99 protein-coding genes (2 of these 99 cut by a window edge) are annotated in these 115343 nt (G+C 50.6%); 22 read left to right on the top strand and 77 right to left on the bottom strand.

Annotation, left to right across the window (positions count from 1 at the left end; all coding sequences use genetic code 11):
* From RGU75_RS03190 to RGU75_RS03275, 18 genes are all read right to left on the bottom strand, one after another.
* On the bottom strand, window positions 1-525 hold the 5' portion of the coding sequence (locus tag RGU75_RS03190; RefSeq protein ID WP_322232933.1) for an ABC transporter substrate-binding protein. The gene continues 711 nt to the left of window position 1, outside the view; 525 of the gene's 1236 nt are visible here — the first part of the coding sequence; the start codon lies at window positions 523-525; the stop codon falls past the left edge of the window.
* A 91-nt stretch (window positions 526-616) separates the two neighbouring features.
* Window positions 617-1570, bottom strand: a complete 954-nt coding sequence (locus RGU75_RS03195) for a glutathione S-transferase family protein (protein ID WP_322232935.1) — start codon at window positions 1568-1570, stop codon at window positions 617-619.
* Window positions 1571-1650: 80 nt separating this feature from the next.
* Window positions 1651-2502 (bottom strand): SDR family oxidoreductase, encoded by an 852-nt coding sequence (locus tag RGU75_RS03200; RefSeq protein ID WP_322232936.1) that lies wholly within the window; start codon window positions 2500-2502, stop codon window positions 1651-1653.
* Between the two features lie 97 nt (window positions 2503-2599).
* Window positions 2600-3322 carry an ABC transporter ATP-binding protein gene (locus RGU75_RS03205; RefSeq protein ID WP_322232938.1) on the bottom strand — a complete coding sequence of 241 codons (723 nt, stop codon included), beginning with the start codon at window positions 3320-3322 and terminating at the stop codon, window positions 2600-2602.
* Window positions 3316-5175: a branched-chain amino acid ABC transporter ATP-binding protein/permease gene (locus tag RGU75_RS03210; protein WP_322232940.1), complete on the bottom strand. Its 1860-nt coding sequence runs from the start codon at window positions 5173-5175 to the stop codon at window positions 3316-3318. The genes RGU75_RS03205 and RGU75_RS03210 overlap by 7 nt, the downstream gene beginning before the upstream one ends.
* Window positions 5175-6095, bottom strand: a complete 921-nt coding sequence (locus RGU75_RS03215) for a branched-chain amino acid ABC transporter permease (RefSeq protein WP_322232942.1) — start codon at window positions 6093-6095, stop codon at window positions 5175-5177. The genes RGU75_RS03210 and RGU75_RS03215 overlap by 1 nt, the downstream gene beginning before the upstream one ends.
* A gap of 42 nt (window positions 6096-6137) precedes the next feature.
* On the bottom strand, window positions 6138-7334 hold the full coding sequence (locus tag RGU75_RS03220) for an ABC transporter substrate-binding protein (protein ID WP_322232944.1): 1197 nt from the start codon (window positions 7332-7334) through the stop codon (window positions 6138-6140).
* A 121-nt stretch (window positions 7335-7455) separates the two neighbouring features.
* Window positions 7456-9123: an NAD(P)/FAD-dependent oxidoreductase gene (locus tag RGU75_RS03225; protein ID WP_322232946.1), complete on the bottom strand. Its 1668-nt coding sequence runs from the start codon at window positions 9121-9123 to the stop codon at window positions 7456-7458.
* A gap of 161 nt (window positions 9124-9284) precedes the next feature.
* Window positions 9285-10316, bottom strand: coding sequence for an amidohydrolase family protein (locus RGU75_RS03230; RefSeq protein WP_322232948.1), 1032 nt, complete (start codon window positions 10314-10316; stop codon window positions 9285-9287).
* Window positions 10317-10423: 107 nt separating this feature from the next.
* Window positions 10424-11320 (bottom strand): TauD/TfdA family dioxygenase, encoded by an 897-nt coding sequence (locus tag RGU75_RS03235; RefSeq protein WP_322232950.1) that lies wholly within the window; start codon window positions 11318-11320, stop codon window positions 10424-10426.
* Between the two features lie 117 nt (window positions 11321-11437).
* Window positions 11438-12385, bottom strand: a complete 948-nt coding sequence (locus tag RGU75_RS03240; RefSeq protein ID WP_322232952.1) for a cupin domain-containing protein — start codon at window positions 12383-12385, stop codon at window positions 11438-11440.
* A gap of 211 nt (window positions 12386-12596) precedes the next feature.
* Window positions 12597-13490 carry a LysR family transcriptional regulator gene (locus tag RGU75_RS03245; protein ID WP_322232954.1) on the bottom strand — a complete coding sequence of 298 codons (894 nt, stop codon included), beginning with the start codon at window positions 13488-13490 and terminating at the stop codon, window positions 12597-12599.
* An 88-nt stretch (window positions 13491-13578) separates the two neighbouring features.
* Window positions 13579-15216, bottom strand: a complete 1638-nt coding sequence (locus tag RGU75_RS03250; RefSeq protein WP_322232956.1) for a class I adenylate-forming enzyme family protein — start codon at window positions 15214-15216, stop codon at window positions 13579-13581.
* A gap of 619 nt (window positions 15217-15835) precedes the next feature.
* On the bottom strand, window positions 15836-16675 hold the full coding sequence (locus RGU75_RS03255; protein ID WP_322232958.1) for an AraC family transcriptional regulator: 840 nt from the start codon (window positions 16673-16675) through the stop codon (window positions 15836-15838).
* Window positions 16676-16950: 275 nt separating this feature from the next.
* Window positions 16951-18504 carry a tripartite tricarboxylate transporter permease gene (locus RGU75_RS03260; protein WP_322232960.1) on the bottom strand — a complete coding sequence of 518 codons (1554 nt, stop codon included), beginning with the start codon at window positions 18502-18504 and terminating at the stop codon, window positions 16951-16953.
* Between the two features lie 3 nt (window positions 18505-18507).
* Window positions 18508-18978, bottom strand: coding sequence for a tripartite tricarboxylate transporter TctB family protein (locus RGU75_RS03265; RefSeq protein ID WP_322232962.1), 471 nt, complete (start codon window positions 18976-18978; stop codon window positions 18508-18510).
* Window positions 18979-19660: 682 nt separating this feature from the next.
* Window positions 19661-20827 carry an acyl-CoA dehydrogenase family protein gene (locus RGU75_RS03270; protein WP_322232964.1) on the bottom strand — a complete coding sequence of 389 codons (1167 nt, stop codon included), beginning with the start codon at window positions 20825-20827 and terminating at the stop codon, window positions 19661-19663.
* Between the two features lie 122 nt (window positions 20828-20949).
* Window positions 20950-21714: a crotonase/enoyl-CoA hydratase family protein gene (locus tag RGU75_RS03275; protein WP_322232966.1), complete on the bottom strand. Its 765-nt coding sequence runs from the start codon at window positions 21712-21714 to the stop codon at window positions 20950-20952.
* A 279-nt stretch (window positions 21715-21993) separates the two neighbouring features.
* Between RGU75_RS03275 and RGU75_RS03280 the strand changes: the two genes are divergently transcribed.
* Window positions 21994-23100 (top strand): CoA transferase, encoded by a 1107-nt coding sequence (locus RGU75_RS03280; RefSeq protein ID WP_322232968.1) that lies wholly within the window; start codon window positions 21994-21996, stop codon window positions 23098-23100.
* Window positions 23101-23260: 160 nt separating this feature from the next.
* On the opposite strand, the gene RGU75_RS03285 is transcribed toward RGU75_RS03280, so the two are convergent.
* From RGU75_RS03285 to RGU75_RS03335, 11 genes are all read right to left on the bottom strand, one after another.
* Window positions 23261-23623, bottom strand: a complete 363-nt coding sequence (locus RGU75_RS03285) for a DUF86 domain-containing protein (RefSeq protein ID WP_322232970.1) — start codon at window positions 23621-23623, stop codon at window positions 23261-23263.
* A complete protein-coding gene (locus tag RGU75_RS03290) occupies window positions 23620-23910 on the bottom strand; it encodes a nucleotidyltransferase family protein (RefSeq protein ID WP_322232972.1) in 291 nt (96 codons plus the stop codon). Before RGU75_RS03290 ends, RGU75_RS03285 begins: the two co-directional genes overlap by 4 nt.
* Window positions 23911-24269: 359 nt before the next feature.
* The gene (locus RGU75_RS03295) at window positions 24270-25058 is read right to left on the bottom strand and encodes a TetR/AcrR family transcriptional regulator (RefSeq protein ID WP_322232974.1); all 789 of its coding nucleotides are present in this window, start codon (window positions 25056-25058) and stop codon (window positions 24270-24272) included.
* Complete coding sequence (locus RGU75_RS03300) at window positions 25055-25465, bottom strand: Zn-ribbon domain-containing OB-fold protein (protein WP_322232976.1); 411 nt, start codon at window positions 25463-25465, stop codon at window positions 25055-25057. Before RGU75_RS03300 ends, RGU75_RS03295 begins: the two co-directional genes overlap by 4 nt.
* Window positions 25466-25469: 4 nt before the next feature.
* Complete coding sequence (locus RGU75_RS03305) at window positions 25470-26624, bottom strand: thiolase family protein (RefSeq protein ID WP_322232978.1); 1155 nt, start codon at window positions 26622-26624, stop codon at window positions 25470-25472.
* Window positions 26625-26763: 139 nt separating this feature from the next.
* Window positions 26764-28134 (bottom strand): flavin-containing monooxygenase, encoded by a 1371-nt coding sequence (locus RGU75_RS03310; protein ID WP_322232980.1) that lies wholly within the window; start codon window positions 28132-28134, stop codon window positions 26764-26766.
* Complete coding sequence (locus tag RGU75_RS03315; protein WP_322232982.1) at window positions 28134-28592, bottom strand: Zn-ribbon domain-containing OB-fold protein; 459 nt, start codon at window positions 28590-28592, stop codon at window positions 28134-28136. The genes RGU75_RS03310 and RGU75_RS03315 overlap by 1 nt, the downstream gene beginning before the upstream one ends.
* Window positions 28593-28793: 201 nt before the next feature.
* Window positions 28794-29987, bottom strand: coding sequence for a thiolase family protein (locus tag RGU75_RS03320; protein WP_322232984.1), 1194 nt, complete (start codon window positions 29985-29987; stop codon window positions 28794-28796).
* Window positions 29984-31135 (bottom strand): thiolase C-terminal domain-containing protein, encoded by a 1152-nt coding sequence (locus tag RGU75_RS03325; RefSeq protein ID WP_322232986.1) that lies wholly within the window; start codon window positions 31133-31135, stop codon window positions 29984-29986. The genes RGU75_RS03320 and RGU75_RS03325 overlap by 4 nt, the downstream gene beginning before the upstream one ends.
* Window positions 31136-31162: 27 nt before the next feature.
* Complete coding sequence (locus RGU75_RS03330; RefSeq protein WP_322232988.1) at window positions 31163-32788, bottom strand: class I adenylate-forming enzyme family protein; 1626 nt, start codon at window positions 32786-32788, stop codon at window positions 31163-31165.
* Window positions 32785-33771: a tripartite tricarboxylate transporter substrate binding protein gene (locus tag RGU75_RS03335; RefSeq protein ID WP_322232990.1), complete on the bottom strand. Its 987-nt coding sequence runs from the start codon at window positions 33769-33771 to the stop codon at window positions 32785-32787. Before RGU75_RS03335 ends, RGU75_RS03330 begins: the two co-directional genes overlap by 4 nt.
* A 767-nt stretch (window positions 33772-34538) precedes the next feature.
* On the opposite strand from RGU75_RS03335, the gene RGU75_RS03340 reads away from it, so the two are divergent.
* The gene (locus RGU75_RS03340; RefSeq protein WP_322232992.1) at window positions 34539-34991 is read left to right on the top strand and encodes a CzcE family metal-binding protein; all 453 of its coding nucleotides are present in this window, start codon (window positions 34539-34541) and stop codon (window positions 34989-34991) included.
* A gap of 50 nt (window positions 34992-35041) precedes the next feature.
* On the opposite strand, the gene RGU75_RS03345 is transcribed toward RGU75_RS03340, so the two are convergent.
* The 10 genes from RGU75_RS03345 to RGU75_RS03390 all read right to left on the bottom strand — a co-directional run bounded on the left by RGU75_RS03345 (window position 35042) and on the right by RGU75_RS03390 (window position 45055).
* Entirely contained in the window at window positions 35042-35401 is a 360-nt protein-coding gene (locus RGU75_RS03345) for a cytochrome c (RefSeq protein ID WP_322232994.1), read from the bottom strand.
* Window positions 35402-35466: 65 nt separating this feature from the next.
* The gene (locus RGU75_RS03350; protein WP_322232996.1) at window positions 35467-37158 is read right to left on the bottom strand and encodes a PQQ-dependent dehydrogenase, methanol/ethanol family; all 1692 of its coding nucleotides are present in this window, start codon (window positions 37156-37158) and stop codon (window positions 35467-35469) included.
* A 136-nt stretch (window positions 37159-37294) separates the two neighbouring features.
* A complete protein-coding gene (locus RGU75_RS03355) occupies window positions 37295-38011 on the bottom strand; it encodes an ABC transporter ATP-binding protein (protein ID WP_322232997.1) in 717 nt (238 codons plus the stop codon).
* Entirely contained in the window at window positions 38008-38775 is a 768-nt protein-coding gene (locus RGU75_RS03360; protein ID WP_322232999.1) for an ABC transporter ATP-binding protein, read from the bottom strand. Before RGU75_RS03360 ends, RGU75_RS03355 begins: the two co-directional genes overlap by 4 nt.
* 61 nt (window positions 38776-38836) lie before the next feature.
* Entirely contained in the window at window positions 38837-39850 is a 1014-nt protein-coding gene (locus RGU75_RS03365) for a branched-chain amino acid ABC transporter permease (protein ID WP_322233001.1), read from the bottom strand.
* Window positions 39847-40707 carry a branched-chain amino acid ABC transporter permease gene (locus RGU75_RS03370; protein ID WP_322233004.1) on the bottom strand — a complete coding sequence of 287 codons (861 nt, stop codon included), beginning with the start codon at window positions 40705-40707 and terminating at the stop codon, window positions 39847-39849. Before RGU75_RS03370 ends, RGU75_RS03365 begins: the two co-directional genes overlap by 4 nt.
* Window positions 40708-40866: 159 nt before the next feature.
* Window positions 40867-42129, bottom strand: a complete 1263-nt coding sequence (locus RGU75_RS03375) for an ABC transporter substrate-binding protein (protein WP_322233005.1) — start codon at window positions 42127-42129, stop codon at window positions 40867-40869.
* Between the two features lie 225 nt (window positions 42130-42354).
* Entirely contained in the window at window positions 42355-43287 is a 933-nt protein-coding gene (locus RGU75_RS03380; protein ID WP_322233007.1) for a LysR family transcriptional regulator, read from the bottom strand.
* A gap of 49 nt (window positions 43288-43336) precedes the next feature.
* Window positions 43337-43894 carry a flavin reductase family protein gene (locus tag RGU75_RS03385; protein WP_322233008.1) on the bottom strand — a complete coding sequence of 186 codons (558 nt, stop codon included), beginning with the start codon at window positions 43892-43894 and terminating at the stop codon, window positions 43337-43339.
* A 75-nt stretch (window positions 43895-43969) separates the two neighbouring features.
* Window positions 43970-45055: an LLM class flavin-dependent oxidoreductase gene (locus tag RGU75_RS03390; protein WP_322233010.1), complete on the bottom strand. Its 1086-nt coding sequence runs from the start codon at window positions 45053-45055 to the stop codon at window positions 43970-43972.
* Between the two features lie 228 nt (window positions 45056-45283).
* Between RGU75_RS03390 and RGU75_RS03395 the strand changes: the two genes are divergently transcribed.
* On the top strand, window positions 45284-45565 hold the full coding sequence (locus RGU75_RS03395) for a hypothetical protein (RefSeq protein WP_322233012.1): 282 nt from the start codon (window positions 45284-45286) through the stop codon (window positions 45563-45565).
* Between the two features lie 150 nt (window positions 45566-45715).
* On the opposite strand, the gene RGU75_RS03400 is transcribed toward RGU75_RS03395, so the two are convergent.
* The gene (locus RGU75_RS03400) at window positions 45716-46474 is read right to left on the bottom strand and encodes an IclR family transcriptional regulator (RefSeq protein ID WP_322233014.1); all 759 of its coding nucleotides are present in this window, start codon (window positions 46472-46474) and stop codon (window positions 45716-45718) included.
* A gap of 253 nt (window positions 46475-46727) precedes the next feature.
* Window positions 46728-48017 (bottom strand): ABC transporter substrate-binding protein, encoded by a 1290-nt coding sequence (locus tag RGU75_RS03405; RefSeq protein ID WP_322233016.1) that lies wholly within the window; start codon window positions 48015-48017, stop codon window positions 46728-46730.
* Window positions 48018-48451: 434 nt separating this feature from the next.
* Here RGU75_RS03405 and RGU75_RS03410 point away from each other — a divergent pair, with 434 nt between their 5' ends.
* Window positions 48452-49228, top strand: a complete 777-nt coding sequence (locus RGU75_RS03410; RefSeq protein ID WP_322233018.1) for a glucose 1-dehydrogenase — start codon at window positions 48452-48454, stop codon at window positions 49226-49228.
* Between the two features lie 175 nt (window positions 49229-49403).
* Here the strand turns inward: RGU75_RS03410 and RGU75_RS03415 are convergent, their stop codons facing one another.
* From RGU75_RS03415 to RGU75_RS03440, 6 genes are read right to left on the bottom strand one after another with little or no spacing between them, the layout of a single operon-like run.
* Window positions 49404-51059 carry an NAD(P)/FAD-dependent oxidoreductase gene (locus RGU75_RS03415; RefSeq protein WP_322233020.1) on the bottom strand — a complete coding sequence of 552 codons (1656 nt, stop codon included), beginning with the start codon at window positions 51057-51059 and terminating at the stop codon, window positions 49404-49406.
* 54 nt (window positions 51060-51113) lie between these two features.
* Window positions 51114-51908 carry an ABC transporter ATP-binding protein gene (locus RGU75_RS03420; protein ID WP_322233022.1) on the bottom strand — a complete coding sequence of 265 codons (795 nt, stop codon included), beginning with the start codon at window positions 51906-51908 and terminating at the stop codon, window positions 51114-51116.
* Between the two features lie 47 nt (window positions 51909-51955).
* Window positions 51956-52708: an ABC transporter ATP-binding protein gene (locus RGU75_RS03425; protein ID WP_322233025.1), complete on the bottom strand. Its 753-nt coding sequence runs from the start codon at window positions 52706-52708 to the stop codon at window positions 51956-51958.
* Window positions 52699-53817 carry a branched-chain amino acid ABC transporter permease gene (locus tag RGU75_RS03430; RefSeq protein WP_322233027.1) on the bottom strand — a complete coding sequence of 373 codons (1119 nt, stop codon included), beginning with the start codon at window positions 53815-53817 and terminating at the stop codon, window positions 52699-52701. Before RGU75_RS03430 ends, RGU75_RS03425 begins: the two co-directional genes overlap by 10 nt.
* Before the next feature lie 4 nt (window positions 53818-53821).
* Entirely contained in the window at window positions 53822-54688 is an 867-nt protein-coding gene (locus RGU75_RS03435; protein ID WP_322233029.1) for a branched-chain amino acid ABC transporter permease, read from the bottom strand.
* Window position 54689: 1 nt separating this feature from the next.
* A complete protein-coding gene (locus tag RGU75_RS03440; RefSeq protein ID WP_322233031.1) occupies window positions 54690-55919 on the bottom strand; it encodes an ABC transporter substrate-binding protein in 1230 nt (409 codons plus the stop codon).
* Window positions 55920-56148: 229 nt separating this feature from the next.
* Between RGU75_RS03440 and RGU75_RS03445 the strand changes: the two genes are divergently transcribed.
* Window positions 56149-56364 (top strand): hypothetical protein, encoded by a 216-nt coding sequence (locus RGU75_RS03445; protein ID WP_322233033.1) that lies wholly within the window; start codon window positions 56149-56151, stop codon window positions 56362-56364.
* A 15-nt stretch (window positions 56365-56379) separates the two neighbouring features.
* On the opposite strand, the gene RGU75_RS03450 is transcribed toward RGU75_RS03445, so the two are convergent.
* The 3 genes from RGU75_RS03450 to RGU75_RS03460 form a co-directional block, all read right to left on the bottom strand.
* Window positions 56380-57123 carry a glucose 1-dehydrogenase gene (locus RGU75_RS03450; protein ID WP_322233035.1) on the bottom strand — a complete coding sequence of 248 codons (744 nt, stop codon included), beginning with the start codon at window positions 57121-57123 and terminating at the stop codon, window positions 56380-56382.
* Window positions 57124-57234: 111 nt separating this feature from the next.
* Window positions 57235-58866 (bottom strand): NAD(P)/FAD-dependent oxidoreductase, encoded by a 1632-nt coding sequence (locus RGU75_RS03455; RefSeq protein WP_322233037.1) that lies wholly within the window; start codon window positions 58864-58866, stop codon window positions 57235-57237.
* 12 nt (window positions 58867-58878) lie between these two features.
* The gene (locus tag RGU75_RS03460) at window positions 58879-59841 is read right to left on the bottom strand and encodes an alpha/beta hydrolase (RefSeq protein ID WP_322233039.1); all 963 of its coding nucleotides are present in this window, start codon (window positions 59839-59841) and stop codon (window positions 58879-58881) included.
* A gap of 243 nt (window positions 59842-60084) precedes the next feature.
* On the opposite strand from RGU75_RS03460, the gene RGU75_RS03465 reads away from it, so the two are divergent.
* A complete protein-coding gene (locus RGU75_RS03465; protein ID WP_322233041.1) occupies window positions 60085-60852 on the top strand; it encodes a hypothetical protein in 768 nt (255 codons plus the stop codon).
* Window positions 60853-60864: 12 nt separating this feature from the next.
* Here the strand turns inward: RGU75_RS03465 and RGU75_RS03470 are convergent, their stop codons facing one another.
* From RGU75_RS03470 to RGU75_RS03480, 3 genes are all read right to left on the bottom strand, one after another.
* A complete protein-coding gene (locus RGU75_RS03470; RefSeq protein ID WP_322233043.1) occupies window positions 60865-61995 on the bottom strand; it encodes a nitronate monooxygenase in 1131 nt (376 codons plus the stop codon).
* A 50-nt stretch (window positions 61996-62045) separates the two neighbouring features.
* Entirely contained in the window at window positions 62046-63047 is a 1002-nt protein-coding gene (locus RGU75_RS03475) for a tripartite tricarboxylate transporter substrate binding protein (RefSeq protein ID WP_322233045.1), read from the bottom strand.
* A gap of 376 nt (window positions 63048-63423) precedes the next feature.
* Entirely contained in the window at window positions 63424-63783 is a 360-nt protein-coding gene (locus RGU75_RS03480; RefSeq protein ID WP_322233047.1) for a CzcE family metal-binding protein, read from the bottom strand.
* Window positions 63784-63983: 200 nt separating this feature from the next.
* On the opposite strand from RGU75_RS03480, the gene RGU75_RS03485 reads away from it, so the two are divergent.
* Window positions 63984-64457: a MarR family winged helix-turn-helix transcriptional regulator gene (locus tag RGU75_RS03485; protein WP_322233049.1), complete on the top strand. Its 474-nt coding sequence runs from the start codon at window positions 63984-63986 to the stop codon at window positions 64455-64457.
* Between the two features lie 122 nt (window positions 64458-64579).
* Here RGU75_RS03485 and cfa read toward each other — a convergent pair whose 3' ends face one another.
* From cfa to RGU75_RS03510, 5 genes are all read right to left on the bottom strand, one after another.
* A complete protein-coding gene (gene cfa / locus RGU75_RS03490) occupies window positions 64580-65779 on the bottom strand; it encodes a cyclopropane fatty acyl phospholipid synthase (RefSeq protein ID WP_322233051.1) in 1200 nt (399 codons plus the stop codon).
* Window positions 65780-66268: 489 nt separating this feature from the next.
* The gene (locus RGU75_RS03495) at window positions 66269-66667 is read right to left on the bottom strand and encodes a PPC domain-containing DNA-binding protein (RefSeq protein WP_322233053.1); all 399 of its coding nucleotides are present in this window, start codon (window positions 66665-66667) and stop codon (window positions 66269-66271) included.
* Window positions 66660-67232 carry a PPC domain-containing DNA-binding protein gene (locus tag RGU75_RS03500; RefSeq protein ID WP_322233054.1) on the bottom strand — a complete coding sequence of 191 codons (573 nt, stop codon included), beginning with the start codon at window positions 67230-67232 and terminating at the stop codon, window positions 66660-66662. The genes RGU75_RS03495 and RGU75_RS03500 overlap by 8 nt, the downstream gene beginning before the upstream one ends.
* Window positions 67229-68884 carry an acyl-CoA synthetase gene (locus RGU75_RS03505; RefSeq protein WP_322233056.1) on the bottom strand — a complete coding sequence of 552 codons (1656 nt, stop codon included), beginning with the start codon at window positions 68882-68884 and terminating at the stop codon, window positions 67229-67231. The genes RGU75_RS03500 and RGU75_RS03505 overlap by 4 nt, the downstream gene beginning before the upstream one ends.
* Window positions 68885-69085: 201 nt before the next feature.
* Entirely contained in the window at window positions 69086-70276 is a 1191-nt protein-coding gene (locus RGU75_RS03510) for an acetyl-CoA acetyltransferase (RefSeq protein WP_322233058.1), read from the bottom strand.
* A gap of 558 nt (window positions 70277-70834) precedes the next feature.
* Here RGU75_RS03510 and RGU75_RS03515 point away from each other — a divergent pair.
* From RGU75_RS03515 to RGU75_RS03530, 4 genes are all read left to right on the top strand, one after another.
* On the top strand, window positions 70835-71878 hold the full coding sequence (locus RGU75_RS03515; protein ID WP_322233060.1) for a TRAP transporter substrate-binding protein: 1044 nt from the start codon (window positions 70835-70837) through the stop codon (window positions 71876-71878).
* Window positions 71878-73764 (top strand): TRAP transporter large permease subunit, encoded by a 1887-nt coding sequence (locus RGU75_RS03520; RefSeq protein ID WP_416186779.1) that lies wholly within the window; start codon window positions 71878-71880, stop codon window positions 73762-73764. Before RGU75_RS03515 ends, RGU75_RS03520 begins: the two co-directional genes overlap by 1 nt.
* A gap of 88 nt (window positions 73765-73852) precedes the next feature.
* Window positions 73853-74626, top strand: a complete 774-nt coding sequence (locus tag RGU75_RS03525) for an SDR family NAD(P)-dependent oxidoreductase (protein WP_322233062.1) — start codon at window positions 73853-73855, stop codon at window positions 74624-74626.
* A gap of 101 nt (window positions 74627-74727) precedes the next feature.
* A complete protein-coding gene (locus tag RGU75_RS03530; protein ID WP_322233064.1) occupies window positions 74728-75525 on the top strand; it encodes a glucose 1-dehydrogenase in 798 nt (265 codons plus the stop codon).
* 112 nt (window positions 75526-75637) lie between these two features.
* Here RGU75_RS03530 and RGU75_RS03535 read toward each other — a convergent pair whose 3' ends face one another.
* Window positions 75638-76540: a LysR family transcriptional regulator gene (locus RGU75_RS03535; RefSeq protein ID WP_322233066.1), complete on the bottom strand. Its 903-nt coding sequence runs from the start codon at window positions 76538-76540 to the stop codon at window positions 75638-75640.
* Window positions 76541-76789: 249 nt separating this feature from the next.
* Here RGU75_RS03535 and RGU75_RS03540 point away from each other — a divergent pair, with 249 nt between their 5' ends.
* A complete protein-coding gene (locus tag RGU75_RS03540) occupies window positions 76790-77923 on the top strand; it encodes a sigma-54-dependent Fis family transcriptional regulator (protein ID WP_322233068.1) in 1134 nt (377 codons plus the stop codon).
* A 156-nt stretch (window positions 77924-78079) separates the two neighbouring features.
* Here the strand turns inward: RGU75_RS03540 and RGU75_RS03545 are convergent, their stop codons facing one another.
* From RGU75_RS03545 to urtA, 11 genes are all read right to left on the bottom strand, one after another.
* Window positions 78080-80314 carry a putative bifunctional diguanylate cyclase/phosphodiesterase gene (locus tag RGU75_RS03545; protein WP_322233070.1) on the bottom strand — a complete coding sequence of 745 codons (2235 nt, stop codon included), beginning with the start codon at window positions 80312-80314 and terminating at the stop codon, window positions 78080-78082.
* Complete coding sequence (locus RGU75_RS03550) at window positions 80311-82806, bottom strand: CheR family methyltransferase (RefSeq protein ID WP_322233072.1); 2496 nt, start codon at window positions 82804-82806, stop codon at window positions 80311-80313. The genes RGU75_RS03545 and RGU75_RS03550 overlap by 4 nt, the downstream gene beginning before the upstream one ends.
* A gap of 31 nt (window positions 82807-82837) precedes the next feature.
* Entirely contained in the window at window positions 82838-83248 is a 411-nt protein-coding gene (locus tag RGU75_RS03555) for a chemotaxis protein CheB (RefSeq protein ID WP_322233074.1), read from the bottom strand.
* A 1154-nt stretch (window positions 83249-84402) separates the two neighbouring features.
* Window positions 84403-84699: an FmdB family zinc ribbon protein gene (locus RGU75_RS03560; protein ID WP_322233076.1), complete on the bottom strand. Its 297-nt coding sequence runs from the start codon at window positions 84697-84699 to the stop codon at window positions 84403-84405.
* A gap of 90 nt (window positions 84700-84789) precedes the next feature.
* Window positions 84790-85962: a formamidase gene (gene fmdA / locus RGU75_RS03565; RefSeq protein WP_322233078.1), complete on the bottom strand. Its 1173-nt coding sequence runs from the start codon at window positions 85960-85962 to the stop codon at window positions 84790-84792.
* Between the two features lie 84 nt (window positions 85963-86046).
* On the bottom strand, window positions 86047-87069 hold the full coding sequence (locus tag RGU75_RS03570; RefSeq protein WP_322233080.1) for an aliphatic amidase: 1023 nt from the start codon (window positions 87067-87069) through the stop codon (window positions 86047-86049).
* An 83-nt stretch (window positions 87070-87152) separates the two neighbouring features.
* Window positions 87153-87842 carry an urea ABC transporter ATP-binding subunit UrtE gene (gene urtE, locus RGU75_RS03575; protein ID WP_322233082.1) on the bottom strand — a complete coding sequence of 230 codons (690 nt, stop codon included), beginning with the start codon at window positions 87840-87842 and terminating at the stop codon, window positions 87153-87155.
* A gap of 21 nt (window positions 87843-87863) precedes the next feature.
* A complete protein-coding gene (urtD, locus tag RGU75_RS03580) occupies window positions 87864-88628 on the bottom strand; it encodes an urea ABC transporter ATP-binding protein UrtD (protein ID WP_322233084.1) in 765 nt (254 codons plus the stop codon).
* Window positions 88625-89839 carry an urea ABC transporter permease subunit UrtC gene (gene urtC, locus RGU75_RS03585; RefSeq protein ID WP_322233086.1) on the bottom strand — a complete coding sequence of 405 codons (1215 nt, stop codon included), beginning with the start codon at window positions 89837-89839 and terminating at the stop codon, window positions 88625-88627. The genes urtD and urtC overlap by 4 nt, the downstream gene beginning before the upstream one ends.
* A gap of 31 nt (window positions 89840-89870) precedes the next feature.
* On the bottom strand, window positions 89871-90788 hold the full coding sequence (gene urtB / locus RGU75_RS03590) for an urea ABC transporter permease subunit UrtB (RefSeq protein ID WP_322233088.1): 918 nt from the start codon (window positions 90786-90788) through the stop codon (window positions 89871-89873).
* 181 nt (window positions 90789-90969) lie between these two features.
* Complete coding sequence (gene urtA / locus RGU75_RS03595; RefSeq protein WP_322233090.1) at window positions 90970-92238, bottom strand: urea ABC transporter substrate-binding protein; 1269 nt, start codon at window positions 92236-92238, stop codon at window positions 90970-90972.
* Window positions 92239-92843: 605 nt separating this feature from the next.
* Here urtA and RGU75_RS03600 point away from each other — a divergent pair.
* From RGU75_RS03600 to RGU75_RS03610, 3 genes are all read left to right on the top strand, one after another.
* Entirely contained in the window at window positions 92844-96362 is a 3519-nt protein-coding gene (locus RGU75_RS03600) for an ATP-binding protein (RefSeq protein WP_322233092.1), read from the top strand.
* Window positions 96346-97353, top strand: coding sequence for a response regulator (locus RGU75_RS03605; protein ID WP_322240199.1), 1008 nt, complete (start codon window positions 96346-96348; stop codon window positions 97351-97353). The genes RGU75_RS03600 and RGU75_RS03605 overlap by 17 nt, the downstream gene beginning before the upstream one ends.
* A gap of 175 nt (window positions 97354-97528) precedes the next feature.
* Window positions 97529-98476, top strand: a complete 948-nt coding sequence (locus tag RGU75_RS03610) for a 5'-nucleotidase (protein WP_322233094.1) — start codon at window positions 97529-97531, stop codon at window positions 98474-98476.
* A gap of 183 nt (window positions 98477-98659) precedes the next feature.
* Here the strand turns inward: RGU75_RS03610 and RGU75_RS03615 are convergent, their stop codons facing one another.
* Window positions 98660-100978 carry an NADP-dependent malic enzyme gene (locus tag RGU75_RS03615; RefSeq protein WP_322233096.1) on the bottom strand — a complete coding sequence of 773 codons (2319 nt, stop codon included), beginning with the start codon at window positions 100976-100978 and terminating at the stop codon, window positions 98660-98662.
* A 448-nt stretch (window positions 100979-101426) separates the two neighbouring features.
* Between RGU75_RS03615 and RGU75_RS03620 the strand changes: the two genes are divergently transcribed.
* The gene (locus RGU75_RS03620; protein ID WP_322233098.1) at window positions 101427-102608 is read left to right on the top strand and encodes an FAD-dependent oxidoreductase; all 1182 of its coding nucleotides are present in this window, start codon (window positions 101427-101429) and stop codon (window positions 102606-102608) included.
* Between the two features lie 415 nt (window positions 102609-103023).
* Here the strand turns inward: RGU75_RS03620 and recQ are convergent, their stop codons facing one another.
* The 5 genes from recQ to RGU75_RS03645 all read right to left on the bottom strand — a co-directional run bounded on the left by recQ (window position 103024) and on the right by RGU75_RS03645 (window position 108062).
* A complete protein-coding gene (recQ, locus tag RGU75_RS03625) occupies window positions 103024-104844 on the bottom strand; it encodes a DNA helicase RecQ (RefSeq protein ID WP_322233100.1) in 1821 nt (606 codons plus the stop codon).
* Between the two features lie 277 nt (window positions 104845-105121).
* Window positions 105122-105994, bottom strand: a complete 873-nt coding sequence (locus RGU75_RS03630; protein WP_322233102.1) for an undecaprenyl-diphosphate phosphatase — start codon at window positions 105992-105994, stop codon at window positions 105122-105124.
* Between the two features lie 157 nt (window positions 105995-106151).
* On the bottom strand, window positions 106152-107006 hold the full coding sequence (locus tag RGU75_RS03635) for an undecaprenyl-diphosphate phosphatase (protein ID WP_322233104.1): 855 nt from the start codon (window positions 107004-107006) through the stop codon (window positions 106152-106154).
* Between the two features lie 168 nt (window positions 107007-107174).
* Window positions 107175-107726 carry a DUF1439 domain-containing protein gene (locus RGU75_RS03640; protein ID WP_322233106.1) on the bottom strand — a complete coding sequence of 184 codons (552 nt, stop codon included), beginning with the start codon at window positions 107724-107726 and terminating at the stop codon, window positions 107175-107177.
* Window positions 107727-107801: 75 nt separating this feature from the next.
* Entirely contained in the window at window positions 107802-108062 is a 261-nt protein-coding gene (locus RGU75_RS03645) for a YkgJ family cysteine cluster protein (RefSeq protein ID WP_322240201.1), read from the bottom strand.
* Between RGU75_RS03645 and RGU75_RS03650 the strand changes: the two genes are divergently transcribed.
* The 4 genes from RGU75_RS03650 to RGU75_RS03665 all read left to right on the top strand — a co-directional run bounded on the left by RGU75_RS03650 (window position 107995) and on the right by RGU75_RS03665 (window position 110927).
* On the top strand, window positions 107995-108192 hold the full coding sequence (locus RGU75_RS03650; protein ID WP_322240762.1) for a hypothetical protein: 198 nt from the start codon (window positions 107995-107997) through the stop codon (window positions 108190-108192). The two genes, RGU75_RS03645 and RGU75_RS03650, sit on opposite strands and share 68 nt — an antisense overlap.
* A gap of 215 nt (window positions 108193-108407) precedes the next feature.
* Window positions 108408-109073, top strand: a complete 666-nt coding sequence (locus RGU75_RS03655; protein ID WP_322233108.1) for a protein-L-isoaspartate O-methyltransferase — start codon at window positions 108408-108410, stop codon at window positions 109071-109073.
* 136 nt (window positions 109074-109209) lie between these two features.
* Window positions 109210-109533, top strand: a complete 324-nt coding sequence (locus RGU75_RS03660; protein WP_322233110.1) for a rhodanese-like domain-containing protein — start codon at window positions 109210-109212, stop codon at window positions 109531-109533.
* A 113-nt stretch (window positions 109534-109646) separates the two neighbouring features.
* Window positions 109647-110927, top strand: coding sequence for a TolC family outer membrane protein (locus tag RGU75_RS03665; protein WP_322240204.1), 1281 nt, complete (start codon window positions 109647-109649; stop codon window positions 110925-110927).
* A 275-nt stretch (window positions 110928-111202) separates the two neighbouring features.
* Here RGU75_RS03665 and RGU75_RS03670 read toward each other — a convergent pair whose 3' ends face one another.
* Window positions 111203-111838 carry a TetR family transcriptional regulator gene (locus RGU75_RS03670; protein ID WP_322233112.1) on the bottom strand — a complete coding sequence of 212 codons (636 nt, stop codon included), beginning with the start codon at window positions 111836-111838 and terminating at the stop codon, window positions 111203-111205.
* A gap of 269 nt (window positions 111839-112107) precedes the next feature.
* On the opposite strand from RGU75_RS03670, the gene RGU75_RS03675 reads away from it, so the two are divergent.
* Window positions 112108-113358 carry an efflux RND transporter periplasmic adaptor subunit gene (locus RGU75_RS03675; RefSeq protein ID WP_322233114.1) on the top strand — a complete coding sequence of 417 codons (1251 nt, stop codon included), beginning with the start codon at window positions 112108-112110 and terminating at the stop codon, window positions 113356-113358.
* Window positions 113359-113369: 11 nt separating this feature from the next.
* A protein-coding gene (locus RGU75_RS03680) for an efflux RND transporter permease subunit (protein WP_322233116.1) crosses the window boundary here: on the top strand, window positions 113370-115343 show its 5' portion. It continues 1179 nt past the right edge of the window; 1974 of the gene's 3153 nt are visible here — the first part of the coding sequence; it begins with the start codon at window positions 113370-113372; its stop codon lies off the right edge, out of view.

The following is a 115343-nucleotide window of genomic DNA, read 5'->3' on the forward strand; positions in this document are numbered from 1 at the left end:
CTTCAGGTTCTTTTTAAGTGCAGGCGCTATCAATTCGCGCACTGCGGTCACCGACAGGAGTGCAAAATCGCCGCCATTAGGACTCATACGGATATAGTTTGGCAGGCCACGATCGGTTAGATTTTGTGCCAGTGCGCCGGTTTCCCAATACAGCTTGTTATAGCGTGATGCTGCATCGCTGGCCGCGTTGGAGACAGGGCTGGTGTAGGTGCCGACAAATAGGTCGACCTTATCTTTAGCGACCAATTGCTCAACGGTCGCAATGCCTTGTTGTGGTGTGGAAGCATCACCGCGCACGATATCGATCTTGCGTCCGAGAACACCACCGGCGGCGTTGGCCTGATCCACGGCGAGCTCATAACCGCGGGTAACCTCAACACCGTACAGTGCGAGTGGACCACTGAAAGGATTGATCGCACCAATTTTAATGGGATCTGCGGCCATTGCCAACTGTGGCAACAAGGTCGCGCCAACCAATAACGCGATACCAACAACCGGCTTTAATACAGATTTAAATGCACTCATACTTGTCTCCTGGTGAAAATGAATTATTTTTTTATACGATGTAAAGTAAACGCCGTCTTTCAGCAAACGCTTCAGGCGAGCAGGATAGCGACTACGTCAAACTAGTTACCCTATTGAGAACGTAACCAATTCTTGGAAAATGTACGTGCACAAATCCTGCACGTACGTCATGGCGGCGTAAGGTGAAATGGGACCGCGTCGCCGCGACCAGTTCGCCCTCCGTCGCTTCTGGCCCGAAACTCTCTGCCGTGATCGACACGCGGCTGCCAAGCGGAATACCATGCTCGTCTTGAAAAAAGTTGTCGGGTAAATGGCTACGACCCTGACCAATCGGCAGTGGCTCAGCGTTAGCGGCAATGGCAACCGCATCGGAAGAATCAATCTGCTGGATCTGTCCATGACCAAATGCCTGCATACGCTCCATCCATGAAAGTATTGCTGGCACGCTACGCAGCATTTCCTCTACCACTGGCGTGAATTGGCGACTAAACCACAATGAGTGATATACCGAAAAATCGGCGATGCATGGCGCCTGGCCTAGCAAATAGGGTTGGCCGCTTAGCATATCCGATACACGCTCCAGATAGTCTTTGCAGGCCGCGGCGGCATCGGGGCCGCGAAGTCTGAGCATCGGGCCTTTCATCGTTTCGCGGTCCAGGCTAAACAAGCTGGCCGTATCGGGTGGTGCGCCAGCAAACATATGTGCGGTATTTCTTGGTGGTGCCAGAACGCTCCAGAACAGCGTGGTATCTGCCCACTGCGCCAAAGTGCGCGCCACACCGTTGCCATGTGAAGGATATAAGGCCGGACTCGGTTGCACTTGCTCTAGCACTTCACAGATCAGCGCACTGTCACAATAAATATCAGCACCGATTTGCAGGAAAGGTGTTTTACGATAACCGCCGGTCAGCGCGACGACATCAGGTTTAGGCATGACGCCCGGAACAATGACCGACTTCCAGGCAAGTTTTTTATAACCTAATGCCAGGCGAATTTTCTCTGAAAATGGAGATATTAAAAAGTGATGCAGAATCAGGTCAGCCATGGTTTAAATCCCTCGGATTGTGCAATCCATTTAATTTAAAATATAAAGCATTAATACGGTAATGCGGCTAAGCGGCAATCCTAACGCTCGTAGCCAGCCCGTGGCACCAGACTCAGCAACATGCCGGTAAAGCCACCATCAATGGTCAACGCGTCCCCATTGATATAGGACGCGCGATCACTAGCCAAAAACAACACGGCGTCCGCCACATCCTCAGGCTTACCAATACGTCCTATTGGAATTGCTTTGCTGCGCTGCTCTAACACGCCAGGCTGGTCATACATCGCAGCAGACAACGGCGTCAAAATCATGCCCGGGTGTACCGCATTGCTGCGAATTCCTTGCGCCCCCCACTCCACCGCAAGCTGCTGCGACAACATGGTCACACCCGCTTTGGCGACACTGTATGCGCCACTAAAGGCCGTCGGATTACTTCCTGCAATTGAGGCAACATGCACCAATGCACCCTTACCTTTGGCGCGCATTTGCCGACCGAAAATTTGCGAGCAGAGAAAATAGCCGGTCAAGTTCACCGACAACAACAAATTCCATTCCTCGACAGGCAACGTATCAAGGCCGCCTGCGCGAATCAGGCCGGCGTTGTTAACCAATACATCGCAAGGACCAAAGGCGGCAAGAGAGAAATCGGCGGCCGCTTCAATACTGGCAGGATCAGCGACATTGCAATGGATCGCGATGGCCTGTCCACCCGCATCGATAATTTCTCTGACGGTTTCAGCGCTGCCTTCAGGATTGACATCGAGTACAACAACCCGCGCACCAGCTTTACCAAAAGCAGTGGCGATGCTACGCCCAATACCGCTACCAGCACCGGTTACTACGCAGACTTGCTGTGCGAGGCCGAATAGATCCTGACCAACGGTACTGCTTAAGCTGGCTGGGATTGGACTCACATCTGTTGCAATACTCATAGCCATTTCCTTTAAAGTTGTGACGTGCAATCTTGAGAACAATGCTGCTAAAGATAGTTATCGACGAAAATTCCTTCTATTATTCCGCTCTCGCCATTCAATGCATTCCAAGATAGGCGGCCCGCACATTTGGGTCATGCATCAGATCAGCGCCCTTACCGGATTGTGTGATGCTGCCGTTTTCCAGGACATATGCGTAATCGGCAATCCCAAGCGCCTGATTCGCCATTTGCTCGACGAGAAAAATAGTTAATCCTTCTTCTCGTAAAGCGCATATCGTCGCAAAAATTTCCTGAATCATGAGCGGTGCCAGGCCGAGCGAGGGCTCATCGAGCAACAGCAGTTTTGGCTCACTCATCAAAGCTCGGGTGATCGCCAGCATTTGCTGTTCGCCACCGGAAAGCGTACCCGCAGGCTGGTGTTGGCGGCTTCCAAGAATCGGAAATCGTTCGTACGCACGCAGGATGTCGCGCTCGATAGCAGCCGGATCGCGGCGTCTCAGATACGCTCCCAGTATCAGATTGTCGCGTACGCTCTGATCGGGAAAAATGCCACGGCCTTCCGGCGACAATGCAATTCCCAAGCCTGCACGGCGATGAGATGGCAAGCGCGTAATATCCCGTGCCATACCGCCATCCGTAAAACGGATTGATCCGCTGGTCGGTATTTCCCACCCTGCGATACTTTTCAGCAAAGAACTTTTACCAGCACCGTTGGCACCAATAATCGCCACCACCGTGCCTGCCGGAACTTCCAGCGAAATTTTGCGCAGCGCAGAAATCGGCCCGTAACAAACATCAATTTCGTCAAGTATTAGCATGTCGCTTCCTCGGCTTTCGCAGCGAGCGCGGTCTCATCAACTGGCGCGCCCAGATACGATGCGATGACCCGTGCGTCAGCGCGTACTGCAGCTGGCAAGCCTTCGGCAATTTTGCTACCGTGATCAAGCACAATGACGTGATCGGAAATTTTCATCACCAGATCCATGTGATGTTCAACCATGACGATGCTGATTCCAAGTTTGGCGATACTGACAATCAGATCCCCTAGTTCAGCACATTCCTGAGGATTTAACCCGGCGGCGGGTTCGTCAAGCAAGAGCAATAGCGGTTCGGTTGCGAGGGCACGCGCCAGTTCCACACGACGTTGCAGGCCATAAGCAAGACTACCGGCGGGCCGCAACGCCAATGACGTCAGACCAAAAAAATCCAGCACTGACGCGGTATGTTCGCGGGCTTGATGCTCCTCAGCGCGAGAGGACGGCAGTCCCAACAAGGCACTGAAGAAACCGTTTTGCATGCGACAATGACGGCCAATAAGGATATTTTCCTGGACCGACAGCGCGCCAAACAAACGCAGGTTTTGGAACGTGCGCGCAATGCCCTGCCGACAAATAGCATGGCTGCTAAGCTGACCGATATCTTTGCCAAGAAACGCGATTCTTCCCGAACTGGCTGGAATGACGCCGCTAAGCATGTTAATCATGGTGGTTTTGCCAGCGCCGTTAGGACCAATCAGCGCATGAATTTTTCCTGACCGCAGAGAAAACGATACATCCTGAACCGGATGAATGCCACCGAATGATTTGGCAAGATGGTGAACCTCCAGCAGTTCAGGCTTCGTTCCGCCCGCGTGTATTGCAGGAATCTCTTTTGCCAGTGCGGACAGTGCTGCGCGAGCGCCGCTCAATTCTGGCGACACTTCCGGCGCGGATGAGCGCGAGCGCACTAAGCGCGCACTTACCTTTTTGAGCAAACCAGCGACACCTTCAGGCATCACATACAGTGCAAACAGCAACAGCGCGCCATAGCCGAAATGCTGCACCGATGGCCAGCGAGCCAGATAAGCATCAATCAGCGTCAAAGTTATCGCGCCAATCAACGGTCCATACAGAGAACCGGCTCCGCCGAACAACACCAGCAATAAGATAAAAATCGACAGATTAAAACTGATGTAGTCGGAGTTAATATACTGGCCATGTTGGGCTACCAGCCCACCGGCAACCCCGCAGCACACCCCAGCTATGACAAACGCCAACACCTTGTAACGATACACATTAACGCCCGCACAAGCGGCGGCAATTTCATCAGCCTGAATCGCCAGCCAGGCTCTGCCAAAGCGTCCAGTTAACAGATTACGCAATAGTAAATACGTAATCACCCCAAACACCACCACCAGCCAGACCCACTGCAAGCCTGACAAGGGCGCGCCAGACAACGTCAGCGGTTTGACACCGTAAATCCCTTGCGCACCGCCAAAAACTTCGGTCCATCCTGCGACCAATTTCTCTACCACGATGCCAAAAGCCAGTGTCACCATCGCCAAATAAGGACCACGCACGCGCAGCGAAGGCCATGCGATTAACGCACCGCACAAGCCGGACAACACTGCGGCACCCAACAGCGCGCATACAGGATTCCAGTCGAAACGTGTACTCAAGATCGCTGTGCCATAAGCGCCAGCCGCAAACAATCCAGCCTGTCCTAGCGATTTTTGTCCCGCAAATCCAACCAGAACATTCATTCCGGCGGCACAGAGAAAATACACGCCCATCATAAACAGCAGGCCCAACTGATAGTCGTTGTCAGCCAACAAGCTAACGATAACAATCGCACCGACAACGGCAATGAGACCTAGCATCCCTTTGCGATCCATTTTGTGGTGCGCGCGCATCAGACTTTTTCCACCGGACGCAGACCCATCAGACCGTAAGGACGACATGCCAATACCACGATCACTAGCAGGAATACCACCACCTCACGCCATTGCGCCTGCCACAAATTGACCATCGATTCCACTACTCCCAGCGCGAAGCCACCCAGCACGCAGCCGCGTGGGTTCGACAATCCGCCGATGATGGCGGCAGAAAAGCCTTTGAGTGCAATGGCCAGACCGATAAATAGCGAAGCTGAGGTAATCGGCGCGATAAGGAATCCACCCAATCCGGCGAGACCGGAACTAAGCACGTAAGCGCCGATCATCATCGCCGATGCATTGATACCCATGGCCCCGGCGACGCGCGGATCATGCGCCACAGCACGCATCGCCTTACCAGTCATGGTGCTACGCATTACCCAATCGAATACAAGCATGATGCCGATACTCACGCCGAGCGTGAGTATTTCCTGCGGACGCACACCGATACCGAACAGGTGCAATACCTTGTCGCCCACCGGAGATGGAACAAATACTTGTGATGGTCCCCACAACGCGAGACCGCCGCTGGTCAGGATGATGCCGAAGCCGATGGTACTCATCACCCACGACATTCCGCCCTTGCCAGCAAACGGCCGTACCGCCAACAGATACAATAACAAGCCAGTACCACCGACGATGACCATCACTGCGATCGCCGCGAGAACCTGATGCCAGACGACGAGCGGGACGTCGGACAATGAGGCATTCATCGGTTTTCCGGTCAGAAACCAGAGCGCCGATAAACCGATAAAAGCGCCAAAGGAAATAAAATCGCCCTGAGCAAAGTTCAGCGTTTTGGTCGTGGTAAAGGTGATGCTGAAGCTCAATGCGAACAACGCATAAGCTCCGCCGACCGCAAGACCGCTGATAATCGCTTGAATCACTGTGATCAGCATGGCGAAATAAACCTTTCAGGAAAGTTAGCGTTGACGTCGATCTTATTTTTTATAATCGACAGTCATCAATGACTTGATCACTGGATCGGAGTAAGCCACTAATTTTCCGTCTTGCCATTTCACCCAGCGATAGTCCGAGGAGCTGAGCGCTTCGCGATTGGTTGCCGAGAATGGTTTGGCATAGGTCTTCATCACGCCATCGACATTGCCCTGCAAATTTTCCAGTGCGTTGCGCACCTTTGCACCGTCAGTACTATTGGCTTGCTTGATCGCCGCCGATAGCAGCAGAACCGCATCATAGGCATGACCGGCGATACCAAACGGGCTCGACGGCATCTTTGGCGCAATACGCTCAAACAGTTTTTGTTGGCGTGGGGTGCGGTCATCGGTCAGCGTTTGTAGGAAAGTTGGACGCATTGCGGCGCCGCCAGCTATCTCGTTAAAGGAAGGTTGCTGGATGCCCCACGACATCAGCGTCGTTGGCGTATAACCTATCTTTTCCATGCTACGCATCAGTTGGGCGGAAGGAACAGCCTGCGCCCACACGATCAAGGTGTCGACTCCCGCGGCTTTGCATTTATTTAATTGCGACGTCATGTCGGTATCCGCCACAGCAAATTTTTCGCTGCAACCGGGTACGATTTGATGTAACTGTCCGACTTCTTCAATATCCTTCAAGCCGCCCTGACCGAAACCCGTGGTCTCGACCATGTAGCCGATCTTTTTACTCGTCGGATTTTTGCTGGCGTAGGCCATTAGTGCTGCGATGGAATCACGGTCAACCATGGAGACGCGAAACATATAGTTATCCACCCCTTTGCTCATCGGAAAGGTAATCGCAGTCGCTGATCCAATCGCGCCAATAACGGGAATTTTCTTTTGATTGGCAATATGCTTCCAGGCCAACGCATTGCCTGAATTGGTCGGCCCGATCACGGCGACGACCTTCTCGGCGTCGATCAGTTCGGACATGTTTTGCATCGACTTTTGTGGCTGCGAAAGATCATCCCGCGTGACCAGACTCAGCTTGCGCCCTAAAACACCACCACTGGCATTGATGTCTTCGATTGCAGCTTGAATACCGAATACCGCGGCCTTCCCGCTAAGTGCCGATGGCGATGCCGACAGATCGCCGTTAAAGCCGATCTTAATGTCCTCGGCATGCACCGCTACAGTGTTTGCCGCGAACAATGCTGCCAGCGCCAATCCCTGTCGAATTTTTTTCTGTGTAATTGTCATATTGTGTCCCCTCCGGTTGGTTGCACCTGTGCCGTAGTTAATCTGCGGTCTACTGGTGTGCTGGGTGCTGCTGGGTCTTGCTGGTGTTGTCTGCTTCTAATTACTCTGATTGCTACAATATTTAAGAAAGAGTGCTTAGATGAAAGCCCTCATATCCGCGTTCTGCGACCTCATTACATTTTTTGCGGTAGGGCACCACACCGCCAACATACGGCATGAACACGCGTGGCTTGCCGGGTACGTTGGCACCGACGTACCATGAATTAGCTAGCGGAAACAAAGTCTTGTCGGCGACTTCGTTGACATGCGCCACCCACAGCTCTTCTGCCACGCGATCAGCCTCAATCGTTTTATGTCCATGTTCACCCATCCATGACAGACAATCGGCGATCCACTCAACATGCTGCTCGATGGCAAAAATCATATTCGACAGCACCGAAGGGCTGCCCGGGCCGGTAATGGTGAACAGGTTAGGAAAACCCGCCATCATCAAGCCCAAATAAGTGCGCGGGCCATTTTCCCATTTGCTGGCCAGGGTTTCCCCGGCACGACCAACGATATCGATCTTCGATAGTGCACCGGTCATGGCGTCATAGCCGGTTGCAAAGACAATGCTATCGAGCGGGTAATGTGTGTCCGTCGTCTGCAAGCCGCTAGCCGTAATGGAAGTGATCGGCGCGGCACGCAGATCGACCAATGTGACGCTATCGCGGTTATAGGTGCTGTAGTAGTTGGTGTCGACGCAAATCCGTTTAGCACCAATTGGGTAACCTTTTGGCGTCAGCAAATCGGCCACTTTAGGATCATCTACGATAGCGCCGATCTGGCTTCTGACGAATTCCGCAGCGCTATCGTTGGACCTGATATCAAGCATCAGGTCGTTGAACGAGTGCATAAAATTGACACCACCCGCTTGCCAACGGCGTGAATATTCGACCTGTTGTTCAGCGCTGCTAACCTCGTGCGCTTTATGCGGACTTTTTTCGTACAAGGTTCCGGAGCTGGTGTCCTCACGGGCCTGCTGACGCAAACCGGCGTAGTTATCCTTCCATTTCCGCTGAGCCGCGTCTGTCATAGGAACATTGCGCGCTGGCACGCTGAAGTTCGGCGTGCGCTGAAATGCAAACAATTGCGCCGCCTGTTGCGCGATGACAGGAATACACTGAATTCCCGAAGATCCGGTACCGATTACGCCGACGCGCTGGCCACAAAAATCGACAGGCTCGTGCGGCCAGTTACCGGTGTGATAGACATTTCCTTCGAAGGCATCGATACCAACAATATCCGGCATGCGGGTCGACGACAGGCAACCGGTTGCCATGATGCAGAAACGTGCAAAAATGTGCTCACCATGCTCGGTACTGACATCCCATAAACCTTGTTCTTCGTTGTAATGTGCAGCGCTAACGCTGGTCTGGAATGTAATATCCTTGCGCAAATCGAAACGCTCAGCGACATGCGACGCATAAGCCAATATTTCAGGCTGCGCTGCGAATCGTTCAGTCCATTCATACTCCTGCTGCAACTCTTCGGAAAACGAGTAGGAATACTGCATGCTCTCGACATCACAACGCGCACCGGGATAGCGGTTCCAATACCAAACGCCACCGACGTCATCGCCTTTTTCAAATGCACGCACCTTCAATCCCAATGCGCGCAAACGGTGCAGCATGTACAAGCCGCCGAAGCCTGCACCAATCACAACGGCATCCACCACTTCGCCACTGGCACTGGACAAAGGAGTAGTTTTCGCCTGCGCGTTACTAAACGGTTCGACAGCATCTGGCATTATGTCTCCTCAGCCCTACGGCCCTAATATTTATTTTTATAGTATTGACTTACCCCAAAATGCCCCAGCGGCGTTGTGCTCTCCTTGCCGTAGTAGCGCACTGTCTCCGTCGGCACGCCTTCCTGGGACAATTTTGGGTAAGTCCTAATCATCAAAGCAACTTAACGTCCCAACCGATAAAAGTTGCTCGCCGTATCGTGGAACAATGACGCTTTTTCCGTTGCTGATGCACCGGAGGCTATGCGCTTGAATGCGTTCCATAGAACGGGATAGCTACACATACCTTTATCGACCGGAAAATTACTTTCAAACATGCAGCGATCTGCACCGAAGTGTTCGATACAAGCTTCGATGTACGGGCGCCATGCAGTCGACAACTCGCCGGACGATGGTGGAATCGGTTCTTTATGAAATTCAAATCCGATGACCGCCATTGCCAAACCACCCAACTTGACGTGCACATTAGGACACGTCGCTAACGTTTTCATTGAAGCTAACCAGTGCGTAAATACGGTGTCACGTTTACCAACATAGGGACCCACACCAAGTGGACCGCCGGTATGATTCAACACAATCGGGGTCTCGGGAAAAGCCCGCGCCAATGCCGTCAGTTCATCAATTTGCGTGTGATAAAGCCACGCATCAAACGTCATATTAAACGCCTGCAAACGACCAAAACCGGTACGGAATGTCGGGTCAGAAAATAGGTGCTCTTGTGGACGCCCCAACAAACTGGCGGAAAATGCCTCATGCCGTGCCGAGATATGGCGGATACCGCGGAAGCGGCCATGGCCTGCGTCGATGTGTGCCGCTAACAAGGCATCAACTTTGTCTCCCAAAAGCAAATTGCCAGCACCGACAATACCGGCGCAAATGCGGGTTTTTTCATCGCGGCGTTCGCACTCTTCAGCAACTGCCGTGACGAATGTCGTTTCTCCAACCGAACGCAATTCTTCCGGTCCATCGGTACGATATGCATATCCACACTGAGAAAAAACAGTCGCTACAACGTTGTGACCGGAATTGGTATCAGCTAAAATTTCGTCAAGGAAATAGCCGCCTTCGCGCTCCCACAAATGATGGTGCGGATCGATGATCGGCAAATCCGGTTCGATGATTTCTTCCTGCAAACGGAGCAACCAGGCTGGATCAAGTGAAATGTGCTGTAAAACCGGAATGGACGTATTTGACATGGGAAAGCTTTCAGTTAGCGTTAAAAACAAGCACGATTTGCCATCTTCAGTCCAGAGCCGCACATAAACCAATACGCTTGAATCTTGACTGAAATATCTACCGCGATTTAGGCCGCAACCACCGCTGCTTCGCCCACGATTGTGGTGCGATGCATGACGCGACGTTCGTCAGCGTCGAACTTGGTCACCTGATGCATGGTGCAACGGTTGTCCCACAACACGACATCGTCGGTTTCCCAACGATGCGAGTAAACAAATTGCGGCTGGCCCGAGAACGCGGTCAGTTCGGCAATCAGTTTGCGTCCTTCTTCAGAAGACATGCCTTCGACTTCCTCGTTATAGATCGGGCTGATGTAAAGCGATTTACGGCCAGTTCCTGGGTGAATCCGCACCAGTGGTTGCCATACCGGTGGCATCGCAGCGCGCTCTTCGTCTGTCAGTGGACGCAAGGAATTCTGTTTTTGCAAAAATTCAAAGTCATGCAAAGCGCGACGGCCTTCAATGGCCTTCTTCAGTGATTCTGGCAGCGCTTCATAGACCGCATACATATTGGTGAATTGGGTTTCGCCTCCACTACGGCTGACTTCGATCCCGTGCAGCAGAGATCCGGTGCAGGGTATCGCACGGTAGCTACTGTCGGTGTGCCAAAATTGCGCCAATGACACCTGACGCGCTGTTGGGTGCGACAGTGGCATCAATACATTATTTTCATCAACGTTGGAGACACGGAAAATTTCGCGTACGCTTTTTGAGCGAATGATGTCCTGGTGAAATATTTCGGGCTCACCGAAATTGCGCGTAAATTCAACATGTTCCTGATCAGTAATATGCTGATTCGGAAAAACTAACACCAGATGATCCATCCAGATATCGTTCAACAGACGCATGGTTTCCTGATCCAGCTTCTGACGCATATCGACACCAAGTACTTCGGCGCCAAGCGTGGTGCCCAACGGGCGTACCGTAAGTGACGCGTTGGACGTATTTTTGACGTAAGACGACATAAAGATATCTCCAGATCCACAAAAGGAATGTTTAGTTTTAGGTGTAATTTAGGTGTAGCAAAAGGCGGCACAAACGTGCCGCCATGGTGGACTGCTGCCGCGCTCAAAGGAGGCCAATCAGTCGGCGAAAGAAAAGCCCATCGCCCGGGTGTAATAGTAGATGCCGCCATCCTGGATAATCAGGAACATGGCGCGCTTGTCACCCTCGTTGTGATGCGAGTGAACTGACACCGCTGGCGTCACGGTCGTGGCCCATTGCGACCAATCCTTACGCTTGCCATCGACAATCGAATAGCAGCCTTCGCCCTGAATAATCAGTGCCATCGCCATCGCATTGTGTCGATGCGGACGCTGTGCATCGCCAGGCTGAAGAGAGTTCATCGCCACGGTCAGCGTTGGCAACACATTGCGAATTGCCAGTTGCGACGTAGACGATAAAATCAACGCAGAGCCGGGAATGTCTTTGCCACGCCCTACCGCGTATAACAGATCGATTTGTTTAGTAATTTCATCGGCGGGATAGTGAACGACGCAGGTTGGAGATTTGCCTTGCTCAGGCGCGCGCAGATGCTCGAACGCGAGTTGCGGTTCGTTCGTGACGATCCACAATACGGCATCGGTGCCGTGCGCGTGATAACGATGCACGCCGCCACCGGGAAGCACGAACACATCGCCAGTGCTCCAGTCGATTTGCTCGGATTCGCAATCGGTCGTGCCGGTGCCCGTGATGACATAGACGATGATTCCGCTGGCAATAAATTCGGTGCTTAAGGTCTCACCTGCTTTGATCTTGGCGTAACGCGCCAACGACAAAGGTGTCGTTGCCGGAACCGCGCTTTCCAGCTGCGCCGAGACGTCACAAGCGATCAGGCCAGTTGGCGTGTCGGGATGCAAAGCCTTTGCTGGCTCATCAATAAAGCTTTGATCAGGTACCGCGGGCAGTTTGACGTCAAAGGCGTTACCAGTATTGAAATACCGGGCCGATGCTTGTGCCTTAGTTTTCGGTGCAGCCGCTAGCTGAACGGGTAAATCCGCAATTGTCGTAGGACGCGTTGCTTCAGTCATGGTGATCTCCTAGTGTTCTGTTGCCGTTGGTCCTCCCTCGCGGGTAAGCGCCAAACGATCTTTATGTGTATTACGTTACGCCGCTCACCCCGCAGGGTCAAACGAGAAATTCTTGTCGATACCGATCACTGCAAACACCACTTAACAACATTGTTGCGTGGCTTTAGGACACCTTTCCACTGAGTCTATGCACTACACCTATTCACTGCACCTATTCAAGCACCGACGGCAATCGGCACACCTCAGTCACAATAGCTGCAAAATCCGCAATAGCCGGATCGAGACTATCAACACGGGTAGCCACGAAAAAGGTAATGGAAGGGATCGGTGGCTGCGTTTTCAACACACATAACGTCCCGTTCTCAACATCATCCTTGATCAACTCTTGCGGCATCATGCAGATGCATACGCCGCCGCGCGCGACATACAACATGGTCGACATATTATTGCAAAAACTGATCGAACCCGGCATCACACCGTCATCCGCGAACCAGCTTTGCATCTGGGAAAATAAGCGCGCTTCCCGACTGAGCGAAATGATCGGCAATGCAGCGATCTCGCGCGGACTCACCACTTTCAAGTCGCCTATCAGAGCGGGAGCACCGACCCATACCACCTTCATTGCACCAATTGGCATCGCATTGATCTCGGGCGCATGGATCGGCCCACCGACAATGGCAACATCGATTGCCCCACGCCCCAGTTTCTGCAACAAACTTGCGTTCAAATCGATATCGACCTCAACCGCCAGCCCGGGATAACGCAACTTCAATGCATTGATCATCGCCACCAATGAACGTGCGGCGATCACTTCCCCAAGACCAATCTTAACCACGCCGCTGGTGATCTCCGGTTTGCCAGCAGCAAGCCGTAACTGAGACGCATCGATCACCACTTTTTCGGCATGAACCAAAAGCTCACGCCCTTTTAGCGTTAGCTGAACATGCCGCCCGATACGATCAAACAAGACTACGTCCAACTCCATTTCGAGTTCTCGGATGCGTGAAGATACACTCGCCTGAGATGTGTACAGACGCTCGGCCGCGGCACTGAAAGTGCCGAGCCGGGAAATCCAGCAAAAGGTCTCAAGCTGCTGAATATTCATTGTGTTCTTCTTACCTCCACATTTAGTCTGTTGGTTCGTAAGTGGGCTAGTCGGTGGTTGCTTACATCTTTCCTTGGCCAATTACCCCTTATTTACTGGGAGCAATCAACGCAGTCGCCATCGCCTTCAACTCCCTGCGCAAGACCTTGCCGGTCGCAGTGACTGGCAGCGCCTCACAAATTTCGATACGATTAGGTACTTTGTAACTGGAAGCAATTGCACGGCAATGGGCCTGCAATTCTTCACAACTCACTTCCATACCCGGCACTGGCACAATAAAAGCCACAATCATTTCGCCGCGGTCGGCGTCCGGTGCACCGGTTACGCCAGCCAGCGCAACAGCGCCGTGCTGCTGCAATAACTCTTCAATTTCGGCGGGCGCGACGTTGATGCCTGCACGCTTAATCATTTCGGTATTCCGACCAACAAATTGCAAACAACCATCGACGGTCAATTGCCCCAGATCACCCGTTGGAAAATAGCCATCCGATGTAAAGGCCGAGTCGTTTAGTTCGATGCTAGTGCCGGTATATCCCGGCGTTACATTGCCGAATACCTCAATCATGCCGACTTTACCTTGCGGCATTTGCTCGCCAGTATCCGCGTCAACAATACGTACCGTCACACCAGGCAGCGGCTGTCCCTGCATTTGTTTGCGTTGCTCCAGCGGCCAATGATGCCAGGTGACGCAACAGTTTCCGTAGCTTTCAGTTTGTCCGTAGACGTTACAGATTTCGTGCGCGCCGAGGATTTCGGCGGCATTGACGACATCCTGCGCGCTGCCGATCGTGAGGCCGGTGCGCAGACTACGCGTGCGGTCCTGATGAAATGACGGATGCGTGACAATACTTGTCGTCATTGCTGGCAAGGTATAGATCGCCGTACAAGCATGCCGCTCGATCAATTCGATAGCGCCAGCCGGTTCAAAGCGCGTCTGCAATACCAGCGCGGCGCCGTGCGTGAAGGTGGCGCACATCGCATTTGCTGATCCATACGACCAAAACAACGGCAATGCCAGCAGCACTTTGTCGTAAGGAGAATACCCTTGCCGTTCACCGATGTTGAAGGCGTTTTCAAGCATGGCGCACTGCGTCAATCGCACTGCTTTCGGATAAGAAGTTGAGCCTGATGTGTAAAGAATCATCGCATCATCGCCGTTATGACCACCGGCACCTGGCGCCTGAGATTCATCGAGCGGCGGATGGCGGCTGACGAAAGCCTCATAATCGATCGCGCCAATCAGTGGCAGGCCACCGGAACCACTGCCGCCAATGGCAACAACGGCATCCATCTTTGGATAGCGCGCCGAACGCCATTGACCAGACACGACGATGCCCAACTCAGGTATCAATGCGATCAGGTCAGCGGCATAATCCTGTTCCCCAAACTGTTCCAGAGTGAACAATACTTTGACTTCTGAGTCTGCCAGTAAAAAATCGAGTTCCGCACGTTTCGACCAGGTACTGAAAGGCACGGCGACTGCACCAATAGCCGCCGAAGCGATACACACTTCGATCCATTCCGGACGGTTATTGACCAAAATGCCGATACGATCACCGCGACCTACGCCAGCAGCACGCATTCCCGCGGCGACGCGGCGAATTCGTAGTTCCAGCTCGGGATAAGTAACACGCTGATCTCCTGCAATGATGGCAGGCCGATCAGTATACCGCTCAGCCATTTCACACACAAGGTCAAATAAATTTCTACTGTAAGGTGCACGCATAGTTCGCTCAAGTCTTTTCAATGGTTATAACAACTGCGAGTACCTATAAAGTATTTCGCAAGGGAATATAAAAAATGACTAAGCAAAATCATGCAACCAGCGTCAAGCGCCAGGCAGATTCCGAGCGGCAGATAATGCGGTGATGTCGTGCATTCACGCTGATAGTCGTTACGCCCGATTACGTAAAACCGGTCGTTACAGCTATCAATATCTTGTGTTAATTATTCGCGCAAACTTTCACATCGCTGCGTTGATCAAAAGGCTCTCGGAAGAGTGTTGATAAACGCTTTTTTCTGTCTCCGGTCGTATCAGCATATTGCTGTCGACTCTTTGTCATTTTTTTATACCCAACAGTAGAGCGCCCACGTATTGCAGTCAAACGAGAAAATCTTGTAGATATTTATTAGGATTTACGAAAAATCGCCCCAGCGGCGTTGTGCTCTCCTTGCCGCCAACGTGGCCCGGTACTAGCGTACTGCCTGCGTCGGCACGCCTTGCTGGGACGGTTTTTCGTAAATCCTAATGATGCAACTGGTTTGCAACCCCTCCGCCGCAGACAAGATGCTTGGGCGGCAAAGAAAGCACAACGCCGCTGGGGCGATTTTGCGTAAGTCCTTTTCTAAGTAGCGTTGGGGGGCGGGATAGCCTGTCCATACATGTTGATTTTGTGGCAGTTCTTAAATAACAGTGTTGGCGTCATGCCAAAAACCTGACGCACTGAATGGCTAAAATGGGTAGAGTCCGGATAGCCGGTATTGAGTGCCAGATAAACCAGATTAGTCGAATCCATCAAGCGATAAAGCAAACTACGTCCCCGTTTCCATGACCGAAAACTACGGAAAGGCACACCCACAGTCTCCCTGAACAAATGCAAAAACCGCGATACCGAAAGTCCTGCATCACGCGCACTATCGATTGCCGATGCCTGACCGCAAGGATTAAGTTTAATAGAGGCAACTAACGATGCAATCCGTGATTCGAAAGTACGCGGACGCGTCAGCAGTTGTCCGAAAAAAAACATATCAAAGTCTTCAGTCTGCGGATCGATAATATCTCCCAGACTGTTAATTTTTGCATACGCCTCACGCATCTGCCGCACCACTGCGTCGTCGTTTCGTTGACCGGAAACTGCTTTCAAATAACTCGGCAGAAGACTCACATCAACTGTTTCTGGTTCTATATGTATCACCGCGACCAGACGGTTATCACATTCAATTCGGTGCGGCGTATAGGCTTGCACAATCGCGAGGTCGGTGCTTAACCAATCACCTCCGTCGATACTAATCCGTATTGGCTCAGCCAGCGATACATACATAATAATGCTGCCCATCACGCGGGTAGTGCGCTGACCGATCAATCCAGCATAAAACACCCTGTCAGAATTAATCCATATGTGACGTTGGCGCTGCGGACGTTTGCCTGCGTCTGTGTTAACTGGTAATGCATCATTTTGTTTCATTGCAATATCCACCAATATTGAGTATCGGGCGCTAGGCCCCGCATGTTGCAATTACTTTGTTATGTCGCCCTTGCCCCATGAAATGGTGGAAGGCAAACCTGATGTCACGCTATTAATGTTCCGGTAACAGCCAGTTCTAATTCAAAGGGCGCAATGCGGTAGGGCGAACCAAAATATCCGATAAGCTGCATGCGGTATCAACACCCCATGCAGCAGACCCTTCGCAATCCAAGACTATTTGTTCTGCAACAACCGGGACAGAAGTCCCGGCGCTATCAACCTTCCTCTACCACCGGAATCACTGGATGCAATACAGATTGCAATTTCGCCGATTTTTTTCGATGCGTGGCACGAATCGCAAAATACACCTGAATCAGGATCAGGAAAGCACACACTCCCAAGAACGCACCACTAATTGGCCGCTGCACGAACACCATCATGTCACCACGAGAAAGCAACAAGGCACGACGGAAGTTTTCCTCTACCATGGGTCCAAGCACATAGCCGAGCAAGATCGGCGCGACTGAAAAATCCAGAGCAACGAAGATAGCCCCGATCAGACCGAATACCAGCACCTCACCAATTTCAAACAGACTATTGTTGGTACTGTAGACGCCTACCGCGATAAAGAATAAGGCGGCTGGATACAGATAGCGATAAGGCACCTGAAGCAGTTTTACCCAAATACCGATGAGTGGCACATTCAATATAACGAGTAATACGTTACCGATCCAGAAGCTAGCGATAAGACCCCAGAAAAGGTCAGCATGTTCAGTGATCAGTTGCGGTCCAGGCTGGATTCCCTGAATCAGTAATGCGCCCAAAATAAGCGCCATCACGGCATCGCCTGGAATACCGAGACTCATCGTCGGAATAAAATCAACCTGGGTTTTTGAGTGTGAAGCAGCTTCCGGGCTGGCGACACCTTCAATTGCACCATGACCGAAACGTTCAGGTGTTTTGGATATTTTGCGCTCAAATGCATACGCAATAAATGTCGTGATAGTCGGTCCGGTTCCGGGCATTGCACCGAATAAAGTTCCAATCAAGGTGCCTCGCACCATCGGAAAGAATGACTGTTTCAGCTCAGCCTTGCTAGGCCGCATATCGCGCAAGCGCATTTTGACGCCTTTAGCAACAACCTCCATGCGGTTCACGCTGCGCAAAAATTCAGTCACACCAAATAAACCCAGTGCCAAAGCAACCAACTCAACTTTGTCGGAAAGTTCGATCAAGCCCATAGTAAAGCGGGCGGTTCCAGTGTTCACATCGGTTCCGACTAATCCGATCATCAAGCCGACCAGCGTCATCGCCACCCCTTTTAAGGGTGATCCTTTTGACATGGTGCCACCGCAAATCAGACCCAGCAACATGATCGAAAATATTTCCGTTGGGCCAAACTTGAAGGCGACACTCACCAACAAAGGCGATGCAAAAATCATCACAACAATACCAAATGATGCGGCAAAAAATGATGAAATCATGGTAATGCCGAGCGCGGTTCCTCCCTTGCCCTGTTTGGTTAGCGGATAACCGTCAAGACAGGTAACAGCATGCGGAGGATGACAAGGCAGGTTAAGTAAAATCGCACCAATTGCGCCGCCATATTGCGAGCCGTAAAAAATGCCGGCAAGCATTAATATTGCAGGAATCGGATGTAAAGAATAAGTCAACGGTAGCAGCATGGAGATCGCCGAAAGCGCACCCATGCCAGGCAATACACCGATCAGATTACCAATTAATACACCAACAAACGACCACATCAGATTGTGTGGCTGAAGCGCAACGCCGAAGCCTTGCCACAAATCCATTAAAGACTGTCCGATCATGACTCAACCCCACTGAAACAAAGGAAACTGCATTTTAAGCGCCCACCAAAACACGACTACGCACACTGCCACCATTGCTAACGATAATAGGCATGCGCTCTTCAGTGAATTTTTCCGATCTCCCATTGCGGAGATGAAAACAATCGCAAACGTCGCTGGCAACAATCCACCATAGCGACCCAGGACCACAAAAGCGACGATGGAAAGAGCGATGCAGATCCAGCCACGCCATTCGGGCCGCAAATGTTTTTCTTCCTCTGCCGAAACGCCACTTTTAGCGGTAAGCGCAATTGCTGCACCTACCAGCATCAGCATCGTTCCCAGCGCCACGGGAAAAAATCCTGGTCCCATTTTGCTTAACGTGCCAATGTTATATGTGCGCCCCTGTACCACAGCGCCCAAACCCAACAACATCATCAAACCGCCGCCGTAATAATCTTTATTATATTTATTGATTAAATTGCGCATTGTCATCCTCCTATTGCTACATTAAATTTTTATTTCTTGCGCGACTTATCGAACCGATATCCGTCAAACCTGCACTTTCCGACGAAAAGTTCATTGTCTTAAGAGCACTCTAAAAACCGCAATGAACACGCTTGCCACCCACAACCAAGGTCGACTGAAAAGCAAGGCCGCACAGCTGTGCGGTGAGCGTCGACAATGCAAGATTGATTCGCGTAATGCGTTTTAGAGATCACTCTAAGCTTGCGCTGGTATTTTTATGGGCGAAGACTGCCTTCTGCCTGACTCCAACTAGCTTAATTTATTATTCTACTATTTGGTATTGTAATGTACTTTTAGGTACAAATTAAAACTTTAGAATATGACGTATTGCTGCAACAGACTGCAGTGCAGATAAGTCAACGAACATTCCTTTTTAGGAATGTAGCAACCCTCAAGCCTTAACTTTAAGGTGCCTTTCGATGCACCGCCTAGGGATGAAAAAAGCTCGGAGCCGCCTTGATGCAGATAAATCAAGGTCGGATAGAAGCGAGGGTAAATGGGAAGGTCTTATTGCAAGAGCTTCCTTTGAGCAAATGTTAGCGAGATAAAATTAGAAAAATGTGTAGCAATTTCTATACATTTTTCCTCAACGATTACTTAGTCTTTTCAGTTTTTTTAAAACTAACTAACCAGCCAACGTAAATTGACGCTATGCAGCAACCGGTTTTCGGACCTTTGGCAGTATTGCATTACCAATGATTTGCTTCATTACCTCGGCAGTACCACCACCCAAACGGCACATACGGGCATCGGCAAACGCACGTGCGATTGGGTATTCCCACATGTAGCCCCAACCACCGAAGAACTGCAAGCACTGATCCATTACCTTACCTTGCAGTTCAGTAGTCACCAATTTCGCAACTGCAGCATCGGTCGAGTCCAGCTCGCCCTTCAGATGCAACTCGATACAACGGTCAACAAATACCCGTTGCGCTAATACTTCAGCATGCAATTCAGCCAACTTGAATCGCGTATTCTGGAAGTCCCCAAGCGTCTGGCCGAACATCTGGCGCTCGGTGACGTACGCTTTGGTCCATTCCAATGCCGCTTCAGAACTCGACACGCCACGGATTGCCTGAACCAGACGCTCTTGCGCAAGTTGTGTCATCAGCAGTACAAATCCCCCGCCTTCATCACCAAGCAAGTTGCTCACAGGCACACGCACATCGGCGAAAAATAACTCGGATGTATCTTGTGCTTTGCAGCCTAACTTTTCAAGCTTGCGCCCACGTGTAAAGCCCGGCGAATTGGTCTCAACCAAAATCAGACTGACGCCCTTGCCGCGCGCCTTTGGATCGGTCTTACAAGCCAATACCAATAGATCGGCGCTATGACCGTTAGTGATAAAAACCTTCTGTCCATTGATCACGTATTCGTCACCGTCACGCAACGCCTGCGTGCGCATGGCCTGCACGTCGCTACCGCCAGATGGCTCGCTCATGCCTAGCGCTACTACCACTTCGCCGGTCGCCATTTTCGGCAACCACTTTTGTTTCTGTTCTTCCGTACCGAAATCCACCAGATACGGAGCGATGATGTCTGATTGCAGATAAAAAGTCGGGCCAGTTGCGCCTACACGGGCCATTTCCTCTATCAGGATCGCACTGTGTAAAAAATCGCCGCCCATGCCGCCGTATTCTTCTGGAACATTGCAACAGAGCAAACCTAACTCACCCGCCTTAAGCCACAGTTCACGCGGCACTTGACCGGCTTTTTCCCAGTCGGCATGAAAAGGGACGATATGTTCAGCGATAAAGCGCCGCACGGTGTCGCGGAAGAGTTCGTAATCGGCTGTAAAAATGGTACGTGGAATCATGGCACACTCAAGGTTATAGGTTTGCGGCGCACGCCCAAGAGTAGACTGTCGCCATGGTATGTAGACTTAGGTTTGAATTATTATCGTTGAAGTCTTATTTTTAACTTAGCTACTAACAGCGTTCAAGTACCTGTCCACTTAGGCGCGCGCTTTTCGGCGAACGCCAATGCGCCTTCACGTGCATCGTTGGAGCGCAACACCGGGCCGGTAATAGCATCCTGGCGTGCAAACATCTCGTTAATTGGCCAATCACGCTGTTCAACAATCACGCGCTTACTTGCCGCGACTGACATCGGCGCGTTCGCCAGAATCAGACGCGCCAGACGCTTGGCTTCGGCCAGCGCACCACCAGGTTCCACCAATGCATTGATCAGTCCATAACGTTCTAGCCGCTCGGCAGATATCATTTCGCCGGTAAGCGCGATTTCCATCGCAATACGCTGCGGGATCAAGCGCGGCAAACGCAACAATCCTCCCGCCGCGGCAGCCAGTCCGCGCTTGACTTCGGACAGGCCAAACATTGCCGTGCGCGATGCCACCAAAAGATCGCAAGCTAACGCCGATTCGAATCCACCAGCCAACGCATAACCTTCAACAGCAGCAATCACAGGCTTAACCGGAGGCGTCACGGTCATACCCAGGATGCCTCTTCCCTCAACCCGCGTGACTTCACCGCGTGCAAATGCCTTGAGATCCATCCCAGAGCAGAAATGACCACCCGCGCCAGTGAGAATGGCCAAATGCAAGTCATCGCGCCGATCCATCTCATCCATTGCCTCACACACGCCGAAAGAAACCGCACGATTGGCTGCATTTCTCGCCTGTGGTCGGTTGATTGTGATGATCACCAGACCATCTTCATGTTCGACCAATACTTCATCTGCCATGGGTTACATCCTTCATTGTGCGTTCGGTACTACCGATAATTTCTATGCCTCCAGTGCGAGGGGCTCCGGCCAGCATTGCTCATAATACTAAACGGTACTATTCAATACGGTCAAGTATATACTTTACGGCATGATCAGTCGATTTCAAAAAACCACGCATTTCTGATGTTTATGCGTTTCGGCCAACAATTCGTTAATCAGAATCACACATACTATTTAGTATTTGTTTTATACTCTTCGGTATTGAAGCATCAACTATCGCTTATTAGGCAACCTCTTATGGCAGCACTTCCATTAGCCGGCATTCGCATCCTTAGTCTGGCCGAACAATATCCCGGCCCCTTCGCGACGATGCTATTAGCTGACCTCGGCGCGGATGTGATTCTGATTGAACGACCAGATGGCGGTGATCCGTCACGTCGCTTCCCCGGGCTATTCTCCTCACTGAATCGCAACAAACGCTCAGTGACGCTGGATCTTAAATCTTCGTCAGGCAAAGAACAGTTCTTGCAACTGGTCGATACGGCCGACGTCGTCATCGAGGGATTTCGCCCTGGTGTCATGGCACGCTTAAAGTTGGACGCTGACACATTGCGCACGCGCAAACCCTCGCTCGTATTTACCTCGATTTCGTCGTTTGGCCAAAATGGCCCGATGGCAGGCGTCGCCGGACATGACATCAGCATCCAGGGTTCGGTCGGCATGCTGGACGTACCGCAAGGCCAGGAGGCTAACGCCACGCTACCCGTGTTGCCACTGGCCGACATCTCTTCGGCGATGTTCGCTGCATTAGGTGTTGTGACCGCACTGTTCGCACGATCCCAGTCCGGCAAAGGCGCCCAAATCGATGTCTCCATGTTCGATTCATTAGTCTGCTGGATGACGCCGTTTTTGGTCCCTGTGATGAACCAGCAACCGATCCGCCCGCTGCCCCCCGAAGATCCGGGTTATGGATTGTTTGGCACTGCCGACGGACGCCAGATCACGTTGAGTATTGCAGGCGAAGATCACATGTGGCGGGCGCTTTGCGAGTTGATCGGGCTCGACGAATTTGCGGGTCTGCCGGAGCTAGAACGGAATGCACGCAACCAGGAAATCGATCCACATTTGCGCAATGCAATTGCTGGCCGCAGTTTCGACTGGCTATGTCAAAACCTGGAAGCGGAACGTATCGCTTTCGGTCCGGTGTTAAAGGCAGAAGACGTGGTACAAGATGCCCATGTCAACGCACGCCGCATGGTGGTTGAAATAGAAGGGCAGTATAAAAATGCGCAGAAAAAAGAACGTTTCATTCGGCAACCACTGATTTTAGACGGACAAATCGGCACCATCGCCCGTCCTGCTCCGGGGCTAGGTCAGCATAATAGCGAAATATTAGGGGGATAAAAGTGGGCGCAATATCGGGGAGGATATTGCGCGATTGCAAGCAGACCGAATAAACAGAATAGTAGTCCTGGATTGTCGTCAACAATCCTTGCAGAACATTCATTAGTTTAATAACTTCTATTCAACTGCCGGGTTAAAGTTAGGGACATGTAAGCGCCTGTCACTTTATCTTTATCAGAGCCTGCTCAATTTGGGCCAGGAGTAAATACAAATTACGATGTATCGTATTCCATACTATTTCAAAATCGACTTTGTGATAGCCATGCGCCAAGGCATTGCGCATTTCGTAGGCAAATCCCCAGGGAATTTCACTGTGCTGAGCCGCGAATTCTGGATGCTTCTTTATAATGTTTTTACAAGCCTCTCCAACGATTTCAAAATTACGAACAACCGCATCCTGAGTTTTCTCATCGTCAAGAAATTGCATTTCTGTCATGCCGGTTTTATACCATTCGATACGCTGAATTGCTTCAATAATGTGGCCTAAGTATTCAGCCACACGTGGTTGATCAGTCCTGCTCATACGGGAATTGCCTCCGCAAGCACTTGGGCCCTGAAGCTTTCCGGCAGCGCTTTGGGTGTAAGGACATCAACTGCAATGCCTAGTAACTGGCGCAGTTCGTAACGAATCGCACCGATATCCATCATCGTGGTTTCACTGGTAGGATCAACCAGTAAATCGAGGTCACTCCCTTCTTCATCCTCGCCGTGTAAAACAGAACCAAACACACGCGGATTGGCCGTATGAAATCTACTTGTGATTTCGCGTACGGCAATACGGTTCTGCTCAAGAGCAGTAGAAGGCTTCATCTTGATCTTTCAAGGGGGAATGATGTTCCACGTTAATACTAAAAAATATACTTATAAAAATGCTTATATTAGCTAGATGCACGTGGAAAAACACCAATATAGCCCATTCTGATTGCCAACTATTTATTTGGCTAATAAATTTGGCTGGCTAAGTAGACTATTTTTTGGCCTTGACGGAGAAATCTTTAACGGATTTTAAGTGAAACTCTTCCAGCAACGGGTTTATGAACCCTTTCGCTGAAGGTAGTTTGCTGGCGCGATAAGGAAGTTAGTCTCGTTAGAGCAATATACGTAAAGTCAATCACGGAAGGAGCCCTAAAAGCTGATGTTGAAATAATATGCGGCTCGCAACCGAAAACTCAAGCAGTTTCCACCGCAGCACGCGCGCGTTTGCGGCGATTTGACTTGGCCTGGATCATGGCTAATACCAAATCAGACACGTGCTCGGCGGTTTCAACCTGTTTCAGGCGGCCGTGAGGTCTGAACCATACGCATGACCAGCTGACGATGCCGCCGACTGCCAACGACGTAATTCTGACATCCGGTACGGTGAATTCGCCGGTGGCGATGCCGTCCTCCAGCAATGCACACAATTTACGATCAAACTCGCGTCGCATCTCTTCAATGACTTCGCTATCCATCTTTGACAAATGCTTTTGCTCGCGCATGTAGATGGCAATTGCCTCCTGATTTTCCAGGACTGCCAGCGTAAAGTCATGCACCAGCGAGCGTACTTTTTCGGTCGGCGAATGTCCGGTGGCAACGATCTGATTCAATACTTCTAACGATGCACGAATACCGCGTGAGCATATTTCTGCCAATAAATCGTTCTTCGATTTGAAGTGCGAATAAATGAATGGCTTGGTGACGTTGATTTTCTCGGCGACTGCTTCAAGCGTGGTGTTGTTGAACCCGCTGTGATAGAACAGCTCAACCGCGACCGAGATGATACGTTCACGTTTGAGTCTGGAAACTGCGTCGCGAATATCTTCTATCTCGGTGGGTGCATGACGCGTGGTATTGCGTGATGAGATGCCCTGTACGCTACGATCAACTTTGCAGGGAGTGGCCATTTTTGCCGCCACGGTTCCCCGCATCTTGACGATATCGACTGGATCTTTACTCTTATGCTCGGCGTTATTTTTCACTTTAATGGGTCTGGACTTGACTCAAAAATCAGATCAGCCGTTTCATCCCGCGGTACAAATCGGCCTTGTACCAACTGCCCGATGACAGGCGTACCGCTCTGCCAAAGCCCCAGCGCACGGACACCGGCGTCCAAATCCACCGTTACCAACGTGTACGGCAGTTCGGCCGCGAAAGCAGGGTGAAATGCATGGTGCGCAACGGTCCAGCTATGTACTCTGCCGGCACCGCTGGCGGCCTTCCATTCCACCGCATCTGAATAACATGCATCGCACAACAGGCGCGGATAATGACGGGCTTTGCCGCATGCGGCGCAATGCTGAATCACCAGGCGACCTTCTACAGCGGCCTCCCAGTAAGGTCGTGACAGTTCGTTAAATTGTGGAATCGGTTTGGTTGGAACGGTCATTTTATTATCCTCTGCGCATGATGGCTAAAGCGCCATCGCCCATATCGCCATAGCCGGTCACGAGACCGACTTCGGCATTCTCAACTTGTGCGCGGCCACCTTGACCGCGTAATTGCCGCACCAATTCAACGATATGATTCAGACCCCATACATGCGCTTGCGACAATAAACCGCCGTGCGTGTTGGTCGGCAATGCACCGCCGAGTTGCAAGCGACCGTTTTCCACGAATGGACCGCCCTCGCCTTTAGCGCAGAAGCCGATATCTTCAAGCTGGCGAATCACGGCATAGGTGAAACAGTCGTAAATTTGTGTGAGGTCGATATCATCATGCGTTACGCCCGCCATTTGAAATGCGCGCGGTGCCGCTTTAGCAATGCCGAGACTGGTCATATCCGGGCGTTGCGTGATGGACCCTGGTGAATCGGGATGACCGGCGGCAACGCCAGAAATATATACCCGTGGTTGACGCAAATCACCGGCACGTTCAGCAGCGCTCACAATAATGGCTGCGCCACCATCGCTTTCCAAACTGCAATCGAGCAAGCGGAACGGATCGGCAATCATGCGCGAGTTGCGATGATCTTCGAGCGTAATCGGTTTCTTCATCAGGGCGTTGTCATTAAGCAGCGCGTGCTTGCGACAGGCCACCGCCACCTCGCCGAATTGCGCAACCGTAGTGCCGTACAACTCCATATGGCGGCGTGCCATCGGCGCATACAATTGCGCCGGAGCGATTGCACCGATAGGGTATTCGAATTCTGTCACGAAATGGAACTGCGGCATCTGGTGGATGCGTGCGCCGGCCTTGTTGGATCCAGCACTGACGTTTCGGCCAAAGGTAATCAATACATGATTACAGACACCAGCGGCGATTGCCGCAGCGGCGCATTGCAGCGCCATCACTGGACTAGCACCGCCATGCGGAATCACCGCTGAGAAACGCAAATCGGGAATGCCGAAGTTTTCGATAAAATCGTCGGATGTACCACTGACGATGCCGACCGGGATGATTCCGTCGATATCTTTTGGTGTCAGCCCTGCGTCCGCGATCGCTTTCAATGAGGCTTCGATTTGAAGTTCGAATGCTGTTTTAGTAGAACCGCGCATGTAGACGGTTTCACCGACACCAGTTACACAGGATTTGTCACGTAATGACATAGTAGTAATCTCATTTCAAAGTTGTCGGACTGCCGCGCACTTGCCAGGATTTACATCGGAATCGGACTAACCGTACTATCTTTGGCGCCAGGGTTGACACGCCCATTAATGAGATAGTTTTACGTTAGTCTTCCGCTATTTATGTGGACGCTGACTTAGCAACTGAATTTTCAACCACATCGATCGACACCCGCTGCGCAACACGTTGCCGATAACCAAGGCTACGCTTGCGCTCTTTTGCGAGTTGCTTGCGATAGAAAGTTGGATCGAGTTCAAGTGCATAGCGCGGGCTGGCGGGGTAATGGCGTTGCAGGAAAGCTTGCTCTTCCTTTATCGCGGCGCGCATTCCGGCCTGATCCGGCAAGTCGACATCACCGCATACCATCTCGGCGAGCCATTCGGCCTGATCGTCCATCATGCGGATGTTGCCGCCACCGGCGACGTTAAACAATCCCACAAAATACAGGCCAGGTTGCGTTGGTGAAACGACGCGCAGGAACAAATCTGGTTTGTGCTCTTCGGTCTCTCCCGCATCTTTAGTCAGGAATGGCAGTCCAACTGAATAGCCAGTGGCCGCAATGATAGTGTCAAATGACGCGACGCTACCGTCCAGAAAGCGCACTTCGTTACCGGTCACCGATTCAATTCCGGGTTTAGCCGTGATGCGGTTCCAGACGAAATGTCCCATCAGACTTGGATGACTGGTCGGATGTGTTCGTGTTTTAGGTGCAACAAAACCCCATTGCTTCATACTGCCGTGCACGACGCGGGTGAGCATTTCACGCATGGTACGGCGCATCGGCCAAGGCATCCAGCGTTTTTCAATCTTGCCCAGCACGCGTGAAGTCGGCACGCCGAACAACATACGCGGCATGACTAATACAGGCGAACGTGCAGAAATTGTGGTTGATTTAGTGACGACGCAAATATCGGAGGCGATGTCGACTGCACTGTTACCCATACCGACCACCAATACGCGCTTATCGCGGAAAGGTTCGGGAACTTGATAACTGTTTGAATGCAGATATTCGCCAGCAAAGTCATGACGCCAGGCGGCATGCTTAGGCACGCCCTGATGTCCGCTAGCGATCACGACCGAGGTGAACTGTTCAACGGTATCGTCATCGAGACGAACCTGCCATCCACCATTTTTGGCCGCAACATCCACCACTTTAGAGTGGAACCGGATGTGTGGCACTACGCCGAATTTTTCGGCATAAGCTTGCAAATAGCGACTGACGCCGAAGTGATCCGGGTACAGCGGGCCATCTTTAGGAAAAGGGAAATCTTTATATGCTGTGATGCTGACTTCGGAATTCAAGTGCAGCGATCGGTAGGCCGGTGAAAGGCCATTATCATTCTGGTAGACCCACAGTCCGCCAATGAATGAACCAAGTTCGTAGACTACGACGTCGACCCCGCGCGCCAATAAGTGCTTGGCGGCGCAGAGGCCAGCCGCCCCGGCACCAATCACCGCAACCCGCTGTGCGGTTCTGGATGCCGTTTGCATCAGATTGCTTCCAGCTCGAACCAGAAATCAAGGACATCACCAGTGCGGACTTCTGCAAATTTAGTGACGACACGTGTTTTCAATGCCATTTGTTTAGCTGCTTTATCTGGATCTGTCAGGTCGATACCTTTGAAGAAACCACCAATTGCAGTATCAGCACCATCCAGCAAAACATAACCGAAAGCATACGGAGGATCTGGCAAGCCTTGAAATGGCTCATAGACCATCGTGAACGTTTCGATACAACCGCCTGGACCGACTTCAACCCATTCCGTGGTTGGCTCTAAAGTTTGGTCAGAAAAAGCGCGTGGTGGGACCAGTACACGACCGGTTTCGCCACAACGACGACCATAAATCTTAGCGTGGTCACGAATCTGAACGTAGAACCAGCTTGCTGTTTCTCCCAGTGCGTGATTGTAGGTAATGTTCCAAGCCTCGCGGCGTTTCAGCAGTTCCATTTTTTTTCCTTCAGAAAATTGATTGATTTTTGGTGATCTCTGAAACATTCTTGAGGAGATGTTTCCTGAGATCGCCTTTTCACTCTTAGGACTTACGTAAAATTGTCCCAGCAAGGCATACCGACGCAGACATTACGAATGTAACGCAAGGAGGTATAACGCCGCTGGGGCGGTTTTGCTTAAGTACTAACACTCTCGATGTTATGCCTCGATGACCATTGTTCCAAAGAACTGGTGATCACCACCGTTACCGCTGGCGACGCCTACGCGTGCGCCTTTTACCTGATGCGCTCCAGCTTTGCCCCACACTTGCAGCGCTACTTCTGCTACGCGAATCATCGCAGTCACCGCAATCGCGTTAGTACATAAAGTACCGCCCGATGGATTGACCGGAATCTCGCCGCCGATCGTATAGCGTCCTTCTTTCAACTGCTCCACCGATGTGCCGATTTTAGCCAGGCCAGCTGATTCGATTGAGTGAAATTCAGTGTTGCTGAACGGTGCATACAATTCGGCCACATGGATCTGCTTTTGCGGGTCGGTGATACCGGCCATTTTATAAGTACGCTCAAACGAACGGCTTAATGCAAAAGCGTCAGCATGGTCGGCCAAGAAGTCATTACCCATACGGTCGCCGATGTAATAACTCTCTGAGCAATGGCCCAGACCAGTAATCCACACAGCGTCCAGATTGCGGTCTTTAATGTACTTTTCTGAAGCTAGAATCATCGCACCGCCACCGCTGGACTGTGGACAGCAATCCATCAGCTTGATCGGATAGCTGATCATGCGTGAATTCATCACTTCTTCGACAGTCGTCGTTTTACGCAAATGCGCATTGGCATTCAATGAAGCGTGGTAACGGTTCTTCACGACTACCGCTGCCATGTCTTCTTGCGACATGCCATACTTATCTGCGTATCGAATTGCCGACATCGCCAGCATGGTGATCGTGCCTAGGGGCAATGGACGCTCGTAGATAGGATCCCAGATTTTGTTCAGTACGGTTTGTGAATCACCGCATTCGCCAACTTTGTCAGCACCAGCTGTCATCACGACATCACTTGCACCCGAAGCGATGTGGTAATACGCAGCAGCAACACTGGAAATACCAGTTGCACCGCCGGTGTTAATACGCAGGAAGCGCTTGTTACGTCCACCGACTGCATCAACGCCCAGGCGTTCTGCGTTACCGATACCAACCATCGCATCTGGCGACAGGGAATACACAATAGCATCGATATCGTCGAATTCAAGTTGGCTCCCGGCCATCGCCAGTACAACTGCTTCGCGTACCAGATCCGGATAACTTGCGTCGTCGCGCTTCGGTTTGAATGCGGATTGACCGATGCCGATAATACCTACACGTGGTTGATTCGTACGTGATTGACTCATTGGGTTCCTCCCAGTTTGTTTCCGAATACGACAACGGTCTGATACATCATGGCTGGACCGCTTGCTGCGTGCGCCAGCGCGGTGTCAACCTTGGCTGCCTGATGCTTACCGGCCGTTCCCATGACCTGATTAGCAGCTTCGGCAATACGTACCAGTCCGCCGCAAAATACAGAATTGATTGACGCCACACCGCCGGACAGATTGAGTGTCGGATGTGCGTGTTCTGTGCTGACGACTTCAGCCCATTGTGCTGGCTCTGCAATACCGAGCGCTTGATAAGCGATTAATTCTTGAAACGGTGTAGGACCACTGATTTCAGCAACGTCGATTTCTTTAATACTGGCAACACCGGCGTCACTAAATGCCTGACGTGCAGCTTCTTGCAACGCTGTCGCAGCAGTTAAATCACGATCACCCAGGAATGCTGCTTCAGTCGCCCAACCCATGCCGCGAATCCACGCCGGATTAGTAATTCCCGCTTTGGCAACGTACTCATCCGATGCCAGTACGAGTGCTACCGCGCCTGTAGTTGGTGTGCGCAGCATGGCTTCACGGACAGGCCAGCGTACCGCTTTTGACGCATTGATCTCTGCTGCTGTCTCAACCGGACCGGTTGCTTCCGGATAGGCGTGAGATCCGCGGCGACGATTCTGCTGCACCAGTTGTGCAGCTAATGTTTGTGCTTCAGGCTGTGCGGCGATCAGCGCATTAGCTTGCAATGCATACGAAGATAAATCATCCAGCGGCAATTTGCGATGAAAATAAGGATCGTTAGCCAGGCGCTCGACTTCAGAAAGTGACGATGATTCTCTTGTGCCCCAGGAAACAATTAACTGCGTCTCGAAATGGGCTGAAGCGATACGCAATACACCCATTACGAAGGCATGTTCGCCAGCCGATGGTGTGGACAGGATGTCGCGATCGACACCACCAACAGAGCCAGATGCGGCCATGATGGAGATAGCACGACCGTCGACCTGGTCATTAGATCCGACGATGATGCCGTCGATATCTTCGATAGGGATACCGGCGCTCTTCAGGGCCGCCTGTGCAACGTCGTACAGGATTTCCTCTAGGGAACGGCGGTCCGAGTTAATCGGGACCATGATGGCTGACCCGATAACGGCCGTAGGTCGGTTAAGTGGCATAAATACCTCAGGAGTGAAGCGCGACGACTATACTGCCGAAGCGCGTTTTTGGGACGCGATGGCAGCAAGTGCCAAAGCGCGTTCGAGAGCCAATTGCTTAAGTTCGCGCCGCTGCAGTTTGCCGGTCGCAGTAAGCGGCAGACTCGTGCAGGACTCGATATGGTCGGGCACCTTATATTTCGACGATTCCGCCGCACAATGCCGCAGTAAAGCAGCAGAGTCGAAGGCCTCGGACGAAACAGGTACCACGAATGCGAAAATCAGTTCACCGCGGATCGCATCCGGTACGCCAACTACGGCGACATCTTGTACTGATGAATGGTGTCGTAAAACGGCTTCCACCTCGGCCGGCGAGACATTAATACCGGCACGCTTAATCATTTCACCAACCCGACCGACGAATACAAAATCGCCATCGGCATTGAACTTGCCCAGATCGCCGGTGCGGTAGTAGCCGTCTTCGGTGAACGCGGTCGCATTCTGTTGCGCGCTGAATCCTGTGTAGCCAAGTGTGGTGTAACCGCGCACTTCAGCTAATCCCGGCATACCGGGCAATGCTTCTTCGCCGGTATCTTCATCGATAAAGCGAATTTGTTGTCCTGGCAGCGGCGGGCCCTGACTATGGGCGCGGCGTAAAACTGGCCAGTGGTACCACGTCACTGCACAATTACCGCAAGTCTCGGTAGCGCCGTAAATGTTACATAACTCGTCAGCGCCCAGCGTCTCGACCGCGATCAAAAACTCTTCGGCGCTTCCGATGGTGACACCGGTACGCAGACTTGCCAGACGCTCTTTGCGATAGTCACGGTGATGCGCTAACGCTGAAGTCATTGCTGGCAAAGTATAGATAGCGGTGCAGCGTTCAGTCTCGATGATTTTCATCGCGCTTGCGGCATCGAATTTTTCCATCAATACTAATGTCGCGCCGTGACCAAAGGTGGCGGGCAATGCATTTGCGCCACCAAATGCCCAAAACAAAGGCGATGACAACAGTACTCGATCGTCGCCCGTGAAGCCTTGGCGTTCACCGATATTGAAGCCGTTTTCGACGACTGCAAACTGGCGCAAAGGCACGGCTTTCGGTGCGCTTGTTGAACCGGATGTATAAAGTACTAACGCATCATCGTCTGCGCAAGGACCGGCACCTGATGCCAACTCGCCTAGTGCAATGGCGGTATCGAAAATCGTGTTATAAGAAGAGAACGTGCTAACGCCGATCACGTTATCAAGCAACCAGATGTGCTCTGAGACCGGTACACCTGGCAGGCCCTGAAGCGCAACGAAATCAGCTTCAAAATCACGGTCGCCGAAGCGAGCCGCTGAAATCAACAGCGAGAGGCTTGAGTCTTTCAACAAGAAAGCCAGTTCATTCCGGGTAGACCAGGTACTCAGCGGTACCAGAATAGCGCCCAAAGCACCGGCGCCCAGACAGACATCAATCCATTCAACGCGGTTACTCAGCAATACACCCACGCGGTCGCCACGTTTTATTCCGGCAGCTTGCAAAGCGCTGGCTACGCGAGAAGCGCGTTCCGCCAGATCCACGTAAGTGAAGCGTCCTTGCTCGCACACCAAAGCGCAGGCTTGCGGCGCGCGCTGGGCTTGCTCACGAACTAATTCGATCAGCGTTCGGCTAAAAGGCGGCGTCATCATGAATCCAGTTTCGCACCGGAAAGTTGTACAACATCTTTCCACTTCACGCGCTCTTTTTGGGCAAACGCGACCGCATCTTGCGGCGACGACCAAATCGCACGCGCTCCGGTTTCAAGAAAACGCTGCTTGACCACCGGATCGTTCTCGATTTCTTTCAGTGCTGCAGATAATTTGGCAACGATTGGGGCTGGCGTGCCTTTAGGCATGACGAAGGTACCCCATGACGTAACGACAAAATCAGGAATCCCCACTTGCGCCATGGTCGGCACTTGCGGCAAAGTAGGCCAGCGTTCGGCCGAAGTGACTGCCAGCGCCCTCACTTTGCCAGCGCGAATCAGGCCCATGTAGCTGGCAATATTATCGATCGCAAAGTTGGTGTCACCAGCCAATAATGCAGGCATTGATTGCGATGCGCCGCGAAATGGAATGTGCTGCGCCTGAATCCCGGTACGGGCACGGAATAATTCTCCGGCCAGATGCGGCGTGGTACCGATACCGGCAGAACCGTAAGACACGCCCTTAGGTTGCTTGCGCGCCCAGAGCAGAAATTCTTGTACTGTTTTTGCGGGATGTTCTGCCGCGACAACAAACACGTTGCAGTTTTCCCAGATCATCGAAACGTAGTCAAAATCTTGCGCCGGATCGTAGCTCATTTTATTGAACAAGAACTGATTGATCGACAGCGTGCCGACCGTAGCCGATGCAATCGTATATCCGTCAGGTTTGGCGCTACGCACCACTTCCATACCGATATTGCCACCGGCGCCGGTACGATTATCGACAATGAAGCTTTGCCCCAACTTCGCCTGAAGTTTGGCAGCCAGCAAACGGGTCAAGACGTCGGATGCACCACCGACACTAAACGGCACCACGATGCGAACATTCGCTTCGGGCCAGGAGCTGGTTTGCGCCGAAGCTGCTTTAAATACAATCGCAGCACTACCGGCAATAGCCGCCTGAATTACCGTACGTCTTGAAACCATTTTATTGTCTCCCCCGTTGTGTCCGTTGTGTCTTTTGCCATCCGCTGTGGCTGGTCGACCGAATGATGCCTGAGTCGATTAATCTGATGTTACATTATTCTTTGGAATTTTAAAATACTTATTAGAATTTTTTTTGTACTAGCCAGTACATTTTCTCTATATTACGACATAAAGAAGACTCGGTTAAGTGTGATGCAAGGACGGCAAATGGTGTCCCGACCAGCTATTAGCTGAAGGTATCCGTATCGACCAAAGCGAAAGACACATCATGCCTTCTGCTTTAACCAACAAATAAAGACAAATTTATAATTTCCGAACGGCAATAAAAAATATGGCAACGCTTATGGGTCCAGCTTTACTTAACTTATTCCCGCTCGAATGTTGAAATAATCACTCAAAATTCGCTGGAAATACATCCATCAATGCATTCCTGGTCGGCTCTCTTCATCAACCTACTCTGGCAAAAGTTGCCGACTGTTCTCGGGCTCGCGATCTTGACAACAGCACTGGAGAAAGGCTCTGAAATAGCCAGCTCGCCGATGATCTAAAGGACATTATGCTGGAACTGAAATATGAGGATGTTTTGATAAAGATCAATTTTTGTATTAACAAAGACTTATACAATTAACATCATTATTTTGTGTTTTGATACGGCGAATATTTTCACAATCAAGAGTGCTACTTTATCCCTTGAAACGTCGTTTTTTATAGCGTGAAACTGCTTCAATTCCTAAGTGTCACGTTCTACCTAATTTAAGGAGTGCGCGATGAGCAAGAAAATAATTTTACGGCCGTCCGACGCCTGCTTTGACAGGCTGTTTAATAAGACATCAACTCACTCTGTTTCCAAGATTCCTGACGGCGATCGCCTATCCAGACTCCCTAGCTTGTTGGCAACGTTAATGGCAGCATTGCTCATCACGGTATGCGCACTATTGTCAGCGCCAGCATCTGCAGCAACGATCACAATGGTATCGTTGGGTAGCGCTGCTTCAGCCAGATCGGCGACGGTCACCGTCAGAGTTGATCCCACCACCACTCACATCAACGTAACCGATGCAACAACGGTCAATTTTGTTGTTGGAAGCAACGCATTTGCATGGCGATTTGATGTGCCACACAATGTTTTCCTATTCGATTTAAACCGAATAGCACCACCTAATGTTGTTGACCATCAAGTCGAAGTCTATGTTGCACCAAGTATGTTGTCGATTTTCTGACTAAAGCGACTTTAGTAAAAGTACGCATTAAAGTTATTTACTTTTTTTATCTACTTTTCGCCTGCGACAACATAGGCGAAAAGTGATGCTATTTCGTCTTGCGACAACACGCTTTTCCACGGCGGCATACTATTTTTCCCGTTGCTTACCGAAGTAATAAAACGCGTCCGTTGTTGGGGCGGAAAAGTACGCAAGTCAAAAAATCCACCGCCCTCATCTACCATATGGCCGCCATGACAAACAGCACAGTTTGCGGCATACAACTTGGCACCCTGCGCAACTTGTTCTGGCGACGGTGTCGCTATATCTTGCGCCGTTGCGGCAACAGTCGCGAAGACAAATAGACCTGCAATCGCAGTTGAATATAACCGGCGGGGAACACTAACTAAGTTACCAAAGATTTGATGCAATTTATTTCTCCCGGCGTACACCCTTGACGGGTGCACGCACGTAAAACGTCTTTTTTTATATCTGCTTATTTAGCCGGTAGCGCGAAAGTCCATACTGAACCACCTTGTGGAACATTTTTCGCCTCAGGACCAACCCATCGCTTACCCAAGCCGCCGAAGCCAGACAATACGGTGACATATTGTCTGCCATTCATAGTCCACGTAATTGGACTAGCATTGATGCCGGAACTCGTTTGAAATTGCCAAAGCGTCTTACCATTGTCCGCATCCAGTGCAATAAATTCACCGGTATGACGGCCGGTAAATAGCAAGCCGCTTGCAGTGGCCAACATCGAACTCCAATTGGCGTGATCGCTCAACGGAATCTGCCACTTTGCTACGCCAGTCATTGGATCGATTGCTGAGATAAAGCCATGTGGCGCATTCGGCTCAAAAGCGAATTTAATATCTTTTACGCCAACCCAACGCATGCCGGATTTATAGGTCGCTACGGTATCGAGTGAGTAGGACGACGACATGTGGATAGTGTTGGCATACAACAAACCGGTATGTGGATTAAACGCGGCATGTGACCAATTCTTGGCACCGATAATATTCGGCCAGATATCGGCCGACTGGCCATCACGCAATGTCTTGGCGACACCGGTTTCGACCGGACGACCCGTCGCCATATCAATATGCGAAGCCCAATTAACTTTTGCATAGGGATTGGCTGCCAACAACTTGCCATCGGTACGATCAATCACATAAGCAAAGCCATTGCGATCAAGCTGCATCAATACACGCCGCGGTTTGCCATCAATTTTCAATTCGCCGAGGATCATTTCGGACGTTGCATCAAAGTCGAACATGTCGTTCGGCGTGAATTGATAATGCCAGACGATTTCACCGGTTTTTGGACGGAACGCAATCACAGAAGCGGTGTAAAGGCTGTCACCACCGCGAGAATTTGGATTCCAGGGTGCCGCGTTACCTGTACCCCAATAGACCAGATCCAACTCTGGATCATAACTGCCCGTCAGCCAGGTGCTGCCGCCGCCGTTCTTGTACGCGTTCTCGACCTTCCAGCTTTCGCCCGCTTTTTCATCCGGGCCAGCTGTTGTATGACGACGCCATAATTGTTTGCCAGTGGCTGGATCGTAGCCATCGACAAAGCCGCGAACACCAAATTCACCACCAGAAATACCGGTCATCAATACACCGTTGGCCACCAATGGTGCACCGGTGATGGAATATCCTTCTTTCCAATCGATCACTTTCGTCTTCCAGATTTCTTTTCCGGTCTTTTGGTCCAACGCCACGATATTCGCATCCAGCGTGCCACGGAATACCATGCCGTTATATAAGGCAACACCCTTATTCGACACGCCGCAACAAACCACTCGCGGGGTATCAGGATCAAAATCAACCGCGGTGCGCCAGATTTGCTTGCCGGTTAGGGCATTAATGGCAACGGTCCACTTGGCGTTACTAACGTACATCACGCCATCCTGCACCATCGGCTGGGCTTGCTCGCCATATTCATTTTCCAGACCCAGCGCCCAAACAGGTGCCAACTTTTTGACATTCTTTTTATCGATTTGTTTGAGCGTCGAATAGCGTTGCTGGGAGTAACCCATGCCATAAGTCAACACGTTTTCCGGATGCGCGGCATCGTTCTTCAAATTGTCCATCGTCTGCGCCTGTAAAGGTGACGACGCCACCGCACATAGTGCGATCAAACAGCCTAAGGAACGTAACTTTTGTTGATACTTCATGAATGGTCTCCTCCTTATTGTTATATTTTTTTGTAAAAATAAAATCTGAATCAAAAACAAAATAAAGATACGAGACAAGCCTCTGTCTCGCTTACAGCAACTACATGAATATCAATGGGAATGCTCCCCAACCGGGTTACACAGAGAGATATCGGCGTTTAATGGGCTCATTATTACGCAAGCCTTCGACCGAATCGCAATAAACGATTTTTCCTTTGTCGATAACAGCAACGTGCGACGCCACATGCAGGCAAAAATGCATATTTTGCTCGGCAAGTAAAATGGTCGTTCCGCCTTTTCGTAATGCCTTAATCTGCACCGCTATTTGTTGGACAATTACCGGCGCTAATCCTTCGCTCGGTTCGTCCAGCAACAGCACCGACGGGTTGCCCATCAACGCACGTCCAATCACCAGCATTTGTTGCTCGCCGCCAGATAACTGTCCCGCTAATCGATTGCGCAATGGCACTAACAGCGGGAAGGCTTCATAAACACGCTGTAACGTCCAGTCACGCTGATTCTGCAAGCCAGTCTTTTCTGCCAGCGTCAAATTGTCTTCCACTGAATGCTCTGGAAACACTTGCCGGTCTTCCGGTACGAATCCCAGCCCGGCGCGAGCGATGCGGTAGGATGCGATGCCGTTGATGCTTTTTCCATGCAGATCTATTTTCGTGGCGGCGCTGGGAATAATGCCCGCGATAGCTTTCATCGTGGTCGACTTGCCCGCGCCGTTGCGACCCAACAATGCCAGGCATTGACCTTGGCCCACTTCCAGATTAATACCGAATAACACTTGGCTGGCGCCGTAAAATGCGGTTAGTCCGCCGACCGACAAACTGCTGTCGGCGCTCACGCAGCAGCCTCTTCAAATCCAGTGCCCAGATAAGCGTCAATGACAGCCTGATTGTTACGAATTTGATCGGGCGTGCCTTGGGCCAGCAATGCGCCGTAATACAATACGCGGATGGTTTGCGCACGGGCAAATACGATGTCCATATCATGCTCAATAAAAATGATCGTTATTTTTTCCCGCTGCCATAAATAGTGGACTCGCTCCATCATCAACAACCGCTCTTCCGGTCCCATGCCCGCCGTCGGCTCATCAAGTAACAACAAACGCGGTTCAAGCGCGAGCGCTAAACCGATATCGAGCAGCTTCTGATCCCCATGCGGTAATTCTCGGGCTAGCGTATTCGCCTTTAATTCCATGCCGAGCATTTCTACGATTTCTGCTGCCCGCTCCTTCACCAAAGACGGCGAACGCGGCGTTGAAAACGAGGCAAAGATATTACTCATTTGGCCACGATGTGCCATCACCGCTGCTTCTAGCGATTGCGCCACAGTCAAGGTGGGAAAAATACTGGACACCTGAAATGCGCGTCCGATCCCGCGTTGAACAATCGCCTTCGCTGGCAAGGTGGTAATGTCTTTTCCGTCAAAAATAATGCTGCCGGAATCTGCTTTTATTTTGCCACTGATGAGATTAAATAGCGTGGTTTTGCCTGCACCATTAGGGCCGATGATTGCTGACAAGCTGCCGCGCTCAAATTCTGCCGAAAAATCATTGGTTGCAACGACGCCACCAAACGCCTTTGTTACATTGGTCATTTTTAGCATGGCGTGTCCCGAAAAATGGCAACCTGTCTAACAACAACAGCAGAGAAATACGTTGAAAAGTTCAAGGAAGTCTCGATTCCACGGGGTTGTCAAATTTGACCAATTGGGCAGGCTTCGTGCGTCCAAGGCGGAAGGCAATAAACCGCTCAACGACAATATCCAGCAAGCCTTTACGTAACAAAAGTACGTAGAGCAAAATAATGGTGCCTAAGACCAGCCCGTAGTATTTGGTATGTGCAGTGACATAATGATTAAGCAAGGTCAACATGGTCGCACCCACCAACGGGCCAAGGAACGTATTCACACCACCTAACATAATCATGAAAATCGCTTCTCCCGACATGGTCCAGTAACCAAAGTTAGGATAAGCAGCGCTGACGTACAAACTCATCAGCACCCCGGCGACACTGGCAAAAGCCGCTGCGATCACGAATGCCGCGACGCGATATCCACGCACGTTCATCCCTAAAAACTCAACCCGCGCAGCATTATCGCGAACCATGCGTAGTGCATAGCCGAAAGGTGATTTGGTGATGTGCCACAACAATCCGAGCGATACGATAACGACGCCGGCGATGAAGTAATACACATGATGCGTATTCGCCAGATCGATACCGAGAAAAATCGGTTTCTTAAAACCGCCGGTCAATCCCTGATCGCCGCCGGTCAGTGTCTGCCAACTCAGGATCGTGCTGTAGAACATCATCTGAATCGCCAGCGTTAGAAAAGTAAAATAAATTTCTTTGGTTTTAGTGCAAATCAGACCCACGATCAAGGCGAGTAACGCACTGCTTAGTACCGCCATTGCCATCGCTGCCGGGATCGACCACATGCCGGTTTGCATCAACAAGCCGAACGCGTAAGCACCGGAGGCATAAAACATGGCGTGACCGAAAGAAATCAGGCCGGTATAACCGATTAACAAATTAACCGAGATCGCAAATAATCCAAATATAGCGATGTGAATGATCAAGTCCAGCACCATCTGTGAGGCGATCACGCTAGGCAGCCCCGCCACAATAATAAAGGCTACGATCACCCATAACGAGGTTGATGAGAGCAGGCGATTGTTCATCGTTGAGCGCCTTTTCCAAAGAGGCCATCGGGCCGTAAAACCAGCACTACAGCCATCAACGCAAACACACCAATTTCAGTAAACATCGGAAAGCCGACACTGCCGAATGAACGGCATACGCCAATCAAAATTGCCGCAACCAGGGCGCCGCCGATTGAACCCATGCCGCCAATGACGGTGACGATGAATGACTCGATCAAGATAGAGAAACCCATTCCCGGCACTAACGATCGGACCGGAGCGGCTAATGCGCCAGCCAGACCGGCAAGTCCGGCACCGAGTGCAAATACACCGGCATATAGCAACGAAGTATTGATTCCCAACGCGCCTGTCATGGATGTATTGGTCGCCGCCGCGCGGACCTTGCTGCCGAAGGATGTTTTCACAATCAGCATCCAGACCGCCAGCGCCACCAAAAAGCTAATGCCGATCAGGAAAATATAAAAGAGGGGAATTGGTGCGCCAGCAATCATTAATGGCGCTGTTGCAAAAAAAGATGGCATACCCATCGACTGAAATTCCGCACCGAACATCAATTGAACCAGATCGTCCAGTACCAGAATCCAGCCGTAACACATCAGCAGTTGCATCAAAAAATTACTTTGATACAGACGCCGGAAAAAGATCCGCTCGAGGAATACACCGAACACAGCAATACCTGCTGAAGCGATGATGACTGCCAACACATAGCTATCTGTTATCCCATAGATGTAATAGGCGAGATAAGCGCCCATCATATACAAGGAGCCGTGCGTAAAGTTGACCACCTTCAAGACACCGAAAATTAACGTTAAACCGGATGCGACCAAAAATAACAACATCCCGATAACGAAGGCATTCAGGCCTTGGGTCATCATGCAAGAAGCCGACGACACACAGTCTGATAACGCAGTAATATCCACTCAAGTTTCTCCGACGACACCCACAAAATCTGAAAACTACTTGCTTTCGATTCTGGGGCAAAATTAACTCCACCAAGCAACCAGAACCGAGCAACAGGGTTTAAGCGACTAACCTTAAGCCCAACCGTTTTCTTTTTTCCACTTCAGTTCCAAATCGGTGATAACACCCCAATCGGCCATTTTTGCGTTTTCAATGAACGGCAATTTATTTGAGATACGGCCCCAACCAGTGGCATAGTCAACCAGCGTCTGGTCGCTAGCACGCAGTGTCAACATTCCTTTGCTGCCGAATGGCGATTTGATTTGCATACCGCGCAACGCATCGGACATTTTTTTCGAATCAACCGACTTCGTCTGGCGTATAGCCTCAAGCATAAAATCCATACCGGAAGCGGCTTGCCACGACCAGTTTGTCGGAGAATCCTTAAATTTTGCGCTGTAGGCATTCGCCCACGCCTTGTTGGCCTGCGTGTTCGGAAAAGCGCTTAGATAACGGGTGCCAGAGTGAACCCGCTTCGGCATCGCTTTTACTTTAGAAATAGTGGTGAAATCTGCCAGTGCAACCGCAAACACCTCAATCTCATTGAACAAGCCATACAGATTGCCCTGATCGATGAAAGACACCAGATCGCCGCCGATCAGACAGGTAAATATTGCCTGTGGCTTTTCCTGCATAATTTTGGTGATGAACTCGGTGTAATCTGGCTGCGACATTTTTGGCCACGCTTCGCCGACGATCTGCGCTGATGGACTGAAATGTTTCAAATACCGGACGAAAAGCGCAGTGGTATCGCGACCATACGCATAATCAGGACCGATGGTCATCCACTTTGTAAAATTGTTTTGCTTTGCTACTTCGGCAGCATATTGTCCAGCCACGATTGCATCTTGCGCACCTTGACGTGCTGTACGGAAGGCGTTTGGAATTTTCATCTTAGGGTCAGCGGTCAGTGTCGAAATTTCCGGGCTGGCGTGGATGCATAAAGTGCCGGTCCCGCGCACTACTTCGTGCACCGCGAACGCGCCATTGGAAGCATCGCAATCAAGGATAAAGTTGCACTTATCACTGTTGATCAAATCGCGCGTCAATCGGCTCGATTCTTCTGGTTTACCCTTTGAATCACGGATCAACAACTCGACCATCTGCCCGTTGAAGCCACCAGCTGCATTAAAGGCATCTACCTCTAATTGCGCGCCATTGGTTGACGAAATACCCAATTGCGCAATGCGTCCCGACATGATCGTTGGAATACCGATTTTGATGGTTTGCGCGGTTTGAGCCCGCAAAATTGAAGGAAATCCTAAGCTTGCACCAGCCACACCCAGGGAAGCGGCCGCACCTAATATCCGGCGCCGCTTGAGCGATATTTTTGTCATTGTCTCCACCTATATCTATTATATTTTTTAGAAAATTTGATGTTATTTTTATAATTAAATTACGTACTTTTATTATTTTCAAGCTTGATTTAAAATAATTTAATTTTCGAATTTAAGAAAATATATTCATTATTTCGAAAATAATACCCTATTTTTTTATGAAATAATTTTATTTCGGGACTCGGCGATGGTTTTTATTGGATCGCTATGAACAACGCTGCGGCGTTACAACTTCGGTGACGCAACCATGTCAGTAATGGCCATTTCGAAGGTAGTACATTGCAGCGCCACTTCGACAATATTGCGAATAATTAATTGTTCCTGGTCGACATTCCATGCGATGACGAATTCGAGTTCTGGCATTGCCAATTCGGGCAATAAGGGTACAAGTTCTGATCTCGCAAGGTGCGAGCGCACCAGAATTTCAGGTAACAAAGCGATACCTGCACCGCTGGAGATAATAGCAATTAGTGCCATGATGTTGTTGCAGGTACCGATTGCATCCCTATCTACGCCTTGCTCGCGTAATACGTCCATCGTCATGGAATGGCTGGCTGACGGTTTCGACAAGGACCAAATGGCATGTGTTTCCAGTCGCTCGCGCAATGTTGCCGAGTCTGGATACTTGCCTTGAAGTGCGGGCGCCATCATCCAGCACATACGCACTGTGCCCAACGATTCTGATCGAATATTCGGGCCTACCGCTGGCGCGGCAAACAGGGCGACGTCCAGCTTCCCGATTTCAAGGCGTTGACGCATTGATGTGGTCAGATCGATTTCAATTTGATATACCACCTTGGGCATCAATTGGCGCAAGTTAGCAATGAAGGTTGGAAACCAACTCAACGCCGCGATCTCTCCCGCACCGATACGAACAGTGCCACTGGCAGTTTCGGCATTGTCCAGGTCACCAACTACGCTATCTAGGCGGCGCAATAATGGCTCAACCATTTGCACCAGTTCGCGGCCCTGGAAAGTCAATTCCATGCGCCTTCCCTGACGCCGGAACAGCGCCACACCCAAGGCAGTTTCCATTTCACGCACGCGCGCCGAGATTGCTGGCGGCGAGGCATTCATTTTCAGCGCCGTGGCGTGAAAAGTGCCAAGCCGGGAAATCCAGCACAGGGTTTCAAGATTGAGGAGTGTGACGCGCTTCATATAAACATTATGTGAATCTAATGTGAATTAAAACTAGGTTGGTCTGCTACTAGCCCAGGTCGGCCCACATGGCACTGACATCCGATGATATCGAACCCATCTGAAGAGGCAAAGCCGTGCAATAACGTCCCGCATTGAAAATCAAGGGCTCGCCATCGTGGTAAGAAACCTTATGCACCCGACCGACGAACAATACATGATCGCCGCCATCAATGGTGCTTTGAGTCTCGCATTCGAAACTAGCCAGCACGCCATCCAGCACCGGCGAGCCACCCAATCCCTCCTCGTACGCGAGTCCACCGTATTTGTTTTCATTGGGCGTCGCGAAGCGTTGTGACAAATCGGATTGACCCACGCCGAGAACATTGATCGCAAAATGCCCCGATGCCAAAAATCCTGGCAGCGAAAGCGCGTTCCGTCTGATACTCCACAACACCAACGGCGGGTCCAACGATAAGGCCGAGAAGGAATTTGCCGTCATCCCCTCCAATTTTCCGTCGGGTGCGCGCGTGGTAATAACAGTCACGCCCGTAGGAAAACGGCCCAGCGCATTTCGTAGCTGTCGAGTGTCATGCTGACCGTCCAGATACAAGTGAGTCACCGCCATGATTGCCCCTTAACGTCGAGGGCAAACGCAACCACATGCAAAGGAATTGACGACGGGGCGATCATGATCTTGCTCTTAGCCATTGACCACATTGACCAGAGGAAGTACTTTTTCGGCCATCAAGATCATAGAGTCGCGCGCCAGTTCGCGGTCAGTCCAGTCGACACCTGCATACAGCATCGTACCAAATTGGCCAGTGACTTCTTGCAACGCATGGATCTCATCGGCGACCTTTGACGGCGAACCATAAATGACGAGTTGCTTCATGACATCTTCAAGGGTCACGCTGTCATCGGACATTTTAGGATCGCTTTTGAAAACACCCAGCGAACCACGGCGTTTCAGTTTATTGAACAAAGAACGGTAATAGTAATAATAAGGACCATCGGTGCCTAACGCATAAGCCTCGGCGGTAGCATCATCCTTCGCCACAAACACGGTCTTGGCGACGCGCCAGTTCGCAGGGTCGGCTTCCCGCTCCGCCCGTGCGCAACCTTCGACATACTTGGTCCAATGACTCTTGACCCACTTCGGCAGCAAGAAATTGGCTGAAATAGGATCCCAACCACGCGCTGCGGCTTCGGTAATACCTTGCGAAAATGGCGCGACGGCTGTCACGACAATCGGCGGATGCGGACGCTGGAGCGGCTTCGGAATCGACCCCATCCCGGTCTCCGCGATGTAAGTACGTTCCGTCGATATATTCCAGTGCTCACCTTTGAGATTGTAAGGCGGCTCAGTCGTCCATATTTTCAGCAACTGATTGATCGACTCCAAAAACATCGCAGGACGTGGCAAATCGAAGTTGCCATAAGCTTCAGCATCCGAAGGCAGCGCGCCCGGGCTAATCCCGAGGATAAAACGCCCACCCAGCAAATGATCCAGCATCGCGATGTGACTAGCGAGAGTCACAGGATGGTGATTCGGGAGATTGAGCGTGCCGGTTCCCAGCTTCATTTGCTTGGTCGCATCGACCAGCGTTGCCAAAAACAAAGCGGATGAAGTGATGTTTTCTTCCGGATCAGTCGCGTGCTCACCTACATAACCTTCAACGAAGCCCAACTGATCAGCCAAAATAAAAGCTTCGCGGTCCTCGCGCAGCGAAATTTGCCAATCTTTGCCAATAGGATGCATAGGCATCGTGAAAAATCCGAGTTTCATCAAATCTCCTTTAATCTTTATATTTATATTTATATTCAATCTATATCGCTTAGAGCCAGTTTAGGCAAGGCAATAGATAAATAAAAGACACTTGATTGGACCGTAACCAATCAGTTTTTCTGATGATTTGGATTATTAACTAAATCGCAGGGTTGGTTGACCGCCTAAGCTGTTGAGGATTAAACGTGTAAAAAAGGCAAAACCGCGAGTTGGATGCCAAGCTAGACGATGGTCCATACGCAAAATGGTTTCTGCAAGGGGCTTTGGCAACGCAGACAGTGCCCAGAAGTAGGAAAAGCAAAAGCCGTCCTGGGTTTTGTTAAATGTCAGTTTGTCCGTTCAGTCCTGACGCAAACGCGTCCCGGCAAGGCGTGCCGACGCAGACAGCACGCTAGTGCGGCAAGGAAGGCACAACGCATCTTGGGGGAGGTTAAGACGGTCGCCAAGTCAGCCAACGGTCCTGACGCAAACGCGTCCCAGCAAGGCGTGCCGACGCAGACAGCACGCTAGTGCGGCAAGGAAGGCACAACGCATCTTGGGGGAGGTTAAGACGGTCGCCAAGTCAGCCAACGGTCCTGACGCAAACGCGTCCCAGCAAGGCGTGCCGACGCAGACAGCACGCTAGTGCGGCAAGAAAAGCACAACGCCGCTGGGGCGCGTTTACGTCAGGACCGGCCGTATGTTGCCTAGGCTGCGCTCAATCTGCTCTGCGCAAGCACGGGCGGCATCCAATAGTTTATGTTCGTGCGACTTGGTTGCCCGCCGACCAATGACGGAAACGTGAATCGCCCCCGCCAAATTACCATTGGCATGTCGGATGGGAATGGCATAGCCGACCACGCCTTCGACCGCTTCCTCTTCGCTTTTCGCGTAACCCTGCTTGCGAATGCGCTGATATTCCGCTTCCAATGCACGCGCATCAGTGATGGTATTAGTAGTCAGTTTTTTTAGCGGCCCAGATAAAGCCTTCGCAGCAAGGCGCGTATCGTTGGCGGCGAATAGCTTGCCGGTCGCGGTGCAGTGCAGCGACAGCCGCTCGCCCAAACGAATATCGAGCGAAATACGCTGCGTACCCATGCATCGGTCAACATAAAACACACGCTGCCCCATATTCATTCCGAGATAGACGTCGTCGCCAATGATTTTTGCCAGATCTTGCAAATGGCGGCGCGCCAATGGCCGCACATCGAGCGAGGCCACGGTCGATAAAGCGATGCCGACCACACGTGGACCGATTGAGTAGCGCAAGTCTTCGGTCATGGTCAGCACTTCTGCCGCCACCATGGTTTGCAACATATTGTGGACACTGCTGACCGGCAGGCCTAACGCTTCTTTGATTTCGGTCAGGCGCAGACCTTCTTTAAAGCGCACTAACAAGTCAAGCACATCGAAGGTGCGTAGATATCGGTCGGGACTCATGGGATGCCTCGTTAAACAGAAATTACCGATCCTGCCACGGATGGCGACAAGATACTGTTATTGACCAAATGATTTAGTAGTTTCGAAATATCGAAAAGTGATTTTTCGACTAGAAATTATAGCAAAATTTGTGCCATCTCAACACGTCAACTTTACGCACTGCCGATACCGTCATTCCTTCACATTAATTGAAGGAATAACGTGGGCGTATTTGTGCGTATTGAGAGAGATCGTTTAATAAACTATTTCAGGACTATTTAACGTACTTGAGATAATCGCTGTACTTGCCGTAGGCTTTAAAGCGTTTTGCATCGTAGTCATAACTGTAGACCCGCAACGCTGACATACCGAGATGATTATCCGGGCTAAATTTTAGCGGTGAAGAAACGCCCTTCGTGTCGACTTCAAAGCCTTTTGACATTGCTTCGACCATCGCTGCACGGGTCGGCTCCTTCCCGGCTCTTGCAATCGCATCCGCCACCAGTTCGCCAACCACCCATCCGCCGACAAAATTGACATTGGTCTTCAATCCGCCGAAACCGTATTTATCAGCGGCGGCGGCCATTTCCTTGATACCGCCCGGTTCTTCAATGTCGCCCGGCGTGAAGCAGCTGACAAAATGATAATCGCGACCGGCCTCAGGGCCCAGCGCAGAATAGATATCAGGCGTACCAAGTTGCGTAATGGAAAAAGTAGGAATTTTCAAACCATATTGCAGCATCGTCCGCATCAGCAAAATGGTCGGAGTAGGAACGCCGTATACCGTCACAACATCCGGCTTCATGGCGATGATTCCCATCACTTGCGCGGTCACGTCGGCCGAACCGACCTTGACTGGAAACGCCTGAGATGTGCCGCCATATTTATGCACTTCTGCGTCGACATAATCAGCATATTCCTTTCCGCCCGCCACATCCATGTGAACAGTTGCAACTTTGAGCGCCTTGAGTTTAAGTTTATCCGCAAAATAGCCGACCCCGACCTGCGCCATTTGCTTGAACCCGCAGTACCCGTTGTAGAACATCGGCGACGGCGGTTCGATACCGGCTTTGGTGACGGCGAAGGTTCCGACGACGGGTAGTTTGCCACGGCGAATAGATGGCATTAACGCGACCTGGGCGCTGGTGTTACCCAATCCTGATATGCCAATGACTGGCGTCTGGCTACTCAATTTTTCATAGGCGATGCGTACCAATGGCGCCTCGTAACGATCATCCTCAAGTACAAGATTAACTTTACGGCCGTTGATTCCTCCGGCCTCGTTAAGGTTGCGCATGTACGACTGCATTCCGCGGACCCAAGGTATCTGCGATCCTGACGCCGTGCCGCTCATATCCATGATCACGCCCCAATCAATCCTGTCGGCGTACACGCCATCGTTAGGTTGTTCAAAGGCATGCGCGGTGATCGCTAAGGTGGCGATGACCAGACTGACGCTTACTCTTCTGACACAGCTACTCAGACCTGATGTGGGTGTTTTATATCTGAAAAAGAAAGTAGACGGTTTGACCGCATGATTATGGTGATGATGATGGTGATTCATTTTGTCTCCTGAATTTGGCAACTATGCCAAGTCGTATCGAACGTCTCGATTAATTTCTGAGCGCCCTTTTGACGACTGACATGGATTCGAGCGTGATCTTTCACGTCTCTTTTATTTTTTTCTTCTCTTCTTTGGCTTTGTTAACCCCCTTTTATTTCCCTCTTTTTGATTTATAAAAAAGTTGCAGACGTAACGAACACTGTTTCGTCCAAAGCACCGATCTGTTCGAACTCAAAGTCTTCATCATCAATTTTATTAAAATCATTATGTGTTAATATTTTCGAAAATAAAAAATATATTTCGATATTTGGAAAAATACTTCCATGACACCTGCCATGGAAATCACCTCTTCAAACGCGCCGCAACGTTAAACATTAATCCGCACAACTTCGGACATGCAAAGTATTGCAGCGCACAACCAAAAGGAAACACACATGGACATTTCTTCGAACATGGCACCGCAGGTGCTGACTGGACGTTTGGCGCTGGTAACCGGTGCAGGGCAAGGAAACGGTCGCGCCATTGCAATTGGCCTGGCCCGAGCTGGTGCGCGTGTCATCGTCACCGACATCAACGCAGCCAACATCAAGCAAGTGGAAGAAGAGATTCGTGCCGCTGGCGGAGAAGCGTGGGCGCACGTTCTCGATGTTACGTCGACCGACGCCTGTGCGGCTCTTGCGCAAAAAATTGGTGATGAAATTGGTCAGGTGAATGTGGTTGTTAATAATGCTGGAATCCTGATCCGCGAGAATATAGATAGTCCACGTGTTGTCGCCAATATGCAGCGCATGATGGATGTCAATGTCAATGGCACTTTCAACGTGACGCACGCATGGTTACCAGCATTGCGTGCAACACGTGGAACAGTCATTAATGTGGCTTCAGTCGCTGCCTTTGCCGGACAGCCTAACAGCATGGGTTATTCGCCCTCTAAAGGCGCGGTCAAACTGCTTACCCAATCGCTGGCGGTGGAACTTGCCAAAGACGGCATCCGCGTGAATGCTATCGCCCCGGGATTGATCGAAACACCAATGACTATTGATAGTCGCGGCGCACCTGAAACGCTGCATAAATTTATGCTTAGAATGCCGTTGGGACGCGTTGGGCAAGCGGAGGAATTGGTTGGACCAGTCGTGTTCCTGGCCTCTGAGATGGCGAGTTATGTCACTGGCGTCATATTGCCGGTCGATGGTGGATTTCTGGCCTGTTAAGCTGCATCAACGTCTAATGACGCAGTAGAATGTGCCTACGATGAAATCGTTCATCGTAGGCGTGATAACAAGTTGAAGTAATGTTGCAAGCGTGAGGTTGAAACCTGAAATAAATTCAGGTATTCATCACAGCAATTTTAATTTTAAGATTGTGGTTTGATTGCGGTCTGATCAATTATGCCGCGGTCAGGATAAACCCGCGATAGGCATTATCCGCAATCTCATCACACTCCTTGCGGTACACCCCAATTCTTGCCACATACGGCATGAATACGCGTGGTTTCCCCGGAATATTGGCACCCAAAAACCATGAATTAGCCAGTGGGAAAAGTGTCTTGTTAGCCGCTTTATTGACATGCTCTACCCAGTCTTTTTCCGCCGGCACTCCCGCCTCAATAGTGGTGATTTTCTCTCGATCCAGATAGGTTATACAATCACTAATCCACTCAACATGCTGCTCAATACCGACCACCATATTGACTAGCGCAGACGGACTTCCCGCGCCTGTGATGATGAACATATTGGGGAAACCGGCCGTCATTAAGCCCAGATAAGTGCATGGCCCATCGGCCCATTTATCGACCAGCGTCAAGCCGTTTCTGCCACGAATATCCATGTTCAGTAGCGCCCCGGTCAATGCGTCGTAACCGGTCGCACACACCAGCGCATCTAACGCATATTCTGTGTCACCACAACGCACCCCTTCAGCACTTACTTCGGTAATCGGCGTCTTTTTTAAATCGACCAGTTTAACGTTGGTGCGATTGTATGTTTCGTAATAACCGGTATCTACACAAATACGTTTGGTGCCAAGCGGATGATCGTGTGGACAGAGCATTTCTGCCACGACAGGATCTTCTACTGTATTTCTAATTCGGGCGCGAACGAAGTCTGAAATCGTGTCATTGGCACGCTTATCGACCATCACATCATTAAAGGAATGAACGAAGTTGACGCCGCCTTTATTCCAGCGACGTTCGTATTCTTGTGCGCGCTCTTGTTCCGTCGCCTGCATCGCGCCTTTATCTGAAAACTCATACAAGGTCCCCACTTCGCGCGCCCGGGTGCGGTGTTCGCGATAGACGCTTTTCCATTGTTGCTGGTCTTCGGGCTTGAGCGCTTCGTTCCATCCTGGAATGGAAAAGTTGGCGGTACGTTGAAAGACCACTAAGTTTTCTACTTGACGGGCGAGTGCAGGAATCGTTTGAATGCCGGAAGAACCGGTCCCGATCACGCCCACCCTTTTGCCACTGAAATCGACACCTTCATGCGGCCATGCGCCGGTATGATAAATCTTGCCGGTGAACTTGGCCAGACCCGGAATATCCGGCAATCTTGTGGCAGAGAGCGAACCACTTGCCATCACGCAAAAACGTCCGGATGCCTGTGCGCCAGTATCAGTTTCCAATTGCCAGCGATTTTGCGTTTCATCGAAAATTGCAGCCGTAATGCGCGTATTAAAATCAATATCCCGACGCAGATCGAAGCGATCCGCTACGTGCATGATATAGCGTAATATTTCTGGCTGTGCCGCGTACTTTTCGGTCCAGACCCATTCCTGCTCAAGTTCAGTAGAAAACGAATACGAGTACTGTAAGCTTTCTACGTCACAACGAGCGCCGGGGTAGCGATTCCAATACCAGACACCACCGACATCATTTGCGGCCTCGAAGACACGCGCTGTCAAACCCATTGCACGAACCTGATGCAGCATGTGCAAGCCGGCAAATCCGGCTCCGATGATTAAGACGTCGTACGCTGCATCCGATGCAGAATTCAATGATTTGACTTGGGCGTCGCCATGCTGCAACGGTGGCTTGGAATGTGGCATCGTATCGGTCTCTTTTTTATAGTTATCGCAGCGAAAAGCTGGTGTGTAAAAAATTTAAACGTTGTCCGTGGCAGCGCCATGTTCGGTGCCAAGATACGCCTTGATCACCGCTGGATTTGCCTGCACCTCGCGCGGCGTTCCCTCAGCGATTTTGCGGCCAAAATCAAGAACGACGATCTTGTCAGAAATATCCATGATCACCGGGATGTCATGTTCCACAATCAAAAAGCTGACGCCGTATTGCTCACGCACGCGCAAGATCAATTCGGTCATTGCGCTTTTTTCCGCGCTACTCATACCAGCCATCGGTTCATCGAGCAACACCAAGCGCGCTTTTTGCATTAACGCACGGGCGAATTCGACTTGCTTTTGTCGTCCATAAGGTAACTCTCCCGGCAACACGTCAGCGATATCGGGCATACCTAAAAATTCCAAAACCTCGGTCGCTGCCGTGAATGCGGCCCGTTGCTCCGCACGCGCCCGCCAGCTTGTGACAGCACCTTGCAGCAGGCCGGATGCGCCTTGCCGATATGCGCCAACCAACAAGTTATCCATCACCGTCAGGCCACCGAACAATGCCAAATTCTGGAACGTCCGCGCCACGCCATGCCGCGAGACCTGATGCGCTGCTTTCCCTGTAATGTCGGCACCGTCGAAAACCACCTGTCCCGATGTTGGCCGATACATGCCAGTGACGCAGTTAAATAAGGTGGTTTTTCCGGCGCCATTAGGACCGATCAACGAGGTAATCTGCCCTGTTTGTGCGGTAAATGACACGTCATCCAGCGCACTTAAACCCTGAAAGCGCATTTGCAACGATGCAATATTGAGCAAAACGTTACTCTTCATAGTAGTCGTTGATGGCATCTTGCTAGTGTTCATCTCACTCGGGGCGCTCAAACTGTTGCCTCTTCGCGCTGACTGCCAAGGTAAGATTGCTTGACCAATGCGCTGGCGGCTACTTCACTCGCAGGACCGGACAATACAATCCGGCCACGATCCAGGACATAAGCGGTGCTGGCGAATTGCAGTGCCAATCGCGCGTTTTGCTCGACCACCAACATGGAGGTTCCCAAGGTGTCGCCGACGACTTTCAGTTGCTCATAAATCGTTTCCACGATCAAGGGCGCGAGGCCTAGCGACAGCTCATCGACCAGCAATAGTCGGGGTCCTGCTACCAACGCCCGTCCTAACGCCAGCATTTGCTGTTCACCGCCGGAAAGCCAGCCAGCGGCTTGTCGACGTCGCTCAAGCAAGCGTGGAAAAAGTGTGTATACCGCTTCCATCCGTTTGCTGACAGCGGCCCGCGGCAATATAGCAGCGCCGACCTGTAAGTTTTCTTCGACGCTTAATTGCTTGAATACCAGTCTGCCTTCCGGCACCTGCGCCATACCAAGTCGCACCAATTGGTGCGAAGGCAAACCAAGAATAGAATTCCCTGCGAAATCGATCCTGCCAGCTGTGACGCCGCCGCCATGCAAACCCAGCAAACCGGTAATCGCGCGGATTAAGGTGGTTTTGCCAGCACCATTAGCGCCTAGCAGGGCGACGATGCTGCCCGCTGGCAAGGCCAGACTGACCGAATCCAGCGCCAAACCTTTACGTGCATAGGCAACCGACAGATTGTCTACATTGAGCATTATTTCCATACGTTGCTCCGCCATGAGGAAAACCGCTTACGCAATTGGACGCCAAGGCCAGCCATGCCGCCCGGCGCAAAAATCAACAATATAACCACCAGCAGTCCAAAAGTCAGATTCACCAGTTGCGGCTTACTATTTAGCAAAAACTGACCAACCACACCAGGCGATCCGCCCGCATGGGTCGCAAAACCGCTGATCACGGCTGGCAACAATAACCAGATAACCGCCCCACATACTGAACCGGCCAGCGATCCCATCCCGCCAATAATGATCATGGCGATGAACTGGACCGCGAAGTTGATGCTGAAAAAATCCGCAGCAACATTGGTCATGAAATACGCGTATAAAGCACCCGCCATTGCAGCGATGGCGGAGCTAAAAGCGAAGGCTTTCAAGCGCAAAATGCGTACGTCGATACCAGCCGCAGTGGCAGCCAGCTCATGATCACGCATTGCCATCAATGCGCGCCCTTCACGTGAGCGCATGGTGTTGCGCAAACACATATAAACCACGGCCACCAATGGCAGCAAAAAGAAATACCAGCGCAATCCAGAGTCGAGTGCAAACGGTCCGACCTTAGCTTCGTTGAAAGGAATACCCACTACGTCAAAGAATTTGTACTGGTATTCGGCAAGCAGATATACGACGATAAAATGCAACGCTAACGTTGACAGCACAAAATACAATCCGCGCACGCGTAACGACGGCAAACCCGCGAAGACTCCGGCTAAGGCGCCAGCTACTCCCGCGGCGATCAGCACCAATGGAAAAGGCCAGCCCCATTGCGTTCCCGTCACGGCGGCAGCAATCGCACCAACCGCATAAAACGCAGCGTGACCGATAGAAATCAAACCGGCACAACCCGTTAAATAATTGAGCGATAGTGCACCTAAAATGGCGATCAGCGTCAGGTTGACTTGCGTTAAACCAATATTCAGCAGTTGCAGGTTAGATAGCCGAAAACCGAATATCGCACGTTGATCCAGTACCACCGGTAAGTAGCACAGAATAGCGATAGCAGCGATGATGCCGATCCAGCGCCAGGGAAAAACAGCGGCTGGTGTTGGGATCACCAATGTTTGGGCGGATGCCTGTAATTGAGGTTGAGTACTCATCGCATCACACCCGACCGAGTTCACGTTGACCGAACAAACCCCACGGTCTCACCATCAGAATCATCAATAGCGGTGCATAAATCAATATGTCACGCGCTTTAGGTGAGATATATGCGGACCCGAATTGTTCAATTAAGCCAACCAGCAAACCACCCACAATGGCGCCCGGAATACTTTGCAAGCCACCGATCACCACCGCTGGTAAGGCCAGCAAACCAATGTTTTCCAGCTCGACAGTCGCCACTTGCAACTGTCCTAAAAAGACGCCCCCGATAGCCGCCAGGACGCATCCGATAGCCCACGCCAGGGCATTGATGCGATTGACGTTGATGCCAGACACAAGCGCTGCTTCATGACTATCAGCAGTGGCCCGCATCAGTAAACCGGCCGACGTGAACTTGAAGAAAGCACCCACGCCTGCCATACAGGCCCAACTCACCAACGCAGCGGTTAAATGCAATTCTGATATCCGTACACCGCCGACTAAAAAACTGCCGGTTGGCAAGGGCGTCATCAATGACCTTGCCTGTGGTCCGTAAATCAATTCGATCATGGCACGCAGCACAATCGCCAATGCAATAGTGATCATAATCACCGGTAACAATGGACGACCGGCCAAAGGACGAATCAATAACGCATGGATTGCAGCGCCCAATAATGCCGCGGAAAGGACGATGAAAACCACCGCCATCGGGAAAGGCAAACCGAGCTGCGTACTGCCAGTCACGGCCAAATAAGCACCGACAACAACCAACATACCCTGGGCAAAATTAAACACCCCGGTCGCCTTAAATATCACCGCGAAGCCAAGCGCCACCAAGCCGTAAATGCTACCCAGCGCTAAGCCGCTGAAAAGGATTTGGGTCATCATATTATTTGGCGACCTGCTGATAGTCACCGTACTTGCCATACGCCTTGAAGCGCTTGGTGTCGTAATCGTAGTTATAAGGTCTCAGTTGCACTAACCCAAGATGATTGTCGGGTGTGTATTTCAGTTGCGACGATACGCCTTTAGTATCTACTTCAAAGCCTTTCGCCATTGCTGCAACCATCGCAGCACGGGTCGGCGCAGCGCCAGCCCGGGCGATCGATTCGGCTGCCAGTTGGCCAACCACCCATCCGGCGACATAATTACCATCGTTCTTCAACGCGCCATTGCCATATTTATCGGCTAACGCCGACATCTCTTTAATAGCAGGCGTTTCTTCGATTCCGCCCGGCGTGAAGCAGCTGACAAAATAATAGTTGCTGCCAGTCTTAGGGCCCAAAGCCTCATACACACCCGGCGTGCCGAGATAAGTAATGGCGAAGGTTGGAATATTCAAACCGTATTGCTGCATCGCCCGCATTACCAAAATGGCGGTAGTCGGTACGCCATGAATGGCGACGAAATCCGGTTTCATTTTAATGATTTCGAGCACTTGCGCAGTCGCATCAGCAGCGGCTACTTTTATTTGAATCGACTTCGACGTGCCGCCGCGCTGCGCCACCGCTTCATCAATATATCCTGCGTATTCTTTACCGGACGCGACATCAAGGTTGATGGTGGCGACCGTTGGCGCTTTCAGTTTCAGCTTATCGATAAAAAATCCGACACCAACTTGTGCCATTTCACGGAAACCGCAAAAGGAACCATAAAATAGTGGCGATGCAGGCTCAACCGCTGGTTTGGTCGTCACATAAGTACCGACAATAGGCACCTTGCCACGTCGGATTGACGGTGCCAAGGCAACCTGCGCGCTCGAGTTGCCGACGCCAGAAATGCCTAATACGGGAGTTTGATTGACTAGCTTGTCGTAAGCGACGCGATCCAGCGATGCGTCGTAGCGGTCATCTTCAGCCAGAATGTTGATTTTGCGGCCATGAATACCGCCGCTTTCATTCACCTTGCGCATATACGCCTGAAAACCCTTTACCCAAGGCAACTGGGCTGCCGAAGCCGGTCCACTCAGATCCATCATGACGCCCCAATCAATATGATCGGCATAGACGCCATCGCTTTCTTGCTCGAAAGCATTAGCGCTAAAAGCGAAGCTGGCTGCGATTAAGCCAAGCGCAAATTTACCAACAGAGGCGCGTGCGCCACTTTTCAACATAGTCATTTCATCTCCCGTGGTCGCTCACCTGTCAACGCTAAGCGATCGCAGGAAAGTCGTTTTAATATTTAGTGTTTTTCGAATATTCGAAAACCAATCTTTGTTTGCGAAAATATTATCACGAATATGCATCCCAGCAAGGTTGATTTAACGATTTATCGCCGAAACATTTCAATGCTTAATGCATCCAGGAAATAGTGATAAGACATAGGCAACTTTGCCCCGCGAAGTGGCTATGAACCTTCACCACAAAGACATTAACTTGGGGAGTAAAGGTAGAAAAGTACGGGAAGAAGAAGAAGAAGAATACCCCGTTGGCGGAGCACTTGGATGCCAAATCGGTTTTGTAGGAGTTACGCAAACCCGTCCCAGCAACGGGCTTGCCAATCCTGCCGACGCAGACAGTACGCCAGTACGGCAAGGAAAGCACAAAGCCGCTGGGGCGGGTTGACGTAGCTCCTACAAACTATAGGGCGGCACCGCCGTCCATAGCTACTTCCGATCCGGTCATGTATGCGCTGTCATCAGACAAAAGAAACAACACCAATTTGGCAATTTCTTCCTTGGTGCCAAGACGTTTCATTGGCACTTGCTGTACCCGACGAAGGTTTTCTTCGCGGCTACGGATGTTGAGCATATCGGTATCAATCGGCCCTGGATGAACCGAGTTGACACGAATATTGCGATCCGCCAACTCTAGCGCGGCGGCCTTGGTCATACCGCGCACCGCCCATTTGCTGGCCGTGTAAGCAATTGAATTAGGCGCGCTGCGCAAGGCCACAGTGGATGACATATTCACGATCGCGCCGCTGCCGGTTTCTTCGAAAGCTGCGACCACAGCGCGCATGCCAAGAAAAGTACCCAATTGATTGATGCGCATATGCCGTTCGAACTGGGCGGTGTCGGTATCGACTAGCGCTTGCGGGGTGTACACGCCAGCATTGTTGACCAAACCGTGTAATTTTCCCATGCTGCGGGCAACGGCAACGGCTGCATCCCACTGCGCTTCGGAGGTGACATCCAACGGCTGAAAAATACACGCGTCGCCTAATTCTTGCGCCAGTTGCTGGCCTTCTTCGATCAGGACATCGGCAATCACAACCTTCGCGCCTTCGGCCACCAGAAAACGGGCTTGCGCAGTACCGAGGCCACGTGCGCCGCCGGAAATCAAAAATACTTTGTTAGTAAAACGCGTCTGTTCGTGATTCATATTGGCATTCATAATAAGGTTTGAAAGGCTCTGCACCTGATGCAAAATTGGTCCGTTGATCGCACGGGCTGTTATAGCCACATCAGGTGTTTGGATCGGTCCAGCGCAACGTCAGGCAGATGTAAATGCAAAGCCACGATAGTCATCGGCGACTACTTCTTCGCAAATCACGCTGTAATTTCCGAAGCCGCCCACGTAAGGCAAAAAGACTTGCGGTTTCCCCGGAATATTTGCGCCCATAAACCAGGACTTCGTACTTGGAAAGAGTGTCTTTGAGGCGACTTCATTCACGTGGGCTACCCAATCGTTCTCGGCACTCAGATCCGCCTCGGCCACGCCACGCTCGTTTTTTTGCATGGAAGCAAGACAATTGGCAATCCAGTTCACATGCTGCTCGATGGCCACGACGACATTGGTCAAAATCGATGGACTGCCAGGACCCGTAATGAAGAAGAGATTAGGGAAACCAGCTGTCATCAATCCCAGATAAGTCCGCGGCCCATCAGTCCACTTATCTTTTAGTGCGAGACCTCCGGTTCCACGAATATCAATGCGATCAAGCGCGCCGGTCACCGCGTCGTAACCGGTGGCAAACACGATACAGTCCAAATCATATGTAGCAGCAGCGGTACGCATTCCTTCCGGTACGATTTCTACAATCGGTGCAGTGCGCAAATCGACCAGACTGACGTGCGGTTGATTAAATGTCTGGTAATAATCGGTGTCGACGCAAATACGTTTGGTGCCGATGGCGTGGTCGTTCGGTGCTAGCAATGCCGCGATATCGGGATCATTGACCGTGGTGTGAATTTTATTTCGCACGAATTGTGCAGCGCTGTCGTTCGAGCTGCGGTTGGTATAAATATCGTTGAACGCATGCGTGTAGTTGGCTCCGCCACGCTGCCAGCGGCGCTCGTATTCCGCCTCGCGCTCAGCTTCCGGCACGTCGGTGGTGGCGCGCGTGCTGTATTCATACAAGATACCGGAACGGGTGTGTCGCGCTTTTTCGCGGTTCGCGGCGTAGTCAGCCTTCCAACTTTGTTGGTCTTCGTCCGATAGTGGACGATTCCAGGCAGGAATGCTGAAGTTAGGTGTGCGCTGAAACACCACTAATTCGCTGGCCTGACGCGCAATCACCGGTATGGTCTGGACCCCGGACGAGCCAGTGCCAATAACCCCGACACGCTTGCCGGTGAAGTCGACCGGCTCATGCGGCCAGTTTCCGGTGTGATAGAACTGTCCTTTAAAACTATCCAGTCCGGCCAGATCCGGCATGCGCGCTGCCGACAGACAACCTGCGGCAGTGATCAGGAAACGCGCTGACATGGTGTCGCCATGCTCTGTAAGAACAGTCCAGCGCTGACTTTCAGCATCATAGATGGCGCTGCTAATTCTGGTTTCGAATGCGATGTCGGAACGCAATTCAAAACGGTCGGCGACGTGGTTGATGTAACGCAAAATCTCGTCCTGCTTCGGGTAACGCTCAGTCCATTGCCACTCCTGCTGTAACTCCTCGGAGAATGAATAGGAATATTGCATGCTTTCTACGTCGCAACGGGCGCCAGGATAACGGTTCCAATACCAGGTGCCGCCCACGCCCTTTCCCGCCTCGCACACTTGGGTTTTCAAGCCGAGCTGGCGCAAGCGATGCAACATATATAAACCGGCAAAGCCAGCCCCAACGACAACGACGTCGACATCGCTTGCAAGGGCGGAGTGAGTGGGTGAGGAAGTGCGAATCATGGGTGTGTCTTTCTAATCTGTTGCGGTAAGGGAATACAAAGCGGCACCGAGCGTGGCGCCGATATAATCGACAACGATATTGCTGGTAGACAAAAATTGTCCCATCATCAGCATGCCGTGAATCTGGTCCGACAAGTGCAACGAGGTGACGCGCACGCCCTCCTCCTCCAGCCGACGGGCGTATGCTAACCCTTCGTCACACAACGGATCGTTGCTGACCGTCACGACCAGTGCAGGCGGTGTTCCGGCCAGACTCGAAGCCTTGATCGGAGAAGCGTGCCAGTCAAGCCTGTCCTTCACCTCAGGCGTGTAATGATCAATGAAATAGTGCATGGTGGCGGCGGTCAGCGGGATGCCAGCAGTCATGGTCTGATAGGAATTGCTGGCGGCAGTCAAATCTACGGCAGGATAAATCAGCGCCTGAAACGCCAGCGGAGGCACAGTACCATCGCGTGCCATCAATGCCAGTACTGCGGCGAGGTTGCCGCCTGCACTGTCGCCACCGACAGCAATGCGGTCCGGCACGATCGACATCTCGACGGCATTATCCACGACCCATCGCAATGCAGTCGCTGCGTCGTCCAGCGCCGCTGGAAAGCGATGCTCCGGTGCTAACCGATAATCAACCGCCACCACGCACACGCGCGCTGCATTGGCTAAGCGACGACATAACCGGTCGTGGCTTTCCAGATTGCCGATCACCCATCCGCCGCCATGCAAAAAGACCAGACAAGGAAGTTGCTCGTCCAGAAGAGTGCCCATCGGACGATACAGCCGCAGGCACAAGGATCCACCCAATCCGGGAATATAAATATCACGCACCGATGCAACTTCCACTGATGGTGCTTGCATGACATCCTTCGAAGCAGCGTAGGCAACGCGGGCAGCGTCGGGCGTCATTGCTTCAAACGGGACGCGCCCCGCTGCACGGCCTAGCGCGAGCAAATGTTCGACTTCAGGGTCTAATGTTGGCATGTGATTACTCGAGTGGGTTGATAGAGACGTGGCGTCTTAAGGTCAAAAATCCGACGCGACATTTTGTTATGACAACTATATCGTTTTTTTTGCGTCGTTGCACCGCCTGTTCGTGCACAATTGACTCATGGTTGACGCGGCGATTGCAGATAACTATACTTTAATTTCGAAAAAGTTTTCGCTATTTCGAAATTTAATTGAGACTCATGAAGTTAATTCAAAGAGGAATTTATTTTGATTGTCATGCAAACATTAGAAAAAGCGCGAACAATAGAAACCGGTTGTCGTGCGCGCAATAGTCCACAGTTCGTTGGACATATTACCGATTTGATCGAGCCGGATAGCAAAGCAATTACCACCAACGGCGTAGCAAGAGCGCAAGCCTATCTGGTCGAGCAAAAAGCGAATTGGACGCTGCCGACACATTTTCATACTCAGCATCAATTTCAGGTATTTGTCGCCGGCGACGGATTTCTTGGAAAGCATGGCATCCGACATTTAGAGGTGCATTATGCGTCTCGCTATTCTGCCTATGGGCCGCTGATGTCTGGTGAAGGGGGCGTCTCTTATCTGACTTTGCGCCTGCTTGGCGATACTGGCGCATGGTATCTGCCGGAATCACGACCACATTTACCGCTACGCATTAAGAAACAGCAAATGCATGCGGCACCCAGTGCCACAGTGATGGCGCAAGCATTGTCTGGTTTGGAATCAGTAGTTGAAGAAGTGCTGATCGCGCCGGAAGAAAGCGGGCTTGCCGCATGGATCGTCCGTGTGCCACCCCACCACAAAGTAGCTGCTCCTGAATGCGGGGAGAATAACGGTGGGCGTTTTTATGTAGTGACAGACGGTGCGCTGTGTGTCGACAAAACAGATTTAACTGCCTTGGCAACACTCTTTATCCCGCACGATAATGTGCTGGAACTTCAAGCTGGGGCGACAGGTGTTGAAGTGCTCATATTGCAGTTTCCCGCCAGCGCCCTGATTGACGCCAGCGTTGTTCCTGCTTAAACCTGCGGTAGCTTAAGCGTCTGAGGGCGACAACTGATGTAGTCGCTCCATGGTCTCGATATACTCAAGCTGTAGTCGGTACATGACATCCCGCACTGAACTTTCTTCATTGAGCATGCCGACGACCTGACCGACAGGGAAAGAGTACAAATCCTTGCGCTTGGCGCGCACTACGCGTGCATGCGCTTCGTTGTAGAGAATACCTTGTAGCGGAGTCGGTAAGTAAGCGGGCGCACCCGGTTGCTCCCATGCCTCCGACAGTAAGCTCTTAATCATGCGTACCGGCTTGCCGGTCCGGGCACGACGCCGCACTGCATCCTCAGTCTTAGTCTCGAATAAGACTTCTTTCTCAAATGGGTCTAACTCACTCTCACGTGTGCCGAGCCAAAGACTGCCGCACCAGACCCCTTGTGCTCCTAATGCCAGCGCCGCTGCAATCTGACTACCTTTGGCAATGCCGCCCGCCGCTAACACGGCGACGTCATCACCGCACGCTTCAACGACCTGCGGCACCAACACCATCGTGGCGATATCACCGGTATGTCCGCCTGCCTCAGTGCCTTGCGCAACGATGAGCTGGACACCGGCAGCGCGATGACGCGCAGCATGCTCGCCTTTGCCGCACATGGCACCGATCATGACACCACGTTCGCGCAATTCTGCCACTATATCCGGTGGCGGCGATCCCAGCGCGCTGACGACCAGCTTGACTTGGGGATGCGTCAACGCCACGCGTAGCAAGCGGCGTGCACCATCGGGTGTCATGTTGCCGCGACCATGCACAATCGAAGCGTGGATGCGCTCACGTTCGTCTTCGGGAAGGGGCGGAACGCCAGCGTCATCCAATATTTTATCCAGGAAAGCGCGATGCTCATCCGGAATTAACTTTTCCAGATCTTGCGTGCTGCTTTCTGATTGTTTGTCGTACTTCGTCGGAATAATGACATCTACTCCATACGGGCGACCGCCCACATGTTCATCGATCCAGCATAATTCGGTTTCTAGTTGCTCAGGCGAAAAAGTCGAGGCACCTAGCACGCCGAAGCCGCCCGCCTTGGTCACTTCCACCACGACGTCGCGGCAGTGAGAGAAAGCGAAGATCGGTAAATCACAACCGAGTTTTTCACAAATAGGGGTACGCATAGTTCTATTCCTTAGCGAAGCGAGTGCGAGATAGTAAATTTAAATAAGAGTTACAGCGCAATACCAAGCTTTTTCACCAGCGGTGTCCAGCGTGCAACTTCAGCAGCGACAAAAGCTTGCGCTTGGGCAGGGCTAGATTTCAGTACAGGTTCAATTCCCAGTTGGGTCAACTGTGCCTGTATGGCAGGACGCGCCATCGTACGATTTACGGCCAGCGAAATCGGGTCAGTTACATCACGCGGTGTGCCTAATGGTGCCGCAAGCAGGTTAGCAGTTCCCGCGATCAAATCGTATCCAGCCTCCCGTGAGGTTGGCACATCCGGCAGATTTCTTTCTCGCGCTTCCGCCATCGTGGTAATGATGCGCAATTTGCCGGATTTTTGATATGGCATGAGCGTGCCGGAGGTCTCGATAACCATTTGCACTTCACCGGCTAGGGAAGCCACAATCGCGCCCGCACTACCTTTGTACGCAATATCGGCTACATCAATCCCTGCAATCGATTTAAATAGCTCGCCTGCCAGATGGACCGTTGTACCAAGTCCGGCATGTCCATAAGATAATTTATTGGGATGTGCTTTGGCGTAAGCGACGAGGCCCTTGAGGTCCGTAAAGGGAAGGTTTGGGTTGACCGCGATCACGAATGGGGCGTTGCTCAGCAGCGCTATCCATTGGAAATCGGTCACTGGATTGTAAGGCGGATTAGCATGCGAAATGGGGGCGGACACGGCAGTGGAACCGGTTGCCATCATCAATTGACTACCATCCTTGGGGCCGTGCAAAAATGTCAGAGCGACGGTCAAACCACCGGCACCAGGCTTATTTTCAATAATAATCGGATTGCCTAACTCTTCCCGTAATGCGTTCGCAAAAATGCGCGCAAACGTATCGCCGGAACCGCCGGGCGGAAAGCCGACCATGATTTTTACAACCCCATCAGTAAAGCGGGCGGCGGCGGCAGGATTAATACCAAACGCCAAACTTGATAGGGCTACGGCCGCGCTCTGAATGATGTGGCGACGCTGGGGCGAAGCGGGTGATCGGATTGTCATTGCTGTTCTACCTAGGGCGATGGTAAGCGAATTGGATGCGGAAAATGATGCTCGATCAGCATCAGAACGCTGCGTCTCTTTATCGAAATTTCGAATTATTATTCTTTATTTCGAAAATGATACCACGCGAGCCTTGGATAACTTATTTTAATTAGTAGAACCGCATTCACACTTTGATACGAAGCGAGGACAGAATGGTGTTATTTTAAAGTGTGATAAATCAATGACTAGCCATCAAAAGTGAGGCCAATAAAATCTGCTCTTTGACTGAAGGGTCGGGGAAAATGATGCCGAGGGAGCGCAATGCGGCGATGGACTGTTGAGGTTAAAACAAACAGCCGCGGGCTCGTTGCCGCGGCATGTCTGCTACGCAATACTAAATCGACGTAACGTCTTGCGCGACATAAACCTTAATCGGTTGCGTAAGGATATTAGCCGGTGCGACCCGATTCAAGTCAAACGTTGAAACATTGGTACCGACGTCAAAGTACCAGGCGAACGATTTGTCGCCAACAACAAACTTGACCGTTTGACCGCCGGTCACATTGACATACTTGGTATCAGGTTTGATGTTGATGGTTTGCGTCGCGGTTCCTGTCGTACCGGGATCACCCAAAAACTTCAGTGGCAATTCTGCTGCAAATGAGGAAGAGCATGCTATGGCGAGTATTGAAGCCAAAAGCGAAGTGCGCAGTGTGCCAGCGGCAGTAAGGGCGGAGATAGAATTATTGGACATGATGTACTCCTTTGTGTTGGTTGTTAAAATTACAATACTTCTAATACTTTTTCTTTACTTCTGAAATAACGAATAAGCCAATCTGTGGCTTCAACTCGATTGCCTTACAACTTGCATTGATTGTTGTCCGACAAAACTAATTATACGCCTTTTACTTTGCATGTTAATATTTAGTATGAAAACCAAAAAAGAGACAAACTATGCCTGACACACTTCAACAACATGACCGTGACCTAATGCATTTGACAATGTCACTCGGCCAGATAACACGCGCCTATAAGGTTGCCGCCGATCAAAGCGTATCGAATTTAGGCTTGTCGCAAGCTACCGCATGGCCACTGGTTATGATTGGCCGCCTCGGTAGCGGCGTGCGCCCGGGCAGCGTCGCTGATGCATTGGGATTGGATCCTGCCTCTGTGGTGCGCGTGATTGATCATTTGATTGCCGCAAAATTGGTCGAACGGCGCGAAGATCCTACCGACCGCAGGGCGAAGCTGTTATATCTTACTGAAGAGGGAAGTTGTCGCGTGCTGAAACTGGAAGCGGCACTGTTACCCTTCCGACGGCAGTTGTTTACCGATATCGATACCGCGGATATTCATGCGTGCTTACGCGTTTTCGACGCTTTAAGCGGTGCGCTGGCTTCGTGCCCGACGCGCAGTGACACACTTTAATGGGCAGTCTGATAGATGCGGGGAAAACCAGCGTTGCAATGCTGGTTCTCTGGTGTGTAAATTATTACATTGCAACATTTCCCTGTAAGTGAGCAAGGGAAATAAAACATGCATGCTAAATATTACCCTTGGTTCCTTTCAATTGCTGGGGACCCACGCACGGAACGATAAGTAACCGGCCGACCGCGTTTGCTCAAAACGATTTGCCAAAGCTGGCCTTGACCTGAGCGAAAAAAACCAGCAGAAGAAAGTAAGAAGTATTTCCACATTCGATAGAAACGCTCGCCGTATTTATCCTTCAATGTGGGCCATGCTTTATCGAAATTATCCCACCATGCCATCAGCGTTCGGTCATAATCGCGGCCGAAGTTGTGCCAGTCATCAATCAAAAACCGTCCTTCAAGGGCGCTGGAAATTTGTTTCGCCGAGGGCAAATGACCATTCGGGAAAATATATTTATCCAGCCACATATCCCTTCTCGTCTCAGTCACATGGTTACCAATGGTATGCAATAGAAAAAGACCATCTGCCTTTAACAACTTGCCGACAACATCAAAGTAAGTAGCGTAATTTTTTGCTCCGACGTGCTCAAACATACCCACCGATACAATCTTATCGAACTCACCGGTAAGTTCTCGGTAGTCGGTTAACAAAATGGTGACGGGCAATCCTGCGCACTTTTCTTGCGCCAGCTTTTGTTGCTCTTTTGAAATAGTAATTCCGACGACTTCGACCTGATATTTTTCTGCAGCGTAGCGTGCTAAACCGCCCCAACCACATCCGATATCTAGTAACCGTTCACCCGGCTTTAATTCAAGCTTACGACAAATCAATTCAAGCTTATGCAGTTGCGCCTCTTCCAGATTTTTTGCGTGCTCCCAATAGCCGCATGAGTACATCAAATTTGAATCGAGCATGCTTTCGAATAGATCATTACCGATGTCATAGTGCTGCTCGCCCACCCGAAAGGCACGATTTTCAGTTTGAAGATTGAAGAATTTTTGACGTAAAATTTCCAGCGCAAATCTGAACTTGGCGGGACCTACGACTGTTTGCTCGAGGTCATGACTGGTGATTTTGAAAAAAAATTCATCAAGCTGCTGACTGTCCCAATCTCCGTCCATGTATGACTCGCCGATCCCCAGTTCCCATTTTGTAAACATTTTCCGAAAAAAAGCATTATCGTAAATTTGCATGTCCCATGGCGCGTCTCCGTTCAACTTGACACCCGCATGTTCAAACAACTGGTTGATGATTTTCGGACCATTCGCTTTCATATTGAGCGTTGTCGGTGTCAATCCACTACTGTGCGAAGTTGTCATGTTATGTCTACCCGAGTATGAAATTTCTGATGCTCTTTGCGAAATAATAATCAGTCTCACGTCTTCTATTAATAACTCGGAATATCAACTTTTATTAATTATGCGAGTTACTAATCATAATAGATAAATATCAGGCGTAAAATTTTTTTAGGCGGGACATGAAATAACTCTTTTCCTCCATCACAATTGTGTTTGCGCACAGAAGTAAAGCCCGATTTGTTTCATCGCGATTGGCAGATACTAACCAGTGGTGATTCGCCAGAATGGTCTAGTGTAAATTTAAATGATGCGAGATGGCGATGATTAATTTTGCATGACTTGAATGCGTGCAATAATTTGATGCTGGATGAGTATATTCACAGTGAATAAAAATGTAAACAGGCAGCCAACCAAGCGCTGCCTTCGCCATCTTCACATAGTTTGCATTGCAATCGCATCGACGATTGCTGAATCGGTCACACGTTTAAAAGCGAAACAAGTGGGTGAGAATTATGAGTGCGCGGTCGGAAGCCACTCTTCCAGAGTCACCTCGAAGGTCATACAAATTGGGTTCGCACCGGCGACAAAGGGGCCACCATAAACGTTACCCTCCGGGTCGGCAACGACGCCAGTGAGTGATGCAATGAGAGAACCATCATCCTTTGAGCGAACCTCTCCCGCAAGGCTGACAATCTCAACCGCTGGCCCTTTAATCTGGACATATTTGCCATCCAGCGTTCCCAAACACGCATCCACCAGACTACCCAGCGCCCCCCGCACGAAGGCGTTCTTGAAGCCCTCTGCGATACACAGTTTCTCGACCCCTAAAACCAGATCTTCGTTAGGTGCGATACGTGCATAAGCAACGCGTCCCATAGTGCCGGTTTCAACGATCGTTGTATCATTCATTCGGACTCTCCGCTTGCGGTTGTATTAAGGGAATATTCGTTTCTGGATCGAAAGTCACGCGTAGTTCAAAGCCATCCAACGAGGTAACCAGCACCGAAATTGGGGTCGATCCAACAATACAGGTATCAGTAATGATGTGACCGCCCTTCACTGTCCCATTCTCTGTGCGAATAGCCGCATGACAATGCACGATGGGACGACCATGCTGATTTTTACCCAGCGTAGCATTGCCAAAAATCATGTATGCGCGCCCAGCCTGAATCGGTTTCGAATAAGCGATCATGGCTTGATGAGATGGATCGGGCGGCGCGACGCAGTATTCGAGATGATCGAAATAACCACCGAGTATCGTGGTCGAGGCGTTCTTGATACCGATCTCGATCAATGGCTTCACAATAGCTTCAAAGAGACTTAAGCCTGGCACCAGCGTCAAACGGACATGTCTGCCACTGGCGGAATGCCGACTTTGAATACGGACCGGATTAAACGGTCCGGGATGCAGCATCATGCGTGGCCGATGCGCCTGTGGCGAGGCATTCGTATGTGACGCGTTCCTGGTGTTCATAGATGACACTCCCCTTCTGCCTCCAATAACGCTTTAACCTCTTTCTTTACAATCTTTCCGTAAGCGGATTTCGGCATTGTTTCCCAAAACACAAACCGACGCGGCCACTTATATTTGGCGATGCGTTCCTCCAAATGTGCCTGTAACTGTCCGCACTCCACAGTCAAATTGTCTTTGGTAACGATCACCGCAATACCGCTTTCACCCCATTTCGGGTCCGGCAAACCCAGTACCGCGACTTCCGACACTGCCGGATGGGTCAATAATGCTTCTTCAATTTCGCGCGGGTACACATTAGAACCACCTGAAATATACATATCAGAGGAACGACCGGTGATATAAAGAAATCCTTCACGATCAACGTGGCCTATGTCGCCGGTATGAAACCAGTCGTCCTTAAATGCCTTGGCATTGGCATCCGGATTGTTGTGATAACCCATGAATACGGCGAGGCCGCGTACGCATATTTCGCCGGTCTCGAATGCCGTCAACTTTTGTCCGCTATCATTGAGAATGGCAATCTCCATTCCCGTGCGGGGAATGCCGCACGTGCCGACCCGCGCATGCGGATCGTTGTCATCGTCGGTATGCATATAAGTCGGCAAAAATGTAATGTTGCCGGTAACTTCGCCGAGCCCGTAATACTGCACCAACACCTTACCGAGCTTCTGTAGCGCGTAACGCTGGTCGGCACGATACATCGGCGCGCCAGCGTAGATGACGTGCTGAAGCGAGCTGTGATCGTAACGGTCTACCGATGGATCTTCGGTCAATATTTTGACGATGGTCGGGACAGTAAACATATTATCGATACGATGTTTCTCTACCAGTTGCCAGGCTTCCTCCGGCACTAATCTTTCGGTCGCAAGCAATACGCTGGCAGCACCGCGGGCCGTATTGACAATCGCGTGTATTCCAGCGCCGTGCGAGAGTGGAGCAACTACCAAGGAACGCGAGCGATGCGATAGTCCTGGTAGCAAATCAGCCAGATGGTTGGTCACCACAAACGCCATTTGTCCGTGCGATAACATTCCTGCTTTTGGATGGCCGGTCGTACCTGATGTATAGAAGAACCAGAGCGGATCTTCATACTCTACCTCGACCTCGTCAAACGGCACTGCACCGCTTGTCGGCGCTGCTGCAAGAGTCCCATAGTCCATTTCTCCGTCACGCGCATCGGAGAGGGCAATCACATGTGTCAGCGCAGGAGAAACAGCTTTAATAGCATCGACGTAATGTGCCAAACCACGGTCATACAACATCACCGTCGCACCGCTGGATTGCCCCAGATAAGCGGCTTCCGGTGGCGTAATACGCACGTTGGTAGGAACCCATACCAAGCCGAGTTTGAATGCGATCCAGGCGCTCTCAAAGATTTGCAAATTGTTGCGAGAATGCACCAAAAACCTGTCACCCTTTTTGACGCCTAATTGATGCAAAGCATGCGCTACCGCATCGACGCGGTCATTAATATCTTTCCAGGTAGCGACGTCATCGCCAATAATGATGCCCGCGTCATCGGGAAAACGGCGCGCGACATCCGATAACAGCCGCCCCAGATTCATGACTTTTTTTAACATGGTCTCGCTCTTATTTCGGTTGGGCTTATTAATTGTTGTTGCATGTGAGCTGTGCGGAGACAAGACAAACATCAAGAATTCAAGATTGATTTGCTCTGGTTTGCTTTGCTTTTACACCGCCTCATCAGGTGCCTCAAAAAACCTGTTGCACGAGCTAGGGTCGCATTGAGAAGCAGAGCCGTACGGAGGTACGGTGAGCATCGGAAATGCGAGATTGGTTTGCGCAGCAGGTTTTTTGAGGTACCTGTTTGGGCAGCAGGTTTTTCGAGGTACCTACCTGACGCGCTCTAAAATGCTGACATAATTTGCTACTGCGGCACCGCCCATATTGAATACGCCGACATATCTGGCATCCGCTATTTGCATTTCGCCCGCATCGTGGCAAGCCTGCATCGCTGCCATGACATGCATTGAAACACCGGTGGCGCCAATTGGATGACCTTTCGATTTCAGTCCGCCAGAAGGATTAATCGGTAAACGGCCTTCTTTGGTGGTGACGCCGTCGAGAATCGCGTGCGCGCCTCGTCCTGGCTCAGCCAAACCCATTGCTTCATATTCCAGCAATTCCGCGATAGTAAAGCAGTCGTGGGTTTCTACTAGCGACAGATCTGTAAGCGTCAACTTTGCCTGCGCCAGCGCCCTCTTCCACGCCAGACTGCCGCCCTCGAAGGACGTTGGGTCACGCCGACTGAGCGGCAGAAAATCATTGACGTGCACTGCCGAGCGAAACTGCACCGCACGCGGCATACTTTTAGCGACATCAGCGGCGCTGATGATCATTGCCACTGCACCGTCTGAAATCAAGGAACAATCGGTACGTTTCAGCGGGCCGGCGACGAATGGATTCTTTTCAGATACATGACGGCAAAAGTCAAAGCCCAGATCTTTGCGCATATGCGCATAAGGATTGGCCGCGCCATTTTTATGGTTCTTTGCTGCGATTGCTGCCAAAGCATCCGACTGATCGCCGTAACGATCAAAATAGGCTTGGGCAATATTGCCGAACACACCTGCGAAACCGCCAGCAATGGCCGCTTCTTCTTTAACGTAGGAACATTTGAGCAAGACATCGCCAACTGCCGCTGTAGCCAGTTCGCTCATTTTTTCGTAGCCAATGACTAGCGCATGGCGCGACTGACCGGATAAAATTGCCTGTAATCCTGAATGAATTGCTGCTGAGCCGGTGGCGCAAGCGTTTTCGACCCGGACTGCTGGCGTGAATCGCATTTCCGGAATGCTATTAAAAATGAGTGAAGAAGGAAAATCCTGCTGCAGAAAGCCGCCATTAAAGGTGCCGATGTGAATAGAACTGATATCGGCCGGTGTCAGACCCGCGTGCGCTATCGCCGCCTGCGCTACTTCGGCAATCAATATTTCAGGATCGAGGGCATCAAGTTTACCAAACTTAGAATGGTTCCAGCCGGTAATGCATGGGGCGGAAGTCGATGGAGAGGAAGTCGTCATTTGGATTCCTAAAAAGAGTTTTCAGAATAATGCTATGCAAAAATAATGCCAAGGTTATGACACGAACGGCAACTATAGGTAACTGTCGCCAAGAACTATCAAATGGTCATTCTCAATGTAGATCAAGGCGAAAAATGAAGTAGAAGCGAATGAAAGCGTATGGCGTCAATATTATCCTTTTGCGCAGCGGCGTGGCGTATGGACCGATTTTTGGGGCGGCGATTGCATAGCAACTGGCGTGCAGCGTGAGATAAAGAATTTTGCTGCACCGCAGTAACGACAGGTGTTTATTTTATGCGACAGGTGTCGCACAAAATAAACACCTGACATCCTTTGTCGAAATTGCATTTTTAGACGAGAATATCAGCACTGGGCTGAGGATAGCTGCCAGAGCAAGAGACGAGGAGGAAGAGAAGCACGACAATATAGCCAATCGGAATAACCGCCGATAGCAAAACTGGGCCTTGGCACTTAAATTGCTCTATCCAATCTTACGCAGCGTAGCTACCAGGTTCCAGAGATCATTTTTTATATAACTAAAATCCAGGAGACAAACAGATGGGTAATCGCGTTGGTATCATTTCACGCCGCAATTTTTTGAAAACAATTTCTGCCACATCGGCAATCGCCGCCAGTGGCTTAAGTATGGTTTCGACACAAGCTTTTGCCGCTGCCGAGTTCACCTTAAAATTCGCCAATAATCTGCCAGTCACACATCCGATGAATGTGCGGGCAAAAGAAATGGCGGCAAAAATTGCGACCGACTCAAAAGGTCGCATTGATATGCAAGTCTATCCAAATAGCCAGCTCGGTACTGATACCGACATGCTGTCGCAAATTCGTGCTGGCGCTATTGATTACTTTTTGCTTTCACCGTTGATTCTTGGAACACTAGTCTCGGATGCACAAATCAGCGGAATTGGTTTTGCATTTAAAGATTACAACCAAGTGTGGGCAGCGATGGATGGCGATCTTGGCGCCCACGTGCGCAAACAGATTTCGGCGAAATCGACACTGTTCGCGTTCGACAAAATTTGGGATAACGGCTATCGCCAAATCACCAACAGCAGTCGCCCGATTAATAAGCCGGAAGACTTGAAAGGTATGAAATTACGCGTTCCACCAAGTCCACTCTGGACCTCAATGTTCCGCGCATTTGATGCTGCGCCAACCAGCATTAACTTTGCCGAAGTCTATTCAGCGCTGCAAACAAAAATCGTCGAAGGCCAGGAAAATCCACTAGCGATCATCTCGACTGCCAAACTGTACGAAGTGCAGAAATATTGTTCGATGACGAATCATATGTGGGATGGTTTTTGGTGTCTGGCGAATAAAACCTCTTTCGAAAAGCTGCCGAAGGATCTTCAGGATATCGTCACGCGTAATATCAACGAAGCCGGTCTGAAGCAACGCGTTGACACCAAGGCACTTAACGATTCACTAGTCGCCGAAATGAAAACCAAAGGCCTGCAATTCAACGATACCAACAACGACGCTTTTCGCACCAAGCTACGTAGTGCTGGATTTTACGAGCAATGGCACAAAAAATTTGGGGATGAGGCTTGGGCCATCCTTGAGAAATACACCGGAAAATTGGCCTGATGGACGCCGCTACGACCTATACCACACCAGTGCAAAGCCATTTTCTGGCGCGGCTTCTGGCGACGGTCAACCGCGGCGTGATGCACGTTGTCGCTGCGGTGGCGGCAACGCTGGTGATTGTTGAGACGTTGATATTGCTGATCGGCGTGACCTATCGCTATGCGTTGCACGATCCGCTGATCTGGTCGGACGAACTGGCCTCAACACTATTCATCTGGCTATCGATGCTGGGTGCGGTGCTGGCGCTTGACCGTGGTGAACATATGCGGCTAACGGCGATTGTTAATAAACTTTCCGAAAAATGGCGCATCTGGTTCGAGACTGTGGCAGCGCTGATTGTCTGCATCTTTGTTCTGATGATCATTCACCCGGCCGTCACCCATGCGACCGACCAAATGGCGATCACCACGCCCGCTCTGGAAATTCCGGACGGCCTGCGTGCGGCGGCTTTGCCAGTCGGTGCCATTTTGATGTTGCTGGCTGCGGTTGCCCGTATGGCTAGCCATGCGACCTTTAAACAAGTCACCTCAGCAATCGGTGTGGTGGGCGTTATCGCTCTGGCTTTGTGGCTAGGCAAACCATTGCTGCTCGCCATGGGCAACTACAATCTGATCATATTTTTCGTCGTGCTGATTGGTGCGTGCGTGGCTGGCGGTATTCCAATTGCGTTTGCATTCGGTACTGCCACCATGGCTTATCTGGCGTTAGCCACGAATGCGCCAATGATGATCGTGGTGAGCCGCATGGACGAAGGTATGTCCAGTCTGATTTTACTCTCGGTACCGTTATTTGTTTTGCTCGGCGCACTGCTGGAAATCAGCGGTCTGGCGCGTACGCTGATCGATTTCATGGCCGCGTTGCTTGGACACGTACGCGGCGGCTTGCAATACGTCCTCCTTGGCGCGATGTTTCTGGTATCGGGTATATCCGGCTCTAAAGCAGCCGATATGGCGGCCATTGCACCGGCTCTGTTCCCTGAGATGAAGAAACGCGGCGCCAAGCCGGAGGAATTGGTGGCGCTATTGTCAGGAAGCGGTGCCATGACCGAAACGATTCCGCCAAGTCTGGTGCTGATCACGATCGGTGCGGTGTGTAGCGTATCCATTACGTCATTGTTCATCGGTGGCTTGATGCCAGCGGTAATTGCGACTATCGCTATTGGGTCAGTCTGCTGGCTTCGGGCCCGTCGGGAGCCGATCACCAACATCAAACGTGCTTCATTTGCAGTCATTGGTAAAACACTGATCATCGCCATACCCGCTCTGGCACTCCCGATACTGATCCGCGTGGCAGTCATCGAAGGTGTCGCGACAGCGACCGAAGTGGCGACTATCGGCGTGGCTTATACCATCGTGGTAGGACTGGTAATGCATCTGTTTATGCGTCACCTCGACTTCAAACGTATTTATCCAATGCTGGTTGAAGCCGCAACCTTGTCAGGCGCGATTCTGCTGATCATCGGTATGGCGACATCAATGGCGTGGGCACTGACACAATCCGGTTTCTCGGCCAAGCTGGTGACGCTGATGCAAGGTGTTCCAGGCGGTGGTATCGGTTTCTTGCTGATTTCAGTGGTTATCTTCATCGTGCTGGGCAGCATATTGGAAGGAATTCCAGCGATTGTATTGTTTGGCCCGTTACTATTTCCAGTGGCGCGTTCATTAGGCGTGCACGACGTGCACTATGCCATGGTGGTAATCCTGTCAATGGGAATTGGCTTGTTCGCACCGCCGTTCGGAGTCGGTTTCTATGCAGCATGCGCCATCGGCAAAGTATCGCCGGATAAAGTGTTCAATCGGGTCTGGGGATATCTCGCTGCGCTGGTTATAGCATTGCTGATCGTCGTTGCTATTCCTTGGATTTCAATCGGATTCCTCGATAAATAATCGACCTAAAAACCATTCGACTTCAAAACCGGCGGTCTGCAAGAGATAGCTAACTAGCTAAACAGACCGCCAACCTAACGGAGATAAAATGTCCCAACATGATAACCGCGCACCTCGGGTGGCGCTGGTGACGGGCGGAGCCATGGGTATCGGTGCTGCCATTTCGGCACGTCTGGCGGCAGATGGATTGCACGTATTGGTCGCCGACATCAACCTCGACGCAGCCACCGTAACGGCAAACAAAATAAACGACTCGGGCGGCTCAGCTACGCCAATTTGCATGGACGTCAGCAATCCTGAAACGATCGCACAAGTATTCGCCGCTATCGCGCTGGATTATGGTCGCTGCGACGTGCTGATCAATAACGCTGGCATCGCAAAAACCTATGCATTTCTGGACTTGCCACTGGATGCCTGGCAAAAAACCGTCACCACCAATCTCACCAGCGTGTTGCTATGCGGTCAGCATGCGGCACGTCTGATGCTGCGACACAAATGGGGTCGCATTGTGAATATATCGTCTGTCTCGGGCTTACGGGCCAGCGCTGGACGCACTGCTTACGGCACGTCAAAAGCTGCGGTCATCGGCTTGACGCGCCAGATGGCAATCGAGTTGGCAGAACACGGCATAACGGTCAATAGCGTTGCGCCCGGCCCGATCGATACGGCAATGACGCAGACTTTGCATTCTGCTGAAACACGCCTCAGTTTTACCAACGGTATTCCGATGAAACGCTACGGAACACCCGATGAAATCGCCGCCGCTGTGGCGTTTTTGGCCGGAGCCGATGCCGCCTACATCAGCGGTCATGTTGTGCCGGTTGATGGTGGCTTTATTGCCGCTGGCGTACTCAGTATCTAATTTGGAATATTGAATATCTATTTGCCTATCTATTGACCGGCCAGGAAAGCACAACGCCGCTGGAGTGGTTTTGCCTAAGTCCTACTTACAAGGAATAATTTATGTTGCGCACTATGGAAAATAAGATTGTCATCGTCACGGGTGCCGGTTCGGTTGGGCCTGGCTGGGGTAATGGCAAGGCCGCTGCTGCTTTATATGCACGCGAAGGCGCAACGATTCTTGCGGTGGATCGCCACTTGCAAGCGGCAGAAGAAACCCGCGATTTGATCCGCGCGGAAGGCGGCGTGTGTGAGGCTATTTCCGCCGACGTTTCGAAAAGCGACGATGTTCAAGCGATGATACAAGCGGCGCTCGACCATTTCGATCGGATTGATGTATTGCATAACAATGTCGGGATTGCCGAAGTTGGCGGTCCGGTTGAAACGAGCGAAGAAAGCTGGGATCGTCTGGTAGCAGTCAATCAAAGCAGCGTGTTTCTGACGTGCAAATATGTGTTGCCGGTGATGGAGCGCCAGAAGAAAGGTGTCATCATTAATATTTCCTCAGTCGCTGCATTGCGTTGGATCGGCTTTCCTTATGTTGCGTACAGCGCGACCAAGGCAGCCATGCTGGCGGTGACCAAAAACATCGCTATACAATACGCATCCTCCGGAATTCGGGCGAATTGTATTTTACCCGGCCTGATGGATACACCGATGATACGCGAGCCACTCAAAGCATCGTATGGCGGCGATATCGAAGAAATGCGTCGCAAGCGTCACGAGCAATGTCCGATGGGATTTATGGGCGATGCCTGGGATGTTGCACACGCGGCTTTGTTTTTGGCGTCGGATGCAGCGCGGTATATTACCGGCGTAGATTTAATTGTGGATGGTGGACTGACGCTCAAGTGTATTTGAACCAGCTATATTTTTCCTCATATTTACACGCCAATCGATCAGAAAAGAATGCCGATACAGCGCTTGTTAAGGCCTCTTCTTTGATCTACTTAATGGTGTCCGAGTGACATAGTTAATCCGATGTTTGTCTAAAACTCTTCCACGCTTCCTCTGCGGTTTCGACAAATGTGCGGGCGCACGGATTCCGATTTTCTTTGTTCCAGATCACAGCCACCTCAACCACCGGCGCGTCCGTCATCTGCCTGAACACCGTTGTTTCCAGATGCATGGCTTGCATTGAGCGCGGGACCATCGCCACACCCAACCCTTCGCCGACTAAATTGACAATGGTTTGCTGCAAATTGGCGGCTAATTTGATGCGTGGGTGAAAGCCGTTAGCCTGGCAATAGCTGACTATCATGTCATAGACGACTGGCGCAATCGTGCGCGGAATGCTAATAAAAGATTCACTTGCCAGATCGTTCGGCGAGATCGTTTCATGACTTGCCAACCGATGATGTTTTGGTAGTACCAGGACCAATGGCTCGCTAAAAATAGTGCGACTATCAAGACCGGTGCAGTCTTCAGGCCGGTACATAATACCGACGTCAACTTTGCTTTCCTTGATATCGCCGACCAGCAAATTAGGCACGTATTCGATCAGTTGCATATCGACGTCAGGATAGGTCACCGAATAATGGCGCGTTACCGATGGCAAGATGTTATACGCCGACGACATCATAAAGCCGACCATTAACCGACCGATTTTGCCTGCACTGGTAGAGACGGCATTCCGTTTTGCACGCTCCAACGCACTAAATATCTCCGCCGTGTCTTTGTAAAAATTGTGCCCTGCCTTTGTCAGTTGCACATTGCGCTTGCTACGGTCAAACAGCAACACGCCTAATTCACGCTCTAAGGCCGCAATTTGTCGTGTTAATGGCGGTTGCGAGATATGCAACAATCCAGCCGCACGTCCAAAATGCAGGGTTTCCGCGACCGTTCTGAAATAAGTCAAATGGCGAAATTCGATCATCTGATACCTTCAAGGTATTAATGGGGTGACTATATTGTATTGGAAGTAATCAATCAAGCTAGCTATTCTTAGGCACAGCGAGTGCAGCTTCACCAAATCAGTTTGATTCAGATGTTAGTGCACACTCTGAAAAAGTTTCAATATTCACCAGCGTTGTGAATATTGAATAGTTCTAAAGGCGTCTCAGGTCACAAGCCAGACAATGCCACTCATAAAAATCAGTTCACAATGTAGAACTAGGAGACAAGCATGCCGACACAAACGGTCACCGTATCTAGCAATACCGGCCTTTCAAAAACCACTTCGTATCGCTCATTGGATGAACTATGTGGTGGCGATCCCCAGATGCAAGAATTGATCATGCGCGGTAAATTACTGATCGATAAAGGTATTCCCATTTTAATTTTGGGTGAAACCGGAACCGGTAAGGAATATCTGTCACGCGCACTTCACGCATATAGTGCGCGGCGCAAAGGCAACCTGATTGCCGTCAATTGCGCATCAATCCCGGAAAGTCTGGCTGAGAGTGAATTATTTGGCTACTGCAAAGGCGCATTTTCTGGTGCTTTGCCCGGTGGCATGAAGGGCAAAGTCCAACAAGCCGATGGCGGCACATTATTTTTGGATGAAATCGGCGACATGCCGTTTTCTCTACAAACCCGATTGTTGAGAGTGCTGTCGGAACACGAAGTCATTCCACTGGGTGCGGCGCATCCTGTCAGCGTCGATATCCACTTGATTTGTGCAACGCATCAGGATTTAAAAACGTTAATTGCGCAAGGCCGCTTCCGCGAAGATTTGTATTATCGCATTGCGGGTGGCGTGTTGCGCTTGCCAACACTGCGCGCACGTGCAGATAAAAAACAATTAATCATGCAAATGATAGCTGATGAATTATCTCTCGATCAAATCGATCAAATGAGCCCAATCAACTCTTCTGGCTATCTGAGTTGCAAGGCTGAACGGATTATGTCACCAGTAGCTCTGCAACAAATGATGGCCTATTCGTGGCCCGGCAATCTACGGCAAATGCACGCGGTGGTCCGCTATTGCTGCGCGGTGATGAGCAACAATCGGATCGAAGCAAGCGATCTTCCCGAGGATTTAATGCAGCTTCAGGATCTGCCGGTCAGTCATTCAGTTAATCACTCGAATACCGTCCATCAGGCTTTCCCACCAAGCCGATTATCTCCATCGCGCACGTTTAACGTTCCGCTTAGAGACGAGCGCTCGCGGGTGATCGATGCTTTAGTTGGTAGTCGCTGGAATATTTCTGCAGCATCAAGACAATTGGGAATGTGCCGTGCGTCGCTATATCGAAAGTTACGCGAACTAGAAATTCCCCATGTGCGTGATCAGGCCATGCCCGCTTATGCAACCTAGTTGCGGCGTAGTTAAATCGTAGTTAAATCGTAGATTACGCACCGTACCGTGAAGTACAGCAGAGGTTTAAGCCAAAGCTGTTTAATGGCTTAAACCGAACTAACTCCTGTTTCGACAAAATCTGGTTACACCGAAAAGCGCTAATATATTATTTACTTAGCGTATTTTTTTAAGTTCAAAATTCTGCTCAAACTGATCCGGTGGAAGTGGTAGGCCTATATAAAATCCTTGCACCTCGTCGCAACCTTTTGTTCGCAAAAACGTCATTTGCTCCTCAGTTTCCACGCCCTCGGCGATGGTCCCCAACCCGAGACTCTTGGCGATACCAATAATGGCAGTAATAATGGCGCGATTTTCCGTGCTTTCACTAATATCCCGCACGAAAGATTGGTCTATCTTTAGCTTGCAAATCTTAAATCGGCGTAAATAACTGAGGGATGAATAGCCCGTTCCGAAGTCATCGATAGATAACCGAATGCCATGTGCCAACAGTCTGTCGATAATGATGATGGCTTCATGAGGATTATCCATGGCCGCACTTTCGGTCAACTCCAGTTCCAGATAATGCGAAGGTAAATCTTCTTCCGTCAATATCTGCATCACCAACTCAGGCAAACGTGGATCACGAAACTGCACGGCAGAAAGGTTGACCGCTATCCGTGTCCGCGGCAATCCTTTGTCGAGCCACGCTTTGCATTGCCGAATTGCCTGGCGTAACACCCATTCGCCAATTTGCAAAATTTGACCGCTATCCTCTGCAATCGGGATGAAATCAGAGGGTTCCAGGTGTCCGAGTTCAGGATGTTCCCAACGTAGCAAGACTTCTGCACCAACCATACCGCCGTCGCTTAATCGTATCTGGGGTTGATAATGCAGCTGAAATTGTTTTTGCTCCAGTGCGTGACGAAGAGCATTTTCGATGACCATGACTCGCGCCGAATTGGCCTGCATTTCGGACGTAAAAAAACGATACCCGTTTCGCCCTGCTTGTTTGGCACGATACATCGCCACGTCGGCGCTGCGAGACAGCGTTTCAAAATCAGTGCCGTCACCAGGAAATATGGCAATGCCGATGGATGGCGTCACCACCAACTCATATTGCTCAATCTGATAAGGTTTCTTCGCCAACTCAAGTATCTTTTCAACCAAATGCGCCGCACCTATTGCATCTGTATCCGGAAATACCAGAATAAATTCATCGCCACCGAGTCGCGAAATGGTGTCTTGTCCGCGCACCGCCTGGATCAGGCGATTCGACCATGCGACCAATAACTGGTCACCTACTTGGTGCCCGAGCGAATCGTTCACATTTTTAAAATGATCCAGATCAAGGAACATCAGTGTCAGCGCACTCTGGTTGCGCTGTGCGATAGCGAGATCGTGGAGAATACGGTTTTTTAATAGCGCACGGTTCGGTAATCCGGTGAGAGCATCGAAATGCGCCATCCGATGGATATGCGCTTGCGCTTCTTTGTGCTCAGTAATATCACTGAAAATCACGATATAGTTAGAGGGATTGCTGTCTGCATCAAGCACACGACTTATCAAAAACCATCCCATATATAGACGGCCATCGTTACGACGGCATGACATCTCGCCCTGCCAATGCCCTTCCATATCGACGGTGGTCCACACTTTTTGATAAAAATCCTGACCGTGATGGTCGGTTTGCAACATGTTTTGATTCTTGCCGATCGTCTCGGCTTCGCTATAACCGGTGATCGTCGTAAACGCGTGGTTGACCATGATGATCGCACGGTTGACATCCGTCACCATGATGGCTTCGCCGCTCTGCTCAAAAACCTTAGCGATCAAATGCAGCTTGGCTTCTGCCTGTTTGCGGACGTGGATGTCCGTAAGAGTCACCCGCACTACCTGTGTCGGATTCATCGGCCCATCAGCGTCTATACGCAAAGAATCGAGCTGCACTTCAAATGGCAAGCCAGCGTTACTCAACATCGTTAGTTCACATTGCTGCTGTTGCGTCTGTCGCAATACGCCAATGAAATATCGATGCCAGCGATCTTTATCTTCCACCGTGACAAAACGTGCAAAACGACGCTGTAGTAATTTCGACCGATCTATCCCCAACAACGTTGCGGCGGTAAGATTGACCTCAATAATCAAACCCTCGGAAGTCAACGTGAGGTAACCGACCGGCGCAAAATCGTAGAGGTCGACGTAGCGATCACGGGTCTCTTCCAGAATAATTTGCGTCCGCCGCAACTCTTCGTTCTGCATCTCCAGCTCGACCTGATGCACGCGTAGTTCGTGCAGAATTTCGTCCGTGGAGCGGTTTGCGAACTCCGATACCGTTGTCACCGTCGAATGGGCGAGTTTAGTTTCAGCCTCTGATCGTTGCCGATCTGCGTTGTTGGACTTATCGTTCATGTGACCGCCGCCAGAGCAAGTAATATCAAATTCGATTCGCCGGTTTTACTGACAATACGACGCGCATTGAGCAGCATTTTGCGGCGACCAATAATCGGAAAGTCCTGCTCTACCGGGTAGTCTTCAAAAGTCTCATTGTGTTGTCGGACACTTTCCAGCAACTGGCGCAGTGCCAGAATATCCCATTGACGGCTACCTAAATCGTAAATCAAATTACCCACTGTATCTTGCGGTTGAACCTTAAACTCCCGATAGAACGACTGGCTCGCAGATATCACTCTGAAGGAACTATCCAGTACCAGTAATGGCTCACGCACAGTATTGATAATGCCCTCGGCCAGATGCTGGGCCTCGCGTGCCTCAATCGCTTTGATGTGTTCAGTAATGTCGGTAAAGGTCAGGACGACACCATCAATCACATTGTCGAGAGTGCGATAAGGCTGAATGCGGGCCAAATACCAGTCGCCGTTGGCGGTGCTGACTTCGCGCTCAAGCGGAATCAACGTTTCCAGAACTTCTTTGGCCTCGCTTAACAGGTCGTCGCCAGTGAGGTCCGATTTAATGTCGCCCAGGGCACGCCCCATATCTGACTGTGCCAACCGATAAATCCGCACAGCATCCCGGGTGAACCTGCGCACATGCATATTTTGATCAAGGAAAATCGTGCCGACGTGAATATTTTCCAGCAAATTTTTCATGTCATTTTGCATATCGGCCAATTGTTCTATCTTGGCCTCTAATTCTGCGTTGACGGTCACCAGTTCTTCATTGACCGATTGCAGCTCTTCTTTAGATGTCTCCAACTCCTCATTAGTCGATTGCAGTTCTTCGTTAGTCGATTGCATCTCCTCATTAACGCATTTGAGTTCCTCGTTAAAATTCTGCTGTTCCTCGATGGTCGAATGGAGACTCTCTTTAATATAAGCTAGCTCGCGTTGCAACTCTTCAATCTGACGCAACTCCTCAGAACTGGCGGGATGTGCGTCCGCAGCGGGAACTCCTGCCGGTGGTTGTGCCACTTCCCTAAAACTGATTAGCAATAATCCCTTTTTCGTGTCTGGCTCAGATTGCGGTCTGACACTAATGCTCACTATTTGAGTAGCGTCATCCGTTTTGAGAGTGACTTCCTGATCCAGTGTCGAGGTCCCGAGGTTAGCGCCAGCATAAATGGCAACACGAAGCTCCGATTGCAATCCTTCACGCGCCATCTCGATGACATTCAGCGTGGCCTGCCCGGGAGCTGGACGCAGGTATTTGCCAGTATCGCCATGCACATATAAAATGTCACCCTTCAAATCGGTGATGACTGAGGCAGGCGCAAAGGCGCGAATTAACGCGCGTTTTGTGATCTCGGCGAAGCTATTTGCGTTAGTTTTTTTGATAACTTCCTCGGGGACTTTCTTACGTATTTCCGCTGTCCATGATAAGTCCCGCGCATGCACAAGTCGTGTCGGCGTGGAGGACGGTACAGACCGGAATAATTTCCATTTCCGATTAATGGGGGCAAACAGGTCTGTATGCGAACCTACGCCTTCAGAAGGCGATAATAGCAGTGTTCCGTTTTGCTTAAGCGCGTAATGAAAAGAAGGAATCAGACGGTTTTGCAATTCCGGCTCAAGATAGATCATTACGTTGCGACAACTGAGTAAATCCAGTTTGGTGAAAAGTGGGTCTTTCAAAATGTTATGGACCGCAAACACGATCATCTCGCGGATTTCTTTTTTTACACGATAGCCAGTATCTTCTTTGATGAAAAATCGATGAAGCCGCTCTGGCGTGACGTCCTCGCTGATGCCCGATACGTAAAATCCGGCACGGGCGATAGCAATTGCTTCATCATCGAGATCAGTACTATACAACTGCACTTTGCACTCTCGTCCGCACTCATTCATCAATTCACGCAGAATGATGGCAATCGAATAAGCTTCCTCGCCGGTGGCGCAACCTGCCACCCACACCCGCAGTACATATTGATCCGATATATCGGCTAAGAGCGCTGCAAGAATATCCTGCTTCAAAATGACAAAAGTCTCTGGATCACGAAAAAAACGTGTGACGTTAATCAACAATTCCTTAAATAAGATTTGCACCTCGGCCGGATGCTCACTGAGATATCGCGCGTACATTTCCATATCGCGAATGTTATGAGTCGACATGCGTCGTTCAATACGACGACAAATGGTATTTGTTTTATAAAGCGAAAAGTCGTGTCCTGCGCCGCTTTTTAATAACTGCAATATCTTGGCGACGCTACCAGACGTATCCTTCACACTCGGTAAATGTTCTTTCGATGGCATTGGCTTTAGAGTGTTATCTAACAAATATGCCGCCATTTGATCTGCAGGGAATGTAAAACGGGCGCACCCGGCGTTGATCGCACTGCGAGGCATGCCGTCGTATTTAGCGGTAGTCGGATCTTGGACAATAGAGGTTCCACCCGCCGCAAGGATGGCACTCAAGCCAACAGTACCGTCCGTGCCGGTACCTGACAAAACAACACCAATCGCCCTTGATCCCTGATCTTTAGCTAAAGACCCCCATAAATACGTCGATCGCCATCCGTTGCCCCCGCGGAACTTTGGGAACGCTGAGGCGTAGCGCGCCGCGACTGATTGTCATATCCCGATTGGGGGGAATAACATAGACGCAATTGACTTCTACTTTTTGCTCGTCCCTAGCCTCACATACTTGCATCGTGGTTGTGCGTTGCAATATTTCTGTTAGCAGACTGACATGATCTGGGTCGAGATGAGAAATGAGTATGAAGGCCATCCCGCAATCGGCTGGAACAGGGCGGAAAAATTGCTCGAACGCTTCCAACCCTCCGGCCGAAGCGCCAATACCTACGATGGGAAAGCGTTCATCGCCTTCCTGTTTTTTGGGACTCATGCCGGCCTTCTCGCCAGCGGCGATATTAACTACTTTAGCCACCATGGCAATTTCCTTTTACCAAGGGTCTTCGTATAAAAATAGTGATATAAATAACAGAATCGGAGAAGATACAAATCGATAAATTAGTACGCATTTTTTTCGATTTAATAACACAACATATTAAAAATTTCGCACGTGTGCTTAGTCTTTCTTTGCTTTAACTAAAGCATAGCGATGTGGTAACTATAAGTCTACTAAATTCACAAGAGGCTGAATGGCGTGATTAAACGGCGCAACACAATCAATCTTAACCAATCTGAATGAAGGCAAAAAGGAATGAAAAATGACAGGGTTATCTATTAAGCGGTTATTTTAATCTTGAACAAAATCGTCGGGTAAGCTAAAAACGAGGGCAACGTCAAACACAAACAGTATTAAAAAAGTTACGCATCATAAACTACTGGGACCACCGACAGGGAGCGACTCCATGAAAACAGCGTTCATCATTTCCGTACTATGTTCAATACTAACTGGCTGCGTTTCACCCGACAATTTTAGTTGCGAAAAACCTGACATCCGTCCGATTTGGTGCAACGGCCGACTGCCTAGTGAAACAGGTCACACGTGATAGCTAAGCGTTGATTCCATGAGCTGATGGAAACAGGAAAAGGAACGTCATGCGCCTTGTCGGCGCAATCGTTCCATTTGGCGGGGAGGTTTTAATACTATCGAGATTGCATGGTAACGCCAGTGTCGATGGTGCCGTACATTTGCACCACTGGACCTCTACCCGGTTCGGCCGGATGGCTTGCGCAACCCACTGTGACTAAGACAGTTAATAAGACAGTTATTGAGACAGTTAACAAACTTACTACACGTAATGTGACCATCAACATATTTTTCATGGTTGAGTACCCAAGTTGATAGCTTGCTTACTATAATTTTTTTTTGTTGTTATATTTATCTTTTTTATCGTAGTCAGTACCTGATTCATCGTATTTTTTATACTAGTCAATATGCTGTCTATCATGAGGTCGGTTTCCTTATTTGTATAGAGCAGCTTTGACACTGCAAAATAAGAACCGTTCGCCAGAATCAACACAACGCTACCGCTTTGTCTGCACCCTAATGTAGAGGTTAATTGATAACATCACATCAACCCGCAACGACGCAACCAAATGTCGTCGGCACGCCTCAATACGATCTTCCATTTCAGTTCAGGTATCACAAACACTGCAATTAAACCCTTTGCAATTATGTAAGACACTGCTGCGTGCGGCACCTGCATGTGCACCCGGACCACCAGCGCCCATACCCGCCAATTGCTCGGCACCGTTCCGAGGTTTCCAACTGTGCGTCGTCTTTAACGCGACATGGCCGCCGCTTAATAATGGGGTTGCATTGGTCTGTTGCTGGCAATAAGGACAGCCAATATCGTTGCCCAAAGCCTGCAAACGCAGCAACTTCTCAAATATGCCATCGCAATGGATACAGCGAATATCGTAAAGCGGCATTGTATTTTCCCGTCATGTCAGGTCTGTTATCTCACCGAATAGCGCCGCATCAACGGAGATGCGGCGCTCGGTGTCAATCAATCAAAGCGACTATCTTCCCCAATAAGCTTTGTCGTTCAACATGCCTTTTGGCGTGATGTCCTGGTCAAAAATGGAGGTCGGTAGCGACACCGTGCACGCGCAGTTAGGAATATCGACGATTCCGCCGATCCGCCCTTCTACCGGCGCTGCGGTGAGCAACATATAAGCCTGGCTACCGGTATAGCCAAAGTGTGTCAGATAGTCGATTGCCTTGAGACAGGCCTGACGATAAGCGACCGTCGCATCAAGATAATAGTTGACGCCGTTCTCCACACTGATACCTTCAAAAGTCAGCCATTGCTCGTAATGCGGCTTGACAATACTCGGCATAAAAATCGGTGACGAAATATTATATTTCGCCATACCGCCTTTGATAAGATCGAAACCGACGTGACTGACGCCATCCATTTCAATGGCGCCACAAAAACCGATCTCGCCATCACCTTGCGAGAAATGTAAATCGCCCATCGAGAAACCAGCGCCCTTAACATACACGGGGAAGAAAATACGCGTGCCAGCCGATAAATCCTTGATGTCGGTGTTGCCGCCATGCTCGCGCGGCGGCACGGTGCGCGCTGCTTCTCGTGCCATTGCATCGAACTTTGCACCACTCAAACCACGCAAAACAGCAGTGCTAGGATCAGGCGGCTTTGCCAGCCCTTTGGCAGCAAGTGGCGCTTCGCGCCGGTTCCATTCGGCCAGCAAATCGTGCGACGGCAAACAACCCATCAAGCCAGGATGCGTCAGGCCCGCTATCCGAACGCCGGGAATATGGCGCGAGGTCGCATACAACCCTTTCAAATCCCAGATCGCTTTGTCGGCATTGGGGAACATATCGGCCAGAAATCCACCGCCATTCTCTTTTGCAAACACACCTGAAAAACCTACCGGCGTAATTGGCTTAATGTCGAGTAAGTCAATCACCAAGAGATCGCCTGGCTCTGCTCCTTCAACATAAAAGGGGCCTGTTAATGGATGCGCGCGCGTCAGGTCAACGTTCTGTACATCCGACACGTCATCATTATCTTTAATCTGCGCATCGAGAAAATCGAGTGATTCGATCATGATCGATTCACCGGGTTTTACCGAGGACAAAAAGGGAATATCCGGATGCCAGCGGTTATGCCCAAGTTCCGCTTGTTCTGCCAGCGGCACGCCAGGTTTAATTTTGAAATGTTGCATACGTATCTCCTTATCGGGTGACAGACGAAAATGTTAAATAGAGAAAAAAGTAGGAATGGCGCGTATTACCCGAAGCCCAAAAAACTAGCTATTCGGAATACCTTCAATCGGACACTCTGCAGTTCCGGCAGTGGTACGCGTGAGTGCTTCTGCCTGGCGCCGTGCGGCCTGCGGATCATTGACCCAGGTTTTATAGAAATCGAACGGACAATCGGCAACGCCTTCAGGCGCTTCGCCGGAATTGATTTTTCCGGTATAACCACGGTGTAAAAGTTTGTACAAATGGTTTTGCGATTGCCAGTTCCGCCGTGCATCGCGAATCTGGCTGACTGATAATTCGGCGTATTGAATCCCCATTTCTTCGGTGCCGCATTCGCCTAATGTGCGTCCGTCAAACCCGACAATGGCAGAGTGACCGAAATACGAATACACGCCATCGAAGCCCGTCGCGTTGGCGACGGCCACGTAGATGTTATTCATCCACGCCATACATTTGGATACCATTACTTGCTGCTCTTTCGCTGGATACATGTAACCCTGGCAGCGCACGACTAACTCAGCACCTTTCATCGCGCAATCACGCCAGATTTCCGGATAATTACCGTCATCGCAAATAATCAGGCTAATTTGCAAACCCTTTGGGCCTTCTGAAACATACGTTTGCTCGCCCGGATACCAGCCTTCAATCGGTGTCCAAGGCATGATCTTGCGATATTTTTGTACGATTTCACCGTGATTGTTCATCAAAATCAAGGTGTTGTACGGGACCTTATTCGGATGTTCTTCATGCCGCTCACCTGTCAGTGAAAACACACCCCAGACATTCGCAGTGCGGCAAGCCTGTGCAAAAATATCGGTCTCTTCCCCGGGAATGGTGGAAGCGGTCTCCATCATTTCGGTCGGGTCGTACATGATGCCGTGACTGGAATACTCAGGAAAAATGACCAGATCTATCCCTGGTAATCCCTGCTTCATACCCACCACCATCGCCGCAATATTGCGCACGTTATCCAACACTTCTGCTTTTGTATGTAACCGCGGCATTTTGTAATTCACCACTGCGACGCCAACCGCATCTTTGCTTCCTGAAATATCGCCGTGTCTCATCGTGCGCTTTCGTTGATTGAAGGTAATGAAAAAAATAAATGACTTCGTTAGTCTGCCTGGCGACTAGCAAATTAGTTAGGGACTTAAACCGATAAATAACGACTGATCGTGGCTGCATCCACTCGATCCCTAGCGTCTTCGTACACCAGATTTCCCTTGTCGATGACGAGAAAACGATCAGCAATCTCCATCGTGAAACTCAGCACTTGCTCTGAAACAATGATGGTCAGTTCACGGATTTTTCGAATCTCTTTGAGACTACGTGCGATATCTTTGATAATCGATGGCTGGATACCTTCGGTTGGCTCATCCAGCAACAACACTCTTGGATTAGTTGCCAGCGCGCGGGCAATCGCCAGTTGCTGTTGCTGACCGCCAGACAGATTTCCGCCCTTGCGGCTGCGCATATCGAAAAGCACCGGAAACAACGCATACAACTCTTCCGGGACCCTTCCCTGCGCAGCGGCTGGCAACCCGGTCTGGATGTTTTCCAATACTGTCATCCCAGGAAAAATCATGCGCCCTTGCGGAACGTAAGCCACGCCGCTGGCAACGCGCTGATGGCTTTCCATTTTGGATAACTCCACGCCATCGATCTGGATGCTGCCGCCACGTGTCGGCAGAATTCCCATGAGCGTTTTGAAGAGTGTGGTCTTGCCCATACCGTTGCGGCCCATGACTGCCACTATTTCCTGTTTGGCGACACGCAAGTTGATGTCATGAATGACCTGGCTTTGGCCATAACCGGAAGCGAGATGCGCAACATTAAACATAGTCAATCCTTTGGTAAGAAATCAGTGGCCCAGATACACTTCGATCACTTTGGGATCGGCCTGGACCGACTCCATGCTGCCTTCGGCAAGGATTTTTCCCTGATGCAGGACGGTCACTTTATGGGCGATACTTTTAACGAATTCCATGTCATGCTCGATGACAAGCACAGAACGTCCCTTGCTGATGCGACCCAACAACTCTGCGGTCTTTTCACGTTCTGATACGCTCATCCCGGCGACTGGTTCGTCGAGCATCAACAATTCCGGTTCTTGCATCAGCAGCATGCCGATTTCCAGCCATTGCTTCTGTCCGTGCGATAAAAGGTCAGCTTGCATGCTTAAATACTCTTCGAGAAAAATATCGATGGCAACCGCCTCAACGCGCTCAATGACATCAGCGCTACGCTTGAACACCAATGCGCCAAAGACTTTTCGACCGCGAGGAAACGAGAGTTCCAGATTTTCAAATACGGTGAGATTTTCATAGATCGATGGCGTCTGAAATTTGCGTCCAACGCCAGCTTGCACAATCTCGTGTTCGCGCATTTTTGTCAGTTCACGATTCTTGAACTGAATGCTTCCAGAAGTCGCTTGCGTTTTGCCACAAATTAAATCCAGCACGGTAGTCTTTCCTGCACCGTTCGGTCCGATGACGACCCGTACTTCATTGCGCTGCACGTACAGATTTAACTTATCGACTGCGGTGAAACCGTCAAATGAGACGGTCAAATCTTCAATGGCGAGGACCGGATGTTCGGTGGATTCAAATCCTATCGGGTTACTCATTTCAACACCTCCAGATTGCCACCGTCAGAATTGGCTAGCGTGCGATCAGATGTCGGTATGACAGAGTTTTTCTTCACTGGCACAACTACTGGCGTTGGGAGTAACGATTCTTTTACGGAACGGCGCGGCATCAGTTTTAATAGCCATTTTTTACCGTGACTGTCATATAGACCAGCAAGACCATTTGGAAAATACATCACAACAACGATGAACAGTCCACCCATCAGGAACAACCATAATTCAGGAAACGTTTCAGAAAAGAAGGTCTTCCCAAAGTTGACCAGCAAGGTGCCATACACTGCGCCCAGCAATGACATACGACCGCCCACTGCTGCATAGATCACCATTTCGATCGATGGCACAATACCGACAAAGGATGGCGACATAAAGCCAACCTGCAGCGTGAACATTGCGCCACCAATCGCGGAAAAGAGTGCAGCGACACAATATACAAATATTTTAAAACTGGCGACGTCGTAGCCGGAGAAACGCACCCGCTCTTCTTTGTCACGCATCGCCATTAACAAACGGCCCAATTTGGACGTCAGGATAATGCGACCAAACACCACGCAACTCAGCAATAGTCCAGCATTGACGAAATACAACATTAACTTTGCCGAGTCGGTGCGAATATCCCATCCCAGCATCGTCTTCAAATCCGTGATGCCGTTAACGCCGCCGGTCAGGCCTTGCTGTCCGATAATCAGAATAGACAGAATGGCGGCTATTGCCTGCGTCACGATGGAGAAATAGACGTCTCCAACGCGTCGCTTGAACATGGCGATACCGATTATCAACGCCAGTAATGTTGGCACGATCAACACTGCCAAAATAGTAAAACTGAGGCTATGGAATGGCTTCCACATCATTGGCAATTGGGTGATCTGGTTCCAGTCCATAAAATCTGGAATGCCGGGTGTCGACTGGATTTTTGTGCTGATGGGATCAGATGCTTCAAGTTTCAGAAACATCGCCATGCAATAGCCACCCAAACCGAAGAATACGCCCTGCCCCAAACTCAGGATGCCACCATAACCCCAGCACAGCACTAAGCCCACGGCGACGAAAGCATAAGTCAGATATTTGCCGACCAAATTCAGACGAAAACTATCAAACAAGAGGGGAAACACCACTAACAACAGTACACCGAGTATCAGCAGTCCGATAGCACCGGATCGACCGCCCAACAATTTTTCGTATACCGTATTCATATTGCGCCTTTGTACGATTGGAAGGGCACGCTTATTTGCGCAGCCGGGCAGAAAACAGACCTTGTGGACGCAACATCAGGATCAGGATCACGGCCGATAAGGTCAACACCTTGGCCATCGAACCGGTCAGGAAAAACTCGGCTGTGGATTGGGTCTGGGCAATCGTGAAAGCCGAAGCGATGGTACCAATGAGACTTTGCGCGCCGCCAAAAACCACTACCAGAAAGGTGTCCACGATATACAAGGAGCCACTAGTCGGGCCAGTTGAACCAATCGTCGTGAATGCGGCGCCAGCGATACCGGCTACGCCACAACCAAGAGCAAAGGTGCTGCGATCAACCTTGCGCGTATTGATGCCGACAGCACCACTCATCACACGGTTCTGGACCGTAGCGCGTACTTGCAAACCCCAGCGCGAACGGAATAACAGCAGAAAGATACCACCGGTGAGCAACAGGGTTAATCCCATGATGAACACACCGTTGATAGGAATATCGATATTCGAGGTCAGCTTGAAAGAACCCATTAGCCATTCCGGCAGCGTGGCGCTGACTTCCTTCGCGCCGAACACTGAACGAAACGTTTGCTGCATCGCCAGACTTAATCCCCACGTTGCCAGCAAGGTATCGAGCGGACGTTTGTAGAGTCGACTGATCATCAGCCATTCGGCCAGATAACCAACCGCATAGGCCACAACAAACGATAAAACAATCGCGCCGAAGAAATAGTACGGTTGAAGGCTGGGTGCGTATTGGGTGGTTAATTGGGACAGCAAATAAGTGACGTAAGCGCCAATGGTAAGGAACTCTCCGTGCGCCATATTGATGACGCCCATCTGCCCGAAAATGATTGCGAGACCAAGTGCCATCAGCAGTAGCACGCAAAAAACCGATAGGCCGTTAAAGCCCTGCATGACAAAGACGGCACCGAATTCGGATAGTGAGACCATGGTGACTCCACGTGAATAAAAATTTTTCGTAACCTGTTTCCGCTTGCTGAGGCTTGCTACGGTTGTGAAAAAAGTCTAATGACAAAATCGGGTACGGAATATTCAAGTTTCAGATCTTGATTGCCCGGTGCGCAATCCTGCACCGGGTAATCGATATCAAGAAAAATAAACTATGCGTGGATTATTGATAGCCTTTTGGGAAAGGATTTGGCTCAATCAGATCAGACGTATAGACCACTTTGAACTGACCATCTTTTTGCGCTTCGCCGATCAGCGTTTTGCTCCACAGATGATGATTCGGATGAATTTTTACGGTGCCTTCAGGTGAGGCTTTCAGCTCTATTCCAGGCGAAGCGGCAACCACTTTATCGACATCAAAACTACCCGCTTTTTCGACTGCCGCTTTCCACAACCAAGGGCCCAGATAGGCTGCTTGGGTGACATCGCCGATAACCGCATTCGGACCGTATTTTGCTTTGAATTCGGCGACGAATTTTTTGTTCGCCGGATTGTCGAGGCTTTGGAAATACTTCATCGAAGCGTAAAAGCCTTCAACGTTTTCACCACCAATGCCGAGCATTTCGTCTTCTGTGACTGAAATGGTTAGCAGGTTTTGAGTCTTGGCGATGACGCCAGCGGCCTTCAACTGCTTGTAAAACGCCACGTTACTTCCGCCGACCACGTCAGCGAAGATGACATCCGGCTTTTTCAGTTTGATTTTGTTAATCAAAGAGCCGAACTGCGTATTTCCCAGTGGATAATATTCTTCGCCAACGACTGAGCCTTTGAGCACGTTTTCGATATGTTTACGCGCAATTTTGTTCGACGTGCGTGGCCAGATATAGTCAGAACCAACGAGGAAGAAGGTTTTTGCTTTCTTCTCTTTAGCTACCCAATTCAGGCCAGCAAGTACTTGTTGCGTGGCTTCCTGCCCGGTATAAAACACATTCTTCGATTGCTCAAGGCCTTCATAGAAAGTCGGGTAGTACAACAGACCGTTTTCTTTTTCAAAGATCGGTAATACGGCTTTGCGTGAGGCGGAAGTCCAGCAACCGAATACCGCGGCAACGTGATCGTTTTGCAGTAATTTTTTGGCTTTCTCAGCAAAGGTCGGCCAGTCGCTGGCGCCGTCTTCCTGGATGATCTTGATCTTACGTCCCAGAATTCCACCAGCGGCGTTGATCTGATCAATCGCCAGACGTTCGGCCTGAATCGAACCAGTTTCGCTGATCGCCATGGTGCCGGTGGCCGAATGTAACTGACCGACGGTAACTTCAGTGTCGGTAATCGCTAGCTTGGTCGTGTTGATTTTGGCCGTTGGAAATTGTTGCGCAAAAACGGTCAACGGCAGCGCCATCGCGGCACTGGCAGCCAATCCCAATAACATCTTGCGACGTTGAGAAGAAGCGACGGTTGAGGATGAACGACGCGAGGATGGGCTATGCGGCATGCGGTGCTCCTTGTTAGACGGTTAGGGGGCAAGAGCTATTTTCTGGCTTTGAGCTTTGGCTTTTGGGCTTGTTCGGAATGGCTCGTTGCGAAATGAAGAGTAAGTTTTATACTGCATCGCAACAATAAGTCATTTAACTTAGGCGGGAGTTACGTAAACACGCCCCAGCGGCGTTGTGCTTTCCTTGCCGCACTCGCGTGCTGTCTGCGTCGGCACGCCTTGCTGGAGCGAGTTTGCGTAACTCCCGCGGTCTATTTGTGAGATTTATAAAAGCTCGCCTGCGGCATTGCTTTCCTACACGATGACTGGAATTAGTGAGGGCAAGTTTTACAACGGGTGTACGTCGCCCGTCAGCGATTTTTATTACAAAAATCTCCACTCCCGCACTGAAACAGTGCACAGCTCGTTCGACAAGAAGGCGCTGCGCACTAAGTCCCTTAAAAAAACATACAAAACCGCTCATCTCTACGTCAAATGACGTATAAATCCTGGCGGTGTCTGGTGTGGAAATTGCTTATGGTTATTGACAAATTTATCCCTTGGCAGCGATTGGTCGGCTTTAGTCTGAAAACTGTCGCTAACGCATAAGAAGAGAAGCACACGACGTGAAAGCTCCTGCATCACAGCGCATCGTTAAAGTCCGGCGCGATTACAACACTTGGGTCGCTAACGAGACGTTGGAAGATTACGCGTTGCGATTTACGCCTCGGTCATTTCGCAAATGGTCGGAATTTCGGCTGGCAAATACTGCTTTGGGTGCGGTGTCATTTCTGGCGCTTGAGGCTATCAGCGGGTCGATCACGCTGAATTATGGATTCACGAATGCGTTTTGGGCCATCATTTGCGTGACCATTCTGTTTTTTCTGACTGGTTTGCCGATCAGTTATTACGCTGCAAAGTACGGCGTCGATATGGACTTGCTGACGCGTGGCGCAGGATTCGGTTATATCGGCTCGACCATCACGTCACTGATTTACGCTTCGTTTACGTTTATATTTTTTGCACTGGAAGCGTCGATCATGGCGCAGGCGGTCGAGCTCTATTTCGGACTCCCTGTGGTGCTGGGTTACATCGTCTGTTCGTTGATTATCATTCCGATGGTGACCTATGGCATTACGCTGATCAATCGTCTGCAAATGTGGACGCAGCCAGTCTGGATCACGCTGTTAGTGTTGCCGTATATCGCCGTACTGCATAAAGAACCGGATGCGATTTCAAATTTGATGTCCTTTGCCGGTCGTGCTGAAGACGGTACGGGATTCAATGTCATGTTGTTCGGTTCAGCCGCCACCGTGGCGTTTTCGCTCATTGCGCAAATCGGTGAACAGGTCGACTTTTTGCGGTTTCTGCCAGAAAAGACTCCCGCCAATCGCGTACGCTGGTGGATCGCTTTGTTACTTGCTGGTCCCGGCTGGATCTTGATCGGTGCAGCCAAGATGTTGGGTGGCGCGCTGTTGGCCTTTCTGGCGATTCAACATGAAGTGCCGATGGATCGGGCAATTGAACCAACCCAAATGTACCTGATTGCGTATCGCTATGTATTTTCTGATCCTGCGTGGGGATTAGCCGCGGTCGCGGCGTTTGTGGTGGTGTCACAAATCAAGATCAATGTGACGAATGCGTATGCCGGTTCGCTGGCGTGGTCGAATTTTTTCGCCCGCCTGACGCACAGTCATCCGGGGCGTGTCGTGTGGTTAGTATTCAATGTTCTGATCGCGGTGTTGTTGATGGAACTTGGCGTCTTCAAGGCGCTGGAGCATGTATTAGGTTTGTATTCATTGGTGGCGATTTCGTGGATCGGTGCGGTCGTGGCAGATCTGGTGATTAACAAACCGTTGGGGCTGAGTCCGCCGCATATTGAGTTCAAACGCGCGCATTTGTATGACATCAATCCGGTCGGCGTCGGTGCGATGCTGTTGGCGTCGATATTGGCTGGCATTGCAATGGCAGGCGTATTTGGGCCTGTGGCTAAAGCGCTTTCGCCGTTCATCGCATTGTGCAGCGCGATGCTGATTGCGCCGGTGATCGCATGGTTAACCAAAGGGCACTATTACATTGCACGACCTAATATCTTGTCCGACTTACCAACCAATGCATTGACCGAAAACGCCCCCGAGCAACGCGAATGCGTCATTTGCGAAAAACAATTCGAAACCCCTGACATGGCGCACTGCCCGGCCTATCAGGGCGCGATTTGCTCGTTATGCTGTTCGCTGGATGCCCGTTGCAATGATCGCTGCAAGACCGAATCGCGGATGCCGGATCAGATTCTACATGCGATGCGCGCCGTATTACCGATGCGCTTCACCAGCAAATTGAATACCCGGATTGGGCATTATCTGATTGTTTTCGGTCTGCTATCGGCTGGGCTGGCGTTGATTTTGTGGACGCTGTATTACCAGCAACTATCCAGCCTGACAGCCCCGCTCAACGTTGCAATGACGGCATCAACTGGCACGCCCGATTCTATGGCGAGCGTTTTTATCAAGTTGTTTTCGGTATTAATTGTTGTGACTGGCGTCGGCACGTGGTGGCTGATTCTGACCAACGAAAGCCGCAAGGTGGCGCATGAGGAGTCGGAGCGCCAGACTAATCTGTTATTGCAGGAAATCGAAGCCCATAAGCACACTGATGCCGAATTGCAGCGCGCCAAAGAGGCGGCGGAGGCAGCAAATCTGGCGAAGAGCCGCTTCGTCACCGGCATGAGCCACGAACTGCGCACGCCGCTTAACAGCATTCTCGGCTATGCGCAGATTCTGCAAATGGACGCTGCGCTGCCAGCGGGGCGTCGGGATGCGGTGAGTGTGATTCGTAGCAGCGGCGAACATCTGTTAAGTTTGATTGACGGGCTGCTCGATATCGCCCGGATCGAAGCTGGCAAAATGCGCTTAGCTTCCGATGAAGTGCCGCTGAGCGAATTTTTAGATCAAATTGTCGACATGATCGCACCGCAAGCCGCACAGAAAGGCTTGCAGTTTCAGTTTGATAAAGCGGAACGGTTGCCAGAAGTCGTTCATGCCGATCAGAAAAGGCTACGTCAAATTTTGATTAACCTGCTCGGTAATGCGGTGAAGTTTACGGATAGTGGTGGCGTCGTTTTACGCGTGCGTTATGTCAGGGAAATGGCTTATTTCGAGATTATCGATACTGGTATCGGAATTGGCGCTGATGATCTGACGCGCATCTTTCTGCCGTTTGAACGCAGCAATGCGGCCAATCTGCGGGATGATATCGGCACTGGTCTGGGTCTCGCGATCAGCAGCATGTTGACGCACATCATGGGCGGTCAACTCACTGTTAACAGCGAACCTGGTCGCGGCAGCACGTTTCAATTAAAAATCTATCTGCCGAGGGTGAATGTGCCGCGTCCACGCTTAAAGTTGGAAGATCAAATGTCTGGTTATCGCGGAGCCAGAAAACGTATACTCATCATCGACGATCATGCTTCGCAACGCGCCGTGCTGCATGCGATGCTGTCACCGCTGGGTTTTATCATCGCGCAAGCGGACAGCGGCGCAGCGGGATTGGCGGCCATTGCCGTGGCGGCGAGTGCCGAGGCGGCGGGTGTCGGGCAACTGCCCGATTTGATCTTGCTTGATATTTCGATGCCGACGATGGATGGCTGGGCGGTATGTCAGACGATTCGTGCACGCGGACATGCCGACTTGCCAGTCATTATGGTGTCGGCCAGCGCCATTGACAGCGGACCGGGACGTCAGGAAGCAATGCTGCACACCGACTTTGTGGTAAAGCCGGTGTCGTTCAATGAACTACTCTATAAAATCCGCCTACATCTTAAACTGGACTGGATCGCGGAGGAACCGAAAATACCAGAACAAAGTACGCAAGAATCAACACCGCAAGTTCAGGATAAAGTTAAGCCTGAAGTACCAGCCAAGGTGATGTTTCTGACGCCATCGCAAGAAAAACTTGAAACCTTGCTGGCGCTGGGCGAGATCGGTTACGTCAAAGGTATTCTGCGACGACTAGATGAAATCGCGCAGCAGGATGCGTTGTATTTGCCATTCACCAGCGACATGCGTCGGCTGGTAAAACGGTTTCGGCTCAATGACTTTAACAACCGTATTAAGGAGATGATGCGTGAGGATGTCGACAAGGTTTGACCGGCACGTGGTGTTGATCGTCGACGATGTGCCAGACAATCTGGCACTGTTGTCGGATGCATTGGACGACAGCGGCCATATCGTTCTGGTTGCCACCGATGGTGCCAGCGCGTTAGAGCGCCTGCAACGCATTACGCCAGATCTGATTCTGCTGGATGCGGTGATGCCGGGCATGGATGGCTTTGAAACGTGCCGGCGCATCAAGCTGTTGAAGCATGTTGAGCACGTGCCTGTAGTGTTCATGACTGGCCTGACGGAGACCGAACATGTGATCAAAGGGTTTGAGGTTGGTGGCATTGATTACGTCACCAAGCCGATCCGACCGCAGGAAATCGTCGCTCGCATCGGCGCGCATATTAAAATGGCGCGCATGATGTCCCAAACAAGGGGCGCAATTGATGCGGCCGCTAATGCGGTGATCGTGCTTGACGCCAATGGGGCGCCGCTGTGGCAATCGAGCAAGGCGTCACATTGGCTGGAAAAATACTTTTCAGTCGCCGCCGATCACACACGGGTTTCCAGACTGCCGTCTCAAATGCAATTCTGGCTCAATGAAAACCTTGTATTGGAACGACAAAACGGACCAGCCACGTTGCCGTCAATGCCTTTTCAGCCGTTAGTATTGAAGCGTGACGAAGAGGAATTGCACATCCGCCTGGAGAGAAATGCGCGCACCGGAGAATTGACCCTTTTGCTGGAAGAAAAGAGCGTCGTGCCCGCAGATAACGCCCGTATTCCAAGCCTGCTGGAACTCACCGGAATAGGCGGAGTCAACGCAGCGCAGCGAGAGCAATATCGTTTGACGCCGCGCGAGACGGATGTTCTTAACTGGCTGGCAAAAGGCAAAACCAACCGCGACATAGCGGAAATTCTGGGGATGAGTCCACGTACAGTGAACAAGCATCTTGAACACATTTTTATCAAGTTAGGGGTAGAAACACGCTCTGCCGCAGTCGGTATGGCAATCAATCATCAATGTCTCAGCCATTGATCGTTAGATTGCAGACTTACTACTTACTAACTTGCTAATTCACTGAATGAACGTTCGGGGGCGGCGGTTTTAGTCATTGTGTTAGCGGTTCATCTTTATCAGTTATTTGACAAGCATTTAGCAATCCACATTGCCGTCTATAATTGGTCATTGCTATCCTTATTCAGTGTCCACCATGCCCGTCTCGCTCGCCAAACTACTCGTCGTCGGTATTTCCTCCCGTGCACTGTTTGATCTGGAGGCGGAAGAAGCGATTTTTCGTACGCAGGGATTGGCGGCTTATCAACAGCATCAACTGCTGAACGAAAATCAGATACTCAAACCCGGCGCTGCATTTGCGCTGGTTCGCGCATTACTTAAGTTGAACCGGTTGACACCCGATCAGCGCTTGGTGGAAGTGGTGATCATGTCGCGCAATTCGACTGAAACCTCCATGCGCATTTTTAACGCGATCAAACATTATGAGCTGGATATTACGCGCGCAGTATTGTCTGGCGGCGCATCATTGGCACCTTATCTGCACGCATTTAATGTGAGTCTTTTTCTGTCATTGCACGAGGACGATGTGCAGGCGGCGATCAACTCGGATACCGCTGCGGCGTTGTTGTATCAAATGCCGACGCAACAGAATGGTCAGCGGGATAGCGAGGAACTGGATCAAATCCGCATCGCCTTTGATGGCGATGCCGTGATTTTTTCGGATGAATCGGAACGTATTTTTCAAACCAAAGGCATTGAAGCTTTTGAACGCCATGAACGTGAAAACGCTTTGAAGCCTTTGCCAGAAGGCCCGTTTGCGCGGTTGCTGATGGCGCTCTCTTTTATTCAGAGTAATTTTAAAAATCCCGATGGACGCGCCGGTCCGATTCGCACGGCATTGGTAACAGCCCGTTCCTCTCCCGCACACGAACGCGTGATACGCACGTTACGCGCCTGGAACGTGACGATTGATGAAACGTTTTTCATGGGTGGCGTCGCCAAATCGGACGTGTTGGCAGCATTCAGGCCGCATATGTTTTTTGATGATCAGCCAGGTCATTGCGACCATGCTTCTAGGCATGTGCAGACCGGCCGCGTACCTATCAAGCGGCAAAAAAAGAAAGATGACGGCGGCGAAATCTAAACGCCAGCATCACAGCGTCAGGGATTTTTTTTCGGTGCGTTGAATAGGCTGGCTCAATCCGAAGATCGGTCTATCGCTAGTCTTTGCCAAAAGCCAGCAACCTATATTTTCGATAAAAAAAAGCCTCGATATTCGGTCCCCAAAGGATCGCATATCGAGGTCGCTTCCTGTTTTTTCTGGCTATTAAGGCTTACGTACCGAAATCGCATCCACCACGCACAATGCCGTCATATTGACGATGCGACGTACTGTCGCCGATGGCGTCAAAATGTGAACCGGCTTAGCGCAACCCAACAGAATCGGACCGACTGCAACGCCATTACCTGAAGTTGTTTTGAGCAGATTATAGGCAATATTGGCAGCGTCGATATTCGGCATCACAACCAGGTTGGCATCTGCTGTCAGCGGTGAATCATGCATCACTTTTCGGAGCTGGCCGGCGTTCAATGCTGTATCGCCGTGCATTTCACCGTCGATCTCCAAGTCTGGCGCACGCTCGCGGACGATCGCTAACGTCTTGCGCATTTTCTGTGCAGACAGGCTATTGCTGGTGCCGAAGTTGGAGTGCGACAGCAATGCAACATGCGGCTTGATACCGAAACGTTGCATTTCTTCTGCAGCCAAAATAGTAATTTCCGCCAACTCTTCAGCGGTAGGATTTTCGTTGACGTGCGTATCGACCAATACCAATTGGCGATTCGACAGAATCAACGCGTTCATCGCTGCATAAACGTTGACGCCTTCACGACGGCCCAACACCATGTTGATGTAGGTCAAGTGTAAATCATGCGTTCCATACGTGCCGCAAATCATGCCATCTGCATGGCCTTTATGAATCGCCATTGATCCGATCAACGTGTGACGACGACGCATTTCAAGTTTGGCATATTGCTCAGTGACGCCCTGGCGCTTGGTCATTGCCAGGAATGTCTGCCAGTAATCGCGATAGCGGTTGTCAAACTCTGGATTAATGACCTCAAAATCGACATCGACTTTCAGGCGCAAGCCGAAGCGTTCAATACGCTGTTGCAATACTGCCGGGCGACCAATGAGAATCGGTTTTGCCAGATTTTCATCCACAACAATTTGGACTGCACGCAAAACGCGCTCTTCTTCGCCTTCTGCGAAGACAATCCGTTTTTCCCCCGCCGGTGCTTTCTTGGCGATCTGGAAAAGTGGACGCATGAAAGTGCCGCTGTGATAGACGAACTGCTGCAAACGCTCAATATAGGCTTCCATATCCTGAATCGGACGTGCAGCCACTCCGGACGCTTCAGCAGCTCTTGCTACCGCGGGTGCAATCTTGATCATCAGACGCGGATCGAAAGGCTTCGGAATAATATATTCCGGACCGAACGACATATTGGCGATGCCATAGGTAGCGGCAACGACGTCGGACTGCTCAGCCTGCGCTAGTTCCGCGATCGCATGGACCACCGCGATTTCCATCTCGCGGGTGATCGTGGTGGCACCACAATCCAGCGCGCCACGGAAAATGTAGGGGAAGCACAAGACGTTGTTAACCTGATTCGGATAGTCCGAACGGCCGGTTGCCATGATCACGTCATCACGCACTTCTTTGACGTCTTCCGGCAAAATTTCAGGATTCGGATTTGCCAAAGCCAAGACTATTGGACGCGGTCCCATGACCTTTACCATGTCTTGCTTTAGCACGCCACCGGCAGACAAGCCGAGGAATATATCGGCACCGGGCATTAAATCTGCCAACTTGCGTGCTTCTGTTTTGCGGGCAAAGCGCAGTTTGTCCGGGTCCATCAGCTCAACACGGCCTTCGTAGACCACACCAGCTAAATCGGTGACAAAGATATTTTCAATCGGGAATCCAAGATCAACGATCAGGTCGAGACAGGCCAGCGCCGCAGCGCCCGCGCCGGATACGACCAGCTTGCAGTTTTTTATATCTTTACCGACCACTTTAAGGCCGTTCAAAATAGCCGCACCGACGATAATCGCGGTACCGTGCTGGTCGTCATGGAAGACTGGAATCTTCATACGATCGCGCAATTTACGTTCAATTTCAAAGCATTCTGGCGCTTTGATGTCTTCGAGGTTAATACCGCCGAAAGTTGGTTCTAATGATGCAATGATGTCGCACAGTTTGTCCGGGTCGGTTTCGTTGACTTCGATGTCGAAGACATCAATGCCTGCAAATTTTTTGAACAGAACGCCCTTGCCTTCCATTACCGGCTTGGAAGCCAGCGGACCGATATTGCCAAGGCCCAGCACGGCTGTCCCGTTAGTGATCACTGCAACCAGATTGCCACGCGCCGTGTAACGGAAAGCATTAGCGGGGTCGGCGACGATTTCTTCACATGCCGCAGCAACACCCGGAGAATACGCCAGCGCCAGATCGCGCTGGGTGGTTAATGATTTAGTCGCAGTAACACTAATTTTGCCAGGAGTTGGAAACTCGTGATATTCGAGTGCAGCCTGACGCAACTGCTGGCGAAGTTCTTCTTTTTTGTCGATCATCGAATCCATACGCTGCCGTCCCCAAAGTTCTAGTGTAAAGAAAGTAATTTTAGCAGACTGGGCGCTGTCACTTATGCGTATTTGTTATGAACAACTTGTACCAGAAGTACTTTCTGGGCGAGAATACCTTGGGCTATTTACCCAAATCGATGCAGCGCTACCATCAGTTGCCACTTAAGAAACAATACTATCCCGGAGCCAATCCGCTTCCGCTTCTGGTGAATGGAGCTTACTGATCAAGCCACTTTTTGACAGTTTTGGGGAATTTACATTATCAGGCAGTCAATTTTCATAAAAATAAATTATTAAATTATTAAATTATTAATTTATTTCAAGGCATCCGTCTTTAATACGCATCTACACTTCGGCCAGATCAGTATCCACAATAATTAGTTTCTAGCCGCTGCAAGCAATCCGCATTATCATCACGGCCAATCGATCTCTTCAGAAACTCATCATGAATCCCATCATCATTATTGGCGCAGGCACTGCCGCTTACACTTTGGCCCGCGAATTGCGCAAATTGGACAAAGCCACTCCGCTGCTCATCCTCACCGGTGACGATGGCGGGTCTTATTCAAAACCAATGTTGTCAATTGCCTTTGCCCAAAAGAAATTAGCGGCGCAGTTGATCACACAGACTTCAGCGCAAATGGCCGAGCAACTGCAAGCCGACATCATGACCAGCGTTCAGGTAAATAACATCGACCCCATGGCCAAGACACTGGATACCAGCGCAGGCTTGTTTGAATATGAAAAGTTGATATTGGCAGTGGGCGCGCAACCCATTCGACTCAATATTGATGGAGACGCCAGCGACACCGTACTATCGGTCAATCACATCGGCGATTACGCGACATTCCGCGCCCAACTGCTACCGGATCAACGCGCATCTGCCCGCGTCGCGATACTTGGCGCTGGTCTAATCGGCTGCGAATTCGCCGATGATCTTGCCGCGCACGGCCACGCAGTGACGTTGATTGATCCGAACGCATTACCGTTAGCAGCCCTCGCCGCACCGGCACTGTCCCAAGGTCTGCAAAAAGCGCTCACATCCCGCGGCATCACACTGCATTTAAGCACCACCGCCAGTCGTATCGACCATGCCGACGGCGCCCTACAAATAACGTTGGCAAATGGTGAAATTCTCAATGCAGATTTAGTATTATCTGCGGTCGGATTACGCCCAGACTTGCGCCTGGCACAAGCCGCGCAATTAAAAACCGAACGTGGCATTCTGGTCGATACCCACGGTTGCACCAGCAACGCAGATATCTATGCGCTGGGCGACTGCGCCGAATATCTATTGGACAAAGAAGGCCGCACCGGCCCACTACCTTACATCGCCCCAATAATGAGCGCCGCCCGCGCCATCGCCAAAACGCTCACAGGCGAGCACACACCAATTGAGCTAAAAGAATCCCCGGTAATCGTCAAAACCCCAAGCTACCCGCTAGCACTCGTCCCACCACCACGCCACGCTATAGAAGGCGGCCGTTGGGAGACAGAGCAAGACGGCGAAAGAACCATCTGCCGATTCATCGACGCCCAAGGTGTAATGGTCGGCTTCGGCGTAGCACCTCAAGAAATGAAAGTGCGACAAGCATTATTAGCAGCGCTGGGAACCGTGATCGCGTAACTCAAGGCAAGTTGTCGCTAATACGCCAAACACGTCAAAAGTGACACTCTGGGTTGCAGTTGCAGTTGCAGTTGAAGTTGAAGTTGAGCTACCCCGTCATCGGCGCTGCCAAGTTTTTCGGGTGTTAGGCGGGAATTGTTGGAAAACATGTTTGAGCGTAGCGAGTTGGTCTTTCAACCCGACTGACAGTCGAAAAATTTGGGGACCCGCCTACGGCGGGCAGCGGCTCTGCGGTCGCCTTTTCTTTGGTTACTCTTCTTTTGGTGGGGGCGCCGAGCCGAGGCAAAAGAAAGTGACTAGCCTCCGGTCTACCACCGGCAAGCACCCACGGTGCACAGACCGCGTCATCTATCGAAAGCCGAAATGGTGTTGATCACGGAGTTGCACCGAGAAATAAAAAACCTCAAATTAAACGCTACCCAATCGCCGCAATCAACTCCACAATCTCCGCCCCATAAGTCTCCAACTTCTTCTCCCCCACGCCACTAACGCCCCGCAAATCATCCAACGATCCGGGCCGCGCCTTAGCGATCTCACGCATAGTCGCATCATGAAAAATCACATACGCCGGAACGTTGTGTTTCCGCGCCGTCTCCACCCGCCACCAGCGCAATTTATCAAAAATCATCTGCTCATCGCTCGACAAATCTGACTCAACATAACCCTTCGGCTTGCTGCTGGCACGCTTCTGTTTGATCGGCTTTTGATACTCCCGCAACTGCACCTGAAGCGCTCCACGTAACACCGGCTTAGCCGCATCCGTCAACTTCAACGCACTATAAGCCTCGTGATCAACGCTCACTAAACCCAGCGCAATCGATTGTCGCAAAATCGCCCGCCATTCCTGTTCGCTACGGTCACTTCCGATACCGTATGTCGAAAGCTCGTCATGCCGCCATTGCTTGATCTTGTCGGAATCAATGCCGCGTAAGACATCCAACACATGCATTGCACCAAAGCGTTGGTCGACGCGATAAATAGTAGAAAGCAATTTCTGCACAACCACGGTCGCATCGAACGACACTGGCGGTGACATACAGGTATCGCAATTGCCGCAGCGCGTCGACTCCTCACCGAAGTAATCCAGCAATCGTACGCGACGGCAAAACAGCGTTTCACAAAGGCCAAGCATCGCATCCAGCTTGACACCCTGAACGCGCTTAAACGTTTCACCGGCCTCGGATTCATCGATCATGCGGCGCTGTTGCACCACGTCCTGCAAACCGTATGCCATCCAGGCATTGGCCGGGCCGCCATCACGTCCGGCGCGGCCGGTTTCCTGATAGTAACCCTCGATACTTTTAGGCAAATCGAGATGCGCGACAAAACGGACATCCGGCTTGTCAATTCCCATGCCGAAGGCAATCGTCGCGACCATGACAATGCCCTCTTCACGCAAAAACCGCCCTTGGTTTTTGCTGCGTATCGAATATTCCATACCGGCGTGATAAGGCAGCGCAGATATACCTTGCTGATTCAAAAATTCAGCTGTTTCTTCTACTTTTTTACGCGACAGGCAATAGACGATACCGGCATCACCTACATGCTCGGCCTGAATAAAGTCGAGCAACTGCTTACGACCATTCGCCTTTTCGACAATCTGGTAACGAATGTTTGGACGGTCAAATGATGAGACAAATTTTGCGCCGTCCTGCAATTGCAAACGCAGGGCGATTTCTTCGCGCGTCTGGTGATCGGCGGTCGCCGTGAGGGCGATGCGCGGCACATTGGGAAACCGCTCATGCAGTATCGACAGCTTGATATATTCCGGTCGAAAATCATGGCCCCATTGAGAGACGCAATGCGCCTCGTCAATCGCAAACAACGCAATTTTGGAGGCTTCCAGCAAGTCGAGACAGCGTGGTGTCAGCAAGCGTTCGGGCGCTACATAGACCAGATCCAGATCACCGCTACGCACGCGGCGCTCGATTTGTGACGCTTCTTCATAGGTTTGGGTAGAGTTCAGAAATGCGGCTCGGACACCGACTTCAGCCAACGCATCAACCTGATCTTGCATCAATGCAATCAGAGGCGACACCACCACGCCGACGCCTTCACGCAGCATTGCAGGGATTTGATAGCACAACGACTTGCCGCCGCCGGTTGGCATTAATACCAGTGCGTCGCCACCAGCGGCTACGTGACCGACAATCTCTCCTTGCTGTCCACGAAACGACGGATAGCCGAAAATGGTTTGCAGAATATGTAGCGCTTGCGAATTATTTTGGTCAGGCATTAATAGGGACTGAGTAGAACTTAACGAGGAACAAGTTAGGCATCATGGTGCATGATTAAAGTCAAAATCAAAGACTAAACCAGCACCTGACACGGCGAGCGAGCAATGATCAACTGTTCCTCAAAAAAAACCGGCGAACGGACTTTCCGCCCGCAGCCAAGGTCGTATTGAAGAACAATTAAAAACTAAATAAAAGCACATAAAAACAAATAGGGATTGCCGTACGATCAATATCGAAAACACGACATGAGTTGGTACTGATCGTTTTTGGGGTTACTTAATGAAGGAAGCCGTTCCCTACCGCCACCAGCAAAAATATGCCCAACGCTGCACGGTAAATAATAAACGGCCAGGTGGAGAATTTTTCGAGAAATTTCATCAAGCCCCAGATTGCGCAGAATGCCGAAATACTCGCTACCACCAAGCCGAATAGCAGCAACAACCACGCATCCATCGGCATATGCGCATGGAACAAATGCCACAGTTCTTTAAAGCCAGCCAATGCAATTGCCGGCAAACCAAGCAGGAACGAAAAGCGTGCCGCTTCTTCCCGTTTGAAGTTCAAAAATAACGCGGCTGTCAACGTAGAACCCGAGCGTGAAACACCGGGAATCAGCGCGCCAACTTGTGCTAATCCGACAATTACGGCATCCCGCATGCGCATTTCGCCGACTGTGCGACGATGCTTGGCAGTCAACTCGGCTAAGGCCAGCAAAACCGCCAGGCCAATACAGGCATAACCAATCACTGTCAGACTTCGCAACGGTGAATTACAGGCATTCAGCACCGGTGCCAACGCTAGTCCGACGATACCAATTGGTATGGTGGCAACCAAAATGGCGATTCCCAGCCGCAATGACGGATTGCGATAGTCACGCTCGCGCAACGCGGTAATACTACCAACTGTGACCTGCCGCACATCGCGCCAGAAATAACTCACCACTGCCACCAGTGCGGCAAGTTGCATTGCCGCAGAAAAGGCTGAACCGGGATCGTGCCAACCCAATACAGCAGGGACAATCCGCATGTGCGCGGTAGATGAAATTGGCAATAATTCAGAGATCCCCTGAATGATGCCTAGAATACCAATTTGCAGGTAATCCAGCGAAGCGAAGCCGATATCCAAACCGGCGGAACATACATTTGCCACACTACTCTCCATTCGCGTATTGACGCGTACCAGTTTATAAAAAATATTTCTGACAAAATTTACGCACAATTTTTAGCGAAAAATGAAGATTTCACTCGTGACTTGGTGTGGCTTAGTGCGACTCAATGTTACTGAATGCTATTAGTGCTTAGCAAAATCAATGCTCCCAAGCCACCGCGCCTGTGAAACCAGTGATCAATATGATCAGACCGAAAACAATGCGATACCAGGCAAATAGCGTGAAGTCATGCGTAGCGATATAGCGTAATAACCAGCGCACGCAAAAGAATGCCGAAATGAATGCTGCCACCGTACCGAGTGAAAATAGCGGTACATCAGCGGCACTCAGCAATGCACGATCTTTGTACAGTGAGTAAAAAGTGGCGGCGAACAGCGTCGGAATTGCCAGAAAAAATGAAAACTCTGTGGCTGCTTTGCGTGACAAGCCAAACATCATGCCGCCGATAATCGTCGCGCCAGAACGGCTAGTACCAGGAATAAGCGCAAAGGCTTGCGCAAAACCAATCTTCAATGCATCCAGCGCGGTCATGTCTTCAACGGTTTCAACGCGGCTAAGTTCTTGATTGTTTTGGGGATTTTTATTACGACGCTCGACCCATAAGATAATCAAACCACCCACCACGAGCGCAATCGCAACAGGAATAGGTGCAAACAATTTTTCTTTAATCATTTTGCTAAACAACAAGCCCATGATTGCGGCAGGTATAAAAGCAATAATCAGATTTCGGACTAATTTTTGCGCTTGAGGCTCGGTCGTCAATCCGCGTAATACGGCAGCGATACGCACGCGGTATTCCCAGCAGACCGCAAAAATTGCACCGGCTTGAATCGCGATATCGAATACTTCAGCTTTACCACGACCAATGTCAGCGGAAAAATTCAGCAAACTTCCAGCCAGAATTAAATGACCAGTCGAGGAAACAGGGAGAAATTCGGTCAATCCTTCGACCACACCCATGATGATGACTTTTAGCGCGAGAAGAATATCCATGCCTAGTCTAAGTTATGTTGCATTATGTGGGAATCGAGGGGCAACTTCGAAGAGATGGCGACAAACCGGGCAGTGGGAACTGCGTAGCAATGACCATTCAACATAAACCGACCGGCATCAACGAGAGTATTTGAGCAGCTACGCAGTGGCCATCGCGTTGACCAACCCTCATTTTTGCGGCTCAAAGGTAACGACGAGGCGGTCCGCCTTTGTGACAATTTTGGTTGGTACAAACGTCACGCCAACATAGCGCAAATCTTCTGGCTTAAAGCTATACAGCGGAACACTCTGCATTAATTCCCGCGCCAGTAAACCACCTATTTGGGTTGCTTGCTCACTGTAAGCGCCATCAAGATTGGCAAGCGTAATTTTATCCAGCTGTGGATCATTCAATATCACGGCGTTATGCGCCGCGTCCAAAGTGACCACGCCTGACATTGCCAGTTTTCCGCTCCAGGACTTACGCGCCAATGGCAGCGCCATAGTCACGTCCATATCGACATGCAAACGTCCCAGATCGGCATCCAGAGCCAACTGGGCGTTGCTGGCGGTTACGTCAATAAGTCCTAAATAGCGTTTCGTGAAAGGCAAGCGCTTATTCAATGATTGTTGCAAACTAATTAATGAAAAATCAACATCACGCGTGCCAATCAACATCGCGCATGAACTCAATAAAAATACGCTAATAAGAGCGAATATCGCCATCCATCTTAATTTCATCACCATCCTTAATAGTGTGTTCAGAAGCTGTCGCTTTGCCCAAATGTGCGTATCCGAGGGCAAGAGACTGTATTTTCAGATGGTCGCCGCCGTCAATCGTTCAAGCTCATTGAGAAAAAGCATCGCGTGCACCTGCGAATCGCCGCACATTTCCACCGACGGCTGCAAACTTCCGCATACTGCGGGCCGCTCCGGCGCACCGAAAATCAGGCATTTATTTGTATCGTCGAGTTGAATGCACCGGACACCAGCAGGTTTACCATTGGGCATGCCTGGAATCGTCGAGGAAATAGACGGCGCAGTACAGCAGGCACCACAGCCCAGACGGCAGGCCAAGGGCGCAACCTCTACTACTGTCACCGCTGCGAACAGCATCGGCGAGGAGGTTGATAGGGACGATGGTACTTTGGCATTTACTCCCTCAATCATTTACGCAGTCGCTCACTACATCAAAGCCGCATTTTAACCGTAAATGGTCATTATTAGCCTTATATGGCTAATCTCCTGACGCTATAGACTTGGCACAAAGTGAATATTCGGATTAAAAATTCTGGCCAAAGTCGGTCGCACCTTGCAAAGGTGACGATATACGGCAAGAAGGCGCAAAAATAACCCGTACAGTAGGTTTTTAAGGTCGTCCTTGATAGAATAACGTCTTTATCCCGTTATTGACCCTTCGCCATGAATATCGAACAAGCACGTTTCAATATGATCGAACAGCAAATCCGTCCCTGGAATGTGCTGGAGCTGGACATTCTCGACCTGTTGACGGTCGTGCGGCGCGAAGAATTCGTACAAGCGGCATATAAAAGCCTGGCTTTCAGCGATACTGAAATTCCTTTGCCGGGCGATAGCGGGGAATGCATGCTGTCACCGAAGGTCGAAGCGCGCCTGCTTCAGGAAGCTGCCGTCAAAAAACACGAGAGCGTTTTGGAAATCGGTACTGGATCAGGCTACATGGCGGCATTGCTGGCCCATAAAGCACGCCATGTTGTCACTGTAGAAATAGATGCGGAGCTGAAAGCTTTCGCCGAAAAGAATTTGAGTGCCTATGGCGTGCGTAACGTCGAGGTAGTAGAAGGGAACGGCGCGCAGGGATGGCTCGAAGGCAAAGAGACAACTTACGACGTCATCGTGATTTCAGGTTCCCTGCCGTCGCTACCGGTCGCTTTTCTTGAGCAACTAAAGGTTGCCGGTCGCATCATCGCGATCATTGGTGAAGCGCCAGTAATGACTGCGCAGGTGATTACCCGTATTTCAGACACCGCTTACGATACCCGCAATTTGTTTGAGACAAATGTTCGGTCTCTACGCGATGCAGCACCGCACTCTCATTTTAAATTCTGATTTTTACAGTGTGATCCTCAGTTAAATTAACTTCAATTAAATTAATTGAGATTTTGATTTCAAACCCTCATTTCAGCTTCTGACTTTCCATCCCGATGTTAAGTTCTGACCCAGCAAACTCACCGACGAGCATACGATGCAACATCTTACCGCCCCTGAATTAGCTGCCTGGATCGCCGATCCGGACCGTCCAACGCCTTTGTTACTAGATGTTCGTGAACCGTGGGAATATGAGACTTGTCATATTGCCGATTCACAATTAATGCCAATGCAAACCATTCCAGCTCGCCTCAATGAACTGGAAGAAGATCAGCAGGTCGTTTGTATTTGCCATCATGGCGCGCGCAGTATGTCCGTAGCGGCATTTTTGGAGCGCAATCACTTCACCAATGTCATTAACCTAACGGGCGGGATGCATGCATGGGCGCAACAGGTCGACAGCACTATGCCGGTCTATTGAAAGCGCGCAATCTTTTTGCATCAGCGGCCCCGCTTGCCTCAGGCGCACTCCGGCTACCGAAATCGAAAGCAAAGTTGATGCGTCAGCGCCATGGCAATTTGCTAGGCGGACTGATGCTAGTGGTCGGCGCTTTATCGTCTTTTAATTCACAGGCACTTGATCTGGTGCAAACCTATCATCAAGCGCTTGCTAATGATGCAATTTATACAAGTGCCCGTTATGCATTAACGGCTGGCCGGGAAACCAGTGTTCAGGGTCGTGCAGGTCTGTTGCCGCAAATTGGACTAAGTGGGGCTTACAATCGATCAGGGGATAACTGGAATAAGAGCACCAACGAATATGCTCTGCAATTAATTCAGCCGCTTTATCGTCCTGCGAATTGGGAGCAATATGAACAAGCAAAACTCTCCGTTGCTGGCAGCGAAGTTACATTTTTTCAGGCCGAGCAAGATTTGATATTGCGCGTCGGACAAGCTTACTTTGATGTATTGGCAGCGCAAGACGTGCTGACCTTTCTAAAAGCGCAAGAAAGCGCCATCGCAGAGCAATTAGCCTCCGCTAAACGCAATTTTGAAATTGGCAGCGCGACTATTACCGATACCAACGAAGCGCAAGCCAGCTTTGATCTGGTACTAGCACAAGAAATCGCGGCAAATAACAATCTGGAAGTTGCACGCAGCACGTTACAACAAATCAGCGGTCAAGCACCCGCGCCGCTGGCGACATTGCGTCCTAGCGTCAAGCTCAGTGCCCCGGAACCTGCGCAAATTACGCCTTGGGTTGGCATTGCAGAACAACAAAATTACAGCGTTTTGGGCCAGCAAATTTCGCTTGAAGCGGCAAAACGCCAAATCAAGTTAAAGCGCGCCGGACATTTACCTACTGTTGATCTGGTCGCAAGCCGTAATTTCTCTAATATTAATGGCAACAATAACCAATTTTCGAATGGTTCAGGCACATCTAATGCGATAGGCGTGCAATGGACGATTCCGCTGTACTCAGGCGGATCGGTTAACAGCGAAGTAAAACAGGCAGTCGCACTGGAAGACAAAGCACGATCCGATCTTGAGTATGCCCGCAGGACGGCAGCGTTGAACGCGCGCCAGGCCTATTTAGGAGTAAGTAACGGATTGGCGCAGATAAAAGCATTGGAAGCGGCAGAAATTTCCAGCCAGTCCTCGCTGGACTCGAATAAGCTAGGCTATCAGGTCGGGGTACGTATCAATATTGACGTATTGAATGCGGAGCAACAGTTGTTTTCCACCCGCCGTGATTTGGCTAAGGTACGTTACGATACGTTGATGAATGGCCTAAAACTGAAAGCTGCAACCGGCGCTCTGAAAGAAAACGACCTGGTACAGGTTAATACATTGTTGGTCCCCGTTTATTATTAGACATAGCACTTGGGCCTTATAAACGCGTCACGAAGCTGATCGCAGTACCAGTCGCAGAAAGATCACTGACATTCAGCAGTGCATCATTTCATTGGCGCTCGCAGCTTTAAATATCCAGAAATATAGGTCACTGCTGTCGCAGATAAGCGTTGCAAACCTTTTCGACCTTCATGCCAACTTTATCTGATTCAGAACTCCACGATTAATCTAGAGTAATGAATTATTTACATCATGAAGCGACTTTGATTGAAGCAAATCCTCGGATCTGCTTCAGATCAAATTTTTTCCAAAGTGGGTGCAGTTTTTAAGGCGTGGATACAAAGATCAACAATGTTGACTGCTTGCTCACCCAAATCAAAGCTATCTGGGCTGAACAACCAATTATCCAGTACCCCTGACAACAGCGCCTGCACCGTAATCGCGGCCAAGGTGGTATCAAGATTGCGCGGCAATTGCCCTTTTGCCACTGCAAATCGCAAAATACGTTGAATATTGATGCGCCCCTCCAGAAAGCATTCTTGCTGGCGCATATAGATAGGATCCATTGGATCGACAAATTCGCACTTATGCAAAATCGTGGCAAAAATCTTACGCGTCTGTACGTTGTTGACACCCTCGCCCAATGCAAATAAGCACCAGCTTCGGAATTGTCCGAGTGGGTCAATTGAACTCTCTTCAGCACTGTTACGAATCAGCGCTTCCATCGGCAGATGGACGCGCTCACACATCGTATTGAATAAATCACTTTTATTGGTGAAGTGCCAATAAATTGCACCACGAGAAACACCGGCGGCATTGGCTACGTCGGCAAGGGAAGTATGCGCTACACCTTGCGCATAAAATACGTCTACCGCTGCATCCAAAATGCGTGAGCGCGTTTCCAGCGCTTCTTCTTTTGTACATCTTGCCATTTTTATTTATCTCCGAACCGATGTAGTGTGCAGGTGCAACATTTTTGCCACGAACAACACATACATTCATGAATGTATGTATAATAGCACATCCGCGGCGTCTTGCCGACTAACTTGAAGCGTCAGGACCATATAGTAGCCCGGCGCTTTACATTCCGTATTTTGGTCAACGTCAACTCCGCACCACCCTCAGCATGACCGGTACTTATTTAACGTACTTTTGCCGTACTTATTCACGATACTTATTCACTTTTTGTGCGAGAAATTTTATGAATTCAGTCAACTCACTATATCGTTTTACGCGGATAGCGTTAGCCATAGCAGTATTGTCAGCGGTTGCCGCTTGCGGTAAGAAACCAGATGCGCCAGGCGCACCGCCGCCTGCGGAAGTATCGATTATTAGTATCGCGCCTGAACGCCTCGCGCTGTCCTCAGAGTTGCCAGGCCGCCTGGAAGCGACCCGCATTGCAGAAGTGCGTGCGCGCGCCGCCGGCATTATTCTCAAGCGTAACTTTGTCGAAGGAAGCGACGTGAAAGCCGGTCAAATTTTGTTCCGCATTGACCCTGCGCAGTTACAGGCAACCTTTGAGAGCACGCAAGCAGCATTGGCAAAAGCAGACGCCAATCTGACTCAGGCAACCCTCAAAGCGCAACGTTATAAACCGTTGGTAGAAGCCAATGCGGTGAGCAAGCAAGATTATGACGACGCGGTAGCGTTACAAAAACAAGCCGCGGCTGATGTTGCTTCTGCCAAGGCCGCACGCCAGACTGCTAGCCTCAACCTTGGTTATGCCACGGTCAATTCGCCGATTTCCGGCCGTATCGGTCGCGCGCTGGTAACCGAAGGGGCGTTGGTTGGGCAAGGCGAAGTTACCCAGTTGGCAACCGTACAGCAGATCGACCCTATTTACGTCAATTTGACGCAATCCAGCACTGACATATTGAAACTGCAGCAAGCGTTGAAAAACGGTCAATTGCAAAGCGTCGGCAAAGGACAGGCGAAAGTCACACTGGTCACGGAAGACGGTAGCACTTACCCACAAAGCGGCAAATTACTATTTTCGGATCTGACGGTTGACCCGACTACCGGCTCGGTCAGCATCCGTGCTGAATTCCCTAATCCTGACCATAGTTTGTTGCCCGGCATGTACGTACGCGCCAAACTGGAACAAGCCGTCAACGATCAGGCGATCACAGTACCGCAACAAGCGGTCACACGGGATATGACAGGCGCGACAGTCTTTGTCGTAGATGCTGACAACAAGGTGGTTGCGCGAACTATCAAAGCAGACAATGCCCAAGGTGATAAATGGGTCGTCACGGAAGGCCTGAAGACCGGCGACAGAGTCATCGTGGAAGGTTTGCAAAAAATCAAACCGGGTGTCGTCGTTAAGCCAGTCCCATGGAAAAATCCAGCAGTCGCAGAGACCGCTACAACAACGACCATGCCAACACCAGCGGCCGCACCGGCAGCGGCAGCAAGCGCAGCCGCCGCCTCGGCAACCTCTACCGCTAAATAAGGAGCACCCAGATGGGAAAGTTTTTCATTGATCGCCCGGTTTTTGCTTGGGTGCTCGCTATTTTCATCCTGCTCGGGGGTGCTTTAGCCATTACGCAATTACCCGTTGCACAATATCCGTCCATCGCGCCGCCTACGATCGTCATCAGCGCCAACTATCCAGGTGCGAAAGCACAAACTCTGGATGATAGTGTGACTAGTCTGATTGAACAGGAAATGAACGGTGCGGACGGTTTGCAATACATTGAATCACAAAGCCAGGCAAACGGCGCCGTGCAAATCACGGTGACATTTTCGCCTGATACCAATGCCGATCTGGCAGCGGTAGACGTTCAAAACCGCTTGAAACGGGTCGAAGCCCGACTGCCAGCAGCAGTTACCCAACAGGGTGTACAGGTCACAAAGTCGCGTAGTAACTTCTTGATGTTCATCGGCTTATCTTCTACCGATGGCAAACTTGATCCAGTCGCGCTGGGCGACTATTTGTCGCGCAATGTGCTCAATGAAATCAAACGCGTTCCTGGCGTTGGTCAAGCGCAGTTATTTGGTACAGAACGCGCGATGCGTATCTGGATTGATCCTGCTAAATTGGTCGGTCTGAATCTTACACCGGGTGATGTTACCAGTGCCATTCAGGCGCAAAATGCCTTGGTCGCTGGCGGTACTATCGGTGATTTGCCAAGTCCGGGCACGCAGCAAATCTCTGCCACTGTCGTTGTTACCGGTCAACTGAATACAGTTGAGCAATTCGGCAATATTCAACTACGCGCTAACAAAGACGGCTCAATCGTCCGTCTGCGTGACGTCGCGCGTATTGAAATCGGCGGCCAATCGTATGCCACCTCGGGTCGTCTGGATGGTAAGCCAACGTCATTCGTCGGTGTTCAGTTGTCCCCAACGGCAAACGCGTTAGGCACCGCTAAAGCAGTGCATGCCAAAATGGAAGAGTTGTCTAAATACTTCCCGGCTGGCGTCAAATATACCGTTCCATACGACACCTCAACTTTCGTCAAAATATCGATCGAAGAAGTGGTCAAAACACTGATTGAAGCGATCATCCTGGTGTTCCTGGTGATGTATCTGTTCTTGCAGAATATTCGCTACACATTGATTCCGACCATTGTGGTGCCGGTGGCGTTGATGGGTACTTTTGCTACGCTGCTATTGTTCGGCTTCTCGATCAACGTACTGACCATGTTCGGTATGGTGCTGGCAATCGGTATTTTGGTCGATGATGCAATTGTGGTGGTCGAAAACGTTGAGCGCATCATGAGCGAAGAAGGTTTGTCGCCGCGCGACGCAACACGTAAGGCAATGGGACAAATTACCGGTGCGTTGATCGGTATCACGCTCGTGTTGATCGCAGTATTCATCCCGATGGCTTTCTTCAGCGGCGCGGTTGGTGCGATTTATCGCCAATTCTCGTTGTCGATGGTCGCGTCGATGTTCTTCTCTGTATTGATGGCATTTACGCTGACACCAGCATTGTGCGCCACAATCCTGAAGCCAGTGGAAGCGGGACATCATCACGAGAAAAAAGGCTTCTTCGGTTGGTTCAATCGTCGCTTTAACGCCACCACTACCAGCTATCAAGGAATTATCGCAAAGATGCTCACCAAAACCGGCCGTTACATGCTGGTCTATGGTGCGATCGTCGTCTGCGTTGGCTTACTTTATGCGCGTTTGCCAGCGTCATTTCTGCCAAGTGAAGATCAGGGTTATATCGTCACCAACGTGCAATTGCCCGCTGGTGCAAGCCAGAATCGTACTTTGGAGGTGATCAAGACAATCGAAGCGTATTACGCCAAGTTACCTGCCGTTGCGCACGTGGTTGCGATTACCGGCTTCAGCTTCTCTGGTAATGGGCAAAATGCTGGCCTGGTTTTCGTTCCGCTAAAAGACTGGAGTCAGCGTGGCCCGAGTGAATCTGCCGATGCGATAGCTGGCGCAGCATTTGGTGCTTTTTCTAAAATCAAAGATGCAATT

The sequence above is a fragment of the Glaciimonas sp. CA11.2 genome (genome assembly GCF_034314045.1).
GTDB lineage: Bacteria > Pseudomonadota > Gammaproteobacteria > Burkholderiales > Burkholderiaceae_D > Glaciimonas.

Excerpts from the sequence above, each read along its gene's own strand:
- RGU75_RS03505 (WP_322233056.1), bottom strand. The coding sequence starts at position 68,884 with ATGTTTGTCTTGTCTCCGCACAGCTCACATGCAACAACAATTAATAAG.
- RGU75_RS03305 (WP_322232978.1), bottom strand. The coding sequence starts at position 26,624 with ATGTCATTACGTGACAAATCCTGTGTAACTGGTGTCGGTGAAACCGTC.
- RGU75_RS03240 (WP_322232952.1), bottom strand. The coding sequence starts at position 12,385 with ATGACTGAAGCAACGCGTCCTACGACAATTGCGGATTTACCCGTTCAG.
- RGU75_RS03260 (WP_322232960.1), bottom strand. The coding sequence starts at position 18,504 with ATGATCGGACAGTCTTTAATGGATTTGTGGCAAGGCTTCGGCGTTGCG.
- RGU75_RS03410 (WP_322233018.1), top strand. The coding sequence starts at position 48,452 with ATGGACATTTCTTCGAACATGGCACCGCAGGTGCTGACTGGACGTTTG.
- RGU75_RS03330 (WP_322232988.1), bottom strand. The coding sequence starts at position 32,788 with ATGATGACGCCGCCTTTTAGCCGAACGCTGATCGAATTAGTTCGTGAG.
- RGU75_RS03650 (WP_322240762.1), top strand. The coding sequence starts at position 107,995 with ATGCCTGGAATCGTCGAGGAAATAGACGGCGCAGTACAGCAGGCACCA.
- RGU75_RS03520 (WP_416186779.1), top strand. The coding sequence starts at position 71,878 with ATGGACGCCGCTACGACCTATACCACACCAGTGCAAAGCCATTTTCTG.
- RGU75_RS03425 (WP_322233025.1), bottom strand. The coding sequence starts at position 52,708 with ATGGAAATAATGCTCAATGTAGACAATCTGTCGGTTGCCTATGCACGT.
- RGU75_RS03640 (WP_322233106.1), bottom strand. The coding sequence starts at position 107,726 with ATGAAATTAAGATGGATGGCGATATTCGCTCTTATTAGCGTATTTTTA.
- urtD (WP_322233084.1), bottom strand. The coding sequence starts at position 88,628 with ATGAGTAACCCGATAGGATTTGAATCCACCGAACATCCGGTCCTCGCC.
- RGU75_RS03440 (WP_322233031.1), bottom strand. The coding sequence starts at position 55,919 with ATGACTATGTTGAAAAGTGGCGCACGCGCCTCTGTTGGTAAATTTGCG.
- RGU75_RS03285 (WP_322232970.1), bottom strand. The coding sequence starts at position 23,623 with ATGAGCAGGACTGATCAACCACGTGTGGCTGAATACTTAGGCCACATT.
- RGU75_RS03365 (WP_322233001.1), bottom strand. The coding sequence starts at position 39,850 with ATGAACAATCGCCTGCTCTCATCAACCTCGTTATGGGTGATCGTAGCC.
- RGU75_RS03235 (WP_322232950.1), bottom strand. The coding sequence starts at position 11,320 with ATGTCGTCTTACGTCAAAAATACGTCCAACGCGTCACTTACGGTACGC.
- RGU75_RS03420 (WP_322233022.1), bottom strand. The coding sequence starts at position 51,908 with ATGAAGAGTAACGTTTTGCTCAATATTGCATCGTTGCAAATGCGCTTT.
- RGU75_RS03245 (WP_322232954.1), bottom strand. The coding sequence starts at position 13,490 with ATGAATATTCAGCAGCTTGAGACCTTTTGCTGGATTTCCCGGCTCGGC.
- RGU75_RS03215 (WP_322232942.1), bottom strand. The coding sequence starts at position 6,095 with ATGCTGATCACAGTGATTCAAGCGATTATCAGCGGTCTTGCGGTCGGC.
- RGU75_RS03370 (WP_322233004.1), bottom strand. The coding sequence starts at position 40,707 with ATGATGACCCAAGGCCTGAATGCCTTCGTTATCGGGATGTTGTTATTT.
- RGU75_RS03340 (WP_322232992.1), top strand. The coding sequence starts at position 34,539 with ATGAGCAAGAAAATAATTTTACGGCCGTCCGACGCCTGCTTTGACAGG.
- RGU75_RS03660 (WP_322233110.1), top strand. The coding sequence starts at position 109,210 with ATGCAACATCTTACCGCCCCTGAATTAGCTGCCTGGATCGCCGATCCG.
- RGU75_RS03325 (WP_322232986.1), bottom strand. The coding sequence starts at position 31,135 with ATGCCACTTAACCGACCTACGGCCGTTATCGGGTCAGCCATCATGGTC.
- RGU75_RS03210 (WP_322232940.1), bottom strand. The coding sequence starts at position 5,175 with ATGCGCGCGCACCACAAAATGGATCGCAAAGGGATGCTAGGTCTCATT.
- RGU75_RS03675 (WP_322233114.1), top strand. The coding sequence starts at position 112,108 with ATGAATTCAGTCAACTCACTATATCGTTTTACGCGGATAGCGTTAGCC.
- RGU75_RS03430 (WP_322233027.1), bottom strand. The coding sequence starts at position 53,817 with ATGAGTACTCAACCTCAATTACAGGCATCCGCCCAAACATTGGTGATC.
- RGU75_RS03620 (WP_322233098.1), top strand. The coding sequence starts at position 101,427 with ATGAATCCCATCATCATTATTGGCGCAGGCACTGCCGCTTACACTTTG.
- RGU75_RS03320 (WP_322232984.1), bottom strand. The coding sequence starts at position 29,987 with ATGAGTCAATCACGTACGAATCAACCACGTGTAGGTATTATCGGCATC.
- RGU75_RS03495 (WP_322233053.1), bottom strand. The coding sequence starts at position 66,667 with ATGAATGATACAACGATCGTTGAAACCGGCACTATGGGACGCGTTGCT.
- RGU75_RS03610 (WP_322233094.1), top strand. The coding sequence starts at position 97,529 with ATGCCCGTCTCGCTCGCCAAACTACTCGTCGTCGGTATTTCCTCCCGT.
- urtC (WP_322233086.1), bottom strand. The coding sequence starts at position 89,839 with ATGAATACGGTATACGAAAAATTGTTGGGCGGTCGATCCGGTGCTATC.
- RGU75_RS03545 (WP_322233070.1), bottom strand. The coding sequence starts at position 80,314 with ATGAACGATAAGTCCAACAACGCAGATCGGCAACGATCAGAGGCTGAA.
- RGU75_RS03455 (WP_322233037.1), bottom strand. The coding sequence starts at position 58,866 with ATGATTCGCACTTCCTCACCCACTCACTCCGCCCTTGCAAGCGATGTC.
- RGU75_RS03530 (WP_322233064.1), top strand. The coding sequence starts at position 74,728 with ATGTTGCGCACTATGGAAAATAAGATTGTCATCGTCACGGGTGCCGGT.
- RGU75_RS03475 (WP_322233045.1), bottom strand. The coding sequence starts at position 63,047 with ATGACAATCCGATCACCCGCTTCGCCCCAGCGTCGCCACATCATTCAG.
- RGU75_RS03435 (WP_322233029.1), bottom strand. The coding sequence starts at position 54,688 with ATGATGACCCAAATCCTTTTCAGCGGCTTAGCGCTGGGTAGCATTTAC.
- RGU75_RS03225 (WP_322232946.1), bottom strand. The coding sequence starts at position 9,123 with ATGCCAGATGCTGTCGAACCGTTTAGTAACGCGCAGGCGAAAACTACT.
- RGU75_RS03270 (WP_322232964.1), bottom strand. The coding sequence starts at position 20,827 with ATGATTCCACGTACCATTTTTACAGCCGATTACGAACTCTTCCGCGAC.
- RGU75_RS03500 (WP_322233054.1), bottom strand. The coding sequence starts at position 67,232 with ATGAACACCAGGAACGCGTCACATACGAATGCCTCGCCACAGGCGCAT.
- RGU75_RS03400 (WP_322233014.1), bottom strand. The coding sequence starts at position 46,474 with ATGAGTCCCGACCGATATCTACGCACCTTCGATGTGCTTGACTTGTTA.
- urtE (WP_322233082.1), bottom strand. The coding sequence starts at position 87,842 with ATGTTTAATGTTGCGCATCTCGCTTCCGGTTATGGCCAAAGCCAGGTC.
- RGU75_RS03445 (WP_322233033.1), top strand. The coding sequence starts at position 56,149 with ATGAACCTTCACCACAAAGACATTAACTTGGGGAGTAAAGGTAGAAAA.
- RGU75_RS03570 (WP_322233080.1), bottom strand. The coding sequence starts at position 87,069 with ATGAGACACGGCGATATTTCAGGAAGCAAAGATGCGGTTGGCGTCGCA.
- RGU75_RS03535 (WP_322233066.1), bottom strand. The coding sequence starts at position 76,540 with ATGATCGAATTTCGCCATTTGACTTATTTCAGAACGGTCGCGGAAACC.
- RGU75_RS03605 (WP_322240199.1), top strand. The coding sequence starts at position 96,346 with ATGTCGACAAGGTTTGACCGGCACGTGGTGTTGATCGTCGACGATGTG.
- RGU75_RS03265 (WP_322232962.1), bottom strand. The coding sequence starts at position 18,978 with ATGACAATGCGCAATTTAATCAATAAATATAATAAAGATTATTACGGC.
- RGU75_RS03470 (WP_322233043.1), bottom strand. The coding sequence starts at position 61,995 with ATGCGTACCCCTATTTGTGAAAAACTCGGTTGTGATTTACCGATCTTC.
- RGU75_RS03510 (WP_322233058.1), bottom strand. The coding sequence starts at position 70,276 with ATGACGACTTCCTCTCCATCGACTTCCGCCCCATGCATTACCGGCTGG.
- RGU75_RS03485 (WP_322233049.1), top strand. The coding sequence starts at position 63,984 with ATGCCTGACACACTTCAACAACATGACCGTGACCTAATGCATTTGACA.
- fmdA (WP_322233078.1), bottom strand. The coding sequence starts at position 85,962 with ATGCAACATTTCAAAATTAAACCTGGCGTGCCGCTGGCAGAACAAGCG.
- RGU75_RS03205 (WP_322232938.1), bottom strand. The coding sequence starts at position 3,322 with ATGCTAATACTTGACGAAATTGATGTTTGTTACGGGCCGATTTCTGCG.
- recQ (WP_322233100.1), bottom strand. The coding sequence starts at position 104,844 with ATGCCTGACCAAAATAATTCGCAAGCGCTACATATTCTGCAAACCATT.
- RGU75_RS03315 (WP_322232982.1), bottom strand. The coding sequence starts at position 28,592 with ATGGAACTGCTGAAACGCCGCGAGGCTTGGAACATTACCTACAATCAC.
- RGU75_RS03480 (WP_322233047.1), bottom strand. The coding sequence starts at position 63,783 with ATGTCCAATAATTCTATCTCCGCCCTTACTGCCGCTGGCACACTGCGC.
- RGU75_RS03385 (WP_322233008.1), bottom strand. The coding sequence starts at position 43,894 with ATGGCGGTGACTCACTTGTATCTGGACGGTCAGCATGACACTCGACAG.
- RGU75_RS03335 (WP_322232990.1), bottom strand. The coding sequence starts at position 33,771 with ATGGTTTCAAGACGTACGGTAATTCAGGCGGCTATTGCCGGTAGTGCT.
- RGU75_RS03465 (WP_322233041.1), top strand. The coding sequence starts at position 60,085 with ATGCAAACATTAGAAAAAGCGCGAACAATAGAAACCGGTTGTCGTGCG.
- RGU75_RS03290 (WP_322232972.1), bottom strand. The coding sequence starts at position 23,910 with ATGAAGCCTTCTACTGCTCTTGAGCAGAACCGTATTGCCGTACGCGAA.
- RGU75_RS03310 (WP_322232980.1), bottom strand. The coding sequence starts at position 28,134 with ATGCAAACGGCATCCAGAACCGCACAGCGGGTTGCGGTGATTGGTGCC.
- RGU75_RS03555 (WP_322233074.1), bottom strand. The coding sequence starts at position 83,248 with ATGGTGGCTAAAGTAGTTAATATCGCCGCTGGCGAGAAGGCCGGCATG.
- RGU75_RS03380 (WP_322233007.1), bottom strand. The coding sequence starts at position 43,287 with ATGAAGCGCGTCACACTCCTCAATCTTGAAACCCTGTGCTGGATTTCC.
- RGU75_RS03635 (WP_322233104.1), bottom strand. The coding sequence starts at position 107,006 with ATGGATATTCTTCTCGCGCTAAAAGTCATCATCATGGGTGTGGTCGAA.
- RGU75_RS03415 (WP_322233020.1), bottom strand. The coding sequence starts at position 51,059 with ATGCCACATTCCAAGCCACCGTTGCAGCATGGCGACGCCCAAGTCAAA.
- RGU75_RS03280 (WP_322232968.1), top strand. The coding sequence starts at position 21,994 with ATGGCAGCACTTCCATTAGCCGGCATTCGCATCCTTAGTCTGGCCGAA.
- RGU75_RS03450 (WP_322233035.1), bottom strand. The coding sequence starts at position 57,123 with ATGAATCACGAACAGACGCGTTTTACTAACAAAGTATTTTTGATTTCC.
- cfa (WP_322233051.1), bottom strand. The coding sequence starts at position 65,779 with ATGACAACTTCGCACAGTAGTGGATTGACACCGACAACGCTCAATATG.
- RGU75_RS03275 (WP_322232966.1), bottom strand. The coding sequence starts at position 21,714 with ATGGCAGATGAAGTATTGGTCGAACATGAAGATGGTCTGGTGATCATC.
- RGU75_RS03195 (WP_322232935.1), bottom strand. The coding sequence starts at position 1,570 with ATGGCTGACCTGATTCTGCATCACTTTTTAATATCTCCATTTTCAGAG.
- RGU75_RS03250 (WP_322232956.1), bottom strand. The coding sequence starts at position 15,216 with ATGCGTGCACCTTACAGTAGAAATTTATTTGACCTTGTGTGTGAAATG.
- RGU75_RS03300 (WP_322232976.1), bottom strand. The coding sequence starts at position 25,465 with ATGACCGTTCCAACCAAACCGATTCCACAATTTAACGAACTGTCACGA.
- urtA (WP_322233090.1), bottom strand. The coding sequence starts at position 92,238 with ATGCCGCATAGCCCATCCTCGCGTCGTTCATCCTCAACCGTCGCTTCT.
- RGU75_RS03515 (WP_322233060.1), top strand. The coding sequence starts at position 70,835 with ATGGGTAATCGCGTTGGTATCATTTCACGCCGCAATTTTTTGAAAACA.
- RGU75_RS03390 (WP_322233010.1), bottom strand. The coding sequence starts at position 45,055 with ATGAAACTCGGATTTTTCACGATGCCTATGCATCCTATTGGCAAAGAT.
- RGU75_RS03405 (WP_322233016.1), bottom strand. The coding sequence starts at position 48,017 with ATGAATCACCATCATCATCACCATAATCATGCGGTCAAACCGTCTACT.
- RGU75_RS03670 (WP_322233112.1), bottom strand. The coding sequence starts at position 111,838 with ATGGCAAGATGTACAAAAGAAGAAGCGCTGGAAACGCGCTCACGCATT.
- RGU75_RS03395 (WP_322233012.1), top strand. The coding sequence starts at position 45,284 with ATGGTCCATACGCAAAATGGTTTCTGCAAGGGGCTTTGGCAACGCAGA.
- urtB (WP_322233088.1), bottom strand. The coding sequence starts at position 90,788 with ATGGTCTCACTATCCGAATTCGGTGCCGTCTTTGTCATGCAGGGCTTT.
- RGU75_RS03360 (WP_322232999.1), bottom strand. The coding sequence starts at position 38,775 with ATGCTAAAAATGACCAATGTAACAAAGGCGTTTGGTGGCGTCGTTGCA.
- RGU75_RS03375 (WP_322233005.1), bottom strand. The coding sequence starts at position 42,129 with ATGACAAAAATATCGCTCAAGCGGCGCCGGATATTAGGTGCGGCCGCT.
- RGU75_RS03540 (WP_322233068.1), top strand. The coding sequence starts at position 76,790 with ATGCCGACACAAACGGTCACCGTATCTAGCAATACCGGCCTTTCAAAA.
- RGU75_RS03655 (WP_322233108.1), top strand. The coding sequence starts at position 108,408 with ATGAATATCGAACAAGCACGTTTCAATATGATCGAACAGCAAATCCGT.
- RGU75_RS03200 (WP_322232936.1), bottom strand. The coding sequence starts at position 2,502 with ATGAGTATTGCAACAGATGTGAGTCCAATCCCAGCCAGCTTAAGCAGT.
- RGU75_RS03230 (WP_322232948.1), bottom strand. The coding sequence starts at position 10,316 with ATGTCAAATACGTCCATTCCGGTTTTACAGCACATTTCACTTGATCCA.
- RGU75_RS03255 (WP_322232958.1), bottom strand. The coding sequence starts at position 16,675 with ATGAAACAAAATGATGCATTACCAGTTAACACAGACGCAGGCAAACGT.
- RGU75_RS03220 (WP_322232944.1), bottom strand. The coding sequence starts at position 7,334 with ATGACAATTACACAGAAAAAAATTCGACAGGGATTGGCGCTGGCAGCA.
- RGU75_RS03525 (WP_322233062.1), top strand. The coding sequence starts at position 73,853 with ATGTCCCAACATGATAACCGCGCACCTCGGGTGGCGCTGGTGACGGGC.
- RGU75_RS03615 (WP_322233096.1), bottom strand. The coding sequence starts at position 100,978 with ATGGATTCGATGATCGACAAAAAAGAAGAACTTCGCCAGCAGTTGCGT.
- RGU75_RS03350 (WP_322232996.1), bottom strand. The coding sequence starts at position 37,158 with ATGAAGTATCAACAAAAGTTACGTTCCTTAGGCTGTTTGATCGCACTA.
- RGU75_RS03560 (WP_322233076.1), bottom strand. The coding sequence starts at position 84,699 with ATGCCGCTTTACGATATTCGCTGTATCCATTGCGATGGCATATTTGAG.
- RGU75_RS03665 (WP_322240204.1), top strand. The coding sequence starts at position 109,647 with ATGCTAGTGGTCGGCGCTTTATCGTCTTTTAATTCACAGGCACTTGAT.
- RGU75_RS03460 (WP_322233039.1), bottom strand. The coding sequence starts at position 59,841 with ATGCCAACATTAGACCCTGAAGTCGAACATTTGCTCGCGCTAGGCCGT.